The sequence below is a fragment of the Paenibacillus sp. JMULE4 genome (assembly GCF_013337105.1).
GTDB classification, from domain to species: Bacteria; Bacillota; Bacilli; order Paenibacillales; family NBRC-103111; genus Paenibacillus_G; species Paenibacillus_G naphthalenovorans.
On record NZ_SGWF01000015.1, the window covers coordinates 57,380 to 172,722 of the forward strand.

Genomic DNA, 115,343 nt, shown 5'->3' on the forward strand with positions numbered 1-115,343 from the left:
TTTAATGCTTCTATTGTATCCGTTGGAATCTCATCCTTTGTTACATACAGTAGCGGCTCAGGCATGTGTGCAATCCAGTTAATTGCCGGCAGTGAATATTCTTGGCTATCCAGAGAGCCTATAATTACAGATTGTGGATAGCCCTGTGAAATTCTTGCATAATAATCATCTACTGTTTTAGCGATAGCTGCGGGACCTTCACCCTTAATCCAATCTATTTTAAAGCCCATTCCTTTGATTTCCTGCTCAACATTTTGATCCAGATTTCCGACCAAAATAACTTGTGTTCCGTTATTCAAAGTCGATCCTACAGGATTGAGCCTTTTTAATTCATTTTTCGTAATCTCTGGCACATTATTCTTATTCACAAATAATACGGGGCCATTATTCGGATGATGAATTAAATCTGCACTTACTAGTGCGGATTGCCAATCTTCTGGGTTGGCCAGAATAACACCACCGGGCTGGTTCTTTTCGTTTGTCGCCATCCAAACCGTTTTGGACACCAATACGGCCGTTTGAAAAGGATCACTGTTGTTAATACGTGTTGTATTTTTAGAAGCGATCCAAGGAGGCTCTGACGCTTTGTTTTTCTGTTGATCGACGTTTACTTGACCTTTTTGTGTTTGTTGGCCTTGTGTAGCTCCCGGTGTGCATGCAGTTAATGTCAATATTACTGCGAAGAAAAGGATATTGATCTTTAAACGCTTATTCATGCGAAATCCTCCATCTTGGATTTTCATCTGTAACTTTTAGATGTACTTCAAACTTCTGCCTTTGCGGCTTCCCGTATATTATTTCCAAACGGCTGAAAGTCTTATCCATTTGTTTCTGGGGAATTTACGCCCCAATTAGTCTTGATTTACAAGTAAAGCTACTGTATGAGGTCACGAACAATCGGTTACAGCGTAAAATGTCTACTTTGCGTACGATAAATCAAACTTGCCATTTGATTTATACATCTTTCCATACTTTGTTGAATTCAGGTTTCGTATCATATTTTGGGCACATGCCGTGTTCATGTTATGCTATCTAGCATAGACTGTTATACGTGATGCAAACATCACGAATTCGCCCCTAAGGGAGGTATGCAATAACTTCACCTATTACACAATGCGGTGCCTACACCCTCAATCATGAAGATTGTTGCCGACAAAAAAGGTGGATTGGCATTTAAAAATGAAACTTTATCTTGAGCAACAAAAAACTAATTACTCGAAACAGGAGAAGAAATTTTCAAAACTTGCCGGGGAAAAAGCGCACGTGCCTAGTAACGACACCGTTGCATAATGTATGATAAGCATGATGGAGAGATCCGTGTATAGCGAGGTTTGCGAAGACTTTGAACGAGAACTGAACTCCCAAAAAGTTGACCATTTATCTGTGCCTATATAGGAATGTGTTACCCCTAGCCGTTGGCCAGGGGTTATTCTACATTGGTATGTTGTTCCTAATTAGTTGCTCCTGAAAAAGTCGATTTTCAAAAATAGTTTCGGGTTGCTGGCTGGGTTGTGAGGGGGAACTTTCCCTAATGATCGGTTTCCATGTTAGTTTTGGAGCATTTTTGCCGCTCTTTGCAGGTTGTGGGTCAGAATCCCGAAGCCGACCCAGCATTTTGAGCCGACAAAGCCCCGATACCTGCTGCGGTTCAAACCGTACTTCCGCTTGAGAAGACTAATCTTCGCTTCTCCAGCTGCACGGTAACGCTGCAAGTCTTTGAACCATAATTCGTTTTCGTACTCGGATCGGGCAATGCCTTTTTTGCCCTTTCGCGGCAAGCTAGCTCGCTTCACACCAAGTTCGGTAATGGCCGTTTCGTTCTTCTTGCTTGAGAAACCGCGGTCGGTCGCTACAGCTTGCGGCGCTTTGCCGAATTGCTTGATATGCGCCTGTACAGCGGGAACGAGCAGTTCATCATCCGAGGGGTTCCCCTCGTAGACAGCGTAGCCGGTCACAAAGCCGCTTTCCGTCTCGTCGATTCGCACCTTGTAGCCGAACTCAGTTCCTTTGGCCAGCTTACCTTTCTTAATCGGTCTTGCTTCCGGGTCAAAGAAACTGACGATCCGATCTGCGATGATTCGATTGCCGGAAACGACCTGTTTGGCTTGTTCCAACAACTTGCCGGTTAGCGTGACCGCCTCGGTCAGTTTGGTTTTACTTTGTCGAAGAGCAGCTTTGCCCTTGTCTTGCAGTTTCTCGATAACGGTTTGCGCCTTGTTCACAACGTTCTCGGCTACTTCGATTACGCTCCCAGTGATCCGGTCAACTTCTTCCCAAGATTCACGGGTGCGGCGACGTAGAACTTTCGCGATGGACAGAATCTTTTCCTTGATTTCTGCCGTACGATCTTCAAAGCCTTGAACAGTGTGGGAGGCGACTTTCCGGATTTTCTGAATCGTTCGAGTGATGACTTTTACGCCATCTTGCAACAGCGTAGCGTCTGTCGGGTGATGGATATCGGATTCCACAACCGTCGTATCCGTGCGCAATTTGCGGGTTTTCAGAACGGCTTTTTCCTCACACTGCTTTACGAGTGCGGCATTGATGTCTTCGACGATCTTGTCGCCGTAGCGTTTGCGGGCATAGATGAGCGTAGACGGGTCGGGCATCGGTTCGTCGATGGCAAACCGGCAGAACATTCGCCATGTGATGCTGTCACCGACTTCCTTCACGAGTGACTCGTAGCCCAAATTGTATTTATGCTTCAGGACCATAAGACGGATGTACTTTTCAATTGCAAGCGTAGGACGGCCGCTTTTCTTGCCTTTCGGGTGCAACTCAGTAAACGGTTGAAGAAAACGGTCGTCGTCCAGTAATTGATCTATGATTGCAAGCTCGACCGGCAACTTTCTAACAGATTCCGGGAGAATGGCATCCCAGATGGTCAATTGCTCGTCTCGAAGTTTCAACATTTTCTTCACCTCTTGGAAGGATTCCCGAGGGCTTCTGTTGAACTCCTATAGCAAAGGAATTCTTCCCTCGGGGTGTGGAACTTTGTTATCTCGACAATAACAATTTCCATTTTGAGGTGCTGAATTCCTTTTAATTATGCTCAAAACACCCTGACTTTTTCAGGGGAAACTAATTAGTTGCTTCTTCCATCTATCTCGATCTTTATAGAATGATTCAGTTGAAAAATCTCTTATTTCGTATTTCCTTGGTAACTGCATTGTTATTTATATATAAAGCATAGAAAAAAGCAACCTAGATAAGAGTTGCTTTCGATTATATTATGTTTCTATATTAATTTATTATAGTCTTGTGCTCCATAAAAGAAGCGTAAAATAACTACCTTTTCTGCGCCTTCGTCCACTTTATAGACAAGAATATAATTCTTTATAACCGCCTTTCGATAACCTTCCTTCTCCAATCGATTATCTTGACACTTAGGATACATTACAGGGTTATTTCTTAGATGAGCATAACACTTATCAACCTCGTCAAGGAAATCAGAAGCAGCTGTTGGATTTGCCAGCTGAACTGCAATGTATGAAACAATATTATCTAAATCCTGATGAGCAAGTTCTGTGACAATCAATCTATACATCGTATTTTTCTCTTATGCTTTTTAATGAAGATTCGCCATCAAGAACTTTTTCTTCCGCCAATTGTTTTTCAGCTGCATTCAGCTTTTCGTAGACATCAAGCATAAACATCTTTTCCTCATACGTTTTCATGCTCATGAGAACCATGTCTCCATATCCGTTCTTGGTAATAAAAATAGGCTCATCAGATTCTTGACACATTTGAGAAATTTCACTCGTATTTTTCAAATCGCGAATTGGGATTATTTTAGGCATAACATCCAGCTCCTTTTCGTGGCCTTATTGTACCATAAATATCCCCTACATTCAATGATCTTACTAATCATCTTATTAATCATCCCTACTATCTGTCACCATCTTTATAAAATAGTAAGCGGATGGATCTAATGGCGACCAACCGCTTACTGCTGTTTTGTTATCCCTCCCCGGGCTTTGTCGTCATTAGGCGATACAGTTTCGTATTCCGCGGGAATTTGTCGGTAAATGGAACAAGGGAACTGCCTACCTTCATAAGTCCATTTCCGGCGTCTACATTCGTGATGTATGAGAGTTGCAGGTCTGAAATATTAAGCAACTCGGCAAGCTCCATCCGATCGGTGCTTGCCTGATTCAACATGACGATAAATTCACTATTTGCTAACATGGTACGTGCCGTATGGCTTTGCAGCAAATCGTCCACGTTTTGCGTAATTCCCGTACAAAAGGCGCCATACTTTCGGACACGCTTCCAAAGCGTGAAAAGAAAGTTGGCGCTATATTCATGCTGGAACAACAGATAAATCTCGTCGATAATGATAAACGTATTTTTTCCCTTTGCCCGGTTTTGTGTAATCCGATTCAGGATACTATCCAGTACGACTAACATGCCAATCGGGAGCAGCTGCTTTCCCAAGTCAAGAATATCATAGCAAATGAGCCGGTTATAGACATTAACATTAGTAGGCTTTGCGAACGTATTCAGACTGCCGGAAGTAAACAACTCAATCGCCAGAGCAATGTCTTGCGCTTCTGGTTCAGATTGCTTGAGCAGTTCAGCGTGAAAATGTTGCAAAGTAGGCGGGTCGCCTTTGAAATTGCTTTGCAAATAAGTTCGATACACTTTTGCGGTGCAGCGGTCGATCAACGACTTCTCCTTTGCGCCAAGGGGATAGCCGCCCATCAGTTGTTCGCACAGCGACAGAACAAACTCCGACTTGAGGATGATTGGATTGGCCCCGTCGCCGTACTGCCGATTGATATCCATGGCATTAATATGATTCGGCGAGGTTGCGGAAATATGGACCGTTTCGCCGCCCAGTGCTTCCACCAGCGCAGAATATTCACGCTCAGGGTCAATCAGGATCACGTCGTCATCGCCTGCTAGCACCAGATTGACTATCTCACGCTTTGCCGTAAAACTTTTACCTGAGCCGGATACCCCCAGAATGAAACTGTTCCCGTTTAACAGTTGCTTGCGGTTGGCCATAATCATATTCTTACTGATGACATTTTGGCCGTAATACATACCGCCGGGATGGATGACCTCCTGTGCCCGGAATGGAATGAAAACGGCAGTGCTTTCCGTCGTCAAAGTTCGCAACGCATGTACCTTGCGCAATCCATACGGAAGCACCGTATTGAGTCCGTCCATTTGCTGAAAGGTCAGCGGTGCTAACTGGCATAGATGCTTGCGAGCAGTTGTCAACAGGGCTTCGGTATCGTTGTCCAACTGCTCCTTGCTCTCCGCAATATGCACCATTGTCAGCAGTCCGAACATCATGCGCTGGTCGCGTGTCGTCAGATCGTCCAGAAACTCCTTGCTTTCCTTGCGTTGTTGCTCCATATCATAAGGAACAACGGCAGAGAAATTATTATTGTTGTTTTGCCGCCGCTGCCAATTCGTTATATTCGTCTCCACGCCGAGCAGCCGGTTTTCCACTTCGCGGACGGCCTCATCGGTCGGAATCGGTATCACATCAAGAGATAGCAGCAAGTTCCGGTTTAGGTCGCATAATTCAGCCACCATGCTGTCCTTGATGTAGCTCGCGTATTCCCGTAGAAAAACGACACGGCCAAAGTAGCGTCCCATCCGAAAGTAATCCCGTTCGAACTCAAACGTATCCGGACTGATGTAATCCTTGAAGTCATGTCCCTTGCGCATGGTAGCGGACAAGTCAAAGTGATAGTCAGCCTCCTCGCCAATTCGAAAAAAATCATGGAGCATGCGCAGGCGATCTATCGCATCCAGTTCCACGCATGCGGAACCAAGACGCGAGAAATGCGCCATCAGTTCCGAACCGATTCTGGCGAAATACTGACGGGCATCCTCCACATTTCTTTTGACCACAGATACCGTAATATATTTTTCCTGAAAAGTGCCGTTTGCGCCCATCGCCTTGTCGAGCAACATCTGGTTGTATTCCTCGCGGTATCCATCAAGTCCGTCCTGACGATGGGGGATCAGCAAGGTGTCTTCCACGTCCAGCCGATTTAAACGTCGGTTATGAATCGTGATTTTCGTCGTCGCGCCGCTATCGAGAGAATTAAGCAGTTCGCAATAGGCTAGGAACATTGCTTCCTTGTCTTCTCTGGAGGCGACAGCGTAGTTCATGTCTTCAAATCGGTACGACTTAGAAAACTTGTTGCCCACAAAAAAAATCCCATCCGGCCAGATGGCACGAATCGGGATGACTTGCTGGACACCCTTCGGAATGGCGAACCGTTCCTTGTCTTGCTTGATAATTCGTTTAAGCGTTTTAATCACGAGCTTCACTCTCCTTGCTCACGCTGCTGGACATACTTATGCAGCACCTCGTAGTAAATGTTCGTCGCGCGATAAACCAGCCGTTTGGGCATGAGAAATTCGGATTTTACATACGTCCACAGAAGCTGCTCTGCCGTCATGCCGTGGTAGTGAATAAACCCGAGCGCGGCGCAGGGGGCGGCTCCCAGAATGCACATCCAACTGAGCGTCTCCACGCCGAAGCGGTCTCGCAAAGCAAAGTACAAGCCAATTGCCACCAGAACGGCCAATACTGAAAAAAAGAACTGCCGCAAGGACAGTCCAAAAAACAAGCTCTCGGTATATTCCCGGATTTCCCGGTTAATTTTGACTTCCATGTGTAGGACCTCCCGAATCTGCCGCCCGTGCATCGGGCTGGCGACTATCTATGTTGGCGAAGCCCTGCTCATCGAACGGATGAAGATGACTCGATAACGCGGACGCAAGCTGTATGCCATCTTTCAGACCTTGCAGATATAGCCATTCATTCATAATTGCTTGCTTGAGGTGCTGACAATCTTCCCAACCCGCAAATTCCGGCATGCGCCCGATGTCCATGCCCGCGAATAAGCGTTCAAATGCTTTTCTTTCGTTTTCCCGAATGCGGCTAAGTTCGGAGTGATTTTCAATAAGATCGGATACATTGTCTAGCCGTTTTTGAATCGCTTCTCTGAACCATGGCGGAAATTTCATCGTTTGCCCACACCTCTCATCTACCATGTCTCCGATGCCGTTTGCGTCGGGTACGCTCATAACGAACGAGCAATTCATCCACTTTGCGACTTTGCTCCTGCAATTCCTGGTTGTCGGATAATCGAATGGATTGCTTCAATGACTGCTCGCCTAGCTTGTTCAGCTCCTGTCGTTCTTTCTCCAATTTACGCAATAGATTGCTCATTCTTCCACCGCCTTGTTTTCAGATGGGCTACCGATTAACATATCTGGATATGAGTTTTTAGCCCCCCCTGATAGTAATTTCAAAACTCATGTAAGTCAATTCTGTGCTTGTCCATAATAGGAACTATGAACTCCTATTCGGAAAGAGATGACAAGCGATGCACGTTTACGATAAAAAAATAGTAGGCCAGCGGATACGCAAACGGAGAGAAGCATGGGGCATGTCACGCGAGCAACTGGCCGAGCAGATCGGGCGTGTTCCCCGGTTTTGCGCGGACATTGAGCGGGGGAAAGCCGGCATGTCGATAGAAACGATGCTCAGCATCTGTCATGTGCTGAAACTGTCTCCGAATGATTTGCTGCTACAAAACGTTTACGCTGAACCTTCCAATGAAATTGAGCTGATTATGGCCGCGCTCCAGCAATGCACAGACAAACAGCGCAAAGACTCGCTGGCGCTGCTGAAGCTGTTTCTGACCGCCATCCAATAATTCCCGCCTATAAACCCATCATCTCCCGAACGACCCGGTCGGCCATCTTCACCGTGCCGACCAAGACCAGCATGTTAAAAATGAGTTCTCCGATGTACGTCCATACCATCGTGACCGCGCCAGAGCCAGCTTCGACAGCCGGGGGCGCGCTGGCAAACGCCGCGTAGATGATGCACGCCAGCACGATGATCGCCCCTTCCATACAGGCGGCTGCATATCCTTTCAAAAATGATTTGCCGATACTCTGGCTCGGCTCGCCAGCGAATGAGGCGAGCGGAACCGGAGCAATCGCTGTATACAGATAAATCCGAAAAAAACGCCCGTACACAGAAAGAATCATGATGAAGGACAGAACGGTAATAAACAGGCTGCCCAGCAAAGAGACGACCCAGAGTGGTATGCTTTGCCAAAACCCGACATCTTCGATCGCCTGGGTAATCGTGTCCGGCAGCGACATGCCATCCACCGCACCAAACCCCGAACGGGACATCATCGTCGAGATGATGCCCTGCACAATCGTAAACAGAGCCATCATCAGTTCCAAACCATAGGTGACAACTGCCTTGGCCAGCACAAATCGGACAAATAACTTGACCGCCAGCTCCGGCCGCTTCAGTTCGGCAAAATTACCCGCTGTTTTCATCACACCGACGACAAAAAATAAAACCAGCAGCGCCAGTCCCGTTGCCTGTAACGCGCCGTGAATATCCGTGATGATGCGCCAAATGGTGCCCCCCTTGAAATCGACTGGTGACTGGGTAACAAGGTGCCAGATTTCATTCATTTTCTGCTCCCAGGTATCTAGAGCATTCTCCAAATTATCTGCAATCCAACTGTTTTTCGACATACGCTCACCCTTCTGTCGAGGGAGGAACGGGCGTCGGCTCATTCCTCATCCTCCATGGCTTAACCTGTGATCAGGTCCAAAATCTCTTTGGTAAACGTGATGATGACGCCCCCGGCCAAGGTTAAAAAACCATTCGCTCGCTGCGAAGGGTCATGCGACTTGAGCGACAAGCCGATCTGCACAACGCCAAACCCCAAAATAATCATGCCGACCGCGCGAATCAACCCGAAGATAAAATTGGACAAGTTGTTGACTGTCGTCATCGGGTCGCTTTGGGCATAGGCGGTGGAAACTAGCATCGTCCCGAACAGCACCGTCATCATGTAGAAAGCAATCAGCCATTTCGTTTTACGTTTCAAACGCGATCCATCCCTTCATGTAAAAATAATGCCTCCAGTTCTTCCTCTGACAAAAGCTCATATTCACCGTTCTCATCCAATTGCACCGTCCTCCAATCGAGCGCATGCTCCGTACCGCCGTGCTGGTACGCCTGACCTGCGCCGTCTGTCGTCAGCGCGATATGAGGATGGCGCAGTACCTCGTATTTGTCATCAAGCACCGGTCGTTCCCCACGAATAAACAGCAGCGCATAACGATTATCAAGGAGTCGCACTTCATCAGGGGTAAGCAATTCCCGGCCAGACTGCTGGTAGTTGATGGAATAGCTGCCGCTGCGTCCTTTACTTTGGCCGTAGGTGTTCGTATCAATAGTTTCTTTGCCAAGTAGCTCCGACACATACTTGTGCGTGGATTGTTCATTGCCGCCCAGATACAGGAACAGATCGCAGTTGCCGACGATGGATTCCCATGCGTCCTTGTACAACACTTTAAGCTGTGCCAAGTTTTGCAAAATGATAGACACCGATATTTCCCGACTGCGGATCGTTGAGAGCAGCTTGTCGAACTCATCGGGCAGGGCGACATTCGCGAACTCGTCCATGACAAAATGCACATGCACTGGTAGACGGCCGCCGTAACGGTAGTCCGCTTCGTACATGAGGCATTGAAAAAGCTGCGTGTACAGCATGCCCACGATAAAATTGAAACTGCTGTCGTTGTCGGGGATGACGGCAAATAGCGCCGTCTTCCGGGTGCCGATACGTGGCAAGTCCATTTCATCGACCAGGCTCATTCCGGCAATGCTGTGCAAATTGAATTTTTCCAATCGCACGCCAAGTCCGATCAGAATGGATTTGGCTGTCTTGCCCGCAGCCAGCTTGAAGATGTTGTATTGCTTGACGGCGAGATGTTCCGGGTCGCGCATGGCAAGCCGCTCGAACAATTCATCTAGCGGGCTTTGGTACGTTTCGTCTTCTTCCCGAACCTCGGCAGCAGCAATCATTTCCATAATCATCGGGAAGTTCTGCTCCTCCGGCGGCGCTTCATAGAGCAAGTACAGCATGAGCGCTTCCAGCAAGGCGGTTTCAGAACGTTCCCAAAAGGGATCGTTCGTATTGCTGTTTTTGGGCGTCGTGTTGCGAATCAGATTGGTGACCAGCTTTAGCACATCCTTATCATCCTGCAAATAGGAGAAAGCGTTATAGCCGTGGGAACGGTGCGGATGAATCAAATCCAACACTTTAATGTCATACCCTTTCGTCTGAAGCAAATGACCGGTGTCACGCAATATTTCGCCTTTCGGATCAAGTACGACATATGAGGTGTGCGCCTGCATCACGTTCGGCTTCGCATAAAACCGCGTTTTGCCGGAACCGGAACCCCCTACGACGAGAACATTCAGATTACGGCGGTGCTTGCGTCCATCTAGACCGATGCGCACGTGCTGCGTCAATATTTTGTTTTGCTCCGCTTGCTTGCTCTGGTATTTGGCGTTGATCGGTTTCGCCTTGCCCCACTTGGCGCTGCCATGTTCTTCGCGGCGACGATAATTACGCGGCGAAGCCAGATACGCGCCAACCGCCAGCCCATAAGCCAGCGTACAGACGAGCAGGCTTCGGATTGAATCCTCAACCCACTGGAGTTGAAAGGGATTCGCCTCGCTTAGATGAAGCAGGATTGCAGGCAATCCCCCAGATAACGCCGGGGCGACGAGCAGCGCCACCCATATGACGGGAATAAAAAAAACCGCAACGAGTACAAGTTGACTCCTTGCGGCTTTAGCGCGTTTCATGGCGACTCCGGCGTTTCATTCTTTGATAGGGCGCATCCAACGTTTTCAGTAGCAGATCGTCCACCGCATCGGTCGGCCGCCGCTCGCCTATCAAGTCATTACGCAGCTTATTCAACGCGTTGATGACAATGCCATGCTCGTAGTGGTCGAGACTGAGTATGCGTTCTTCCGTTTTCATGGTTCCTCACGCTCCTTAGCGGGTAGGATCGGTTCGACCTGGTTGCGAAGGTTGCCGCTGCGGGTTCAGTATGCGGTGCATACGCCGGGAAATCGTATGCGAAGCTTCTTTCATCGTCGTCAATTCCGCACGAATCGGCTGCGGCTCCATGTCTTTGAACCGTTCTGCCACCCGGTCAAACCGGAACGCGGTCGTTTCAACTCCAGCCTGCTTGCAAAGGATATAGGCAACACTGTAGGCATGAAACTGATATTCTGATCGGCTGTAGCGACTATCGCCGCGATCCATTTCCGCATGCGCCAGTTCCTGCGCCAGTGCGCGGAAGATGTCTCCAGCTGCCAGCCCGCGGCGGATGACAATGTTGCGCACATCCGGTTGGTAGAGCGCATGCACATCCGCAGGAAGCGCATCGCTGATTGTGATCGGTACTGGCGCACGATCCATGAGCGCCTTGATGCGGGTGCGATCATCCGGGTAGACCGGTTGATCCGGTTTCTTTGCAGTGGTTTGGGCTATATCGAACATCTTCTTCGGGTTGTAGCTGGTCGCGGTGCTTCCATCTTCCCGCCGGTATTCCTCGCCCGGTTCCAAAATATAAAAACCGGTTTCCTTGCGGCGGATCGATACGCCTTGTTCCTTCCAACCCTCGAAATCCGCTATGCGTGTCGCTTCCGGGCGTTGTGCTAAAATCAGCAGCGCATTGGAGACACTGTAACGGTCAAAACGGCTTTGCACATCCAGATAACGCTGAAACTGTTCTCCATTTTGAACAATCGTCATCGTCGTCGTATCAATCGTGTCGTAAGTCCACTGCCGCTGTTCCTGTTTTTGGTGAACCCACGCTTCCTTGTCAAACGACTGCTCTCGCTGGATGGAAGGAGTAGAGAATAATTCGTCCAGTTCGTTCATTTGGATTTCCCTCGCTTTCGATTCCGGGTAGTGGGCGTTGGCGTTTTGTCGCCCGATGTTGCCTTGCCACGATCCCTGCGTTTAGGCAAAGACGGCTCACGCTCCATTTGCCGCCGTCTTTTCTCCGCTTCGCGATTTTCTTCACGAATTTCACGCAACAGTTGACGGATCGACACCTTTTCCTGCGCCGGTTTACGATCAGTCGAATCCCTTACGTTGTCGACGCTGTGCCCGGAGATAGGCACGGACGGAATGGCCGGTTCCATCGTTCTTCCCTCCTGCATCGGGGGAGAGGGCAGCGGTGTCTGCTGCTGCACTCGTTCGTCGGCCGAAGGTGCGGCTGCCGGGGGAGTCGGTTCCGGAGGCGCGGCTTCCGGTTGCTGGCTTGCTGCCCGAACCTCCTCCGGCTGTTCGGTCTTTCCCAGCAGTTCGTCCAAAAAATCTTCTCGAACTTCCTCCGTGACAGATGGCGGACTCCCTTCCCGCTCAGGCGCTTCGCCGTTTAACTCCGGCGTTTGCGCAGTTTGGCTCTCGTCCGGCTGCTTTTCGCTGCGGGTATTTGCAATTTCTTGTTTGATGCTGGCCGTGTCTACCGTCGCCAGTTTGAAGCGCTCGACGATCCGGTTGATCTTGGACGCATCTTCGGCACGCACCATCACATCGCAAAGCCCGTCCACGTTCTTTTTGTCGCGTAGCGCGCAATATAGCACACCGTACCGCTTGGCCTCCTTACAAAAAGTCGGGAGATCCTCGGTTTTCACGGCAAACACCTTGAGTTCCTTGCCGCTGCGGAGCAAACTTTCCAAACGGATGCGCCCTTTTGTCCGTTTCTGTCCCTGCAAGGCGGCGAACAAATACACCGCCAAATGCTTAGCGCCTTCCCCGGAAATTTTGGCCACCATCTCGATGCCCCGCAGACTCATGCTGACGACTTGATCGGCCGCTTCGTTTCCGCTCATCGGCGTTCATCTCCTTTCGTATGTGATGTTCGGGTTCACGTTCACGCAATAAATGGACCATCCCCTCCGAACGGGCGAGAATACCCGTGCAAAGCTTCACCTCCTTTCGCAGTTTCGCAAGCTGCCGGGTCGCCTCGGCAATTTGTCTTTTGATTGCCTCACGCTGCTCCGGCTGCTTACAACGGCGCAGCCGGTTGTACAATGCCTTGCGCGCGCTGTACCCTTGTTTCATTTCCTCCTGAAGCCCGGTGAGATTTGCGAGTAGCTCATCCTTCGTGGTGATGCGGCGGCGACACAGCAGTCTTGTCTGCTCGGTGATGACCGTCAAGTGGCGCAAGTCTTGACGCAACAAAAAATGCGTCCTTCGCGGGGACGCACGTTGACGGGGCAGGATGCCCATTTCATATAAATAGCGTAGGTACAACGCCTGCAAGCCGCTGAATTTACGTCCAGCCCTCCAAACTCCACGAACCCTGACAACTCGCTTTCGGCGCGGTAGCGGAAGTGAGGGCTGGCGCTTCGGCATGTGGTTTTGCAAGATGCGCTCCTTTAACGCTTCCTCCGTATATTCGTATCCCAAACTGCGCAAGCGGACGAAGCGCTCCTTGCCGGGCGGATGCACTGCCAGATGTTTCACATTGGTTTTGATCGCATACCCTTGTTTTTGCAGAGCGGCGAAAAACTGGGTCATTGTCATGGAAGCTGCGATGGCGGTGTCGATGTCCTCACGAATCAATCCCCGCCAAGTTGGTTTGTTTTCGCGTTCCGCCTGCCACTCCCCATAGTGCTTAGCTTTACCTGGTTCGGGATGTTCAATGACCGACAGCGCATGCTCCCGGCAAAGCCGGTCGGACGTGTGCCGCAGCAAAGCGTAGGAAGCTTTGTTGTCGTAGTACCGCTTGCCATCTACAAAAGAAACAGCATTCAACACAAAATGATTGTGCAAATGTCCCTTGTCCAGATGGGTCGCTACGACGACTTCAAAGCGTTCTCCCCATAGTTCTTGCGCCAGCCTAACCCCGATGGCATGGGCAATTTCCGGCGTCGTTTCGCCCGGCGCGAACGACTGATATCCGTGAAACGCGACAATGCCATCCGTTTTTTGAAATTGTCGCTTGGTGCGCTGCATTTGCTCATAAGCGGTGAGCGGGTCGCAGTTGATGCCGCTCACGTACAGTTGCCTCTCCGTTTTCGCATCCGCTGTCGCATAGCCAAGCGCCTGCTGCAAGCTATCTGGTTCGGCGCGATCTTGTGTCGTTTTGTCGGGATTTCGAGCGTAGTCCAGTACGCGCTTCAAACGGTCAGTCACATCCCAGATCGCGGTCGTTGCCATTTGTCATGCCCCCTTACGGCGGATGTCCGCTTGTATGCATCGAAGGTAGTTCGCTTCTTCGCTCCGGTTCGGTTACCGCCTGTTGAATGTGCTGAACAGCACGGCGCAAGTGATCGGCTTCCTCCTGAAAGGCAGCTCTTTCCAGACGACCGGTCGTATGTGCCTTCACAGCCAGTTGATTCAGATTATTGCCTATGGCGTGCAGCTCACGAATCATCGCGTAGTAGTCCAGTGGCGGCAGCTGCTTCGGTACATATCCATTAATGAGCGCTCGGATGTACGCCTCCCGAGAAAGTCCTGTTTTTTCCACTTCTCTAGTAAGGCGAGCATGTTCGCTTTCACTCAGGCGAAGCAGAAATGATATCGAACGTTTCCTCATCGACCATCACCCCTTTCCATAAATGTCTCCTTGAAGCAGAACGCTGCCGCGATGAACAACCAGTTTGAACACGATTCGATCATCGAAACGATAGCATCGCGATGATGGGGTCTTAGGGGCTGCGCCCCTAACAAGCGAATTTGGATATCCAAATTCAGTGCTTGCTGCAACACGAGACATCCGTCTCGCGTCGCCTTCAAGGCACCTCCCGGGAAAAAGAGGGGACCCTCAAATACACAAAAAGACGCCGATCCACTCAGCGTCTTCCTCGGAATTTTTGGATCGTCTACACTTAGTTGGACAATAAAAATGAGGGCTTATAGAATAAACCTATCATCCTAGGGAGCGGATCTCTACAATGCCAAAACAACAACGACGTACCTTTACAGCAGAATTCAAAAAACAAATGGTGGAACTCTATGAAAACGGAAAATCCAGAGCAACAATTGTGGAGGAATATGACCTCACAGCCTCCGCTTTAGACCGCTGGATTAAACAAGCCCAAACAACGGGTTCCTTCAAGGAGAAGGACAATCGTTCCTGGGAGGACAATGAACTAATTGCCTTACGAAAAGAGAACCAACGTCTGAAAATGGAGGTTGATATTTTAAAGCAAGCCGCGCTGATCATGGGACGAAAGTAGCTATCATCCAGAACAACCGTGATAAATACTCGGTATCAGCAATGTGCGACGTCCTACAAATCGCAAGAAGTACGTTTTACTATGAAGCGAAAGAACAAACGAACGAAGAGGATGTTACCGAAGCGATTGCGGACATTTTCCATAAGAATCGAAAAGCTTACGGTACACGCAAGATCAAAGTCAAACTCCAGGAACGTGGTTTCGTCGTCTCCAGGCGTCGAATTGGTCGGATCATGAGGGAGCAAGGGCTGGTTTCAACGTACACCGTGTCGCAATATAAACCCCTAAAGGCGGTGTGTAATGAAGCATCTACAGCCAATACACTGAATCGCGAATTCGATCAAACGGAGGCTAAACGATTCGTTGTTAGCGATCTGACGTATGTGAAAGTTCAGAACCGGTGGCATTACATTTGTGTACTTATCGACCTGTTCAATCGTGAGATCATCGGCCATAGTGCAGGACCTCATAAGGATGCTGCGTTGGTTTCTCGAGCTTTCGCAACGGTTCAGGGTGATTTATCTCAGATTCAATGGTTTCATACTGACCGTGGTAGCGAGTTTAAAAATCAAAAGATGGATGGGCTTTTGGAGACATTTAAAATTGGTCGATCCCTGAGCATGAAAGGCTGCCCCTACGACAACGCTGTGGCGGAAGCGACCTACAAGATTATGAAAACGGAGTTCGTGAACCAGATGAACTTCCAGAGTCTTCGTCATCTGGAACTGGAATTATACGATTATGTTAACTGGTTTAACAAGCATCGGATTCATGGGACACTAGGATACATGACACCTGTTCAGTATCGCCTTGCAGCCCTTAAAAAAGCTGTCTGATTTACTGTTGACAATCCATTTTATGTTATCGCACCAACCAGCGGTAATCCTGGCGACAGTCTACAATGAAATCGACATACACGATTTCATCCTGAATTTGATATAACACCAGATACCACTTTTCCACGAACATCTTGTGATACTTGTTTGACGGAATAAATTCCGCTTCCAGAAAAGGATAGCGTTCCGGCATTCGCGCCAAGGAACGTATCGCTTGCAGCAATTCGTTCTTCGTTTTTCGCGCCGCATCCGGACTTTTCTCCGCAAGAAATCGCACATGAGTCGCCAGCATTTGGCGGGCGCGATCGGAAACGATGATCTTATATCGGGGCATCTTTTCCATGCTGCACCTCGTCAATAATGCCCTCCAGGTAAGCGTCCAATTCATCCGGCGTCACACCAACACGGCCCGCCAAACGATCTTCTTGCACAGCTAGCAGTTCTTCGCGCAGCTTTAACATCTTCTCGCGACGGGAGAATGTCTCTATGTCCATCACGACGAGATCGCCTTCACCGTTCTTGGTTAGATAAACCGGTTCCCCGGATGTTTTGCATAGATCGGCGATTTCATTATAGTTTTGCCGGATACTGGCGGAAGGTTTGATAATCATCTAACTCTCTCCTTGCATAGCTGTATATTGACTTTATTATACCTATTACATGCTATACAGTCAATGTAGCCGCGCTTGCATCACGCTTATTTCCAATCCATCCAAATACAATGAGAATTCAATTCCAATAACAAACGTCGCCGTTTAGTGCCTACCTCAGAATAATCGTTGTCCTCAGTTATTGAGGAATAGACTTAAAATCATTATTCCGGTACTTCTAGTTTCACTTCTAAATCTTTTGTTTTCTGATCTTGTCGGTATCTTACAGTTATCACGTTATTCGCTATCTCAAAAAAATTTTTGGATAAGACAAGAGCTTGTGTTTCTTTCATATTTTTCTTTAATAGCATCGATTCGACGGCTGGACAGTCCCCCTGTTTCAATGCAAATTGATCATTTGAAATAAGGAGTCCGCAGTCAAAAACCAGATCCAACGACTTATCTGACTTATTATGAAACTCAATGTTGGTTTTATAATCATTGTGATCTGATTCTATCTGTGCCAGCAGACTCACACTTAAGGATTCGTCTTCAGCGAAACCTTTTAACTGACCTGGAGTCTCCTTTACTAACGGCTCGTTCAATGGCCCGTTTTCAATAGGGAAAGGGGCTTGAGTATACTCTATAGCGGTTTCAGTGATCGCATGAGAAGGACTTGATTCTGAAATCTCATCGATTGCTTGGGGCGTGGAACAACCGGTTACAAAAGAAATCGTGATTATAACCCCAAGTAAAAGAAACAGTCTGCTCATCAAATTAATCACCTCAAAATTCAGACGCACCTAAAAGGAGGAATGTTCCAATTCCCTTTTGGAACGAGAGCACCATCAGAACCGCTCGTTACGCTGTCTCATTCTCCACTGTAGCTCTTCGTTCATATCCTTACCGCGTTTGGGCGGTTCATCGGAAATGTAAAGGACAGGTGAGAGTAACCTCTGTATCGTGACGGTAGCCAGTCGCCCCGCTTCATCGTTATCCAAATGCAGTACCAACCGCTTCACTTGCGGAAAACTTTGCAAAAATTGCGTGAGAGCGGCAGGCGGATCGCTTTGCTCTCGACCCGCCTTCGGCCTATAAATACCAGCTAACGACAACTTATGAGCTTGTCGCCAATTCCGACCGGCAAGATGCTCCAGCGTACAATACGATAAAAGATCAATGGCACTCTCAAACAGGTGCAGTTCAGGACTGTCGTTTAATGCTGGAATCGAAAATGAATATCGCTTGTCACTGCCAGCGGCTTCCCCCATATAACGGGTGCTTGTCGTTCCGCGTATCGCCGCATAGCGCGGAATCCCTTCTTGATCAAAGCCGACGAATACCGCGTTGTGATAGCGCCGGCTTTCATACAATCGCCCTGTTTCAAGACAATATTCGATCAACGCGCGATGGATACCGCGTTTGCTGAGGTATGCCGCGACGCGATGCGATGTGCGATTCGGTTCAGGAAGCTCAAACCGCACCGGGCGGTGTTGCGAAGGGTGCGAAAACGTAGGCTCGCTGACCGGATGAACGTCTTCGATTAGCAACACCGCATCAGGAAAAGACAGACCCCGCACTTTGATTAAATAGTCCAGCGCCGAACGTCCGCCGATCCCCCTTGACCACCAATACCATTTGCCGTTGGAAATTTTCAAGCTGTCGTGCGTTCGGGTGGTGTAGACATTGCGAGAGCAACGTACCAGTTCCGCAGGCTCGTATACTTGCAAATACGTGAGCAAATCCAACCTTTTTGCACGTTCGATCTGTTCCTTGCTTACATAGCTCATCGCCGCAGCTCCTTTCCATAGAAGCAAATAAGACATGACTACATTTACAAGTTGTGTCTGAACTTAATTGTAATTACATTCTGACTTCTCCTATGATTACTGGGTTCATTTCCAATATGTCCATATGACTAATCGCGATCCAAGCAGCGTCCGTTGGGTATACCGTTCATCGTGCCTTACTCTTACTCTTCCTTTTGGGATACAGGAAAGCTCTGCCTTCCCTCAATTCCGTAGCACCTTTCCTTTTCATGAACGCGTCTAAATCGCCCTCGTAAACCTGACTGGTCACCCCGTTTGAATCACGGATGTAATAGTACGTGTCGCCAAATACGTTCTTTTCTTTGGATATCAATTCCAATGTTGCCACGGTCTCTCCCTCCTCGGTCAAGCCGATTCCGTAACAAAGAGGCGGTAGAATCGGGAAAAAGCATCCGCCACTCGGGATGGCATACAACATGTGCATTCCTCCAAAAATGCGAAAAGGACCCCAAATCTGGAGTCCATTCGCAGTGTAATTTATAACTTTCATAGACAGCCTGTCTTTGACCTGTGAAATGCTGCACGTCGAAGACATCATTTTCTAAACGAAAAAAAGCCTACCGCGTGACGAAACGCGAGCAAGCTTCTATTGTTGAGGATACCCCATTTCGATTTCATCATAAAGCTCCAATTTTTCGACAAATACGCGTAACAATCGGCATGTCCTTGCAAATAAAGCGCCATTCGCTCCATCTGGTCGGATTCGTCCGATGCGCGCTTGTAATCCAGCCATGCCTGATGATCTTCGGCACTTGGAAAGACCGAAGCGTCTCCTTCCAATACCGATTTGACGAACGGATGCCGCTCTTTAAGATCGTTTCTTTGCCGGAGCAATCGTGCATACGCCTCCTCGTTTGCGCGCAGGCGGCTGACCGTCCTATTTTCAATCTCATCAAATACGGCTTCCATTTGTAGCACATTCATCGATTCCATCTGCATCCCCTCCTTGTTCCCACTATAACAAGAAGGAGGGGGAGGAACGAAGGTGCGAAAGCCGTTATCGTTCACGGCCCACAGCCCGTCGTTCCGGTGCTTCCGGTTCTTCGTCCGGCACGTTGTCCACGGTTTCATTTTCCCGCTTGTCCATGTTGAGCAGTGCATTCAATTCTGCAAGCCGCGCCGATTTCGTTTGCAACTCCTGCTCCTTCTCGAATGGAGCCGCGATTTGTTCCTTCGCCGTTTCCATTTGCTGACGCAAGGTGGCAAGCTGCTCGCGGGCACGCTCCAGCTTTGCAGGCAAGTCGGATAAGGCATTGTTGATCCGGGTTATGTTACCGCCCGCATCCGCACCTAATGCGACCGTATGACCCAGCGCACCGCGTAATGTTGCCTTATATTCCTTGTGGAAGCTGTCAAAGGACAACCACAAGGAAAATCCCCGATAGCTGCCGACTTCCTGCGGATCGGGTGATGTCATTCCTTTGCAAGCATCAAGCAAAGCCGCGCCTGCCGCCGCTCTCTCTGTATAGGTGAAATCCTTGATGACCATGCCGGGGAATTTCGATTCCTCCGATTCCTCGTGCTCAGTCGATTTGGAACGTAAGAACAATGCTGCATCCTGTTCATAACCGGCGATCCGTTCCTCCGTAGACTTGATTTGCTGCGGCAACATTTTGAGCAACCGGTCCTCCAGCGCGTAGCGCTGGCTTAAATGGTTGGCTTTGAGCAGCTTCAGTTTGGATACCTGGATATCCAAGTCCATTTTTTCTTTAATGTAAGGGTTCCCGGTCGCCAGCGCCTTAACCTCGGCATAGGAGAGGGCCGTCTCGTCAATATCCTCGGCGGAACGGACCGGCGACTTGCTGGTCATGATCTGCGAGATAAAACGCTGCTTATTCTCAAGTGTCTGGTATAAGTAAGCATCAAATGTGTTCTCGGTGACATAGCGGAAAATGTGCACCTCGCTATTCTGGTTGCCTTGCCGGATAATACGCCCGCTGCGCTGCTCTAAATCCCGCGGACGCCAAGGGCAATCAAGGTCGTGGAGGGCAATCAGTTTCGTTTGCACGTTTGTGCCCGCCCCCATTTTGAACGTCGATCCCAGCAATATCCGAACTTGGCCGCTGCGTACTTTAGCGAACAGTTCCTTTTCTTGACCTCGGTATTGGCGTCGTGAATAAAGGCGATTTCCTCGGCGGGAACGCCTTTTTCCATCAGTTTGCGCTTTAGCTCGTCGTACACGTTAAATGTACCGTCCTGCTTGGGGATGGATAGATCGCAAAATACCAACTGCGTGAGCCGCTCTTCCTGGCTGTCCACCCAATATCGGTAGACGTTGTCCGCACAGGCGCTTACTTTGCTGCCTTCGTCGTCGGGGAGCATCGGATTGGCCAGCCGCTGATCGAGCGCCAGTTTGCGTCCGTCATTGGTGATCGTCAGCATATTGTCCTCGTGAGGCTCCACTTCCTTCGCCCGCACCCGTTCGGCGCGGCGGGCGAGATCCGCTACCATGTCGCGTTGAAAATCGCTTGGCGGCACGGCAACATTATGGAAGTGAGCTTTCGGCACGGGAAGCTGGAGCATGTCCGCCGTCTGAATGTCGGCCACTTCTTTGAACACGTTCATTAACTCGGGCAAATTATAAAAACGGGCAAAACGGGTTTTCGCCCGATAGCCCGTTCCTTCCGGCGCAAGCTCGATCGCCGTAACCGTTTCGCCAAATGTCGAAGCCCAGGCGTCAAAATGCTGCAAGCCCTGCCGCTTGAGCCGCTCGTACTGCAAGTAGCGCTGCATCGTGTACATCTCGGTGATGGAGTTGGAGATCGGGGTACCCGTCGCAAAAATGATCCCACGGCCCCCGGTAAGTTCGTCCAAATAGCGGCATTTGGCAAACATGTCCGACGACTTTTGCGCTTCGGTTTGCGACAGTCCGGCCACATTGCGCATTTTCGTATAAAGAAACAGGTTTTTGTACGAATCGGCTTCGTCCACGAATAAACGGTCTACGCCCAATTCCTCAAAGGTGACGACATCATCCTTCCGGCTTGTATCGTTCAGCTTTTCCAGCTTCGTTTGGAGCGTCTTTTTCGTCTTTTCAAGCTGCTTGATCGCATAGCGTTCGCCTCTGGCTTCCTTGAGTTCCCGGATGCCGTTTGTAATTTCCGAAATCTGCTCATACAGCTGCTGCCGTTGACGTTCCATTGAAATCGGTATTTTTTCGAACTGCGAATGGCCGATGATGATCGCGTCATAATCACCGGTCGCGATCCGCGCGCAAAACGTTTTGCGGTTTTTCGTTTCAAAGTCCTTCTTGGTCGCCACCAAAATATTCGCGGACGGATAAAGCTGCAAAAATTCCGCCGCCCACTGTTCAGTCAGATGGTTCGGAACGACCAGCATGCTTTTGTTGCACAACCCTAGATGCTTGCTCTCCATCGCTGCGGCGGTCATGGCGAATGTTTTGCCCGCGCCGACGCAGTGGGCAAAGAGGGAGTTGCCGCCGTACAATGCGCGGGCAACCGCATTGACTTGATGCTGGCGCAGCCGGATTTCCGGGTTCATCCCGGTGAATCGAATATGACTGCCGTCGTATTCGCGGGGACGGATGGCGTTAAACCGGTCATTGTACAGCCCTGTCAGCCGTTCGCGCCGCTGCGGATCTCGCCATATCCAATCGCGAAACGCTTCTTTGATCATCTCCTGCTTTTGCTGGGCGATGGCCGTCTCCTGCTTGTTCAGCACACGCTTTTCCACGCCGTCCTCATACACGGTGTCAAATACGCGCACGTCTCGCAAGTTCAGTGTATCTTCCAGTATCTTGTATGCATTAACGCGGTTTGTGCCGTACGTGACGTTCGCCTTAATATTGTTGCTACGGTCATCGCTTTTGCCTTTGACGTTCCAGGCCGCCGTATATTCGGAATACATGACGTTGATGTAGGTCTGGTACATCGGCGGCGTGTCCACCAGTTCAAACAGAAATTGCCGAATGTCCTCTGGCGGAAGCCAAGTAGCGCCCAGGCGGACGTCGATTTCGGAGGCGTCCAGGTCTTTCGGCTGTACCGCTTCAAGCGTTTTGACGTTTTCGCCGTAACGTTCGGCATCGTATGCGGCAAACTGTTTGGCCACGCGCAGCTTCTCCCGCACATTGCCGGACAGGTACGCATCCGCGGTTTCATAGATCGGCTTTCCTTTCTCGTCCAGATGTTCGGGATTAGGAAAGATGACGCCGCGCAGCTCCTGAATCAGCTGATCTTCCGTCATGCCGGTTAGCTCCGCCATATACGGCAGATCGACACGGGCTTTTGCACCGATGGAAACCGCAAGCGCTTCCGATGCGGTATCCACCTGTTCTACGTGGATACGCTGACGGATGGTGCGCTTGGTGAACATATCCGCTTTGCGCAGCAGCCGTCCTTCCTCGTCAATGATTTCAAGTGAGCAAAGAAGAAAGTAAGAACTGTCATCCGAAAAAGCAAGGCTGTTGGCGCGGCTGTTGATCAGGCCGTATTGTGCCGTAAACCGATCGTACTGCGCATTCAACTTACGCTGTTGCTGCCCAATCATCTCATCGCTGTAGTCTTCGGTTTGGTACTCGATCAACTCACGCACGGTGTCCCGCAGTCCGATCATGCCCTTAATGCGACCTGCTGCCGTCGCCGAAGTGTCCACACGGCGCATCCGGCTGTTCTCCCGATAATAGATGTGACCGTCCACCAGCGCAAAGCTGAAATTGCGGACAGACGGGTCAGCAGGGAGGGAGGTGTCTTCTTCTTCCGGCTGGTGATCACGTTCCAGTTCCACCCATTCGGCATGGATGTTAGACAATGCTTCGCGCAGCAGTTCATCCAGATTAGTGTCGGGATACGGCTTACAGGCGGTTTCCTGCCGGTTACCGTACATTCGGTCGTCAAAAACCATTGTGCCCAGCACCATGTCCGGATGGGCAGCAAAGTAGCTATTGATCGGCACACCGTCCGCTGTCTCTGCTAGTGATAGCCATGACTCGGTTTGCTCGCTGACAGCAACCATGCGATCCCGTTTTTGTAAAAAGATAATATCAGCGGTTACTTCGGTGCCGGCATTGGCCAGAAACGCATTATTCGGCAGACGCACTGCTCCGAGCAGTTCGGCACGTTCCGCAATATATTTACGTACCGCCGGGTTTTGCTTGTCCATCGTTCCTTTGGACGTAATGAAGGCAATAATGCCGCCCGGACGTACTTTGTCCAGCGTCTTGGCGAAAAAGTAATCGTGGATGAGAAACTTGTGCTTATCGTAACGTTTATCCGCCACACCGTAGCCGCCGAACGGCACGTTCCCAATGGCGAGATCAAAGAAGCTGTCCGGCAAGTTCGTCTGTTCATAGCCGCTGACGGCAATCGACGCCTGCGGATAAAGCTGTTTGGCCATACGACCGGTTATGCTGTCCAGTTCCACGCCAAAAAGCCGCGAGTCTTTGAACGACTCCGGTACCAGACCGAAAAAATGGCCGATGCCGCAGGACGGCTCCAAAATATTGCCGCTGCGAAAGCCCATCGATTCCAGACATTCGTACATCGCTTTGATGACGGTCACTGACGTATAATGGGCATTCAACGTTGACGCACGAGCGGACGCATACTCCTCCGGCTCCAGCAATTCTCGAAGTTCCGCATATTCAGCTGCCCACTGCTTGTTCGCTTCGTCAAATGCCTGCGGGAGACCGCCCCATCCGACATAGCGAGCAAGCACCGCCTGCTCGTCTGCTGTCGCTTCCCGCTGCTCCTTCTCCAGCTTGTTCAACAGACGAATCGCTTCTATGTTCCATTTGAATTTCGTTTTTGCGCCGCCATGCCCCAGTTCATCGTCAGTAATCCTGTAGTTAACCGCAGGAGCAGCCGGACGATCCGATGCTTGAGTTGGTGAAGGGACATTCGCTTGTTGCGTCTGTTGCTCCTGCTCATCGTTTAATCTAGTCGATGAAACATCTTCTTCCGCTACCAACTCCCAACCTTCTACATTTGTTAATTCCGGTTCTAGCTCCCCGGTAATCAGATGATCATTTAGCGGGTTTTCGCGCAGTATTCGCTCAAAATCCCGACGATTCCACTCTTTGATAAATAGTGGGAACTGCCGGTCTTGCAGCATCACCGTTTGCGATTCCAATTGCGCGACTTCATATTCGTCCGCACCAATCCAGACGATGCTGCCTACATCATAACCGTAGCGCGCCCGTTCCCGATTCGGCGTCATATGTTCCAGTTCCGCTTGCGCGTCCGGTTGGGGAAGCACATCAGATGATGATGCATCCAGCTGCGGCACATCGGGTCTAGCCATTTCCGCCGCTTGCTGCCGCCGCCGTTCTTCCTGTTCCTCCCCAAAGGCGGGCAATCGCTCGGTTTCCTGCCGGTTCAAGTAACGACCCGCTGCAAGCAGTTCGCCGATACGTTTCTGCACTTTCAACCACGGCAGCACGACCTGCGCATCCGGGTTCATGATGGAGCCGCGGGTGAGAGTGATGCCTTTGCTGTCATAATTCATATGAATATCCGTGCCGGTCAGCGCAGGGAGACGCCCGCCGATCCCGTATTCCCGTTTCAGGAAATCGGCGTTCTCCTGTGCGGACAGCGACTGCTGAAAATGAAGCGCAATGCGATACTTGCCATTCTCAAAACCGCTGCCGTTTTGCAAAACAGCGTCAATGACCGCTTGCGGCATGAAAAAAGCGGAGGCTTTTGCGTCCTCCGCTTGCTCCATCCACAGCGTCTGTTGCTGGATGGAAGGTTCTGCCCTTTGTGATAAGTCAAATTCGTTTAACAGCAGCATGCTGGAGATATGCCCTGCGATGGCACCCCAATCGTAAAAGCTTTGCGCCGTACGCTTATCCGCCGTTCCCGTCCACAGATGCAGAACATTGCGATACGGTTCAAACCCGGCTCGTAAGCCGTCTTCAAGCATTAGCTCAGTGATGCCAGCCGGAAACAAACTGCGCACATACAACAGTCGCTCGCGCTCATCTTCATGAGCATGGAAAAACGCTACAATCTCCGTCTTGCTTTCCCGCAGCGGCGCGGCTCGGATCATATCGTTGATAATCGCTTGGTCGTGAAAAAACGGAAGACTGCGGTCCTCCGTTTCCCGATCAAACCATTTTATTGATAAATCAGTTCCGTGAGAATCAGTTCCTCCGCTTGTTGCTTCAGGTTGTTCATATATCCCGTCCAGGCCAGCGGATTGCTCGTCTTGTCCGGAGCCGGGTGGGATGCGAGCAATTCCTGTATCGTCCGCTCGATCTGCTCCCGCGCTGTCTGGTCGATGTCCGCCAGATGTTGGTTCAACTGCTCCGACAACATCAGATGAGCGTACATGCCCTTCCGCTCGGTTTTCAGAAACGTCTTGCGCATCATCCCGTACTTCCCGATCGTCGTCTCCGCTTCGCTTAGCGTCAGGTTGGGCAACAGATAATCCCCTTGCGGCGTGTAGGTCAGCTCCATATTCATCCTTCCTTTCTTGTCGAGTAGCTTCATTGTGCGGCATGGAATCGGGTCTTGCAAGGGTGCGAGTCGAACGATCTTCATTCATTCGCTGTGCATCCCGGCGCAGCGCCCGGACGGTCGATTCCACTTCCCGCAACATCATCTCGGACACATCGCTAATCGCTGCGCCCAAATGGGACAATGTAGGAAGCGTGTTGAAATACCCGATGCCGGACAAATCTTCGATGCTGATGTAATGTGCGGGATTGAGTCCGCAACGGGTCATTGCCATGTAAGCGACGGCCGATTCGGCAGTTTGCTTGAACAGCAATTCCACATGCGGGATGTCCAGGTCCTCCAGTAAACTGTACTCCCGCTCTTTCATCAACTCGGCCACATAATCGGCGCTGTTGTCATCCACCGCATTTCGTGCAGCTGCGAGGAGTGCAGCAGGCAGATCCGCATGTGGTTCCATCTCATCCGACGCGCCAAACGCATTTCCCAGCGTCTCGATGACATGAGCCGTATCGCTGTCCTGCAAACGCCATAGCGATAACTCCGGCTGGCGTCTGCTCTGGGTATCCGATACGTCAAACACATGACGCAGACCCAAGTGGTTGCCCCGATCTTCGATCAGGGCGATCCCTTTGGCACCGCGTTTCACCCAACGGTCCAGCCGTTTGTTCCAAACGTCAATCGGCGCGCAAGCTGTCGCATCAGGACGTTGGGCGTAGATCAACAGTTGATCCTGAAACGGATATTTATAGTTCCAGGCTGCCGTCCGCAAAAAATCCGCCCAGCGCTCAGGCTGGTTCGTCACTGTGCGAGCCATGCTGGCAGCTAGCTCGACAATGCGCTGCAACTTGGCTGTCATGAGAGCACCTCCCTTACAGAAGCGTAATTTGATTGGTCAGACGAATGCCTTCTTCGGAATAACGAGCCGTAATCCGAAGGAGTCCGATAAGTATCAAGCGATGGAGATTGCGGCGGACAGTGGAAGGGGAAAGGCCCACCTCCAAAGCCAGCTTTTTACCGGACAACAAGACGCAGCCAAGCCGTCCGCCCGCGCGGTCCATCAGGTAGCTGTACAGCAGTTTTGCGGCAGGCGGGACTTTCGCTTTCGCCAGCAGTTTATACCTCGCGAGATCGTTCATGGTCTTCCTCCTCAGCAAGCACTAACACCCCGACAAACGATCCTGCCGGACGTAGCAGTACAAATAGAAATTGTAGTCTCCCGTATGCGGAAAACAGCGCAGATAGTATCGATGGCGCTCCGTTTGAAAACAAAAGCCGTAAACGCCGGAATGCCACGCACCGGATAAACGGGCCTCTGGATGCGACAGGCAATAGCGGTTCATCCGGCTGCGGCTTTGAAGCAGTCCTTGCTCGGTCAACGTCTGCACCACCGCATCCAGTTCCGCTCGAAAGGACGGCGTTTTGAGCGCAGGTGCATGATCGAACCAGGTTGCCCAGTATGTCTCGCCGCTGCTGCCAAAATAGCCGCGAAGGTGCCCGATGCATCGCCGTTCCTCGTCTTTCTCCCTCGAAGTGGAATAAAAATAAGCCGCATCCTCCGACACGGCCGCTTGCAATCTTTCCAGCATGATCTTTTCCTCCCGGCTGGTATAAAAATAAGTTTTCTTTAATGGGTTCCCCCTGTGCCATAGTCGTCATAGGAGGATAGATTCGCATGATAAAACACAATATCCCCGTCCTTCAACTGGAACGTCACGCCATACGGGTCGGTGAAACTCCGCTGAAATCCTTCCATCTGCCATTGGTTATTCAGCGGTCCGAACATGTATTGCAAATGAGGATGGTTCAAGTCTTTGTTGCGGATCGTTTCGAGATTGAAATTAACGACGATGTACCCATCCTTCAAGAAAATAGGCGACTTGTCATCCAGCCGGTTTTTCCGTCCATATTCCGCCAAGTTGAACCCTTTGGGCACCACATACGGCGCGGCAGGCAAACTGTATTCGCCATACCACTTCTGCACCGAAGCGTTGGCGCGGGCCGCATGGACGCCGGAAGGCACGTTCATACTGCCGATAAACGTCCGAAGCTGCGGCGGAAGCAGCATAATGTCGTAGCCGCCGACATACTTTGACTTCTGCACATCCATCATATATTGATCGATAAACGTCTGCTTGGTACCGGACGAACCGCTTAACGACCAAAGGGTGGCGGCAGTATCGGTCAACTCCTGCCTGGGTACATTGCGCAAGCGAGCGTCAAGCGTCACATATCTCTGCTCCGTATCGTCGATAGATCCGATGCGAATAAACCGCCGATTTCCCGAATGGTAGTAAAGATCGACTTCCTGGCGGTTCCTTCCCTTGCTGTCCACAAAATAAAACGTCGGTGTAATGCGGATGCCGTCTCCTGCGCCGAACATGTTGCCTTTCGTCATCACTTCAAATTTGAAATGATAGCCCGTTTTGACCGATACGTTCTTTTTGCCGCTTTCCGGGTGACTGCCTTGCCGTACCGGCAGCACGTAAGGAGGGGTATTGCCGCGCGGTGCGCCGTCAATGCCTTTCGTTCCGACCCAATAAGCGTTTCCGGTCGGCGTTGCGCTGCCCTTTTGGGTACGGAACACCGACTCCCAAGCAAAGTCGGCGATGTCGGTGATCCGAAAATCATAGAGGCGGCCAATGACTTCCACCGGAACCACCTGCGTAGCCACATGATGTGTCAAGTCCAGATTGGCATTCATTTGGGACGTAAAGGAAGCCGGACTGTTCTCAGCAAACGTTCGGAATAACACGTCGTAATTACTCTCATCCACCCAAACGGGCAAGTAGAAGGTCGTCTGCGTTTGTCCGACCGGGATGGACACCCACGTTTCTTTCGGAACGAACGTTGTGCGATCCGCTTTGTACACGTCAAACGGAAAACGAACCTGTTTATCTCTCACATACTTGGCATAATCCCGATTGCCGTAGCCCTTGATGTCCTTGTGCGGGCCGCTTGTCGGAATCGTCACGGTAAAAGGCCGATCCAAAATGAGCGCCGAACGTCCGGCGGTCGGCTGCGTCTTCTGATTATGCGCCTGATCGTCCGACACCGAGGCGTAGTTCACCACCGGTGTATGCACGGTCACCGGGTTGATGCCGTTAATCGGATAGGTTTTGTCTCCGCCGCCGCCAATGCCTTTAATCAGGGAATATGATATTGTACCGGTACTTGGCTGACTTGCTTTGTTCGTTTTGGACGCGTCGATAAGATAGCCTTTGCCGTACAACACATCTTGCCCGATCATCGTCGGAGCCGGAATCGCGCCCGGCGTCGGCGCTTTTTCTTCAACGATTCGGTTGTCCATGATGGTTGTTCCGTTAAAAACGAGCGAATCGTTTTTTACTTTGATTTTGCCAATCGCTTTCTCGGCCTCGTTTTTCCAATCCTCGTTCGGAACGGAGGGGCGGCTGGAACCGCCGGAAATCGTTTGTCCGGGAAGAGTCACATTCGAATAGACCGGATCGGTGATATGCGCGCTAAGCGACGCATCATGCGATGCGGAAACGGTTGGCGGCCTGTAGCCACTCGGAACAAGCGTAACTGTTCCCGAAGGAAGCGCATAATTCGAGACCGTCGCCTTTTGAATGCCGTATACTTCAAGATTTTGAATCGTCCAGAAGCTGTACCTGCGTTCAATCGAATAGTTTTTGGTGACCGTCTGTGTGTCTGAACGCGGAACCGAAATGGTCGTCGGATTCCCGTTCGCATCAGGCGGGCCGGGAACGTATTCGGTCCATCGCAACGTATATGTCCGGCTTACGGAAATCGGGTATTGCTTTGAGCCGGCCGTTTCCGTGAACGTATTGCGGTACAAGTACGATTTAGCCAAGGCGTTCACATACAGGCTCTCCGAAGTCGGAATGCCTTGCAATACATCAAACTTTTCTGCGCCGCGCGCTTCCGCCTGAATGACGGCGGAAACGGTTGGCTCCATCACTTCAGCCTGCTGGGAATCGCCGGGCTGCGGTTCTCCGCCGCCATCACCTTTGTGAACCGTATGATCGGATGTCGAATCCCCGGTATTGCCGTCCACATCCTTCACGACAACGGTGATTTTTACGCTTACTTTGTCGCCGGAGGTAAACGGGATTTTGATCGGAATCGTTTTATTAGCCGAAGTGCCGGAGAGCGTTCCGGTTTTGTCGCCTGTTTGAACAAGTCTGGCGTTTCGAATATCCATGATTTCGTATGATTTCAGGATTTTTAATGACTTCACTTCAAAAACAAAATTCCCGTCCATTTCGGTCACGTTTTTGTCAACGGTTTCCGGCGCTTCAATCCGGGACGTAACCGTAACCGAGGAGGGAATTTTGTATATGCCGATAAAGTTGGAGCCGCCCGATCCAACGAGAATGGATCGCTCCTTGAGCTTGGGATCGCCTTTCTCCTGAATGAACAGCTTCTCGTCGGGCTTGTTATTGTTCGTAATGTAGGAGCGGATGATTTCATAAGTTTGGCCGCCAGAAGTGATTTGGCCCTCAAACGTATGATTCGCTTCCTCTCCTGTTGCGAAAACGCCTTTGTCCACTTCCTTGAGCTTTGTACCGTCTTCTTTCTGATAGATGGCTTTCACCGGGTTGTTCTCCGCATATTCGGCTATGGCATCTGTTCCACCCAGCGCAACCGTAAAACTTCGCGTTCGCACCTTCGGATTCGTTTCGGGATCTTCCTGCAGCCAGTTTTTCTTCGTCGGGTCCTGCTTCGGTGATAAATAGGAGCGAACGATTTTGTACGTTTTCCCGTTATCTTCGATCGTTTCGGGAAATTCATGGTTGATCGTTTCTCCGATTTTGTATTTGCCCTTTTGAAACGTCACTTCCGGTTTTTGAATGACTTTACCGTTTACGGTTTTCGCAATGACATCGACCGGAAAATCCGCACTGCGGTAGGGCACATGTATGCCGAAATAATCGTCCAAGTCGTCCTCGTGCGCCCAAGGTTCGGCCCGTTTGATCTCTTCCAATGTATAAAATGGCCCTTTGCGCACGTTGCCATTTCCATCGATGGACACCATAATCGCATACAAATACAAGTCGTCGTTGTCCTTGATGTCGCCCATGCCCGCCTTCCACATGCCTTCCGTGACAAGCGCCTCGCTGACTTCGTAAAAGGTTGTTAAAGGCTGGCCGGGGATCGGCGGATTCGGGTATTGGCCTACCTGCTGCACTTGTTGGTTCAAAAACGAAGCATGCTGGCCGTTTTTCGGATTGCCGCACTGCTTGGGCGAAGTATTCGTGCATAATTGATCTCTGCGTATCGTCCAACCTACCGTTCTGTAGCGGATGGAAGAGGTTGCGGCCGTACTGGTTATTTCAAAGCTGATTTTTCCTGCCTCGGTTCTTACTTTGGGGGGCGCAGCATTCGCTACGAAAGGAAATACAGAGAATAAAAAAGAGCATGCCAGAAGCACGCTCAACGCCGTTTTTATGATTTTGTTTTTCCTCATCTATTTCGAGTCCGCCTTTCCGATGAGATAATTACGGAATAAACTTGCTCCTGGATCGACTTTCAATATACTGCCCCAATCTCCACCAACATTCGTGGATAGGGAAATATCCGCATATCCTTCGTACCAAACCTGCGTTTCGAATTTGCGGTCGTTGGGGAAATGCTCATCGTACAGCAAATTCTTACTCTCTGTGAATGAATTGAATTTGATTCTAAACTTGGAACGCACGTAATTGTTCCCAAACCCATCCTTATAAATCATGGACGGTTCGGGATCCAGGTATCCCTCGATCTGAATCTTGTTTTCTTTAACCCAATCCACATAGCGACGTATATATTTCAGTTCCGCATTGGAACTTTGCACTTTCGTAGCAAATACCGCTTGCGCCCACATATCATCGATCGTTTTGTAATCCACGTTCAGCCACAGCGCGCCGAACGTTTTCAACCGGTTCATCCAAATATCCACGTTTTTCTTATTAAATTCCGGTATGGTCGAATAGAGAACAGATGAAACTTTGCTGTCCGTAGGATGCGAGTAGGGATAAGCCATTTCATACGCTTCATTCGGCACATCGGCTAGGATATACGGATAATCTTTCGCGTTCTTTGGCAGATTGGTTGTGCGAATGAGTCGGTCCCATTCATCGTAGTTTGCATTGGCATCTTCTTTTGTAGAAATAAAGACGGTCGATGTCGGGCTATCCCAATTCACTTCCGCCCCCAGCGCTTCGCTGACAAAACGCAGCGGGACAAACGTCCGGCCGCCGCTGGTGATCGCCTTCGTATCGAAAACCATTTCTTTGCCGTTAACGAGCGCCTTGCTTTCGCCGATCGTAAGCACAATATGCAGGTCATCCCGCTCAATCGGTACGGTCATGGTTTGTGGCTCCCAGCCTACTTTCGCGCCCATCTTTTCCGCGATGAATCGAACCGGCACGAGCGTCCGGCCATTTTCATCCACAAAAGCCTGTGCGTCGGGAAACCAGATTTTATGACCGTCCATAACGACGCTGACAAAGGATGGAGGTTTGCTCGCCGCGTTTGCCATCATACTGAACAGGCTGCAAAGCATAACGGTGACTAGCCCCGATAATATCCATTTTCTCACGCGATTCACTCCTCTCAATATTATTGCTAATGACGAATTTGGTAGATTTCGACTGTTAGATTCATCATAGAACCGAATCGGCGGAGTGTCCACTTTCTGAAATAGCTGTCGTCTTGTTACGATGGTGCAGGCGGACAACCAAGCGGCATATAGCCTTTTAGCGCAGCCGCTTTTTCGCTGGAAAACGTTTCTTCCACCGGATAGGAAAAGCCGCATGTGGTGTGATAATACACCTTCATGCTTCCTTTTCTGGCTCCAACAATCTCCGGCTTCTTGAGCACGCGGCTTCCGCCGAGGGCGTAGTTGTTATAAAACTTGCCTCCCATCGGAATGCCTTGAATAAAGGCAAGTACCCCGACATCATCCACGGTATTGTGCCACTCCTCTTGCGAAATCGTTGGCAACGTGAACGTGTAGGAGAGACCAAATCGGGAAACCGATTCGTTATGTTTGTTGATCCGGTAGGCCAATTCGTCCTCGATTGCGCGGACAATGGTACTTCGGCGCACCTGCTCGAATCGCTCCGCGTCTTTTAGCAGCGCAATGTTCGTCTGCTGTCTAACGTCGACTCGCAAGCCCTCGTGCCAGCTTCGGCTGCCCGCATCGTAAGCGAGGACGAAATCGTCCAGCGTGAACGAAAGGCTGTTGCCCGATAGATCGGCGTAGGCATACGGCTTTTTCGCTCCCCAAACCGGTTTTCGTTCCGTGTTCCCGTCAGTTCCCGTCCACTCGTCCTCGGCATAGATGTAAAAGCCGTCGTACCCGATGACCACGACTGCCGGGATATACCGGTTGAGTACTCCTTGCGCAATGGGATCGTCGGCGATGCCGAAGTTTGTGTATAGCGTTCGATAAAAAGCGGCAATTGCTTCGTCTTTATTCAGCGCCACCCGCTTGGCCGATTCGTATTGCGTCTCCCGTTGCTGGTTGGCATTGACAGTCAACGTTCTCGCCGCGTCATCCACCGCCGCATTCAGCGCGGCATTATACCGCAGTTCGGTCAATAGCGCCTTCCGCTGCGTTTCGACTTCGATCCGGTTCACCGTCGCAAATGGCAGAAAAATGAGCACCCCAACAATGGCCCATTCAATGATCTTCATTGCGCACCACCCCGCCGTATGGAAGGTATATTTTTTCGATCGGACTGATGGCCTGGTTCAGAAAATCGAATAGGGTCGTGCCAGGTGTCCGGTTCGTATTTTCAACCGTAACCGCAAAGGTATCGCCAACCCACAACTTGTAACGTCGCGCCACATCATCTTTTCCGGCCGTGCTGTTCGGGAACAGAACGGGAAGGATCTGTGCGTTATAATACGTGTAGTAGTGAACTTCGTAGCTGCCCCGAAAAGTCTCCGGCCTTGTTGGGTCGTCATACACCGGCACGTACTTTTTGCTTCCGTGTTCCATCTGCACATCGAAGGTGTTGCCCGTTGCCGCAATCGTCTCCAAAAAGTCGTTATACATGGTCGGCGACACATAACCTTTATCCCGTACCGCGTCCACAAAAGCTGTCGTCGCTTTCAGGACGACCAGTTCGGAAACATCGTCCTGTTGGTCGAATGCAGCAGAAATTGGGTAAAGGTAGAGCAATAGAATGGCAATGAGCAACGCAAATATTTTCGAAATACTGTTCATGGCATTCTCCTTAACGTGAGACGAAAATAAGGCGCAGCAGCTGACCGGACGCATCCCGCTGGGCGACTGCCGAATACCGGGCATTCAAGCGAATCCCGAAGGGGACGAACTGTTCCCGATCAAGCGGCGGCGCATATCGAACGCCGTCCACCACGATTTCCGCTTCTCCCGTCTCCAGACGGGCAATGGATTGCACCACCTCTGCGCCGGATACGATGCCATCGCCAGCCTGGGGCGAAAACGACTGCTGCATGTTGCGGTCCAGCGACTTTCCCGACACATAGGCGGTCGAGTTCAGCGCAGCCCCGGTTTGAAAGAGCAGAAGCCCGCTTGTGACAGCCATCAGAAAGAGGAGACAAGCCACACTCATCTCCAGCATCGTCCTGGGGGCATGTTCCATTGGTTTCCCTCCTTGGAAACGCAGGGGCGTCCGTCAGTAGAGGACACCCCATAAGCGTTTTATGATAGTCAAGGTATCGATCGCTTATTGCTGTCGGAACACGATGCCGCGGATGACGTTGCTGCTGTCGTGAACCAGTTGCGCCCGGAATTTGCCGCTCGGATTGACGTAGTTTATATCTGATTCATCGACCGCATGACTGAGTTGCCCCGGCGCTACGCCAATGACCGAACCATAGGTTACGCTGTCCATCGGAACGCCTGTATTGATCACTTTTCCATACCACTGGCCGACCGGATTTTTCCCCGTGACGATCTGAATGCCAAACTGGTCTTGATCGCTGAACTTGCGCAGCGCATTAACCACCTGGCTTCCTGATAGCGTCGTGTTGTCGTACACTGTAAACGCCGTTTGTGACAGTTCGGTCTGAATGTTACTGAAATTGCTTTGCGCCGCTTTGGTTGAGTCTTGTGCGGAAATAAACAACACAACGGCGAGGGTAATGAGTGCGATGGCAAGAAAAATGCCTGCTGCCATCACGAGTGCTTTCTGTGCGTTAGACATGAACCGATCTCTCCTTCAAATGAAATAGAAAATAAAAAAGACACTTCCTGTTTGGAAAGCGCCGCAACATGGCCGCTTACTGGATGCGCTGAAGCTGTTCGTAGTAAACGGACATTTGGTGCAGGCTGACGATAACGAGTGGAATGACCAGATAGCCGAAAATAAGGGCCATCATTGGCGCAAACCCGATCCATTTTCCCCAGCCTGCCTTTTGCTCGATCAATTGCTCATATTCCTGTTTGCGCTGCTCCTGCGCGTAGGCTTGCTCCGACTCCAGATCGTCGAACGCTTCTCGAATCGGCAGGCTTTGCGCCGCCAGTTCCAGCTTTTCAACCGTGCGGACGAACGGCAAAAAAGGCGCATCCTCTTTGAGCTGCGCCAACGCCTGATCCGCGCCCTGTTCGAAATGAAGCAAGCAGGTCTGCAGCGGCTCCTTAAACACGCGGGCAAACTGCTCCATCCAAATGAGCAGATGCTCGACCGACATACGGTCCATATCTGCCAGCATCGCGATGACGGCATGCAGTTGATCCACTTCATGCTTCATCTCCATCTGCCGCATACGCCTTTGGAACCACCGAACGCCGACCGGCATGGCGTAGCCGCCCCAGCCCGCGAGAGCGGCGAGGAGCGTTTCCCACCACTTCACATACTGATTGTCCAGCTTCGCGAGCTTGCCAAGGATGCGCCGAGCCGCGGTGCGAAGCTGATCGTCCGGATTCGTCGTCGGCGATTCGCTGCGGAGCAAGGCCATAACCGTTTCTTCGGTGCGGTTCTTCACCTCCTTAGCGCGATCAATGATGCGGCGATCGAGCGCCGCCGCTTCACGCGCCTTGTTTTCCTCCTCCGGCGAAAGTTGGCCGAACAAGATGCCAGGCTTCACTGGCGCATACAGGATTTGATGCCGACTTGCGGCATGCAGCGCAATAAACATCCCGAGCACAACCAAAAACGCCATGCCTCCCGCCACGATGCGCTGTACATAGAGCCATTCCAGCCGAAGTTGCGATGCGGTTTCCTTGAGCAACTTGACCATGCGGTCGGCTTCTCGGGAACCGGGGGCGGGGCTGATGCGATGTACAAGCCAGCGCATCCACGGCCACTCGTACACCCGTCTCTCCCATCTTTTTCGGCCGGTCGGTTTTGGACTCACGTCCAGTTCCTGAATGTTGCGCAGCAGGACATAGGACAGCCAAACGACCGCCATTAAGCCGATTTTCACGATCCAGCCGGCGGTGCTCGCATAAAAAGCGTCCATCGCCGGAAAGTAGTGGCTGGCCCAAGCTTCAATCGGCCGGGTAAACAGCAGCGGCAACAGCGCGATAGCGGTCAGTCCCTGCAACAGGAAACCAAGACGCTCGCGACGCAACAGTTCCAGATTCAATTCGGTCGCGAGCTTCCCGAGCGCCTTCAAGTACACGGAGCCGGTAGTGGTTCGTTTATCGCCGTACTCTTTCACCAAATGCGACAGCCCGGCCAAACCCTGCAAATAGCGATTCGGCGCGCTCTCGATGTACTGCGCCAGCCGCTGCTCCGCGTCGCTTGTTGTCAGCACATCGTATATTTCGTGTCCATGCAGCGCCATCTCATACGGCGCACCGTCCGTCGCTTCATAAATGGCTTCCTCCACCATCCCATGACGATGATAGTGGTGACGCACATCCGAGAAGAAATGCCGAAGTTGCCGTAGCAGGCGCGTTTCCAGACGATGGACGAGGTTGTCCGAAAAGATGCCGTGGCCAACCCAGAAGCCGATGGCGATCATGCCAAGCGTGACCGGATCGCGAACACCGAATGCCAGCGGAACAGCCGCTGCAATCAGCATGCCCCAAATAATTAGAGCCGTCTTCATCGTCTCCAGCCGCAGCTTCCATTCATCGCCAAGCTGGAGGATGGTCATTCGTTTACGGAGTTGAAGCAAATAGGCACGCAGAATCGGCACGCGCTCGCATAGGCGGTACAACTGCTGCAAGACGCTATACAGCGCTTGCTTTTTGCGGGCTTTGCCCGGCTTGCGCAGCGCTTCATACCGCCGAACGGCCTCTACGTCCGAACCGTAGCGGGATACCCATTGAAACGCGGCCAACATCGCGAGGAACAACACCGTCGCCGCACCGAGCAATAGGGACAGCCATTCAAGTTTCATCGCTATCCCCCCAATGAACCGCCAAAAACGCCTCGAACGCCGCCTGGTCTGGCCCGGCGAGACAAGCAGCGATTTCTTTGCGGCTTTTCTCGGATAGCGGATGAACAGCGACATACCGTCCGTCTCGGTATTCGATTACATTGCGCGCGGCATAAAGCGGTCGATCCGTCGTGCGGCGGAAGTATTCGAGCAACGTCTCCATAAACGCCGTCATTTTCTCTTCGGTCGTTGCTTTGTGGCGGAACGAATCCGGGTAGGCCACCTCCTGTTCCACCGGCACGCACTCGGTAATGCGCTCGATATAGCGATGTCCGTCCGTGTCCCTTCTCAAATGAATGTCAAAGTTGATGACACTGACAACCTGCTGCTCGGCCACTTTCTCGTTTGTAAACACCCCTGTCTTCAGCAACGAATTGCGCAGCGAGTAGACGAGATCACGGAACGTTTTGGCGTGATGCGTAAACAAAGTAAACAGTGAAGCGACCTGCGCCATCTGCACCATCCAGGCGGCAACCGGGTCGGTCGCCACTTCCCCCAAAATATTGACCGAGCCGTCCGTTTTTTTCTGAATGTCCAGCCCGTCCTGCCCGGAGATCGTTTCCGTTTCCCGCAAACTTACAATGTTGCGATCCCGGTAAATTTTCCGAAGTTGAAGCTCAAAGGCCATTTCCTGCACCCGAATCGGTAAAATAGCCGGAATGTAGCGCACCATCGCCATCAAAAGCGTCGTCTTGCCGCTGCCTTGCGCGCCGGTAATGGCCGTAATGCGCTCGCCCATGACCAAATATCGAATCAATCCAATCGGAAGTTCGGCATGATCGTCTTGAATCAACTGTTCCAGCGTAGCGTTTTGGACATCGAATTTGCGCACAAAAAAAGCCCACGATTCACTGAACCGGGGGCGCAACACGACGACGCGGGAACCGTCGGCCATTTCATTCACCTTAAAACCGTTCGCTTCGGACAGTTGGCCGGGGAAATTATGCTTGTACACATTCTGGCACACGCGCCTTAGCTCTTGTTCCGAGCCGAAGGACAGAAAGCTCAGATGAATCGACTTTCCTTTATAAAACAGCCATACGCTGTCATGTGACTTCGGCACCTCGCGAAGTTGTGCTTCTTCCTCCAAGCTCCACTCGCCTTCCCACATCGCGGGCGGGATGCCGGACACGCCACCCGATACGCCATCGATTTTCATATCGCGGATTTCGTCGATGACGCTAAATCCTTTGTACTGCTGGTATATCCGCTGTACGATGATCTGCGTTTTGTCTTCGGCGGACAGCTTGCGCACTTCCCGCTTGTAGATGTCGCGGATTTCATCAGCGGTAATCCGGTAAGATTCGATTTCTTCGTCTTCCATGCTCCGTTTGGGGCGATCCAGTTCGTATTTTTGGATCAGTTCATCCAACGCCCTCAAACGATGTTGTTTCTTATATAGATAGAGCAGGATGTCAAACTGATCCTGTGGCGTGAGCGCTTGCGGATCGTCAAACGGCAGAAGCCGATTCAAGTTATCGTCGTCCAGTGTATAGCGCTGCTCAAGCAAATCGGTGATCACTTGCTTCACATAGGCCTTGTCCCGCAAATCACCGGACGTGCAGCCCCGCAGCGCTTTTTTCAGTTCCGCGCGCTTGTTTTTCCGGCGGCGGTATTCTTCTTCCGATAAACCATAGTCGATCAGGTTGCTGCTCGTCATCTCATGCAGCGCCACTTTCACAAACGCAGTCATCGCTTCCAGCGTATAGACTGGCTTTTCGTCCGACTGCTCCGGCAAGCGGCGGCTCATGCGCAAATAGAGCAGGACGCCGACCGCGATGAGGATGCCTGCTATGATCAATCCGTTCAAAACGAACATCATTTGCCAACGTCCTCCTTCCCGCCGAAAAGAGGATTGCCTAAACCAGCGCGCTGGGTGATCGCCTGCGCTAACGCCCGCACTTGTTGCACAAAAAGGCTGTTTTCATGATCGCGAGGCACCTTCCGGTTGCGAAATAAAAAATGAATAGCGTCTCCTTGCTGGGCGGCATCGAGCCAGCCCGTATTATGGACAATCGGGTACGCAGGCTCCCGGCGGTAAAACTGACGCATGACGTTTTTGATCGTCAACGACGAGCGAGGATCAACTTGTCCGAAAACGAGCAACAGCTTCCGATTGGACAGTAGCTGCGCCTCCACCAGCGGAAAAGCCTGCTCCAATTTGAGTATATTCTGTGGCAGACAGACGACCAGCAAATCCGCCTGTCGCAGCAGACCTCGTGTCCACTCCGACACGTCGCCGCTTCCTCCGTCGACCAACACCAGATCGTATGCCCGCCTTGTCAGTTCCAAAAGCGAGTCAAGCCAGTCCCGTGCGGACGAAACAAACGATACGTCCGGTTTGTTCGATCCCGGTAGGATGTCGAGGCGCTCGGCGAGCAGCGGCAACGTGTAATTCCGTAGCAATTTCGGTTCGAGCTTGCGGTTTTGCAATAGCCTGAGCAGCGCGTCAATTCCTACGTCGGAGGTGACGTCCGCTTTGCTTGTCCAAGATCGCCTTGGGTAAAATCCGCGTTCAATGGCTGCGTATTCACTTTGCAAATGCCCGAGCAGCAAAAGACGCGAGGAATATTCAAGTCCGAGCAGCGCGGCGGCGGCGATCAGGTTGCTCGTCGTACCGGCTTGTCCCGAAATCGGACTCCAGAACACCACAGTAAAACCCATTGCTTCATCTCCTTTCGTGCAACATTACCGGATTCACGCGCGCTTTCGGGAGCGCGCCCATGCCTGCCGAGCCGTTTTGGCATCGCAATCAAACAACTGTTGCAGCATGTCGAGCACGGTTCGGCGATACGTCCCGGACAGCCGCCTGATGTCGATGCGGCCATGATGCTGGTTGTCGAGCTCAACGGATAGATTCCGTTCGTCAAGCGGAAAGCGGAACACGGTTTCCTCCCAGCGCACAGTCTGGTGCGGCAGCAGCGAATCGATGTACGACTCAGGTATGGCGGTCGGCAAGGTGGGGGTAATCAGTTTGTAAAAGGTGAGCGGTTGTCCCTCCGCTTCGTGAAGGCACAGCCGCTGCATCAGACTCGCATTGATTTGCATGCCCAGCCGACTGTAATTGCTGCACCAAACCCGCTTGTCATAGCCCGGTAAGTCTCGTCCTTTCACAAATTCGGTGTGATCGGTGTCAAGCAGCATGACATCATAAGCCGCTTCGCCTGCGGATTGAAGGACAGAGCGCTCCAGTTGCGCTGATGTGAGCAGCCCGGTCGCCACATCGATGCCTTCAAACTCCCGCAGCGAATAGCCGAATTCCACTTGAGGCAAATAGCCTTGCATCGATTGGGCGAGTGTAGAATCCACGATCAATACCTTTTGCTCCAGCGCCGTGAGCAGCTTGCCCAGCACAAGGAGCAAGTGACTTTTGTCCGGCGCGCCGAAAAACACGATTTTTTTCATGAGGGCCTCCTTCACTGATTAAAAATGTGCTCCAATTTATCTTCGCTGGCAGGCTCTCCCGACGGCAAAGCCGGCACTTGCGGCAGTGATGGCGCTGGCGCTGGTTCCGTTTCCGGTCCATTTTCATTCGTTGTTAACGAATCGGAAGGGGAGGGCAGCGGCTGCACGGTTGGCGGTTCATAATCGACTGTTGATGATGTGTCTATCGGTTGCGACGGAATCGCTTCTTGCATGGTATTGCCTTGTTGCGTAACAATGCGCTCATTTTGCAGTTGCTGCTGAACCGTTACACTGCCGCTCGTCACACGCAGTTTGTCCGACTCGCTCATCGCTTTGAGATTGTCATCCAGTGTCGCGCGAAGCTTGCGGGCAAGCTCGGTTGTCGCTTTTTCGAGCAGGTTCGGATCATGTTCCATCAAATCGAGCACCTTCGGATTGGCAGGATAATTGACCACTGCCGCTTCCTGCAATCCAGGCTCGATATAAGGCAGGGCATACAGACGAGCGCCTTGCAAGTAGGCGTCGATAATCGCACTTGACGTTTGCAAAATATCCAGCTCATTCATTTCCAGCCAGATGACCGTGCCCGATAACTCCCGCGCTTTCTTTTTTGAAAGCAGGACAAAATCCTCGCCAGTCGGGAAGTTGATTCTCACGTCAATGTACTGCCCCTTTTGCAAATTGGAGGGAAGCTGAATGACATGAAACTCCTGTAACCGTAAATCCTTGGGGATCGGTGCGCCCTCGTACAGCATCGATGGCATCAACGGCGTGCCTGGCTGCAATTCGATTTTGACTCTTTTGCCAATGACCGAATTTTGATCGGTAATCATCCCGGATGGCACCAGACTCGCAGGCATTGTTTCAGCCTTAATGTCTTGCGCCGTCACGGTGCCGCCGGCCGGGATGGTTCGCGCCACGGTCCAGACGTTTCTGCGCGATTGTTCCTCTATCGTTTTCAGTTCCTCGATTTGCCTTTCATAATGTTCCTTCATTTGCTGCTGCTTCTGCTTTTGTTCCGATTGGTTAATCAGAGAATAAATGACCGCAGCCACAAGTAAACAAACACTTATAGCGATCGCGGTGATAATAAGCGTCTTACGGTTCCGATAAGTCCACGACATCGCTCACGTCTCCTCTCTCCTCAATACTGAAATGCTTTCGAACGTTTTACCGGGCATCGTCACGGCACTTTAGCTTTTGCTGGACCGCAGCCTGATGCTGCTCCAGCTTTTCTTGCGCCCATGCGGGCATATGCTCCGGTTTTATTAGGCCGATAAAATCCTCCCGATTCCAGCGAGACTCCTCTCCGGTATACAGATTTAACACGTAGACGGCGCGGCCTCGGGAATAGGCAGAGGTGCCAAAACCGCTTTGTGCCAATACAAGCTGATTAACTGCAGTGCGATATTCGGGACGCAACCGTTCCGGTCGGATGGCGACGACCTGGTTGTCAATGCGCATGTCTTCGCGAATGGGCTGACATTGTGCCTGGGTGAGGGGAGTTAGGGGCACCAAGACGGTTGCCCGTTCTTCTTTGAGATCCTCCAGTTCCCATTGCACACGGGAAATAAAGTCATGCATGGCCTCAAGATAATCCGCGCCAGCTGAAATCGCGTAAAATTGCTCGACACCCAACGAATTGTTTCGGGTGCAGGTACACACCATGTACGGATGATCAACATTGGTTTCGTCTATGCCAAGCAGCACTTCCACCTTCCCGATGGAGATGGCCTGATAGACTTCGTAGTTGTCCACCATTCGCTTCATTTCTTCCATCGTCCGTCTTCCTTTCCTGGCAAGTTGCGGTCTTCCTTCGTTCTCCGGTTTCGTTTGGATTGACCGGTTTCACGAGATTCCTTTTTTCGCGTGCGCGTCTCCTCCGTCTCATCCTCCAAAACTTCAATGCGGTTGAAACCCGGTTTTTCTTGCATCAGGCGCTCATACTGACGACGCCTCCCTTTTGTGAAATACATCGCTTATCGCCTCCCCAAAAATGGGCATAAAAAAGCTCTCCGTTATAGGGGAGAGTGCCAACGAACAGGATAAGTATTCAAATACAAGTTAGCGTTCCTGTTCCCGTTGCCGCTTTTTATACCAGCTTTCCAATAGTTGCACGATCAGGTCTTCCTTTTGCTTTTCGTTAAAGTCCCTCGGAAAGAAGCGGTCGATCCGCTCGCGCTGAATGGTCATCTTTTCTTTTTGGTTCGGCTTCTCCTCCGTGAGAATCGAGAAGATGACATCCACGTTAAGCCGCCCGTCCTGGCTCAGTTTTTTCATGCGCTGTGCCTGCGCCAACGATGGAGTGCAATCTTCGGACTGCATCGTCTCGTACAGAGCTTGCTGTTCTTCTTCGGCCAAGTATGAAAGCTCCACGGCCGGATTAAAGGCGATTCGTTTATCGTCCACCATTTCGAGAATGGAGGGGGTCAGTTCGGTAAGACGGATATATCTAAATATTTGGTTTTTGCTCTCTCCAACTTGCTCCGCCAATACTTCACTGGACTTTTTCCCATCTAACTTGTTCCCAACTTGGGAACGAGTTAAATCAGTTCTTTGTCCTTGCCGATTCATCGCCTCCAGCTTCATCTTATAAGCAAAAGCCTTCTCACTCGGCAAGATATACTCCCGTTGCAGGTTGCTATCCACCATAATGATAGTTGCTTGATCGTCGTCCAGTTCACGAACGATACAAGGCATCGTTTCCATACCTGCTAGTTCGCTCGCTTTCTTGCGCCGGTGTCCGGCTACCATTTCATAGCCGCCGTCCGCCTTTGGACGCACCAGGCCGGGAACAAGAACGCCGTATTGCTTCACGCTGTCCGCCATTTCCAGCATCGCTTCATCTGCTTTCACCTTGAATGGATGACCGGGAAAATCGCTAATTTCCGACAAAGGGATTTCCATCACCTTTTCCCGCTGCTCATCGGCGCGGCTCTCTTCGGTGGAGAACAAATCAGCGACTGTGGTCAGTTTGATGCTGGCGAGCCTGTCGTCTCTCGTTGCCAATGCCTTGCACCTCCTTCGTAAATGCGGCATACGCCTCCGCAGCTTTCCCATCCGGGTCATGGGCATAAATGCTTTTTCCCTTGGCGCTCGTTTCCGCCGCGCGAATGGATAAAGGGATTTCAGTGTTGAACACGCGCAGCTTGTCCCCGTAATCGCGCCGAAGAACGAGCGCAATATCTTTAGCGAAATTCGTGCGACTGTCCACCATCGTGAGCAGCACACCGTCCAAAACCAACTTCGGATTGATCTGCCTGCGTACGCGGGCAATCGTCTGCAACAGTTGCGTCATTCCCTTGGCCGGCAAATAATGCGCCTGAACGGGGATAATGACGCTGTCCGCTGCCGCCAGCGCATTGATGGTCAACATACCCAAACTTGGCATACAATCGATCAGAACGTAATCGTAGTCAGCTTTAACCGAATCGATGTACGAACGCAAGATCGTTTCTCTGCTCATCGTATTGACAAGCGATACCTCGACAGCGGACAGTTCGATATTGCCCGGCATCAGGTCAACACCTTCACTGTGATGCAAAATTCCTTCCTGTGTTTCATAGGATTCCTCCAGCATCGTTTTGACCAGCAACGTGGCTAACGATACCGACAGACTATCCGGTTCATGGAACCCTAACGAGTCCGTCAGGTTACCTTGCGCGTCCGCATCGACCAGCAAAACCTTTTTCCCATCGGCAGCCAAACCGATTCCCAGATTAACTGCCGTTGTCGTTTTGCCCACGCCGCCTTTCTGATTGGCGAGGGCGATTACCTTCGTCATCCAGCATTTCTCCTTTCACGCAAAAAGCCGATTGCGCTGAATAACAGTGCAACCGGCTTTTTGAATAGTATCTATTATAAAAAGAGAACACCGCAATAATGGCGTTCTCTTGAATATTTCTATATCACAGTGGCTTCATTTTCAAATTTCTGGCGGGCTTATTCTATCGAATTCAACATGTCTACACACACGACGTCCAAATCCATGTCCAAAACGACGGAAACTCCAATTTTGTCTTTAAGTACCTTATTTTTGAAATTCGCGCCGTCCGCCGTGAAAGTCATAAATCGCGCAAAGTGTTGAAAATAAAGGATTTCTACGTATCGATTCGTTGAATTCCTATTACGCACTCCACATGCGCGGTATGCGGGAACATATCCACCGGCTGCACCCACTCAAGGCGGTAGCCGCCGCTGAGCAGCACCTGGCAATCCTTGGCCAAGGTGGCAGGGTTGCACGATACGTACACCAGCCGCGCCGGCCGGGCTTGCAAGAGGGCTTGCAGCAGCGGGCGCTCGCAGCCGGTGCGCGGCGGGTCGACGACGACGACGTCGGGTCTGATGCCGCGCTTGACCCACTCGGGCAGCAGCTGCTCGGCGCGGCCCTCGAAGAAGCGCGCGTTCTCGATACCGCTCGCGCGCGCATTGTCCCGTGCGTCCTGCACCGCCTCGGGGATAATCTCGATGCCCCGAACCTCCCGGGCATAGGGGGCCAGCCACAGGCCGATCGTGCCTGTACCGCAGTAGGCATCGACGACCAGCTCCGAACCGCTGAGCGAGGCCGCCTCCTGCACGGCGTTATACAGCTTCACCGTCTGCTCCGGGTTGAGTTGGAAGAACGCGCGCGGGGATAAAGAGAAGCGGACGTCGCCGAGCGTTTCCTCGAGCCGTTCCTGTCCCCAGAGCACGACGGTCTTCTCCCCGAATACTAGCGGCGACTTGCCCTTATGGATATTCTGGGCAATCGTGGTGACCATGGGCAGCGTCTCGCGGATGCGCTGCACAAGCCGCCTGGAATCCGGCAGGCGGTCGGTGGCGGTAATCAGCGTCAGCTGTACATTCCCGGAGGCTTGACCGACCCGGGCGACAACGGTTCGGACCGCCCCCTCGCGAGTACGCTCATCGTAGATAGGGATCTGAAGCTCCGATAAGATCGCCTTCACCTGATCGATGACTTGATTAACCAAAGGGTGGTGTACAGCACACCCGCTGATATCGACCAAGCGGTGCGATCCTGCCGCATAAAGACCCGTAATCATCTTTTCACCTTCACGCCCTGTCTGCAATTGGGCTTTGTTGCGGTAGCCCCACGGGTCGCTCATTCCCAGAATCGGCCGCATCGGCAGCTCGTGAAGACCGGCATAGCGCTGGAACGATTCCCGCACCAGTTCTTCTTTCGCCCTCAGCTGCGCCTCATAGGTCATATGCTGCAGCTGGCAGCCTCCGCAGGTTTCATAAACGGGACAGGGCGGCTTCCGGCGGTCGGGGGACCGTTTCTCCAGTTCGATAATGTCCGCGTTCAGATAACCGGGCTCCACCTTGGTAATTTTCGCCTTGACGACTTCATCGGGCAGAGCTCCCTTGACAAATACGGCCTTGCGTCTGTAATAACCGACACCTTCACCGTTGATTCCAATCCGTTTGATCGTGACAATAATCCGGTCCCCCACTCGCACATCTTCCGCCGAGGAGGGTCCTCCAAATGAACCGGACGGCTTTTGCCCCTTGTTTCCCGGCCGATGGGCCGCTTGCGGTTTACTTCGTTGGGCAGGTTTAGTCTCCACCGTTGGGATTGCCGTAGTGTAACGCTTGTCCGGCGCGCTGTTTGGCTTACGCTTTCGCTGCTGCGGCTTATTCACATCCTGCATCATGCTGTGTTCGCTCCGTTTCCGCTTTTGTTTCTTCCACTATACCACAGAGGCATCCTTTTCCCAACGGACAACCGGTCGCGATATGCGCAGAAAAAAATGGCACTCCGGAACATGATCATGAAGTTCCAGACTGCCGCGCCGGATTGGACGATCGTTGAACCTGTCTATCTTTATCTTCGCCCGGCTTATGATCATGCAAATGAAAGACCTGCGGCGGCAGGTCCGAAGGCAGGCCCTATCAGAATCATTAATAACCAACTTCAACAGAGGCGATAACCACATAGACAAGGTCGTTTTTATCTTCTTTATCTGCAAGAACAACACCGCTGGATGTAAGCATGCCTCCATCGGTCACTTCGAAGGTTACCTCGCCGTAAGGCAGTTCTGCTCTAACGACATCCAGGTTCAGCTTCTCCTTGTCCGCAGGAACAGCCAGTCTTACATTTACCTTCATGTTGTGGATGTCGTGATCCGGAAGCACAGACCGAAGACCGGGCATGGAGTTATGATGGATGGCATTTTGAACGGCCCTGACGGCTGCCTTGGTCACGTTTTGCCCATGCAGATCAATCCCCATACCGATTTCAATAAACATGACTTTATCCATTTCCCTATACACTCCTCGTATAGTATGTTTAGAATCTTCTTTTTGAAGAATTTCCAGTTAATCTGCAGTGAAACTATGGTGGACGTAGCCGACCCGCACCGCAGCCCGAAGGGCAAGGAGCGGAAGTCGGGGTCCAGAGAGAAAACCGCTCTTTGACAACTTTAAAAAATACAATTAGGGTCTTGGACTTTTCGTGATGTTCCCAGACAATGAGCTTAGGGTCATTTGGGGAAATTCGTCTCACTCCTGTAGTTCGACTACATCTAAAGTCTGTTTCCCCAGCACTCGTTTGAACTTCTTACCCGCTGGCTGTCCCCTTCGGCAACCCATGCTCGAAGATAGCAGCTTCGAGGCAGCTCATGGACCGAAGGAAGTTCTCATATGCGAGGGTGACTGATCGGCGAGCGCGCTGGGGGCATCCCGAAGAGTCCAATTCCCTAAATCCCGAATCCAGAAGGGAGGGATCACCCTTGAAATTATTTGTCGGTATTGACGTCAGTTCAGAAGAACTGGAAGCGTGTTTCATGAATCCGGAAGGCGATACGCTTGAAACGCTCAAGGTAGAAAACAATCTACACGGTGCCTCGCATCTGCGCGACCGCATCGTGGCTGCTGCGGACAAGCTGCCGGCTTCCGAAATCCATATCGGCCTTGAAGCAACCTCGGTCTATAGCTGGCATCCGGCTATGTACCTGCATGAGGATGCCTCGCTTCAAGAGCGGAAAACCAAGGTGTTCACGATCAACCCGAAGCTTATCAACAAGTTCCGGGAAGCCTACGCGGATATGGACAAGACCGATCGGATCGATGCCTGGATCATCGCCGAACGCCTGCGCTTCGGCCGTCTCACGACGACCATCGTCATGCAGGAGCAGTACATCGCGCTTCAGCGCCTGACGCGCATGCGGTACCATCTGGTTCACAACCTGACACGCGAGAAGCAGTACTTCCTGCAGAATCTGTTCTACAAATGCAATGCGTTTCGTTCCGAAGTCGACAGCTCCGTTTTCGGCCACGCCATCATGGAGATGCTCTCGGAAAAGTTCAGCCTCGATGAGATTGCCGACATGGAAGTCGCCGACTTGGCCGACTATCTCAAGGAGAAGGGAAAGAACCGTTTCCCTGACCCGGAGCATGTCGCCCGCTGCATCCAGAAGGCTGCACGAGCGTCCTACCGCCTTTCAAAGGTCGTAGAGGATTCCATTGATCTGGTTCTCGGCACTTCCATACAGGCCATCCGGAGTATTCAGAGCCAACTGAAAGAGCTGGACAAGGCGATCGAACGCATTCTGGCTGGCATCCCCGGCGCTCAGTGCCTGCGCTCCATTCCGGGCATCGACCGGGTGTACGCCGCCGGCATTCTGGCGGAGATCGGCGACATCGAACGCTTTAGCGATCAGGCCGCCGTAGCTAAATATGCAGGCCTGACATGGCGTAAACATCAGTCCGGGGGCTTTGAGGCCGAAGATACCAAACGCATTCGTTCCGGCAACCGATTCCTTCGTTATTACCTTGTTGAAGCTGCCAACTCGGTGAAAAACCGCGAACCGGAATTCGGCGAGTATTACCGGAAGAAGTACGTTGAAGTGCCTAAGCATCAACACAAACGCGCCCTCGTCTTAACGGCAAGAAAACTTGTGCGTCTGGTCGATGTGCTGCTACGCAACGGCCAACTCTACACGCCTGGAAGGAAGGTGACAACTGCGAAGGATTAACGCCTCCTTTGCCAAAGTCCTTCACGGATTCCCAGTTAAAATCTGGTAATTAACTCGATTTTCGACTGGGTTTAGTTTGGTGTTGCCTTTTTCCCTGAGTCATCGCGTTTTGGGCCAAAATAATTTCCAATTTCCACGAATCAGGGACTTGACATATTACCGCTGGACTTTTTACTATGCGGAACTATGCGGCTCGATGCGAAGCCCAAAGCCCGGGTTCGAACCGCATGAAACATGACGCTGCGGTATTCAATTATTATTATACCTCACTGCATGTGGGCTGTCCTAAAGTTTCCGTCATACACGGCAATTGGACCTTGGACAAAAAAACAGAGGTTTACATGCGCATGCCGCTGGACACACGCATCTAAACCTCATCCTGCCAGGAGGCTCCCAAGACTTCAGCCGCCTTCCTTGGATCCCGAGCCTCGCCTTTCACATTTGTTGCAGCAATTTCTCCAGATGCCTCACCGTGGGAGTCAAATTCGCCAAAAAGTAAGCCTCACGCAGTCTTCTGGAGGGGTCGCTGGCCTGTAAGTACGCCGATCCTCCTTGATGCAGCATGTCGGCCTGAACGGCTCTCAATGTCAAGGAGACCACCTCTAATCGTAATTGCAATAATGGCTTCCATTGTTCCGCTACATTCGGGGATGTGCAGATGCGGTGCAATCGCTCCTTCAATCGATTCAGCTCATCCCTGATTTCTATCGATTGAATGGGCAAATACCGGTTGCAGCCCCCCTGTCTGTCCGCCGCTTTTTCTATAGATTCCGCCGCCGCGGCCGTGACTCCGAATCCTAACGGAATTTGGTAGAGCACAAAGACAGGCCGAATTTGGCTTACATAGTCGTCCGCCTGTTCGGATATTATCCATTCGTCAGGAATGAATACATCATGGAAGGAGCAGGAATAGGTGGCGCTCCCATTCAGGGCCAAATAACCGATTTTCTCTTTCATCGCCAGATTCTCGTTTTGGCAGGGCACAAACGCCATAATCCGCTGACTTTCCCCCACGGAGGCGATGATTGCGAACCAATGGTCCGTCCCCAGGTTCGATACCATCGGCAATTGCCCCGAAACCGAATATCCTCCCGGCACCCGCCTTGCTTTCAAATGCAATTTTTCGAGACCCGCGTAATATTTCATCGGATTCGACAACCCGGTTCCCCCGCGCAAACGGCCATCCTCAAGCAGGGGAAGTACGCTTTCCCTGAGATACGGGTTGCCGCTTCGGCGTAAATAAGTGGCAGCCGCCAGGTGGCACCATAGATTAAACCCGGTTGTCATGCAAGTTTTTGACGTTGCCTCTATGAGACCGGTATCCCGCAATAAGGTTTCGGACTGCGGAAGGCGTGATTGAAATACGCCCGCGTTGCCCAATGCCTTAATAAATTCCAGCGGGTAGAAAGCCTCCGAATCGATCTTTCTTACGACCGGCTTTAGTTTCTCTTGGATGCAGCTTTCAATAACATGTTTCCTTTCCGTCGTCCCCATTCGAGTCAACTTCCTTCCAGGCATGTTCTAATCTTTGGCTTTGGGCAGAATTTCCGTAATACTGTCAACAGGAGCTTTCACGGCCTCTCTTGCCCTCTTTACAGCGTCTTCATCCGGAGCATCATAGAAGCAGAGGCATTTGGTCATATCCTCGCAAACATAAGTTCTGGAAAAAGATACTTCCGGCACTTCCGCATAATGAACCGAGTTGTTTTTCTTACGCTCCAAATACTGATCCATCGTGATTCCTTCGGGAAGATTCCACTCGACCAAATAATTGATGGCATCCGATTTCCGCTTAACGCTCTCCACTTCCTGCCCTACCAGGCGAACGGGCTTGATTAACGTAACGGGGAATCCGAGCTCGCGCAATCCTTCGTTCACTTCCTGCCGGCTCCCGCTTTCAAAAATGAGAAAGGCTCTGGAAAAGTCCCGGGAGACCTGAACTTCAATAAGCCCAATGTTTTTTGGATCCAAGTGCTGCTGAATACCCGTAATCGTTTGCTCAAATTGCTCTTGATCTTTGACCGTTCCATTCAATACCGATTCTACCAAATACAATGCCATATCCATCTTCTCTCCTCAATCTGTGATTTTGCATAGGAATCCATACCCAAGAGGCATTCCAATACCTGATGATATAGATTATAATATTAACTTAGTATCCTTTATTAACCTAGTGAAAACCGTTGAAAAAACGTCTTCCGGAGGAATTGAACCATGAAAGAACGCTACGATTTACCGTGCAATATTGCGCAAACCCTGAATATCATCGGCGACCGCTGGACTCTTCTGATCATTCATGACATCTTGGTGGGACGAACGACATTTAACGAAATCAAGAAGTCGCTGTCCGGCATTTCCTCGAAAATGTTGTCCGAGCGGTTGAAATATCTGGAGGATACCGGGCTTATCGTCTCCAGCCTTTATTCGGATCACCCGCCCCGGTACAAGTACACGCTAACCGATAGCGGAAAGGACTTGGAGCACGTATTTAATTCGTTGATCCTTTGGGGCCGGCAGCACCTTGTGAAATGCTACAAAAAGTTGGTCCATCGAGCCTGCAGCCATGAAATCGAACCGGCCTATTACTGTCCTCATTGTCAAAAGAACGTGGAAGATATCGATGTGGTGGAAATTTAGCGCATCAGGATTCTCTGATGATCCCCCATTGCTTGTCCATCCACCTTTCCAGCAAACGAATGATTCGATCCAGGAGAAGGCCGCAAAGACCTATAAAAATAATTCCCGCTAATACGAAGTCCAGCCGCAGCTGATTTCTGGCGTCCACAATCATGAAACCCAAGCCGGACTGGGCCCCGACCATCTCTCCTGATACCAGAAATATCCACGATGTGCCTACTGCGATATGCAGGCCATTGGCGATAAACGGAAAAATAGCGGGCAATATAATTTTACTGAACAGATGGTACCGGCCGATCTCCAAATTTTGAGCCACTTTCAAATACGTCACATCCATTTTCCTTACGGCTGTCACCGTAGAAAGCAGTACCGGGAAAAAAGCCGCCAGGAAGATGATAACAATAGCCGGTGCGTTCCCGATCCCAAACCAAAGCACGATAAACGGAGACCATGCGATCGGGGAAACCGGTCTGATCACTTGCACGATAGGGTCGACAAACCCCCACAGAACAGGCAGCCTGCCCAGCAGAAGCCCCAGCACGATGGCCGTAATGGAGGCGGAAAAATAACCCGCCGCGAATCGGAGCAAGCTCACTTGCAAATGGGTCCATAACGTTCCATCCAAAAGCAGCCTCAACACCGCTTTCCCTACGGATAAAGGAGCAGGCAGCAGGGAGTCGTTATAGCCTCCAATTAGAACGATAGCCTGCCATATCACGATAAGAAGGACCATGCTGACCAAAACGTTTGTAAGAGTCCTGAAGCTTTTCATACTATCCCTTCACCTGGTCGATGAATGAATTATCTACGAAATCTTGAAAGGATGGCGGGTTATTGGATAGGCCCATTTCGATCATGTATTGTCTTAACTGTTCATAGGCTTCCTCCGTAAGTTTTAGATCCCCGTAGGAAATCCACTGCAGAGACAAATCTAATACGTCTTTTTCTATATTCATGTATTTGCGCAAAATCTGTTTGGCCTCTTCATCCTTAAGCTCCGCTTTCTCCCCCGCTTTCAATCTGGTCTTCATCCTTAAGCTCCGCTTTCTCCCCCGCTTTCAAATATTCGGTGATAAATTCCCGCGACGCTTCTTTGTGGTTATTAAGAATTTCGCCCCGCATCACCAGAGCGCAGTCCACGGAATCTTTCCAGATTTCTTCAGATTGGAATAAAGCCTTGCCTTTTTTGATCACGACCGACTTCGCGCCGAACGGTTCGGCGACAACGTAACCGGAAATTCTGCCTTCCGCCAGCGCAGCCGGCATTTCCGCCGGGGCCAATTCAACGACATCGACATCACTGTACTGGAGACCGGCTTTTTTCAGCATTTCATAGAGCAAAACATGATGTGTCGAGAATTTGTGGGGAATCGCAAACTTCTTCCCTTTGAGGTCGGCCACTTGATGGATATCGTTGGAGGCCACAATCACATTGCCGTCTTTATGCCCCAACGCAACGGCCTTCAAGTCAATGCCCTGCTCCTTCGCTTTCATGGCCAGTTCAACCAATACGGAAGCGCCGTCGATTCTGCCCGTATTCAAAGCATCCATCAAATCAGGCCAGGACCCGAATTTCACCAGCTCCAATTTAAAATGCTTGAAATGTTGTTTGCCGAGTTCCTCTTCAATGTACAGGGGAGCCGCATGGGTGATAGGCAAATATCCGATTTTAATCGTCTTCAGATCCGAATCTGCGGACGAATGGCCGGAATCCCCCTCCGTTTTCCCGCAAGCTGCAAGATGGATGAGCATGACCACAAGTAAAATTAAAATGACGGCTTTATTGCGGATGTTCATGAATATGCCTCCTGTTTTAAATACTATATTCTTCATTCGCCTGCGGGCCCGTCAATCGGAATTCGTCCAAAATCAACTTCCGGTAGTGCTGAAAATCCGAATGCCCCCTATCCCTTGGCCGGCTGGAATGAATGGGTATTTCCTTGCGAATTTGTCCGGGGCCGGCACTCATAATCAATACCCGGTCCGACAAAAATACCGCTTCATCAATGTCGTGAGTGACTAAAAGGATGGTCGTTTTTTCATTGGCATGAATATTCAAAAGCTCATTTTGCAAGTAATATCTGGTAAAGGTATCCAACGCTGCGAAGGGCTCGTCCATTAAAATAATTTGCGGCCGGATCGCCAATGCACGCGCCAATGCAGCTCTTTGCTGCATCCCCCCCGACAATTGATGCGGGAAGTGATCGGCCCGGTCCTCCAACCCTACGAGCTTAAGATAGGCAAGCGCTCTGCTCCTTCTTTCGGCTTCCGTTAAATCCAGCAATCCCAGCTCGACATTCTTCAAAACCGACCGCCACGGCAATAAACCATAATTTTGAAAAAGCATCACACAACGTTTAGCAGGTTCTTTCACTTCGATACCCGCGGTATAGATCGTTCCTCTATCGGGCGTGTCAAAACCGGCTATCAGATTGAGAAGCGTGCTTTTCCCGCAGCCGCTTTGGCCAAGAATAGAGATGATTTCCCCTTCTTTAACCTGAAGCGAGATGCCGCTTAATATTTGTTCGTTTTTACCTGCGGCCTTATATGCTTTACTCACCTCGGATACCTCTACCAAAACCCCGGCTCCCAATTTTGGTTTCACCTCCTTGCCTAACCATTGCCTATAATTCCAATTAATATAGTTGGTATTAATGTAAGGTTATTTTAGTATACCTTGTTTATTTTTGCAACCTGCTTTTTAGATAAAACCAAAATGAATAAATCTCATTCCGGCAGTTTACTTATACATGCAGGATAGGCCGGCCGATCAACAATCTATTTACTATTGACAGAATGAAAAATAAAATGATAGAATGCCTAGTAAATATATTGGAATACTGTTCTACCGGACCGCCGGAGACACTCTGTCATTGACCATCATTGACAAGGGTGTCTTTTTTTATGTCCATTGGCAATGAAGGAAGATGGAGGCCAAGAGAATGACGACAACCAGGGGAAAACATTTCATTCAAAGTTTAAAAGATGGGCGGAGCGTTTGGCTGAATGGTGAGAAAATTGAAGATATAACGACTCATCCCGCATTTACCGGAACGTTACGGACGCTTGAAAAGCTGTTTAATATGCTCGACGAACCCGGTATGCGGGAGAAAATCGGATTTCGCAGTCCCAAGACCGGCGAATATGTGCATAATGCCTTCCTGATTCCAACGGCGCCGGAGCATTTAAAGCAGCGAAAAGAAGCATTCAAGATATGGGCGGATGCCACCTTTGGCGTGATGAGCAGATTGTCTGAATTCGGACGCACTCTGATTACCAGCTGGCATGCCACAAGCGAGATGTTTCGCCAGTACGACGAGCGGTATCCGGAGAAAATTCGCCGGTTTTACGAGATAGCAAGAGATGAGGATCGCTTCGTGATTCAAGCGTTCGGCAATCCGCAAATCGACCGTTCGAAGGATGCCGCAGGGGCAAGCGATCCTGACGCTCATCTCAGAATTGTGCGCGAGACCAGTGAAGGCATCTATATCAAGGGCGCAAAAACCGTTGCCACTGGCGCGCCTTACGCCCACGATTTGATCATTGCCCCGAACTATCGGGTAAAGGATACGCATCCTGAATATGCTCATGCGCTGATTGTCCCGTTAAATGCTCAGGGCATTCATATCATATGCCGGGAATCGTACGCATCAACCGACATAGATGAACACCCCCTAAGCGCCCAATTCGACGAAATGGACGCCGTCATCGTTTTCGATAATGTATTCATTCCATGGGACAGGGTTTTGCTGCACGGCAATCCGGAGGCCGTTTGGAAGTTCTATAATACGCTGAAAAGCAACGCGCTGACCTTCCATCAAACCGTCGTCCGCCTGGTGTCCAAACTGGAGTTTATTACCGGTCTCGGCATCGCTTTGGCCGAATCGATCGGCGTCGATTCCTTTTTGAACGTGCAGGAAAAATTGGGAGAGTTAATTGTCCAGGTCGAAAGCATCAAGGGGCTGCTGCACGCATCGGAAATTGTAACGCAAAAAGATCAATTCGGCATGCTGACCCCCTCTCCCATTCCATTGCAAACCGCGCGAAACCTTGGAATGAGATACTATCCGAGAGCGATTGAAATATTGCAGCAAATCGGAGCCGGAGGCTATACGCAAACTCCTTCGACAACGGTTGAAAACAGCGGGGAGATTAGAGCATATTTGGAAACCTATTATCGGGGAGCCACCGTTTCCGCATCCCAAAAAATAAAGCTCTTAAAAGTAGCGTGGGATATTGTGGGCAGCCCGCTCGGCTCCCGCCACGAACTGTACGAAAGATTGTATGCCGGGGAAGCTTCGCGAATGTATGCCTTACAATACCTTGCATCCGATAAAACCGCTTTGGAGAAACGGCTGGAGCGGTTTTGGACCATTACGGAAGAAAGGAGAAATGAACCATGAGCTTGGGCAAACAGTATATGGAACGTATAAATGACGGCCGCAAGGTATGGCTGGGAAACCAGGCGGTCGGCAATGTGGCGCATCATCCTGCATTTGCGGCAACCGTGCATAACATCGCCTTACTGCTGGATAAGCAGAATGAACCCGATACGCGCGATCAATTGACTTATCGCGGAGACAAATCCCGTGCCAATATAGCCTTTCTTCTCCGGACACCTCATGTCCCAAAATGTTCCCGGCCTTCGGGCCATGCAGTTTACCCGATCTGTCCAGCAGATCATGATAACAAATTCCCGCCGCATGCACCTTAATTAAAGCTTCGTCCGGCTTGGGCTCAGGCATCGGCGCCTCCCGCACTTCCAGGCAATCGGCCCCGCCAATATCCTTCATGATTACGCATTTCATCATTTGCTTACTCCTTCTGCATCATGCTGTATCTCCATTCCAAACCATGCCCCGGAGCTGTACCGGACAAAAAATAAAAGCTCTTAAAAATCCCGATGTAAACCAGGGAATTTTAAGAGCTGCCAGTGATCCGGTAAGCCTATTTGAAATGTAATCATATGATTTTAACCTATGAAACAACGGTTTTGAATAAAAAAAATATATCATTATATCCATCAATCGTCAATGTATGATGCGTTTACCGGACAATCGTTTCATCAGGCATATGGCAAAAGATTTTCATTTATTTCCACGGTAAACATTTTCGTTCCAAAAGTCCAGGGTGCGGTTAAAAATCAGCCCGATCACGGAAAGCAATACGACGCCAACCATGAGCTTGGTTGTAATCATCAAGTTGCCGTAGTGCAGTATCATCGCTCCGATGCCTTCCTTGGCCGCAATCATCTCCGCCGCTACAAGCAGCAGCAGCGACGTTCCTGCGGCCAGCTTCAATCCGGCAAAAATCACCGGAAGCGAACCCGGCAGGATGACCTTGCGTACGACGTTCAAATGATTCGAGCCAAACGTGACGGCCGCCTTAATCAGGGTCGAATCGACATTCTTGACCCCGGAATACGTATTGATCACCACCGGGAAAAATACGCCTAAAGCAATCATCGTCACTTTGGGCAATTCTCCGATGCCGAGCCATAGAATGATCAGCGGCAAAAGAGCGATTTTCGGAATCGGGTAAAAAGAGAACAAGATGGGAGTCCCCACCGATTCCGCCCATTTGGAAAATCCGAGCAGCAGCCCGACGATGATGCCAATACTGCCTCCCAGAAGATAACCCAGGATAATGCGGTATAGACTGGCCAAAATATTCGGATGAAGCTCTCCCTTCACGATCATTTCCCATGCTGCGGATAGAATACTGGTAGGAGACGGAAGAAACAAGGGAGAAATCAAGCCCGATCGGCCTATGATTTCCCATACCGCTACGATGAAGGTTATGCCTAAAACCGGAGCATATACAGGAACCCTTTGCTCGAGAAAGGCGACTTTGTTGGTTATATATTTTCTTATCGTTTCCGCCACTGCCTTATCCCTCCTTCAGCGCTTCCGCTGCGTCATGGCGGATCAGCTGCCAAATTTGATCGGCATACTCATCGAATTGAAGCCGAAACTGCTCCTGATTCCGGCCTATCTTGGGCATATCGATATGGATGATGCTTTTGATCTGTCCGGGATGACGCGACAATACAATGACCCGGTCAGCCAAATATACCGCTTCGTCTATGTTGTGGGTGACATACAGCGTGCTCAGCCGCGTCTGGTTCCAAATCGTCAGCAGCTCCTCCTGCATCAGCGTGCGTGTCTGCGCATCCAAAGCGGAGAACGGTTCATCCATCAGCAGCAAATCAGGCTGAATGGCAAGAGCGCGGGCGATCCCTGCTCTCTGCCTCATCCCTCCGGAAAGCTGCTTCGGATAGGCCGATTCGAATCCGCTCAGACCGACCATATCAATATAATGCTTCGCTATTTCGCGCTGCTCCTTCTTGCTCACGCCTCTTTCTTCCAAGCCGTATACGACATTTTGATAAACGGTCCGCCATGGAAAAAGTGCGATTTCCTGAAACACAATCCCTAAATTCGGTGTCTTGTCCTCCTTTAAGCCTTCAAAATATACGCTGCCCTCAGTTGGAGAGAGCAGCCCTCCTACAATATTTAACAGGGTGGATTTACCGCAGCCGCTGGGTCCGACCAGCACGACAAACTCCTGCTGTTCAATGACGAAATTGATATTGGTTAATGCGGTAACTTCCTTCCCCTTTGTGTCTTTAAACCTTTTTTCCACGCCGTCGATTACAATTCTCATAGGTGTGTCACTTCCCTAACCTCTTAATGCCCTCTTCAAGCAGCTCCGTATTCACAATCGTTTTGTAGTCGATCGATTTTTCAATCATCTTGTTTTTGAAATACCAGTCAATTTGGGTTTTGATGTCTTCGGCCAGCAGTCTGCCGTCGCGATCCATGTAGGGAAGGCCTTGTTTAACCAGCTCCGCAGGCTGATCCGTGTACTTGGCTATGATGTCGATCACTTCGTCATAGTTTGCGCCCGGTACCGGTTGTCCGTCTTTTTTCACCAGCACGGCGTCATAATAATAACGGGCTGCCTTGGCGTATGCGGTCATAAAGCGCACGGCGGCATCTTTGTCGTCGGCAAACTTCTGCGAGAAGAAAATAGCCGAGATTTGATAATCGATTTCGTCTCCGACATTGGCGATCACTTTCCCGTACCCTTCGTTCAAAATATAGCTGATATTCGGTTCGGCCGTAAGAATCGCATCCACTTGTTTGCTCTTTAACGTGTCGTTCATCGCGTTCAGCTTGCCCAGCGGAGTGATTTCGACGTCCGATAAGCTGAGTCCGTGCTTTTCCAATAAACGTCCCGCCATATAATGGAAGGTGGAGCCTGTCTGGGTCACGCCGATCTTTTTGCCTTTGAGATCTTTAATGCTTTGAATCTGCGAATCTTTGTGAACCAGCAAGGAGGAGGAGGAATACCCTTTTTGTTCCCTTCCTTTGTCTGCTACGATAAGCAATTTTTGTCCGCCTGCAATCATGTTGTATAAGCTTGCCGTAATGCCTGTCGCCCCTACTTCCACACTGCCGGAGGCTGTCGCTACGGCAATCGGCTGGGCCGCCTCAAACCATTGCGGAGTCACTTCAATATTCTCTTCTTTGAAATATCCTTTTTCCATGGCGATAAAAATCGGAGCGGAACTGGTTAATTTCAGCAGCCCGATCTGCAGCTTAACCGGTTTGGCCTGCTCGGCCGGCTTGCCGCCGGCATTATTCTCCGGCGGTGTGCCTTGTGTTTGCTGCCCGGAGCCCCCGGTATTCCCGCATCCCGCCAGAACCGCAGTAACGCAAAGCAGTGCAACCATCACCATAACCCATGCTTTTTTCATTTTGATCGATCCTCCCTCTTTATTTACCTAGATCATTTTATAGTAAAAAAATCTAGATCATCTGTTAGCGCTTACACTTTACCGTTGATACCCGACACTATACGGATCGGAACCGGCATCAAGAGCCTTGATCCGGTTCGATACAGTAAAGGAAGCTTCTTTCCATAGGTTGAACGTCTATGAATGAAACGCAACTTGAAATTGATCGGGTTGAATACGATGAACAAACGACTGTTTATCAAAATGTTGGCTTTGATCTGGAAAATCGCTTCTTACAAAGCTGCCTCTGCTTTCTTCCCGTGCCTGGCTGGAAGCAATAAACGCTTGGGCAATGGATACAGCATGCTTTAACTCGCTATACCGCAATCGATCTTTATAAGGAATGGCGTTTAACGGGTAATGTTCCAAGCTTTTTTGGAGTGACTCTACTTCCATTTGGGCACGACGCAATTTTTCTTTATTTTTGGTTACGAGGATCCGGTCCATGGAGGCATGCAATTGTCTAAACCCTTTATCGCAGGTCAATTCAGGCGTTCGATTCACATCTTCGCTCATCACGACCCAATGCTTGGTTCCAGGTTGTCCAATCGCTTCAGCAGCTGCCCGCCCTGCGCGGCTGCCGAATACTAAGGCGTCCATCACTCCGGTTCCCATCATACGCTGAGCCCCTTGGAACCCTCCGGCACATTCCCCGCAGGCAAATAATCCGGCTACCCCGGTTTCACCCTGCGGATTAATAGCTATTCCCCCCAGCGCCTGATGGCATCCGGAACTTATGATCGCAGGCTGCGACGTTAAATCCAGATTACGGGCCTTTAACATCTCCAAGCTACGGGGAATGCGATGCTTCATCACATCGATAAGATGTGTTCCATACCAATAAACCCCGCCGTCCGAAGTAGCTTTGCCCATTTCCTGCTGTTTTTCAATCCACTTGCAAATCTCAAAGGTGATATTTCCTTGAGTAACCGTATCCGGCTCTTGACTGCTATGATCCCATCCCGAGGAAAACGGTTCTTTGGCCGTATTCAAGATTTTCCCTTGAGACAATAGCGCACTGATCATGTAGAATCCGCGAATCGGGCTTACGAATAAGGGAAGAATGTGCATGAATTCCAGGTTCGTTAATGCAGCCCCCAAATCCAGACCTATGGCCATTCCGCTGGCGTTGCCTTGAGGGTTCGTCGCGTAGGAAAAAAGATTTCCAAACCCTCCTGTTGCTATAATAACACTGGAAAAACGGATTTGAACCGGCTGGGTACATTTTTGCGTTTTGTGAATGCCTAATGCCCATCTGGGATGCCCGGAGGAATCTTTGATAATCTCATAAATTCCGGTATGAGCCAAAAATTGCACTCCTTTTTCTTCGCAAGCTTTGACTAATCTCGTTAATATTTCGGTACCGAAATCACTCATGCCCTTAACCACTCTAGGCCTGGAATGACTTGGAATCTGCATCCAGACGTACTCGTTTCCTTGGCGTTCAAATTCTACACCGATCGATTCCAAAAATCGTAATTCTTTTTCACTATTGTCGGTGAAGGTTCTAACGAGTTCTCTTGAATTTACTTTCATCCCAAAATCATATAACTCTTTGTAATAAAGATCGGAATCTTCTTTGTTAAGAGCCACAGCAAGCCCGGTTACCTCAATCAACTTATCTAAATATGAAGTAGCCCCTCCATATGTTTTACCGCCACGATTTACAACCAGCACTCGTGCCCCTGTTTCCCTTGCGGCCAAAGCGGCACGCAGCCCGGCGCTTCCCCCACCGACGATCAAAACATCCGTCTCCCATTTTTCGAATTCCTCTTTCAGCAAACCGGTACCCTGCCCTTCTGGTTACATAAATTGAATGTCCTTGAAGTTAGAGTACAGCACGCCACTTATTAATACAATCGATATTTTCGATTCAAGATATGAATGAAATTCATAAATGGGTAAGGATGACTTTGATTTGAGCAGGCCGAAACGGGCTGACCTATTTGGCGTTTTGTTTGATCCACTGCATGGTGAAGTCCCGAAAAGCGGCATGAACCGAAGGGATGTCAGGGCCCCGAGGTATGGCGAGGGCGGTCGTTCTTTTGATTTCTTTTTTAAGACGCACGATGGCGATTCCGGGACGTCGAATAAATTTGACTACCCGCGATGTTAACAATGCTACGCCAAGCCCTTCCGCCACCAACCCGCAAATGGTTTCCACCTGACTGCTTTCATACATAATATTAGGCACGAAACCGGCTTCCTGGCACGCTTGTTCGCATAAGCTTCTCATCCCATAGCCTGGTTTTATAGATAAAAATTTCTCTTTGGAGGCCTCCGCTAAATCAATCATTTTCTTATCGGCCAAGGGGTGGGCGGCATGAGTAATTAATACGACTTGATCGCTCATTAATGGATAGAAATCGATTGTTTTTTCATAATTTTCATTATGCAAGTGAGTAAGAAGGGCGGCATCGATCTCCGATACCTGCAGCCATTTAATCAGCTCATCACTGTTTCCGTCACGAATCTCGATATGGATGCCGGGGTATGCCTTTTGGAAGGAAGCGATTAACGCCGTAAGTCCTAAATAACTGATGTTGGGAATGGCGCCGATGACCATATGTCCCCGTTCCAAATTGTTATATTCCAGCATGACCTGCCGGGCCCGCTTGATCTCTCCCAATATGCGTTTGGCATAAATCAGGAAATGCGCCCCTGCCGGCGTCGGCTGGACAGAGCGTGTCGTACGTTCAAATATTCTGACGCCCAATTCTTCCTCCAGCTTTCTTATCGAATGGGAAAGCGCAGATTGAGACAGGCAGACTTCATCAGCCGCCAGACTAAAGCTTTTGTATTTTTCAACGGCTAATATATACTCCAGTTGGTGGATTTCCACTCGCCATACCTCCCTGATGCTGCTGTTTTCCGCGTGCGTTACCGTCTACCTGGATTTCAGTCTTGCTGCACACCATTATTCTATCAGTCCGTCTTGCCAAAGGAAATAGCCTAGTGAATCGACTTTTATTCATTTCATACCCATTCATGCCTGGACCAACGCTTCTCCCGGTTGCCATCGCCGTAAATCAAGAAAGACGCAGCTTTTACATTAGCTGCGCCTGGTGTTATAACTTATCAGGTCTCTGTTAACGTTCCTAAAGAACGTTCCGGTACCCTGGTACCCCTGGTACTCTGACCATGGGCAAGGGCAAAAGGGGATACCTCCTCTGGTCAGGAAAGCCGTTTAACGGCCAGCAGATCGTCCAGAGGCATCGACAGCGCCCGGTCACAGAGCTCCTTTTTCAAATCGTCTAGCCTTTCCTCATCCGCTTCCGTCCGTGTGCTCGCTCTTCCCTTCTCCAGCAAATCATAAAATTCCAGAGGCAGGAAGCCTTCCTTTAACGATACTTCTACGGACCGGCCGTCGGTCAGTGAAAAGACAAATGCGTACGACTGGGCCCGATGCGGGTCATACTGGGCAACCGGATAATTGACGTCAACCGTCAGCGCCCCGCGGGACGCCGCACGGGTGACATATTCGAACGCATCGCGAAACCCCGGACCGCCGTGACCGGACAGAATCGAGATGTCTTTGCGCTCTGGCGCTTCGTCTCCGCACAAGGCCTTGATCCCCGCGTAGACGCTTAGAAAGCCGACCGCGACGGCCATCAAATATTGCCCGCTGTGGTATTTCTCGACATCCTCAAACCGAATCTCTTTTAAAAACTCGCCTTTGCGGCCGTCACGAATATAAATGACATACATCATGAATCCTCCTAATTGTTGTTGGAATTCAAGCTCTTTTTTGATCAATAACCAGCACAGGAGCACGGCCGCCACTGCCCCTGCCGCCGCAGGAATGACCGGAAAGCCTGCGCCTTCACCGGCCGGAACGCAGTCGGAATCGCCTTCCTGACACATATGATGCGCATGGGCTTGACCTTTCTCATCGCTGTTGGCCTCCTGCGGGCTCGAAGCCGCCCCCGCCGGCTTGACAAACGAAATCAGCTGCAGTTGCTGTCCGCCTTCACGCTTGTTCATTACCCACGATTCCCGGATGCTTTTTCCTTTCCACAGGCCGGGGTCGACAGGAGCATACAGGATTCTCGGGTGTTCGCTTAACTCGAGCGTGACGCCCTGAATCGTGACGGCATACGTCCTGACGGTCTTGCCGTCAGCGCCTTGGCTCTCCTTCATGGCGACGGCTTCGACCGTCCCGGACGGACCGGGCGAATAGCCCGCCTGCTCGAACAGCGTTTGTCCGTTGACCTTTGTCGTCAAATAAACCGCCATGAGCGAAGCGAACTGCTCTCTTGTCAGCTCCTCCGACCCGTTCAACTCCGCCCGCCCTTGAAAGTAAGCTTGATTGACATCGCGCACCGTCGCATTCCCATCCAGGCTAGGAACGCCGCCCTCCGCCAAGACCGCCTGCCGAACGGCCTGCGGATCCGATTGCTGCGCCCCCAAGCCGCGAAACGAACCGGCCCAATAAGCGAGATCGGAACGCGACAGCTTGTCCTTCGGCTTGAACAAGGGCGCGCCGTGCTCGTATGGGATGACGCCGAGCCCGCTCAAATAAACGATGTTTTCCCGCGCTTCGGAAAACGCGATATCGTCGTATAGATTGCTTTCATTGACGATGTGCGCCTGTGCTGCTGCCGGCAGCAGCATCATCAGCACGAATATCATTACCGCAATACGTTTCATTTCATCCTCCGAGAGCTTTGTTCTACTCGTTCGTTCTCAGCAGCAGCGCCCCGTTCGCCTGCTGCCAGTAATACGGAGCCGGACTTCCCGCCGCAGCCTCCAGCCCGGCGGTTCCGACGGCAAAGCCGCGAAGCTCTTCGAGCAGCGTATCAGGCATCAGAAAACCGTTGAAAAAACCGGCCTCGAACTGCAGATCGGCCGTACCGTTTTCCTTGTTCAGCAGCTGACCGATCAGCATCACATGAAGGTCCGGCTTTTCATAGACGGCGTAAATATGGTCTGCGCGGAAGAAATACGCAAGCTCCGACCGATCGTTCAGCCACTGCTCTTCCAGCTTATAGAGAGCGCCTGCGGCTGTGCCCGGGACTGCCCACTGCGGCAGCTGTTTGTCCGCAAGCTCCCGGTCCGAAGCCAGACTTTGCAATAACGGCTCCTCCACTTCCGACATCCAGTCAATGTCCAAATAATTGGCCAGTTGATCTATGGCCGCATCGGAATTGTCGGTTATAAACCGGGCCCGCGCCTGGAGCTGCCGCTCCATGCCCATAAGCAGACGCTGATGGCCCTCCAGCGACTCCCTTGCGGTCTTCACCTGCATATACTCGGCATAAAGCCGGTCCAGCTCCTGCATATACCGGTCCAGGCTTCGCGCCATCAACCATTGGCCGCCTATAATATCGACCGGGTCCTGCGCCTGCAGCATGAGACTCAGCCAGGCGTCCATGCCGAAATCGTCGTAAAACTGCAGCTGGGCGGCTGCGCTATTCCGCCTGGCGGAGAACACCTGCTCCTTTTGTCTGACCTGAGGCGTCATGGCTTCAATGTCGTCCTTCGTGCGCTGCATTTCCAGCTTCAGCTTGGCGATCGTCTCTTCGTCATGCACGGAAACAAGAAAATCGGCAAAAGCGCCGGTCAGGTGGGCGTACGCGCCGGTTGCCGCAAACAGGAAGAACAGTACAAGAACGACAACCGTCCTACGCATGCTTCATCAGCTTCCCGGTCGACACATAGCTGGCGCACAGGCCGATCGCCGTGCCCGCCGCCACGATGCCGAGCATCATCGTATAAAAATCAGCCGGAGCCACATGGAATATCGTGTTATAGGGATGCTCCAAAGACGCCATGGTATAGCGGTACAGCCCGTCCAGGACGGTCGCCGCCAGCAAACTTCCGGTCAAGCCGATCACCCCGCCTTCGAATACGAATTGCCCCCGCACATGGGTCGGCTTCGCCCCGAGCAGCAGCTTCACCCGAATCTCTTTTTGCCGCTGATACAAAGCGAGATTCACAGCCAAAAACACCGTCAAAAACGAGATGCCTGCAAAAAACAAAAGCAGCAGCAAGCCCCAGCGGTTGATCCGTTCGGAGGCGTGCAGCACCGTTTCCGCCAACTGCTGCGGATAAATGACCTGAGCGATGCCGCGTATCGAGCGCAATTCTTCCGCAATGAGCGAAATGTGCCGCGTATCGGTCAGCTCCAGACGTACCGCATCCGGCAGGTCGCTTTCCTTGAAGCTCTCCAGCAGTTGCTCCCGGCCCTGGAAAAACACATTCATCCGCTCGACCAACTGATCTTTGGTCTCGATGCGCACCGATTTGACGTAGCTTTTTTGCTCCAGCACGCGCGCAACCTCCGACGTCTCGAAAGCCGGGTCCACATACACCTTCACACTGAGCTGCGCGTCCAAATACTGCATCAGGTCATGTACCCCGAGACGGAGCATAAACAAGGCGCCCGAAATCGTCATTGCGATAAAAATCATGGCGGCCGCCGCCGCAGCCGCTCCCGCATTGCGCCGAATGCCTTCCCGCGCATCGCGGACAATAAACTTAACCATTGCCAACCTCATATATTTTCCCTTGTTCCATGTGTAATGTCCGCGCGGGAACTGCTTCCACGAACCGGTCGGCATGCGTTACGACAAGCATCGTCATGCCGTATTCCCGCTGCAGTTCCCGGAGCAAATGAAACATCTCCGCCGCCGTTTCCTTATCCAGATTGCCCGTTGGCTCGTCCGCAAGCACGATCGCCGGCCGGACCAGCAGCGCCCGGGCAATGGCCACCCGCTGCTGCTCCCCGCCGGACAACTGGGCGGGAAACAGCCGCTCCTTGCCGCTCAGCCCCGTCCGCTTCAGCAGGTGAAGCGCCTGGGCCCGGGTGTCTTTTTCGCTTCTTCCCAGCACCTCGCCGGCCAGTTCGACATTCTCCAGCACCGTTTTACGATCCAGCAGCTCGAACGACTGAAAAATCACGCCGATTTTGCGGCGCAGCTCGTATTTCGGCATGCTCCCGACCGGTTGGCCGTCAATGGCAATGTCGCCGGTGAAATCGTCGATCTCCCGGTACAGCAGCTTGAGCAGCGTGCTTTTCCCCGAACCGGACCGGCCGCGCAGGAAAGCGAACTCCCCGGCCTGAAGATGCAGATTCACGCCGTCCAGTACGGTGCGCTCCCCATACCTTTTTGTCACATTCCGAATATGGATCATTACCAGGTTCCTTCGGCAAGCCAGGGCAGGAAGCCGTCCAAAAACCGCTCCGTCGCCGGCATGAAATACGAGCCAAAATGATAATCGGGGTCCAGCGTCGTTACGATCCATGTTCCGGCCGTACTGACTTTGTCGATATACAGGATCGCGCCGTTGTCCTCCAGGGCAATCAGCACGTCCGAGCCCTCCGGGGGCCAAAACACGCCGTGGTAATGCCAGGTAGCATCTTCCAGCGTGATCGCTTGAAACAGGCTGTGCCCGGGGTTGGCCTGAACGAGACCGCTCCGTGCATCCTTGTCCAGCCACCACCAGAAGTTGGTCGGCCTAAATTCCCAGTGATGTCCGGGGATCCACGGCCGCGACTGCGGACCGAACGCCACTACGGTCCCTCCCCGCTCCGCGACCGCCCGGATTTTGGCCGCCGATTTTTCCACCATGCCCTGATGAAGCTGAGACGGACAGAGCAAGACGTCGTACTTGTCCAAAGAAGCGGTCTCCAGATCGGGAAGGTAAATGAGCTCATCGAAAAATCGGCGGTACTTCGGCTCGTTGAGCGTCCGGTGATGCTGCGAGCACCCCCCGTATAATGCGGCTATTTTCCTCATATCGCCACACCTTTCTCCTGAAGCTGCCGGTGCTCGTCCCGGATCCACCGGAGCAGCTGCGGCCCGATGCGGCCCGACGTGTTGTCATTGCTGTGATAGCCAAGCAAATCGTTGCCGGAATGAACCAGTATCGTCCCCCGGGTGCTGTTACGGTCGATATACACGATCGGCTCTCCTCCCGGCAGCGTCAGCAGCACCTCCGCTCCTTCGGGAACCGGATGGTGCCCTCTGGCAAAAAAACCGGCTACCCCCTGCTTGTAGGTCATATCCTCCGGCAGCACGCCTTCGAATATCGGATGCGGCCGATGGATCGATACGTGATAATCGCGGTGGCTGCGGATCGTTTTGGGCACGAAGTTCGAGCCCCCGGGAAGCCAGGGACGGAACAGGTGCCCGCTGAATACAAGCACTTTGCCGCTGTCCAGAAACCGCCGGATGCATTCTTTCTCCTTAGTCAGAAATTCCTGGTCGATGAGGCCGGGAATGACCATCCCGACATAAGGCTCCAGATCGGCATCCGGCAGCTCATAGACATCCAAAAAAGCAAGATCGTTCTTATAGCACAAATCGTTCATTCGCGCATCCACAAAATGGCTGCCGGAATGCAGCATGAGTATATCGTTCATGTTATCCGCAATGGATCCCCTTTCTACTGTTATCCATATACCGGGCCGGGCATGTCAAACGCCGGTCAGCTCCAGCAGCGCCCCGATCAGGCGCTTCGTAAACGGATGCTGCGGGTCGTCGATGACCGCATCGGTGATTCCGCTTTCGACGATGACGCCCTGCTCCAGCACAAGCATCCGGTCGCAGAAGTGCCGCGTCAGCGCGATATCGTGGGTGATAAACAAATACGACAGCCCATGGCGCTGGCGCAAACGCTTCATGACGTCCAGCAAATCGAGACGCAGGGACGGATCGAGCATCGAGGTCGGCTCATCGGCCACGATCAGCCGGGGGCGGACGATGAACGCCCGCGCCAGGCCGACCCGCTGCCGCTCCCCGCCGGACAATTCATGCGGGTACCGGTCCATGTACCGGTCCGGCGATAACGATACCTCCGCCAGCGCTTCCCGCACCAGCTCTCTTCGGGCGCGCTTGTCGCCGGAGTATAGTCTCTGAATGACGAGCGGCTCGCATACCAGCTGCTCGATCGTCATACGCGGAGACAACGATTCATAAGGGTCCTGAAAGATCATTTGAATGGGCCGCAGCGCCTGTCTTCTGGCTTTCCCCTTCAAAGCCAGGATGTCCTGCCCCATTACCTTTATCGTGCCGCCGTCCGGCTGCTCCAGACCTGCGATCATCCGGCCGATGGTGCTTTTACCCGCACCGCTGGCGCCGACCAGGCCGACCGTTTCGCCTTCCGCAATGGAAAAGCTGACGCCCTTGACGACCGCCTCCTGCCGAAAGGCGGCGCCCGGAGCCGTATAGGCTTTGTGCAAATCGCTTACGTGCAGCAGGTCGTCTCTGCGCACCTCCGCGCTGCCAGTGTCTTGTATCGTCATCGCTTCAGCCTCCGTTAAGAAGAAGATGGCACGACTTGTGGAACGCTCCGCTTCGTGCGCAACCGGGGGATGGCGTCGATGAGACGCCTCGTGTACGGGTGGGACGGCGCAGCCGCAATGGCGTCCGCCGGCCCCTGATCCACGATGTGCCCCTGCTTCATGATCAGAATGCGGTCCGCCAGCTTCAGCACAACGGGCAAATCATGTGAAATGATGAGCATGGACAAGCCCAGCCGCTGCTGCAAATCGGCGAGCAGCCTGATGATGTCGACCTGTACCTTGACATCCAGCCCCGTGGTAGGCTCGTCGGCGATAATCAGCTCGGGCTCGTTCATCAGCGCCATCGCAATGACGACCCGTTGGCGCATCCCCCCGCTGAGCTCGTGCGGATAAGCGCTTCCCCAGGCAGGCGTCAGTCCGACCTGCTCCAGCACCTGATCCACCCGTTCGTGCAGCCTCTGCTTATCCATCGCATGATGAGCGGTGACCGCCTCGGCCAGCTGGCTCTGGACGTTCATGACCGGATTCAGGGCGTTCATCGCCGCCTGCGGAATGAGCGCAATGCGCTTTCCCCGAAGCGTACGCATTTCCCCTGGCGACAAAGAGGTCAAGTCGATGCCGTCAAAACGGATCGAGCCAGTCCGCAGCGCAGGCTCCCGCAGCAATTGCATGATGGAAGACGCCACCGTCGTCTTCCCGCTGCCCGACTCGCCGACAAGCCCCACCACTTCACCCCGGTTTATGGCAAAGCTCACCGTGTCGATCGCATGGACTACGCCTTTTTCTTGCGGGTAGGAGACCGACAGCCGGTCCACCTCCAGCAGCGAAGCTGCGGCATGTGTCCGGGTGCCGGCCGGCGCCGGAGACTTTGGTCCGTCCCCCAAGCCGGAAAACACTCCCCGCCGAAGCGAACGCAAGCGGGGGCTGTTCTTCTCCTCCATCACATAACCGATAAAGGAGAATGCAAGCACCGTAACGACGATGCACAGTCCGGGAGGAAGCACCCACCATATCCAGGCATCGGTCAAAAACGCGCTTCTCGCATTGGCGTAGAACAGGATGCTGCCCCAGCTTTTCGACAGCGGATCGCCAAGCCCCAGAAAGCTTAAGGAAGATTCCAGCAGAATCGAAGTATTGACTGCCCTGACGAATTGGGGAATGAGCAGCGGAACGATGCCGGGAAAAATGTGCCTGCGCAGCACATAAGCATGTCCGGCGCCCATGGTTTTGGTGGCCAGCACCGGCCCTCTGCCTCGCAGCGACAGCACCTGCGCACGAATTTCACGGGCCTTGCCCGCCCACATGACGAGCGTGATGACCAAAATTTGCGTGATTACGCTCGGTCCCATATACACGCCGATCACGATCATTAGCGGCAAATACGGAAGCGTCAGGCTGACGTCCACCGTTCTCATCAGCAGTGCATCCGGCCAGCCGGAACCGTATCCGGCGATAAGTCCGGCGATCGCGCCGATCAGCACGGCCAGCAGCGCCGATACGATGCCTACCGTGAGCGAGACCCGCGCGCCCTCCGCAAGCTCCGCCATAATATCCTGGCCCATGTCGTTGGTGCCGAGCAGATGCTGCCGGCTGGGCGGCTGGAGCGGCGAACCGCTTTGCTCGTCCGCGCTGTAAGGCGTAAGTAGAGGCCCAAAAACAGCAAGCGCGACAATGAGCGCCAACAGGATGAAGCCTGCCACGCCGATCTTTCCTGACAATGTTCTGTTCATGCCGATCCCTCCCCAGGCTTGAAGTAACGGGCTCTGGGATCGATGAACGGGTACGTCAAATCGGCGAGCAAATTAGCTGCAATGACACCGACGGTGATCAGCAGGAACACTCCCTGCATCATCGGAAAATCCCGGGCGATCACACTTTCGTACAGCAGACGTCCGATCCCCGGATAGGAGAAAACCGTCTCCACCACCACCGCGCCGCTAACCAAGGTGCCCAGACCCAGCGTCACATGCGTATAGACCGGCAGCAGCGCGTTGCGCAGCGCATGCCGGTAAATCAGGTTTCGCCGGCCGACCCCTTTGGCTTCCGCCATAAACATATAATCCTGCCCCAGCGTATCGAGCATGGAGGAGCGGGTCAGCAGGAAGTTGGCGCCTACCGTTGCCAGCGTAATCGTAGTTACAGGTAAAATAAGACGCCGGATGACTTCAATGACATAATCGGCGCCGCCGTTATGGACCAGCGGTACGGCCCCGTACGAGGGCAGCCAGCCGAGATTCACCGCAAATACGGCGATCAGCAGCATGCCGAGCCAGAAGCCAGGCAGCGATTCAAGAGCAAGCATCGACGTCAGCAGCGCGACATCCCGCCGTTTGCCGCGGTTCCAGGCCGCATACGCTCCGCAAGCCATGCCGATCAGCGCGCTGAGTACAAACGCCGGCAATACCAGAAGAAGAGTCCACGGCAATCGTTCCATCAAAACGTCCTTCACCGGCTTGCCGAATTTCGTGGAGCTGCCCAGCTCCAGGCTTACCGCCCCGACCATAAAATCGGTATACTGCTCCCAAAGCGTCCGGTCCAGTCCAAGCTCTTGATTCATCCGCTGCCGCTGGTCGGCCGTCAATGTGTTGACTTCCTGCCCCATGAAATAAATGAGCGGGTCTCCCGGCGCCAGACGGGGCAGCGCAAAATTGATGGTTAACGCAATAAACAAAACCAGTATATACTGTACGCATTTCCGTCCGAACCGGCGGGAGTGGGATGTCCCGATTGCTCTCCCTGAGGAGGTATCGTTTCCCATAAGACCACTCATCCTTAGTTGGTCACCCCTGCCGCTTTCCGGGCTTCTTCCGGCAGTAGAGAATATTTATGAATGATGCCGAAGCCGGGGGATTCCACCCAGCGGTCAAACTTGTCCGCGCGGTAAGCGTAATTTTCCGTCGGGTAATACAGAACGAGGCTGGTAGGCTGGCGGTTGAACAGAGCCTGCATCTCAAACGATATTTCTTTGCGTTTGTCGATATTGGCTTCGGCCATCCATTTTTTCGTCAGCTCGTCCATTTCAGGGTATGCCAGTCCTTTGGACCATAGATAGCCCGAGCGATGCGACATGACGAACTGGTCCGGGTCCGCCACGCCGTGCGGTCCGATGCTGCCTACATACATGTCGAATTTGCGCGATTGTCCGAGCGTTCCGATCGTTGCCGAGTCGAGCACCTCAACGGTGGTTTTGATGCCCACATTGGCGAACTGCTGCTTCAGCAGCTCAGCCGAACGAATCCAGCCCGGTTCCGTCGACGAGACTTTGATCGAAAAATCAAGCGCCTGACCCGCAGGCGTTTCCCGAACGCCGTCTCCATTGCGGTCCACATAGTTCAACTGATCCAACACCGCTTTGGCTTTGTCCGCATCAAACGGTGTGCTCAGGGTCGGGCTTGTCCATGGCGAGTCCGGATGCGGATACCCCTGCAGACCCGGCCTTCCTTCTCCGAGCAGGACCGTGTCCGTAATCGCCTTGCGGTCAACGGCCAGCGATAACGCTTCTCTGAATTTCGGCTCGTTAAACGGCTCTTTTTCGAAGTTGATGCGAACCTCGGTCAGCGACAGCTCCTTCGTGCCTGCGACCTTCATATTCGGCAATTTTTTGAACGATTCCAGCAGCTCCGGCGGCACACCCCGGGAAGCGGCGTCTACTTCACCGGCACGCAGCGCGTTGAACATCGCCGTCGGATCTTTGATGATCGGCATGACCAGCGAGTCAACGAGCGGACGGCCCTTGAAATAATCCGGATTCGCCTCCAATTTATAATATTGATCCGGCTTGTACTCCGTCAGCTTGTACGGGCCCGTACCGACGGGCAGCTCCGTAAATTTGCGCGGATTCTCGACTTTTTCCCAAATATGCTTGGGGAGGATCGGCAAATCGGCCATCGTGATGCTTGCCAGCGACGGGCATGCGTAGGCGCAGGTGAAACGCACGGTGGAGGCATCCTCCGCTTCGATCTTTTCCACGCGGGGAACCTCGCTGACATGATGGGTGTAGCGGTTGGACGGACCGTCCCGGTAATACTCAAACGTGAACTTAACATCTTCGGCGGTAAAAGGCTGACCGTCATGCCACTTGATGCCGGAACGCAGCTTCACGACCCAGTTGAGGTCGTCCACCTGTGTGGCCGATTCGGCCAGCCACGGCTGCGGTTCCTTGACGAACGGCGAAGGCGCGAACAGCTTGTCATACACCAGCTCCAGCAAACTCTCATTGCCTGAGCTCAAATACAAATTGAGCGGACCGACATCGCCCGGTACGGCGATTTTCAATTCGGGAATGCTCTGCTCGACGGGATTGGCCTCAGCCCCCTTCGGATCAACAGATTCAGCCGTCTTGGATTGGCATCCGGCCATAAGCACGGACAGCGCAACAAGACCGGCCATGACCGGACGTATGAAGTGACGACGAGATAACATGCAGCGAACCCTCCTGTATTTTTATAAATAATGATGTATGGGCGATAACAAAATCATCATAGATCAAGTGATAATGAATATCAATATCAACTAAAAAGGGGTTGAATCGAATTATCACGTCGTTTATGGTCCTCAGCCACTCGTATTATTTTTTTCAATACATCGATTAAAAAAACGAATCGGATCGACGGCAGAAAGCGGCGGGGCTTCAAAGAAAAGTATGGCGAACAACCAAGGGGCATCTAGCTCATCAATGATTCCAAAACGGAGCCCCAGGCGCGCGTATCGGCGCTGCGAGGCGGTCGCTCGAACCCCAAGGCTTCATTACAATCCGACGTCGCTTTTCAAAAATAAAACCACCTTGCGAATGACAAACAAAACCAACCACTTATCCCCAGCTTTATGCACACTTTATCCACAGATGACAAATTTCCTAAACGACAAGAAAACCTGACCGCCGGCCAAGCCTTTGTCCAAACTCACACTTTGTGCACTAAGAGCAAAAGATACGGATTCCGACCGCTCTTAAGCTTGTATTTTCCATAAATGTATGAAGCCGTAATGGCACGGCCTCAAAGGCGGCCCGTAAACGTTCCGCCTTCCTTCTCTATCGCCTATGATTGGGTCACTCTACCGCCCCTCTGCTGCTCTAACAGACCACGCTAGGCCCGGTTCTCTCTCCAGTCATGAGCGGCGGTTCCCGCTTTAACGATAGCGTCGGCTCTGGACGAATCGTACCCGAATGTTTATTCGATCCGGAGCGTGCGTCTCTTTTACTGAACGCCGAAATATCGCTTGACCTCATGGCAAAACGTAAATTCCGTTTCGGTAAGGGGGGTCTGTTTGCGGATCACAATGCCGTTATTCCGCCTAATCGGCAAGGAGGCAACGTTTTTGAACGCAAGCTCGCCCTTGGCCACTTCGGCTTCAACGGCTTTAAACGGCAGAAAAGCAAGGCCCAGATGCGATTTGACGGCCTGCTTGATCATGTCAAAATTGCTCATTTGCAAAAATCGCACCTTGACCCGCTGCCGTTCAAGCTCGGTAATAATATATTCCTGGAGATAATGACTTCGCGGCAGCAGCAGCGTCTCGTTGCGCAGATCCCGGGAGTATACGACCTTTCTGCCTGTTAATGGATGATTGGGAGGGACAACCAGAGGAAACTCGTCATGAAACAATACGTGCACGTCAAAATTGGCATGAATGTAATCATCTTCCGGGTAGACGGGCATCAATGCAAAATTTGTCCGCCCCTGTTGCAGCGCGCTTCTCAGCTCCGCATAGCAGTGGGTATGCACCTCCAGCGCCTGCTTCGGGTATTCCTGGTGAAAGCTGCTCAAAATGTCCGAAAAAAAATACGCCCCGATATAACTGCTGACGTAGATGGCTAATATATCTTGTCTTTCCGCATCCTTCATTTTGACCGCTGCTTCTTCGACCAACTGCGTGATCTGCTTGGCATACTGCAGGAAAATTTCTCCCTGCTTCGTTAATTGGACGTTTTTTCCCGATCGGTGGAACAGCTTGCACTGGAACTGCTCTTCCAACTGCTGGATATGGTTGCTGATGGTCGGCTGCGAGCAATAAAGGCGCTTGGCCGTCTCCATAAACGACCGGCATTGCGCAAGCACAAGGAAGGTTTCTATTTTTTCCAATGTTTTCAAAACAAACCACCTCGATTATCAAAGAACACAGCTTATATTGATAAAGATTATCATTATCATTTAATAAAGTCAATCAGATCTGTGCTTCCATCCCTGCTCTTCATCACGACAGCCCGCCAAGGCAATACCACCCAAAGGGCATGAAACTCGCAATAAGGCTTATTGAGAGAAAAGAATTTAGCGTGACATTCGAATAACAGAAGTTATGATCCCCCTTCAGTTAGCTTTACGATATTTCATTTTTGAATCCAATAGCTATTGATCATATCTCCTGACTCGTTGATCAATTGGATTTCTAAGCTCCTGTTATTTTAAATTATTTGATTGAGTGTTACCTGCGATCCAAAAAGGAGTTCGAATGAACGCAAAGTGAGGTAATATCTTAAAGTTTGATTAATTTATTTTCTCATCGAATATACTAATCATTTAATCCTTTTCCATTGAGAATTTGCTGGATATATTTTTCAACCCTTGACTCTCGAGTTTTGGATTGTTTGGGTTCAGAAAAATAAAGAATGTATGCTCTTTGCCGTCCCGGCGTCAATGCTTCAAAAGCAGTTTTCAAGGCAGGGATTTCATCGAATTTTTTTTGAAGTTCTTCAGGAATTATGAATTCTGTATTCTTTTTAAAATTCACTTCCAAACCGGCTTTTTCAACTTCAATGGCTTCATAAATATAGGCTTTCAAGATGGTTTCCATTGCAACTATTTCTCGAACATTGGTGAACCGAATCTGGCGTGCCGCCTGCGTATTCTCCCCAGGTTTGATTAGAATACCATTGGGATCATTTAACAAGGCACCTTTGAAAAACATAAGCGCACAGTATTCTTTAAATCCTTGTATTATAACTATGTTACTTTTCTGAAACGTGTAACAAGGTTTACCCCACTTCAATTCTTCGGTCAGCTGACAGTCAAGAATGATCATTCTCAATTTCTCAAATTCTTCCTTCCACTTTTTGGATTTACTTAAAAATTCATCAACTTTAGGATTCATTCTACTATTTGTCATCAAGGAACACTCCTCTTCAATTTTTCGATCGGCTGACAGTCAAGAATGATCATTCTCAATTTCCCCAATTCTTTCTGTAACTTTTTGGCTTTACTTAGTTCAACAGTAAGCCATCCTTCGAAGTGTTACATTCGTATCCTTGACAGAAAACAGGCATGAAGAGACTAACATATTCTTTTTATTCGACGTTGTGTTTTCGTACTCCTTGCTATCAAGGTAGCGAAACCATGCCAGGTAATGCTCCAAAATATTTTGTTGCAACCCCATTAAAGCGGTCCATCCATCTCTTCAGTCGACTATGGTAGCTATTCACGTTCTGGATATGGTAAATATCCCTGACACGCTGTTTTCCATCGGATTTGAAACGGTAATGCGCCAATCCCTTTTCATTTGCATAGGAACTGAACGCTCGCCAGGAATCCGTGCAAAGTACGTTGGAGTTGGAAAGATGACAACCGAGTGCCTCATCTAGCTTCGTTTTACGAATGCGCCCACGTCCGAGGACGCCAGAGAAGGTCATCTTCTGACGGTCGCGGGCGACTAGTACACAAATCTGGTCATTGCTGATGCCACGGCGTTTAGCTTTACTGCCGCACTTACGGGGCTTCCGTTCAGCGATATTCCTCCTGCCTTTTTACCGAGTGTAGGAAGTATGTCTCGTCCATTTCAACGAGACCTTGGAATGCTTCGGTTGGAATTTGCCTCAATGCCGCGAGAATTTTATGCCGCCAGTAAAACAAGCATCAGTTCTGCACATTTGCGCAGCGAAACCCCATCAATCATGAGTTTTCGTTTCTCCATGTTGAACATAATTTACCATTGATTTTTCCTGATCAAACGATTTCGTTTTCCCAGTGTTCGGATCATTTGTCCCAACCTATGCGGCTATACAAAATGTCTTACGATGGACAGCAGGAGCAGAAAGGCGATGCCAAAGCAGAGGCGCATCAGCCATTTATCCTGACGATCAAACACATTCACGGCGACTCCCCCTTCACATATCGGGCATTGAACAAAAACAGCCTAAGCAGCAGAACGAGCGACGGGACAAGCAGGACAAAACCGGCAGCAAATGCCACGACCAGCGCGCGCCCCATGGCCGGGTTCGTCACGCCGCCATACAGCGTCAAATAAGGGTAGAGCAAATAAGGAAGATGGGAAATGCCGTAACCGAAAAAAGCGAAGGCGAACTGCAGCATGACCATCACAAAAGCGACGCCATAGTATTTTCTTTGCCAAATCAGCCAAACCGCAATCGCAAAGCTGATGAGCGAGAGCCCGAACAGCCACCACACGTCCAGCGTGCGCTGAAAATGCTCCAGGTTATGATTCCGAAGGGCAATAAAGACAAACAGGCTGGAAATGATCGTCGGAATGCCGCCCCACAAGGCAAACCGGCGCATCTGTTCGAGCGCTCCCGCATCTTCCGCGCGAGCCGCGTAATAGGTCAAAAACGTCGAACTGATGAACAACACGCTTGACATGGCGAGCAGCACAACCGCCCAGGAGTACGCACTGTAAAACAGCTCCTCCAGCAGCAAGGTGACATGGTTTCCCTGAACGGTCAAAAAGCCTCCCTCCGAGATGGTGAACACCGTGGATAAAGAGGCGGGTATGAGCAGCCCTGTGGCTCCGTAAGCGAGCAGGTAGAAGGAATTTTTCTTTGCGCCATAATTCGCAAATGCGTAGAACGACCCCCGAATGGCGAGCAAAATGAGCGCAATGCTGCCGGGAATGAGCAGCGCCGTCCCATAATAATATGCCGTTTCCGGAAAGAAGCCGACGATACCGACGAAAAAAAACACAAAAAAAACGTTGGTCACTTCCCAGACCGGGGACAAGTACCTGGAAATCACGGGCCCGATGACCGATTCCACACCGCTCACCCGGCTGTAATAAGCGTAGAATCCCGCCCCAAAATCAATGGAACCCACAATCAGGTAACCATACAGAAAGCTCCAGAGAATGGTGATGCCAAGCTGTTCGATCGACATGTCTGTGACCTCCTCACAAGATGATGCGGCGTGTTTCCAGTTCCATCTCGGCCGGTTTGTTGCGGAACAACCGGGCCAGCACGAACAGGCACACGATACCCAGCACGGCATACAAGCCGGCAAATAGCCAAAATGCAACGCTAACGTGAGCGTTCGTGGTCGCCGCATCGGATACGCGCATATATCCCCGCATGATCCATGGCTGTCTTCCAACCTCCGCATAAAACCATCCGAGTTCGATGGCAAGCAAGGATAGCGGACCTCCAGCTAAAATGCCGACCAGTATCCAGCGATTGTAAGCATTCCTCCGTTTCAGCCATAACAGCGCAAGAAAAAGGACGGGAACGGCCAGCAAATAAAATCCGATTCCGACCATGGCATCAAACAAATAATGGACATAGAGCGGAGGCCATTCGTCTTTTGGAAATTCATTTAAACCGACAACCAGGCCGTCAGGATGGTGGGTTGCGAGCAGACTGAGCGCCCAAGGGATTTCAATGGCCCCGGTCACCTCTTGCGTTGCCGGGTTCAATCGGCCTCCGATGATCAGGGGAGCTCTGCTGCCGCTCTCAAAATGCCACTCGGCAGCAGCGAGCTTCTCCGGCTGCTCCGCGGCCAGAAACCGGGCGGAGATGTCCCCGATTCCAATCGTTACGACGGCCAGGATAAGGCCGGCAGTCATATTCAGGCGAATCGATTTGCGGTAATAATCGTCCTTTCGTCCCCTGAGCATGGCGAAGGCGGCAATCATGGCCAAAAGAAAAGCGGCGGTTAGGTAAGCGGATGACAATACGTGCGCCACCTTTGACGGAGCGGCTGGATTGAACATGGCTGCCAGCGGATCAATGTTCGTCAACTTCCCGTTTTCAAAGGTGAATCCTTGCGGCGTATTCATAAACGCATTGACGGTCGTAATAAACAGCGCGGAACCGGATGAACCGATGATGATCGGAAGGGTGAGCAGCCAGTGTATATAAGGATTGGAGAATCGGTCCCAGGTGTAGAGATAGATGCCGAGAAATATCGCCTCGAAGAAAAACGCGAACGTCTCCATAAACAACGGCAAACCAATCACATTACCTGCCAATCTCATAAATTCCGGCCACAGCAAACTGAGCTGAAGACCAATGCATGTCCCGGTGACGACACCGACGGCCACCGTGATCACAAAGCCCCGGGCCCATCTTCGGGCCATGAGCGAATAATGTACGTCCTTCTTCCGAATACCTATCCATTCGGCCATGGAAATGAAAACCGGAACGCCCACCCCGACCGTCGCAAACAAAATATGAAAAGCCAGCGTCATTTCCGTTAAGCCGCGGCTCCAATCGACCGTTCCCACGTTGTATCCCCCCCAAGACTAAAGGCAATGGGCAAACTGAACCCGTACTCTGCTCATTTCATAATGGTTACTATACCCAAGGAAATCATTTGTATGCGGCGGAATCCGGTACAGAAAGGAACCTCATCCTCAACACAGCCCCTTGTTTTTTTCCCGCAGATCTGGTTATATCTATATTAGACCGGACGGTCAGTTTAATATCTGAGGTGAACGATATGCCGAGATCCACGGATCACGGAGAACAAACGAAGCGGAAAATCGCAAGCAGGGCCAAGGTCCTGTTCGAGCAGAAAGGATACGCCGCCACGACGATGGAAGAGATCCGGCATGTGTCGGAAACCAGCAAGGGCAGCATCTATTACCACTTCAAGAGCAAGGAGGCGTTGTTCCTTTATATTCTTGAACTGTCGATTCAGGAATGGCTCGACAAGTGGCGGGAGCTGGAGGCGCCGCTCGCGACGGCCACAGAGAAACTGTACCGATTGGCCGAGCATTACGCCGACGATTTCCAAAATCCGCTGCTGAAGGCTGCCGAGGAATTCTCGGGCAGCGAAGGCGGAGACCCGGAGATCAAAGCGAAGCTGATCGAGATTACGCGGATGCATTATCCGGTATTCCAACAGCTGCTGGAAGAGGGGATCCGGAGCGGGGAATTCAAGCCGGCTCCGCTGGAAGACCTGACGTTTATCCTGTTCGGCCTGCTTGGCGGAATCAGCGTCGCTTATTACGAATATGAGCCCGAACGGCTTTGCGCGTTATACCGGACTGCGGTTGACGTCCTGCTGAAGGGAATAGAGAACCGCTAATTTTTCTTACCCTTTCATTAGACCGGACGGTCAGTTTAATCTGTTCAGGCAAGGGAGAGATAAAAATGCCAACTTTATTTCAGAACCGCGTGTTCCGCATCGTCGCGCTTGCCGATCTGATGCAGCAGCTTGCGATCTGGGTGCGCAATATCGCACTGCTCTTCTATGTCATGGAACAAACGAACAATGATCCCGTGGCGGTATCGCTGCTTACGGTATTCGAGTATGCGCCGATCTTCCTGTTCTCGTTCATCGGGGGCGCCTTCGCCGACCGGTGGAATCCGAAGCGAACCATAATCGCCGGCGATCTGCTAAGTGCACTATCGGTAGCGGCCATTTTATTGTTCGTGCTCGCGGGCTCCTGGCAGGCCGTATTCGCGGCAACGATCGTGTCGGCCATCGTCAGCCAATTCTCCCAACCCTCTTCGGCCATCATGTTCAAACGGCATGTGCCGGAGGAACTGGTGGGGGCGGCGATCGGCATTACCCAAAGTCTCATGTCGCTGTTCATCATCGTCGGGCCGATCATCGGCACGCTCCTCTATTCGCTGCTGGGCATCACGAATTCGCTTGTCATACTGATCTGTCTGTTCCTCGCGGCCGCCGCGCTCCAGCTCGCGCTTCCGCCTTCCCCGCGTAATCCGGAGCGCCGGACCGTACCGATCCTGGAGGACATCAAGGAGGGGATCCGCTATGTCCGCGGCAGCCGTAATCTGGTCGTCATTGCACTGATGTTTGCCTGCATCGGGCTCGGCTCGGGCATTATCCAGCCGCTGGACATCTACATCGTAACGGAACGGCTGGGACTGGATAAAGAGAACATCCAGTGGTTCTATGCGCTATCCGGTGCGGGAATGCTGATCGGCGGCGCGGCTGCGGCGGTCGGCGGCACGAAGCTGAACCCGCGGGGCGTTGCGTTTACCGGGATCGCGTTTCTGTCGCTGTCGATCGTGATCGAAGCCTTATCCGTGTGGGTGCCGCTCACCGCAGCGATGCGCTTCCTGGTCGGCGTCATGATGGCGTTCATGCAAACTGTTCTCGGTGCGCTCATGATAAAAATGGTGGAGGAAGCCTACATCGGACGCGTGAACGGAGCGATTACGCCGCTGCTCATGGCAGGCATAGTGGCCGGTTCGGCGATGGCAGGATTCCTGATGAAGACTTATACCCTCGTCCCTGTATACTGCCTGTCCGCGGGTATCATCTTGATCGCGGCATTCGTCAGTCTGGGGCTGCGGTTCGAGACTGCAGCAAACTCAGCGGAACACCCCCCGGCATGATGAGAGATAAAAGTTTAAACAGAGAAAAGAGACCGCGGAGACAAGCGGAGTCAAGCTGCCCGCGGTCTTTGTCAGATGAAGGAAATAGGATCGGATATAGATGAATTGGCGGGATTCAGTGCGATGCCCGTCACCCCCGCTCAGCGAGTGTCCGGCTGCGTGCGCTACACAATGCCCAGTCGCATCCGGTAACAGAATAAAACCGGCCGTTCTTCGTCGGCAAACGCCTGCGCCACCAGCTCGCGGAATGCGGCAACCTCCGCATGCAGCTCGTCCGCGCCCAGCTTTAAAGCGGTTTGCAGGCCGCCCAGGCTAAAGGCGATATTCGCGTAGCGGGCGGCATCGCACATTTCCCAATGATGAAAGACGATTTCCCTGGAATATCGGAATAAGCCCGACTCGCGAATGCGCTGCAGATGCTCATTTTTGTTCCATTTGCGCGCTTGCTGCTCATCCGGCGCCAACTCCGCCATACGTGCATCGCCCAGGGCAGCGAGCCTCAAGTACTGCTCTTCGATCTTCCAGTCGAACGCCGGGGGCCAGTCGCAATCGTAAGCGGCGAACACACCGCCCGGACGGAGCACGCGGGCGAACTCGCGGAGTGTGCTTTGCGGTTCCATCCAATGAAACGATTGCGAGCAGGTGACGATGTCGGCGGATGCTGAAGGCAATGCCAATTGATGGGAAAATCCCTTGACAAATTGCAGCTTGTCCGGTTTGCCAATCGCTTCCCATTTGGCCAAAGCTACCGCTCGCATATCGTCGCCCGGTTCAATGCCGATGACGCGCTCCGCCTCATTCAACCATAAAAAAGTAGAAAGGCCTGTGCCGCAGCCCACGTCCACTACCGTTTGCGGCTTGCGGCGCAAGTACGTGGTCACCAGCTTGACGACCTCTTGGGGGGCCGTGGGCCGATTCTCATCGTAGAGCGTGCCGTATCCGGTAAAACGCTGCACATTATTCATGCGTATGTGTTCAATCATAGCGTCCATTCACTCCTTTTTCCATATGTCCGAACGGCAAACGCCGCAGCTCTGACGATGCGTTTCTCGGGGGGAAACGCGGGGTTTGGCGGGACTATGTTTTCTATCATTATATGATTTCATCAACGGTATATCCAATGAGCTGCTCTTGTACGTTTATCGAGTGCCGGATTGTTATTGTCCTTTACTACTTAGTTCGTTAAATAAGCTAACGGACTGGCCCTATAAAAAAGAGCCTCCAGTGTGGAGGCTCAAAATGTCCGTTTTTGTATGGGATTGCCCTAAGCCCTGCTGGGGAGCGCGGCTTAAGCGCTTGTTTCGTAAATTTCTTTCAACCGGCTCCAGGTGAGCTGCTCGGTGGAGGCGACCACCGTATCCGCAATGGCCAGCGTCTCGGGATGGCCGACGCCGACGGATACCATATTCGCCGCATTCACAGCTTCAAGGCCCGAGAAGGCGTCCTCGATGCCGATGCAGTTCTTCGGCCGCACCCCGAGCGCCTCGGCGGCTTTCAGGAATACTTCGGGATCAGGCTTGCCGCGTTCCAATGCCCCGGCATCGACGATGTGGTCGAAATAATCCGTGATGGCCAGAGCTTGCAGGATGGTCTGCGCGTTCCGGCTTGCCGAAGCGACCGCCATCTTGATCCCGTTGCTCTTCAATTCCGCAAGCAGCCGAGGGATGCCCGGCAGCAGGTGCTCCGGCCGGATCGTGCGGATGAGCTCCTGGTACCGGCTGTTTTTGCGGGCCATGAACTGTTCCTTCTCCGTCTCGGAGAACGTGCGGTTCGCTTGCTGCAGGATCAGCTCGAGCGACGCTTTCCGGTCGACGCCCTTCAGCTTCTCGTTATACGTCCGGTCGAACGGAATGCCAAGCTCGTCGGCGAGCTCTTTCCAGGCTTGGTAGTGGAACTCCGCCGTATCGGTCAGCACACCGTCTAGATCGAAAATAACGGCTTCCAATTGCCGGTTAGGCAAGGAAACCTTCCGATCCACACGCACCGCTTTCCCCAAGTGGCGGATCGTCAGAGGGACGCCATCGACCAGCTCGTAGGTCGTTTGGTCTTTCCGGACGCTAATGGCCAGCACGCTTCCGCGGTACACCATGCGAAACGTGTAGCTTGGCCAATTCGGCGGAATGACCGGTTCAAAATACAGCTCTCCGTCATATTGTCTCATGCCGGCAAAACCGTTGACGATCATTAACCAGCTTCCGGCCATCGAAGCGGTATGAATACCGTCCTTCGCGTTCAAGTGGTAATCGTCCAGATCGACCCGCGCCGTCTGCATGAAGTAATCGTACGCTTCGTCCACATACCCGAGCTCAGCACCCACAATGCCGTGAATGCAAGCGGACAGCGACGAATCGTGTGTCGTTAACGGCTCGTAGTACTTGTAATTCCGCTGCTTCTCCCAAGTCGTGAACCGGTTCCCCTGGAGGAACAAGGCCATCACCAGGTCGGCCTGCTTCAGCACCTGGTGCCGGTTGATCACGAGCGCATGATAATGCAGCATTAATGGATAGTTTTCTTTCGGCGTACCTGCGAAATCCCATTTCGCTTTGGTCAGGAAGGTATCGTCCTGCCCGATCAGCCCCTTGTCCCGGTGCACGTACATATGCTCGGCGGCCTTGGCCCAGCCTTCCACTTCTTCTTCCGTGAGCCCCATCGCCTGCTGTAGTTGGGTCCAGCGTTCCGGCTGCTGCGCACGCAGTTCCGCCGCTACCTTCACGGCATATTCCAGTTGGTCCTTCACCATAACATTGGTGTACGTGTTATTGTCAATGACGGTCGTGTATTCATCCGGGCCGGTTACGCCGTTGATGCAGAAGCCGCGTCCTTCGATCCAATCGCCCGCATCCGCAAAGAAGCGCGACGTTTCGAACAGCATTTCGGCCCCTTCGTGATATAAAAATTCCAAGTCGCCGGTCGCTTCCACATACTTCTTGAGCGCATAGGCGATGTCCGCATTAATATGATACTGGGCGGTGCTTGCCGCATAGTAGGCCGATGTCTCCTCGCCGTCGATGGTGCGCCAAGCGTAAAGCGCTCCGGCCTGGGACATTTCCGCGGCGCGATCTTTGGCCTTCGGCAATATATGATGCCGGTAGCGCAGCAGCTGCTTGGCGATGTCCGGCTTCGTGTACAGGAAGAACGGCAGGATATACGTCTCGGTATCCCAGAAGTAATGGCCGTCATAGCCTTCGCCGGTGATCCCCTTCGCGCCGATATTCGTCCTGCCGTCGCGGCCTACCGACTGCAGCAGGTGGAAAGCGTTGAAGCGAAGCGCCTGCTGCAGCGCCTCGTCGCCTTCTACGAGGATATCGGCCGTTTTCCAGAACGCATCCAAAACCTCGCGGTGCGCTTGGGCGATCGCGTCGAATTTGGCCTTCTTGGCATCCTCCAGTTCCCGGGTCGCCTTCTCCAGCAGCTCCGCTTCCGGGTAATCCTTGGAGGAATAGTACGTGATATACTTTTCCAGCACGACCGTCTCGTTGGCCTCCGCCGCCACGCGGAACCGCTTCTCCAGCCGCTGCCCTTCCAGCCGGGTATCCAGCCGGTACGGATGGCTCAATTGATGCTCAACACCGCAAACAAGCGAGAACTTCGTCATCTGCGTTTGCTGCAGCAGAGCCGCGAACGTATGGTTCTCATACGATTCCTTCGTCTGCAGCACTTGTCCGCCGAAGGCCGAGCCGGCACGCGGGTCCCCGGAGGCGATCTGGTTCGTCACCTCCCCGTTGATCGCCGAAACGAGCAGAAGCTCCCCGGAAAAATTAAGCGGCGTCACTTCATAGCGGATCACCGCGAGATGCTTATTCGTGAAGGAAGCGAACCGTTCCGTCCGAATCCGGACGCGTTTGCCGGCGGCGGTTTCCCATACGACCGTACGGGTCATCGTGCCCTTGCGCATATCCAGTTTACGTTCATACTGCTCATGCTTGCCTGTAAACAGGCTGAATTTTTGTCCGTCCACATAAAGCTCGATGATTTTGCCGTCCGTCACGTTCAGCATGGTCTGATGGTATTTCGCAAAGCCGTACTGGCGCCCCTTGCTGTAAGCGATCGGAGAGGAATCATAAAATCCGTTCAAGTAGGTGCCGTGAAGCGAGGTCCCCTTCGGACCGTCGTAGCCCTCCTCGAAGTTGCCTCTCATGCCGATATATCCGTTGCCGACGGCAAACACCGTCTCGTCCCGTTGATTCGTCTCCGTATCGAAAGAGCTTTCCGTGATCGTCCACGGCTCGTAAGGATAAATGATATGACCTGTTCGCATCGGTTTCTCGCTGTCTCCTCTATGTTCTTCTTTAGTCTAACAGGACTCCGTCCTGGCGAAGCTGCTGCTGCAGATCCTTCACATTCAATTCATGCGGACTGACGCCCCGCTTCACCGCCATACCGGCTGCGGTTCCGGCCGCCTGCCCCGTGGCCATGCAGCTTGGGGAAAGACGCGTCGTCGCCAGCGCTTCATGCGAAGTGGAGATGCAGCGGCCTCCCGCAAGCAAATTCGAAACCCCTTTGGCCAGCAGGCAGCGGTAAGGAATATCATAAGCGCCGTCGCCGGCGATCCAGGCCGCGGTGACGCCTTTGTTCTTCGGATCGTGGATATCGATTGGATAGCCGCTGCGGGCAATGCAGTCCTCGAACCGGCGGCCTTCCGTCACATCCGAGATTTGCAGGCTGTACACGCCGTCCAGACGCCGCGTCTCGCGAATCCCGATCTGCGCGCCGACCTGCGAGATCGATGCTTTCTCAAACCCCGGAAGATGCTTTACCATAAAATCGGCTACCATCAGCACTTGCTTGCGGCCGAGCTCCTCCGCTTCCGTCAAATCCTCCACGCGGGTTCCGTCCAGCCCCTGCACACGCGTCGTATTGACCAGCACCTCGTCTTCGCCCGGGCCGGTAAAGAAGAGAACCTGATCCCGGTTGATCGGCAGCGCCGCTTCCTTCCAGTGCTTGTAGAAGCCTTGAACTGCCGTCAGCGGCAGCTGATCCAGCTCATCGATCGGCGTTTTCTTGTAAAACTCCTCCGGATGCTCAATCATGTATTGCTTTACCTTGGCCAAATCGACGCCGCGCATACGGAACTTCATCGTCATCGGCTGGGTGAGCTGATCCTCATCCCGGCCTTTCAGAATCGGCGCGCCAGCCAGATAAGCGACATCCGCGTCCCCGCTCGTGTCGATGAACATTTTCGCTTTCACATCGATCTTGCCGGACTTTGTGGTCAGCCGAACCGATTCGATCCGATCATTCTTCACCGTCACGTCGTCCACAAAGCTGTGAAGCAGCACCTTCACGCCGGCCTCGCGAAGCATATCCAGTACAAGCACCTTATAGATTTCCGGATCATACGGGGTAATCGTGCTGACGAACCCGCACGTATCCCGAACGTGCCCCGGAGAGGCGTTCAGTGCCATCAACCGGTCGATGATTTCCTGAGCGATCCCGGCGATGACCTGCTTTCCGTCCATTGTATGATAGGTCATCCAGGGATACACGAGCGCGATCGTCGACATCCCTCCCAAAAATCCGTATCTCTCGATGATCATCGTCCGCGCTCCGCTGCGTCCGGCTGCAATGGCCGCGTTGATTCCTGCCGGCCCTCCGCCGACGACGACAATATCCGTTTCGATCGTTTGCATTGAAAAACAGCTCCTTTTCGTATGCCTTATCCTTTAATTCCCGTGCTGGCGATCCCTTCGATAAACCATTTCTGAAAAATCGACACAATGGCGATCAGCGGCAGCAGCGCGGAAACGGAGGCGGCCATAATTAAGGTATAGTTCGTACTGTTCTCGTCCACGTAGTTCGTGAGCGCGAGCGGGATCGTGTACAGGTGGTTGTCCCTAAGAAAAATAAGCGGATTCTCGTACTCGTTCCAGTGCCAAGTGAACGTAAGGATCAGCAGGGTCACCAGAGCGGGTTTGGTCAGCGGCAGCGAAATTTGCCAGAACATACGCCAGTAGCCGGCGCCGTCCACCTTCGCAGCCTCCAGCAATTCATTGGGCAGCGTGCTGAAAAATTGGCGCATGATGAATGTGCCCAGTACCGTGAACATGCCCGGCAGAATCAGCGACATGTGCGTATTGAGCATGCCCAGCTTATCGAACAGGATAAACCGCGGCACCAGCAAAATCTGGCTGGGAATAATCATCGTAGCCAGGTAAAGGACGAACAACAAATCACGTCCTTTAAATCTCAGCTTGGCGAAGGCAAACCCGGCGAGCGCGCTTGTAATAAGGCATCCCCCTACCGTGAGCGCGGTAATTTTGATGGAGTTCCAATAGTAGAGCAGGAACGGGTATTTGCCGAACCAAACCTCCTTATAGTTGTCGAGCACGAATCGTTCCGGAATCCAATCGATCGGGTACTTAAACATATCGGCCGGCAGCTTGAAGGAAGATGAGATCATCCACAGAAAAGGCGTGATCATGATCACGGCCAGCGCCGTGAAGACCACCGTCATGACCAGCTTCAGGCCGACCTCTCTCATTTTTAATGTCGTATTCATGGGATGTGCGCTCCTTTACCGGTTAATGGAAGTGGTTAGAACTGATCTTGCCATTTTTTCTGTTCCCGCCATTGCAATATGGTGATCACGAAGATAATCAGGAACAAGACCCAGGACATGGCGGCGGCGTAGCCCATTTCGTAATACTGGAAGGCCTGGATGTAAATATAATAGGCGAGCACCATCGTCGAATTCAGCGGCCCCCCCTTGGTCATCACGGCCACGGCGGCGAATACCTGGAAGGTAGAGATAATCAGCGTCACGGCGATCAGGAAGCTCGTGGGCTTCAGCATCGGAACCGTGATTTTGAAGAAGCTTTTCATGCCCGTAGCCCCGTCGATCGAAGCCGCTTCGTACAAATCCTTGGGCACTCCTTGAAGGCCGGCCATGTAGAGCACCATCGTATAGCCCGTGTACGTCCATACGACCATGATGATGATCGCCGGCAGCGCCCAATCGGGACTGGCGAGCCAGCCGGGCAAGTTCTCGATGCCTAGCGAACGAAGCGTTCCGTTAATCGGCCCGTTCGTCGGGTTGTACATCACGCTCCAGACGATCGAGATCGCTACGATACTGCTGACATAAGGAAGGAAGAACAAAACGCGGAGGAAATTTTTCAAATAGACGAATTTGTTCAGAATGACCGCAATCACAAGACCGATGGCCATCGCCGAAGGTACCGTCACCGCAGTAAAGATGAAGTTATTTTTCAGTGACTGCAGGAAATACTCGTCGGTCATCAGCTTTTTGAAGTGAGCCAAGCCGACCCATTCGATCCCCGAGAAGCCCATCATGTAATCCCAATCGATAAAGACCATGACCAGACTGAACAAAAGCGGAAACACGACAAATAAAAAGACCCCTAGAAAATTGGGCAGGATGAACAGATAGCCCGCCAAATTCTCCTTGAGTTTTTGTTGGTTAAATCTACTTTTCACATGAAGTCACCCTCTTTTCTTGATGCTCTCATTGTAAGTGACCCCGCCGCCGGACAGAATGGCGAAAGCTTTGCACTTTAAGGGTGATTCTTGGTTCGCATCATGACAAAAAACGCCCCTATCCTAAGATAGAGGCGTTCATCGGCGCGCCCACGGGGCGCAGCCTTATTTTTTCTCCGATTGAATGGCCTTGTCGGCGCGGGTTTTCAGGGCTTCCATCGTTTTGTTAATGTCCTGCACATTCATGAAGTACTTTTCGGATTCTTCGCGGAGAATCGTGTTCAGCTGCGGGAATGCAACCGAGTTGAACCGCGTAGCAAAGGTCAGGTCGCCCTTGATCAGTGCCGTCAACGATTCTTTATCAATAATTTTCTCATCCTGTCCGATAATCAGCTCAGTGATTTTGTTAAAATCCGCTTTCTTGTTGGTCGGAATGCGTCCGCCGGCAACCATATCCATATTGCCTTCCTGCAGGTACCAGGCCATGAACTTGAACGCTGCCTCCTTGTTGGCGCTGTTCTTGTTGATGGACATAAAATCGTTCACACCGCCGTTGTTGACATTCGTTCCCTTCTCAAACTGCGGAGTAGGCGCGAAGGCTACCGCGAAGTCGCGCGGATATTTGGCCGTGTCCTTGATCGTGCGGAGCATGTACGTGCCGCCGTAAACCATTGCGGCTTTGCCCGTCAGAAGCTCATTTGCCGGATCGAGCTTGTTCGCTACGCCTTCCGCCCAAGATACCATGGCTCCCTGGTCATACAACAGTTTCTGCAGCTCCAAGCCTTTTTTCACTGCCGGATGGTTGAAGTTGGACATACCGTCCGCCGTATAGAAAGCATCCTTCGGCTGTACCGTCGCAAGCGCAAATTTGCTGATAAACAGGTCGGAGCCCGGCGTGATGAAGCTGCCCTTCATTCCGTCCTTAGTCAGCTTTTGAGCCAGCGCTACGTACTCGTCCCAGGTCCACTCGACAGGGACCTTGACACCGGCTTCATCCAGAGCCTTCTTATTGATGACGATCATGTCGATAATTTTGTTAGCCGGCAAATAGTGGATTTGATCCTTAAATTTCTGGATGTTCTCCATGCCGATGATCTCTTCGACATTGAAGCCTTCTTTTTGGATCAGCTCGTCAAGCGGAGCTGTCATGCCCGCATTCAGACGGCGGTTCAGGTTGGCCTCCCCGTAGCTGATGAAAATGTCCGGTGCGTCGGATTGCGTCATCAACGCCGTATCCAGCTTCGTATTGCCGGAATCGTCATTGACGTAACGAACATATTCCATTTGAATATCCGGATGGCTTTGGTTCCACTTGTCAATAACGGCTTTCGGACCGTTCTCTTCCGGAACGGCGCCCCACATGCGCAGTTTCACTGCTTTCTTCTCGCTGTCTGCGCCGCTGTTTGCTTGCGTATCGGGTTGGCTTGCGCAACCGCTAACAATTAAGGACGCGGACATGACAACGGCAGCCGTACCCATAACCCATTTTTTCATAGCTTGATTACCCCTCCATGGTGTATGCTTTAGCTTTCGACCTCAGCTTAACAAAGATGGACCTGCGGCAGAAGGGGTGATTCCTGCTAAAAACCGTCTCATTCTTGGTTGCTGCTTATTTGCGGCCCAGCACCGTCTTGCGGTATTCCAGCGGATGAATGCCTTCCACTTTTTTAAACAGCTTGCTGAAATAGTTCGTATCGGTATACCCGACCTTCTCCGCAATTTCATATACTTTGTAGTGCTGGTTCTTCAGCAGCTCCCTCGCTTTATCCATCCGGATCCGGGTTATGAAGTCCATGATGGTTTCCCCGGTTTCCCGTTTAAACAGCACGCTTAAATAGTTTTCCGTAAACCCGATTTCCTTAGCCAGCTCCGATACCTTCAGCGGTTCGTTGTAATGCTCGCGAATTCGCCGGACGACGGCCGCAATCTCCGGTCTCCACTGCTGCGTAGCCAGTGTCTTGTAATATTGAAAATAACCGCCTATCCATCCGCAAAACCACGTGTACAGCTCCTCCAGCGTTTCAATCTGGCGAACGGCGTGCAGCGGGTACCGGTTCCGGTACGGAGGCACGGCGTACAAATCGCCTTTTAACGGACGCAATCCGTGACCGAAAATATGGACGAGCTCCACCCATTCCTCGCGCAGCATATCCGGACTCCGGAAAGGCCCTTCGCGCAGGCTGTCCGTCCAGCGGTCCAGCAGCGCAAGTACGCCGGCTTCGTCCTGCTTTTCAATCAGCTGAATCCATTGCGCCTGCGTCCATGGAACGTGTGTCTCCAAGGGACTCGCATAGTGCAGCGAATCGAAGGCAATGATACCGCCCATCCCCCGGTAAAACCGGTGCTCCAGGGCTGTTTTGGCTTGGAGGTAGCCGGTGTGCAGCTCATCGGTCGACATCAGCGAATCGGAGTAGCCCACACTTACCGAAAGCTTCAGAAACGTACGAACCGCCTCCTGCATTTCCAGCAGCATGTCGGCTTCCATATAATCGGTGATGACCGCAAACCGACCTCCCTCGATTTCCACCAGCTCGCCTTCATCGTATTTGCGCAAAATTTCGGTCAAAATGTTGGCCACGGTATAAGACAGCAGCTTCTCGGACTGGAAATTATTTTCCTCCAGCACCTCTTCATACGCGTCCAGCTGAAGGTTAACAATACGGTAAGGGGGGGTGAACGGCGGAATGTGGAATTCCTCGAAGGTCGCCCGGATTTCTCCCGGCGTGCACTGTTTGGTCAGCAGATCCCTCATCCGTTTTTCCTTCACTTCCTTGCCGTACAAGTGTGCCTGCATCTCCAGCCGCGTCGCCGCCGAGGCCGACACCCGCTGCGCCTCAATCTCTTCCTTCAGCCGGATCAGCTTGGCCAAGAGCTCCTCGGGCTCCATGGCCAGCTTCAGGATATAATCGACAGCGCCCAGCCGCAGTGCCTTCTGGACGTATTCAAAATCGTTATGGCTGGAAAGAATTAAGCACTTGGCCGCGGGATACTTTTCCTTGATCCGTTCGATCAGCTCCAGCCCGTCACAACCGGGCATCCGAATGTCCGTCAGCACGATATCGCAAGGGGTCCGCTCCATTACGGCCAATGCTTCATTCCCGTCCGAGGCTTCCCCGACGAGCCGAAACCCGTTCTCTTCCCAGGGAATGATGGTTTTCAATCCGATCCGGACCAAAATTTCGTCGTCTGCAATCAATACGTTAATCATGCTGCGTCGCCTCCTTTGCAAGCGGAAGAGTCACCGTTACGGTTGTTCCTTCACCGGGTACACTGCTTAAGCGGAGCCCATATCCGGGTCCGAAATGCATCGCAATCCGCTCGTTCACATTCCGGATGCCGATGCCGGTCGATTTGGCATGGGACGGCGCTCCGTCGGTGAATACGCGTTCAAGCTGGTCAGGCTCCATCCCTTGTCCGTTATCGGAAATTGTCAGCACCAGCTTGTCCCCTTCCTCATGCGCGGTAATGGAAACCTCCAGCGGGCTGCGATTACCGTGAATGATACTGTTCTCCACAATCGGCTGCAGGGTAAATTGCAGAATTTCGCAAGACATGAGCCGCTCCGGCACCTCGACGTGAACGCGGATATTATCGTGGAAGCGCAGCTTTTGCAAATCCATATACATCTCCAAATGGCTCAGCTCTTCTTGCAGCGTCGTTCGCTCACGGCCTGCTCTCATCGAGATTTCAAGCAGTTTGCCGAGCTTTGTGATCATCTGGCTGACGTGCTGCGCCCCGGAAAGCATCGCTGACCACTTGATGGAATTCAGCGTATTGAACAGGAAATGAGGGTTGATCTGCGCCTGAAGCGCTTGAAATCTCGCTTCTTCCTTGCGCCGCTGCTCTTCGGAAAGCCTCAGGATCAGCTCTTCGAGCCGTCCGACCATCTCATTGAAGCGCAGGCCGAGCTGAGATACCTCGTCCGACCCGCGAACAGACACCCGGGAGGAGAAGTCCCCTTGTCCAACCCGGTCCATCGAATGCAGCAGCCTTCCGATCCGCTTGGCAAATTGCAACATCACAAGTGTAAATGCACACGTGAAAATCAAGAACCAGATAAGCAGCCCAAGCAGCGATTGATTTTTGATCTGACCCAGGCTCGATTGCAGCTCCTCCTCAGGGGCCAACTGCACCACGGTCCACCCCAAATGAGGCATGAACGCCCCATTCAGCGCAAAGCGCTGTCCATCGGCTTGAACGCTCCGATACTCTTCCTGCGGGGAAAGCGCATTCGCCCGAAGGGCCAGATTCACGACCTCCTGCGGCAGCACAGGCCCCCGCTGATCGAGCAGCTGCCCATCCTTCTTGATCAGCAGCGTCACCCGGTCTGTCCCGGTCGTTTTCGCCGGAAGGGCGCTCGTCTCCATCGGGGATGGCAGCCCAATCAACAACAGACCCGCCGCTTTGCCGTTCGAGCTGTCTTTAATCAGCCGGGACATGACGAACAGCGAGTTCTCTGCCCCAGCCTGCGGCGGAGGAAGCAGCGTTCCTTGATACGCAAGCTGCCAATAAGGCCAGCCTTCCAATCGAAGAGTCTCCTGAACCCAGGCTTCCTTTCGGAGTTGTTCGTACAGCGCCGGCTCCTCGAAGCCGGCCGCCGTAGACAAAACATGTCCGCCAAAGTCCAGCAAAGCGACCACGGCATTACTGTCCAGCAGAATGTCGCGAATATTCATCAGCTTTTTGTGAACCGACGTAAATTGCTGGAAAGACGGATAATCGGTCATCCAGCCCTGACGGTGGCTCGTCTGCAAATAAGCCGCCACCTCGGGATCATTGACGATCAAATGAGAGGCGTTGAGCATCCGCTCGGCTGTCCCGTCGATGCTGCTTGCCGTATGGCGCACCGCTTCCTGACGGCTCTGATTGACTTCGCGGCGCACGACCTCTTGGCTGGAAACGTATACGTTATATATGATAATGGTGATGGGAATCAAGATGAGCAGGATAAAGGAAAGTATGATTTTTCCCCGAATTGAGGTCAGGGGCGACTTTATCCGCCGAAGCATGCAGGGTATCCTCCTCTTCGCGATAAGCGTTAACATGAATCGGGATCAACTTTGTAATATAGCATATCTCTCATGGGATGAAAATGAACATATCTTGGCGTTTCGGGGAAAATTCTTTCTGGAAATGGATGAAAAACAATGCTCGGGGAAAGGGAAACTTCTGGCGCGGACGTCATCTTCGGAGGATAGTGATAATGATTATCATTTTTGGTTATCCTTTTAAAAAGGAGGCAGTTGCCTCTGCCCCCTTCAATCATTAAATCTTCGGTTCAAATGTTTTGCAATCCGTTTCTTCCGAATTGGACGCTTGTTTTCCTCTGTGGCTTACCACGTAAATAGCAGAGGCATTGCACTTATTGCCATTGGCCCAATACTTACAGGAATTGACTTCGCATAGCACGTCTTTAGCCATATTTATCTCACCTCCTGAAATAAGTATGACCAAATTTACGTTTTTATAGCCATGAAGCATGGGTCAGTCCGCAGCGGAAAAACCGGAAATCAAGGCTTTCCCGCTGCGACTTTTCTCGGTCACAATTTGTCTGTCACGAGCTTGGGAAACTCATGCAGCAAATATCGGTGCACGACGTACTCCGCAAAGGCATAGACCAGGGCGCCAAAGAACAGCGCGAGGATGGTCACATAACCATCGAAATGCAGGCAAGTTAATAAGGCACCAAGCAAACTCATTACGGCAATGAATCGTATAACAGGACTGGTGTAAAACTCTCGGTAATGGGACATATGCCATTCCTCCCATTATCATAATCCAAAACCAAATACACAAAAGACCCAAAAACTAAGCAAAGGAATGCGGCCTCCGACTAAAAAGCCTCACTCAGAAAAGCGGACAGCATTTCTTTTTCCTCTCCGGAGAGTTCCTCAATGGATTGAAGAAACTTCGAAACAAGCTCCGTAATCTCTAAGCCCAGTTCATCGTTGATCGTTTGAATAGCCGTACCCAAAACGGTACCGACAAACATTGTCATCCCCGTTTCTTTACTTGGCGCTTTTTGAACAATATGATAAATCAGGGACTCGGTTTTGCCGCCAAGCTTTTTCAAATACATTAGAAACAAGCCGATGATATAAGCGCAGAAGTTAATTCTAGTGCTTACTTTCGGAATTTCATCCAACATCTTTCTGATGGACTCATTGAGACTGCTATTCCTTAAATCCTTTAGCAATGCAGCAATATTATCAACTGTCTTTTTCCAATCCTCGACATTAAACGTTTCATTCCGGGATTGCCTGAACAGATCCGAAGCTTTGGCCGTTGGGACAAACACAACATGAGAGCGTCCGGTTTCTTTCGTATTGACCTCGTAACTGCGGGAAATAAAACCCAGCTTTTCAATTTCCTTCAGCATATCATAGGCCGTCCATTTGCTGACCCCAAGCGATGCTGCCAATGCCTCATAATGAATGGGCAAATTTGTTTTCTGATACAAATCCATTAATTTATGCAAAAATTGAAGGCGACGTTTCGTAAGCGGCACGACAGCTCCTGCACCTCCCTATCTCCATAGAGCTAACAAATTTGTTTTTTGGTTTTTTGTGATTCCATCGTAGCATCGAATCAGTGGATAGTCAAGAACCGTTAAAATATCGAATCGCAGCTATGCCAAATTAAATGATCTTGATGAACGTCTGTGCAATAAGCAAACAAATCATTAGATTGATCAAATATTTTGCTGTTTTGGTACGGATTTTAGGTAAAATCATAATACCCATTTGAGAGCCGACAGTCGATCCAAGCGCCATGGCGATGGCGTATGGCCATTGAATAAATCCGGTTTGATAAAATACGATAAATCCTCCGGCACAGCTTCCGAAGATTAAAACTCTTGTCAACTGGGCTGCTTTTATATAGCTGCTATTATTTTTCATAAAATAAAGAATACTGAAAGTAGAAGAACCCGGACCAAAACCGCCATCATAAGCGGCAATCAATATAGGAAAATAATATTTCTTTTATTTATCGAGTATTGCTGGGATTCCGGGTTAGAATCCCATTTTTTGTTTTTTAAATTAACGGCCAAAGCAGCACATAGTAAAAAGAACGCAAGTACGTTCATGGTCTTTTCCTGTAGATGAGCTGTCAATAAAGCCCCGCCAATGCCGCCTGAAAAGGCCAGTAAAAAGATACAGATTATGGACATGGCTTTCATTTGTTTATGGTGCAGAAGGTAGAATACGCTTGATGCCGCTGCAATGCCGGATGAAAATTTATTGGTTGCAATACTGGTTTGAATAGGAATACCGGTTAGCATCATGGCTGGCACAGTAATGAAGCCGGCCCCCCCTGCGAGTGTGCCAAGAAACGAGGCTCCTAAGCCGATTACAACCAAACTGATGGTGTTCACATCAATCATTCTATATAACCCCAATTCAAGAAATTCCCGCTAATGCCATTATTTTTAACCCCTTTTAATCCCTCCTTCAAAATATGTTATATAATAGTAATTAATAAATCTAATATATATTTTTTGCCGATTCATAAATTAGAATTATGAAAGGGTTATACCAAATGAACCTCCATGCTTTACGTATATACTGTTCGGTAGCTTCTAAAAAGAGTGTAACGGAGGCGGCCAAAGCTTTATTAATCAGCCAGCCGGCCGTAACCATGCAAATACGCAATTTAGAGAAAGAAACAGGGTTAACTTTAATGGTTCCAAAAGGTAGAGGAATTGAATTGACAGAAGCAGGGGAATTCCTTTTTAAACAGGCCGAGAGGCTTTTTGATATGGAAGCAGATATTGAAAAAAAATTGGAACAATACAAAAAGGGGGAGCAAGAAGAACTTCGCCTATCCTCAACTTATTTGCCTGCCAATTTTTTATTGCCGGCATGGCTGGCTAAATTCAAGAATCAATTTCCACTTGTGCATATAAATGTATACAGCGGGAATTCCGAACAGGCGATCGATAAGCTCCTTCATTACAAAACGGATGTCGCTTTTGTGGTGAAAGAAAAATGGACGGAGCCGGATATCGCACTTTCCCATATCATGGACATCCATTATTGGTTTATTGTCCCGAAAGGCCATAAATATGATGGAAAAGAGGTGATGTTATCCGATTTAGTTCAAGAACCTTTTATTATGAGGGAAACGGGCAGTTCTACAAGAGAAATTCTTTTTTCTCTTTTTAAAATACATGGCGTGGAACCGCCCTATATCGGGTTACAATTACACGGGTTTAATGAATCCATCCGTGCTGTTATTGCCGGATACGGGGTTATGCTGGCACCTTCTCTTGCAGTGCAGGATCATCTGGACAGGAAAGAGATCGGGCGGACAAAGGTACAAGGAATTGAAGTTAAACGCCCCGTATACCTTTGCCGTCGTAAGGCAGATAAACATATGCCATTAACGCTAAAACATTTTTTGGAGTTAGTGAAGGATGAAACAATGTAAGTTTATATCATATGACAAAATTTATTAGCTTGGTTTTCATGTCCATTCCTTTTGAATTGGGAATATATGTTTTTATTATAAAAAAGAAGAGTTCCGATAGCTTATTGGGCTACGCCTCAATTCTCCTTTGTTTGCCGATAACCATATTTACCGTCATACCTCTGGTATAGAGAATGAATCATCCTCTTCTCGAAACGCCGAATACCTTACATAGATAGTGGACCTTGTATTCATTTGCCGCCTTCCTTATGGCTGAACTTTACCTCCCCCATCCAGATCTCCAAGCACTTTTTTAGCATCCCATTCTCCCGTTTCAGCTGTTGAACGTATCGATTTTGATCTGGTCTAACAGTCCAACTTCACTTTTATCCCGCTATATCCTCATCCATTTCTTCTTCCGTTGTGGATCCGGGATCCCCAAATTGCGAGGTATATCTCCATTTGGCGGCCAACAAGCCATACAAAGACATCAATGAAAGATGGCGTGTGCATTCTTGGCCTTCCGGCCGGGACCCGCACCATCTTCTGCTATAGGCATATATCTATAAGATCAGGTGATGATCATGATTAACCAACAATGGGAGGCTATATATATGATGCAGTACCCTAACGGGCGGAACCCCCGTCAACAGTCCCCTTACCGGCAAACGTTTTCTTATCAGCGGCAGAATCCCGCTTCCAAGGCAGTCTATCCCATAGGCCAATATCAGATGATCTTCCATTGGAATCGATTGGACTGGAACTTTCCTGACGTCAAGATGAAGCAGGACTTCGAAGCCAATCAATATTGGAAAAAGGCGATGCCCGCCGGAGTAAAGGTCGACCGGCAAGGCCATTATTACGTTTCCGTGCCTCGCTGGGCCGAGGGCATTCCTGCCACCATGAATCGAATCATCATCAAGGAAGGAAAACCGCTCCTGGAGGCTTTCCCGAGTTGGGAATGGAATCAAGCGGGCAATGTCCATGCCCTCCAATCGGTTCTGGGTTATGAAATCGATGAATATAACCGGATGTGGCTGCTGGATCAAGGGAAGATCGCCTACGCTCCCTCTCCGGAAGAGTCGCAGAAGCTGGTCGTCTGGGATTTGAATACCAACCGGATGATCGACTCCATCACCATCCCAAACGAGATTGCACCGTACCGGACTTCTTTTTTAAATGATGTGGTCGTGGACAATAAGAACGGTTTTGTCTATATAACCGATTCCGGCAACGGTTGGCCGGAACACCCGGTTGTCGGCGGAATCATTGTGTACAACATGAGGACGAGAACGCTCAGACGGGTGCTCGACCGGCATTACAGCACTCAGGATTTTCCCGGTTTTCATTTTCAAATTGACTATAAGCCGGTCTTCAAGGATACTCCTCTTCGAATCGGAGCCGACGGCATCGCCTTATCCGCGGACCGTACCACGTTGTATTACTGCCCGGTCACGGGGCGCAATCTATATGCAATCGACACCTCGCTGTTAAGAAACTTTACCACGCCGTTGGAAGAAATCCGCAGGGCCGTACGGGCCATTGGCAGCAAGCGCACGACCACCGACGGGATGCACGCGGATAATAAAGGAAATGTGTTCTACACCATGCTGGAAGGAAAGGGAATCGGCATCTATACACCTTCCAGTCATAGATTCCATGATTTTGTGTCCGATGACCGAATGCTATGGGTGGACGGGGTCGCTTTTGACCAAAAGGGCTCTATTATTTTCAACAGCAACCGGCTTCATGAGATGTTTGGGGGCTATGAGATAGATTGGACTTACCCCTATAACCTTATCATTTGGAAAGCATTTATCGGCCATGGCGTAAAGTCGTATTTGTATGCCGATGGATAACGGGTGAAGCTGGCATTTGAGAAGCTATAAATAAATGAGTAAACTATAGGTAATATAAAGGAGGCGAATCCACATGGCCGATTCGGCGATCCATATGGAAATAGGAATCAGTACTTTTTTGGAGACAACACCCGACCCGGTGACGGGAGAGGTCATCAGCCATGCCGAGCGGCTGCGCAATGCGGTTGAGGAGATCGTACTGGCCGATCAGGTCGGCCTGGATGTCTATGGAATCGGAGAGCATCATCGGCCCGATTACGCCGGCTCCGCACCCGCCGTTGTATTGGCGGCAGCGGCCGCCATGACCAAGCGGATCAAGCTTACGAGCGCTGTTACCGTGCTGTCCTCAGACGACCCGGTTCGCGTGTATCAAGCTTTCTCCACCCTTGACGGCATTTCCAACGGCCGGGCGGAAATAATGGCTGGCCGGGGGTCGTTCATTGAATCTTTTCCGCTCTTTGGATACAGCCTGGACGATTATGACGAATTGTTCGAAGAAAAGCTGGAGCTGCTGCTTGCGATCCGCTCCTCGGAGAAGGTATCCTGGCGCGGCGGTCATCGTCCCGCTATTCATAACCTTGGCGTCTACCCCCGGTCCGTTCAGAACCCGCTGCCTGTGTGGATCGCAAGCGGCGGGACTCCGCAGTCTGCGGTTCGGGCGGGAATGCTGGGTCTTCCGATCGTATTCGCCATCATCGGCGGAATGCCTGAGAGTTTCGCGCCGTTAGTCGACCTCTATAAAAAGGCCGCAGCGAAAGCAGGGCACGATCCTGACAAGCTGCCGATTGCGACTCATTCGCACGGATTTGTCGGAGAAACCACCGAGCAGGCTGCCGATGTATTCTTCCCTCCCACACAAGCCCAAATGAACGTTATCGGGCGTGAGCGGGGTTGGGGGCAGCCGTACACCCGGGCAACCTTTGATGCCGCGCGCAGTCTACGAGGCGCCCTCTACGTGGGGGATCCCGAATACGTGGCGGAAAAGATTATTCTGCTGCGCAAAAACTTGGGGGTTACCCGTTTCTTTCTGCATGTGAATGTCGGTACGTTGCCGCACCGCGAAGTCATGCGCGCCATCGAATTGCTCGGCACCAGGGTCGCGCCAATCGTACGTAAGGAGCTTGCCCGAATCGAAGCAAAGGAATAAACGATTGGCGGGAATCCATTTCACGCGACCTTGCCGTAATGGGTAATAAAGGGGGGCATACTCTATCTTTTTGTCAGATCCGCTCCACATTTCAAAAGGCGGCTTGCGGTCTGCAGCATCGGTTGCTTTTTTTCCATGACGAGTCGACCCCTCCTCACCCTTCCACCTTACATCGGTTACCGTGCTTACCCTGATCCGCGTCCAGCTTATGAAGAGAAAGCACTAAAATGCACAAATTCGCCGACCGGTTTACGGTAGCCTCTAGGTCTAGGGTGATTCGTCTTTTCTTTACCTATGGTTATCATCATAGCGATGTGATATCGATCCGGAATGTTTAATACTGCCCTTACTTGCTCGGAGTTAAAGCCAATCATCGGACAAGTGTCCCACCCCTTTGATTTCGCAATAAGCATAAATTGCATTGCGGATAACGAGGCGTTACGAATGGCTTCTTCTTTACGAAATTCTAAGTTTTGATAGGCTGCATAAATGGAATCAATGGTTTGTCGGTATGTAAGCTCATCCATCATCCCCAAATGAAGCATGCCTTCATAGATCCGTTCGGCATCAGTGTAAGCTTCTAAATCCCCTAGTACAATGATAGCGGCTGAAGCGGTCCCCACTTTATGCTGACCGTATGCTGCTTCCTTCACTTTTAATTTGAGCTCAGGCTCATCCACTACCACATAATGGGCGTGCTGCAAGTTGAATGCGGATGGTGCGAATTTAGCTAATTCAAACATCTCTTCAATTTCTCTTCTGGGTATCTTCACATTACTGTCGAAGTTATTGGCGGACCTTCTCATTTTCACGATTTCTTCGACTGAACTTGATTTCATTATTGAGTCCATCATTAAACATCTCCTTGATCATGATCAGAAAAAACGGCAGCCGAACTTGATAGCCCGGCAAGCCGACGCCCAGCAGGTCCTAATTCATTTCTTGCGTTATGTTCAGATTATATTTTTATAACTTACTTTTGTCAAGTAACTTGAAATTAATAATTAATAAACCAAGATCCATATGTCTATCACCCATCCTGCCGATCTTTCCGTGTTTAACCGGGCTCAATGAATTAAGTATAAAAATAAATAAGCCGGTTCATCCCCGGCTTATTTTTATGGGACGTGCACCGGAAGCCCCGGCCTTTGCACGGCTGGTCCGGTCACGCCCTTTTCCTTTAAAATTCTTCATAAATAGCCGGGTCTTGATTCGCAATCCGGCCATCGGGGCGGGTTAATTCTGCTATTATGCTCATTTCTTTATCATCCAGAGAAAAGTCGAATATGGAGATATTTTCAAGCTGCCGCGCAGGGGATGAAGATCTGGGAATGGAGATGGCCCCGAGCTGGTAATGCCAACGTAAGATGACTTGCGACACAGATTTGTTATGATGATGAGCTATTTTTTGAACGGTTTCATGCTTTAAAATGTCATTTGCTCTCGCTAACGGGCTCCACGATTCGGTTACAATGCTGTTTTCTTCGTGCCATTTTCGTTGATCGGCTTGATTGAAAAACGGGTGCAGCTCGATTTGGTTGACGCTTGGCTTAATGCCGGTTTCTTTGATTAAACGTTCAATATGCTCCGGTAAAAAATTGCTGAGGCCGATCGAACGGACAAGCCCCCATTTTTTAGCGTCAATTAACGCTTGCCAGGCTTCCACATAATGATCTTGTTTGGGATTCGGCCAATGAATCAGATATAAATCATAATAATCAAGATTTGCGCGATACAACGATTCTTGAATGGCCGTAACCGCTTTGTCATACGAGTGATAGCGACCCGGCAATTTGGAAGTGATGATGAATTGCTCCCTCGGAACGGAACTGCGCCTGATGGCTTCCCCTACGGTTCCTTCGTTTTCATAATTATAAGCGGAATCCAGGAGCCGATAACCCATATCTATGGCGCCTACGATCGCGTTGACACCAGCGGTGCCCTTTAGTGAATATGTACCCAAACCGATAACGGGTATTTTTACTCCGTCATTCAATGTAATCTCCGGAATGGATCTGCTCACAATAAATCACTCCTCGTATAGTATGTTTAGAATCTTCTTTTTGAAGAATTTCCAGTTAATCTGCAGTGAAACTATGGTGGACGTAGCCGACCCGCACCGCAGCCCGAAGGGCAAGGAGCGGAAGTCGGGGTCCAGAGAGAAAACCGCTCTTTGACAACTTTAAAAAATACAATTAGGGTCTTGGACTTTTCGTGATGTTCCCAGACAATGAGCTTAGGGTCATTTGGGGAAATTCGTCTCACTCCTGTAGTTCGACTACATCTAAAGTCTGTTTCCCCAGCACTCGTTTGAACTTCTTACCCGCTGGCTGTCCCCTTCGGCAACCCATGCTCGAAGATAGCAGCTTCGAGGCAGCTCATGGACCGAAGGAAGTTCTCATATGCGAGGGTGACTGATCGGCGAGCGCGCTGGGGGCATCCCGAAGAGTCCAATTCCCTAAATCCCGAATCCAGAAGGGAGGGATCACCCTTGAAATTATTTGTCGGTATTGACGTCAGTTCAGAAGAACTGGAAGCGTGTTTCATGAATCCGGAAGGCGATACGCTTGAAACGCTCAAGGTAGAAAACAATCTACACGGTGCCTCGCATCTGCGCGACCGCATCGTGGCTGCTGCGGACAAGCTGCCGGCTTCCGAAATCCATATCGGCCTTGAAGCAACCTCGGTCTATAGCTGGCATCCGGCTATGTACCTGCATGAGGATGCCTCGCTTCAAGAGCGGAAAACCAAGGTGTTCACGATCAACCCGAAGCTTATCAACAAGTTCCGGGAAGCCTACGCGGATATGGACAAGACCGATCGGATCGATGCCTGGATCATCGCCGAACGCCTGCGCTTCGGCCGTCTCACGACGACCATCGTCATGCAGGAGCAGTACATCGCGCTTCAGCGCCTGACGCGCATGCGGTACCATCTGGTTCACAACCTGACACGCGAGAAGCAGTACTTCCTGCAGAATCTGTTCTACAAATGCAATGCGTTTCGTTCCGAAGTCGACAGCTCCGTTTTCGGCCACGCCATCATGGAGATGCTCTCGGAAAAGTTCAGCCTCGATGAGATTGCCGACATGGAAGTCGCCGACTTGGCCGACTATCTCAAGGAGAAGGGAAAGAACCGTTTCCCTGACCCGGAGCATGTCGCCCGCTGCATCCAGAAGGCTGCACGAGCGTCCTACCGCCTTTCAAAGGTCGTAGAGGATTCCATTGATCTGGTTCTCGGCACTTCCATACAGGCCATCCGGAGTATTCAGAGCCAACTGAAAGAGCTGGACAAGGCGATCGAACGCATTCTGGCTGGCATCCCCGGCGCTCAGTGCCTGCGCTCCATTCCGGGCATCGACCGGGTGTACGCCGCCGGCATTCTGGCGGAGATCGGCGACATCGAACGCTTTAGCGATCAGGCCGCCGTAGCTAAATATGCAGGCCTGACATGGCGTAAACATCAGTCCGGGGGCTTTGAGGCCGAAGATACCAAACGCATTCGTTCCGGCAACCGATTCCTTCGTTATTACCTTGTTGAAGCTGCCAACTCGGTGAAAAACCGCGAACCGGAATTCGGCGAGTATTACCGGAAGAAGTACGTTGAAGTGCCTAAGCATCAACACAAACGCGCCCTCGTCTTAACGGCAAGAAAACTTGTGCGTCTGGTCGATGTGCTGCTACGCAACGGCCAACTCTACACGCCTGGAAGGAAGGTGACAACTGCGAAGGATTAACGCCTCCTTTGCCAAAGTCCTTCACGGATTCCCAGTTAAAATCTGGTAATTAACTCGATTTTCGACTGGGTTTAGTTTGGTGTTGCCTTTTTCCCTGAGTCATCGCGTTTTGGGCCAAAATAATTTCCAATTTCCACGAATCAGGGACTTGACATATTACCGCTGGACTTTCTTTAGTCCTTTTTATGGTATCACATTTTCGAAGAATTTTTTACCAAATAAGTTATTATTTCCAAAATAAGAAGCCGGGCACGAGACCAGATCAAGTCCTGATCATGCATGGCTTCCTGGACACCTGCAAAACCGTCAACTTCTGATCAGCTGTATTAGCGGTACCCGGTAGCATTCGCCGGTTTCCCTGCATCCACCACTTCTACGAGATACCGCCAGCAGTCTGGCTGCGATCCGTCAAGATCATAAAAACCATACACTTGTGCGAGCTTGCCGCTTGACACAGATTGACCGTTCCATCGGGCAACCTCCGGATCTCCGGCTAATGCGGCAACGGCACGCCCTACAAAACGCGGCGTTTCCGAGATGATGAAATGAGGTTCCTTCACTACGGCATCACGCCAGTTCTCTTCTGTAACACCATAGTGATCAAGCATCAATTCAGAACGCATCCAACCCGGAGTCACTGCTATGGCGGTGCATTGATATGGTAAAAGTTCATAGGCTAAAGATTTGGCCATTCGAATGACAGACGTCTTGGCCAGATCGTAGAACAGGGATAATCGGTAGTTTTTGTCGTTGTATTCTGCCGTGCCGTCCGTTACCTCAATGACCAGTCCGTTCCTGTTTCGGATTAACAGGGGTAATGCAAAGTGGCTTGTAATGATATGGGTATCCATCGCAAGCCGAAGCATGCGAAGTCCCCTTTCAAGGGAGTGCTCCCATACGGGTACGTTAGAGCATCAATATGACAAAGTATGTCATATTGAACCATCGAAAGTATCATCCCTCCCTCAAGCTGCCGGCGCTGCGAATGTAAAATATGCCAGTTAGCCGAAACATGAATGGCCTCCTTTGATACCGGAAAATAAAGTATTAGACCGAAGAGATTGATCAATCGCTGCTTTACGAATTACAAATCTGTCAGTTCCAGAAGAATAAGTATTAGACTGACCCTTGAAGTAAGAACAGCAACAGCCATGGACTAGAAAATAAAGGCCTAGACTGCTGCCGTTTTGTTGGACTAAAGTTCCTCGATACTTCAATTAATAAATGGAGCCGAGCCACCCACTGAATAACCTTTCTATTTTAGGCCAAATAAGGTAGCTTTTCTTTTAATACTTGCGTCCGAATGCATGAACACTTACACGGTTTTTATCTTCTTCGCAAGCATCTAGGTACTGTTTGCAATAATCGAACGCCATATCAAATTTGTCTTCTGCACAGAATACCTGGCGATAAGCATGGCTGATCTGTAGGCCGTTTAGGTATTTTATGTTCTCAACATTATCCAATGGTAAAAAGCAGTTCTCTAATGCTTCCATGTCCTTAAAATATCTGCGATCCATTAAGGTTAATACAAATTTACTATTGAGCGGATAATGGATCTCAATTCCTTCCGAAGCGTATCCGCCATAGCTGATGAATTTGTCATCTTTATTGGCGTGTTTGACAATCGGGGTGTCGGATGTGTAGATGGGCAAGTCGGTTAAATTTACAAAAACTACCCAAATATGATTCATCAGTGTTTGCGTCATACTATCTAGAAACTCTGGGTTAGCGAGTTGCTGCGCTTGCAGGACCGAGTAAAATTCGTTCTTGATTTTTAATTCGTAGCTATCTGGGTCAAATTCGGACACATCTTCCTGTATAAAACGATCCAACAGTGACTTGGTGAATTTTTCATATAGTTCTACAAGCCCTGCCCTAAACTCTTTCGTCCGTAAGATTTGCAGGGTGATAAGCCCTGCTATCTCCATTTTATCCTCAAGAGAAAATGCGGGCATACTGTATACTTTATCTGGATGTGCCATGTGATACGCGGCGATGATTTTATTGATCTTTTTTGGGTATTCCCCTTCAATCTCGGCGAAGAACTTTTCCACAATTTGATCCGGAAGCTCCCCTTCTTCATTTGGCCGAAGTCCTTCGGGAAAATCGTAAAAATATCTGCCGCTTGCGACGTTACGGATATGAGTTGGAAAGGTTTTTTTCTGTAGCTTGTCAAATACGTAAATCTGTTCGGCCTTGTTCGCAAAAAAGCGAAGATAGCTTTGGGATACGGTATGCTGGTTAATTACTTTGTTACCGGTCATAGGGTTTCCTCCATTTTCTATATTAAGGGAAACGTAAACTGTTTTAGATTCTCTTGTCAATACATTTTGGACTTCAAGGAGATTAATAGGCCATTAAATTATTCTGGCTATTAGCTTAACGCCGGTAGTCAGTCTAATACATTATTTCCCGGTCTAACACTTTATTTTTCAGTCTAAAACTTTATTTTCCTCTAACATCCTTTACGTAATACAGGATAATGACATCCTGCACAACTTGGAGGACGGCGATGAAGAGTACATACCGGATAACACTGCTCCTTTTCTCACTACTGCTTTCGTTATTGCTGCTTCCCGGTTGCGGCGAAACATCATCTTACACCATCGATAAGGTTGAGATCATGGCGGACATCATGCCGGACGGGGATCTGTATGTGGAGGAATTATACACGTATACCGTACACGGCGATTACGACTGGATGCCTCGGCATATGGATGCGTACGGCGGGGAAAATATAGAATTCTTCGAAGCTTATACTCCCCCTTCCGACCGGGTTCTCGGCGATTTCGGATACGTCGGACTGAACCGGCTGAACGTCGACTGGAACCCCCGCCGCGGCACGTATTATGTCGACTTTCGGGCAAAGAATGAAACGTGGCAGCTGTATTACCGCTATCGGATCGACAAGGCGGCCGTGAAATACGCAGACGGCGGCGAGTTAGATTGGACTTTCCTTGCGCAAAATCGGCGGGGATACATCGGAGTCAGCCGGGCAGCGGCGGGACAACGATTTCAAGAGGACCCGAATGCTCAAAAGGGGCTGCCGCAGTTTACCTTCAAAGGCGACCGGAGCCGGTTGGATGCGGCGGACCGGCACCTTCTGGGATGGCTGTTCCGCGGCACCTCCGTGCTCTCGCTCGAGCATCTGGCGGGACCTACCAAGACGGAACGAAAGCAAAAGGCTTAAGAGAGCAAATACATCCAGCGCTCCCGCCGCCTTGGCAGGGCTTTTGGCCGCTGGCTGCGGCTGCTGCTGGAGAGAAAGCCGGATACCATGGCCGGCTTCGGGGTGTATCCCGCCAGAAAAGTGTGGATTCCCGTATTGGCTGCCATACACTTCGGGCTCCTTCTCTATTTGTACATTGCAGATGTGAAAATGTGGGATTCTCTACTGTTGCTGATTATCTTTGTGGGCGGGGGAGCCGTATGGGCCAGCGTCCGGTGGCGGAGGAAAGGCTTCACCATTGCATTCCTTGCGGTATGCTTCTTTGCCGCCGCCCAATTGTTGAGCGGCCCGGTGATCGATGATTACTTCCTCTGCATCCTTCTTTCACTATTGCTCGTTGGATTCATGCCCGGCCGCGTGGCGGACCGGAGCATCGCCCCTTACCGGTTTGCCATCAAAGCTTGGCGGCGGAAATTAGCGAAGGGCGGCGGTGATGCCGGCGGTGATCCGATACGTCTTGAGCGGTTAATGGAGGCGGCCATCGTGCTCGGCGTCGGCAAGAAATTTCTGAAGAGCGTGAGGAGGCAGTACCCGGAGGAAATCTTATATCGCGCCTCTCCCCTGTTCCAGCCGGACCTTCTGGCGGCGATCGAATATGCCTTGGTCCGTTCCTGGAACGGCGTAAAAACGGCGCCCGCATGCGGAGACGGCGGTGGCGGTGGCGGGGATTAGACTGCGTCAGACATAAGAAAAAAAGCAGCGGCGGCCAAGGAGGAAAATAAAGTCCTTGACTGACGCTGCTTTATTACCATCATTTCCCCACAGCTTAACGGCTATAACGGACCGGCAAATGAATCTCAAATCAAAACTTCGTTATTTATGGTATGGTTCGGGTTGCTTGCCTGTAACGGCAAGTTTTCGCTTAATCCAAGCGTCCGTGCTGTTGAAGTATGAATTTCGTGAATAAGTTCCGGGTTTTTCAATAGTGACACGCCATAAGAAGGAATCATTTCCTTTATTTTCGGCTCCCACGTTTTTAAATGCTGCGGGAAGCATTTTTTATGACCTCAAGCATGACGGAAACGGCGGTAGAAGCACCCGGAGAAGCACCGAGCAATGCAGCTATCGAGCCATCAGCGGCACTAATCACTTCCGTACCAAATTGAAGCGTTCCTTTGCCGGCAGCCGTATCTTTGATAATTTGCACACGCTGGCCAGCTACCAGCAAATCCCAGTCCTCGCTTTTGGCGTTCGGGATAAATTCCCGTAATGCTTCCATGCGCTGTTCTTTCGATAACATCACCTGCTTGATCAGGTATGTTGTCAATGAAGCGTTTTTTACGCCTGCCGCCATCATCGTTACGAGATTATGCGGTTTTACGGAAGTTACCAAATCAAGCATGGAACCGAATTTTAAAAACTTTGGCGAGAAGCCGGCAAACGGTCCAAATAACAGCGATTCTTTGTTGTCGATAAATCTTGTGTCAAGATGCGGAACGGACATTGGAGGAGCGCCGACCGAAGCTTTGCCGTATACTTTTGCATGATGCTGCGCTACAATATCCGGGTTCTGACACACCATAAATAGTCCGCTTACCGGAAATCCTCCGATACCTTTTCCTTCAGGAATACCGGATTTTTGCAGCAAATGCAGGCTTCCTCCCCCGCCGCCGATAAAGACGAATTTTGCCGTATGGCGTTCGACGGTACCGCTATCGACATTCCGCACTTTCAATTCCCACGAGCCGTCCCCAGTACGTTTAATATCATCAACATGATGGTTGAATTTTATATCGACATTTTTATTTTTTAAGTGGGCAAACAATATGCGCGTTAAAGCGCCAAAGTTAACATCCGTTCCGGATTCGATTCTTGTAGCCGCTATAGGTTTATTCAATGTCCGGTCTTTCATCATAAGCGGAATCCATTCCATCAGTTTTCCCGGGTCATCGGAATATTCCATCCCTTGAAACAGCGGATTGCTAGACAGCGCATCAAAACGTTTTTTCAAAAAATGTACATCATGTTCCCCTTGTACAAAACTCATATGAGGGACTGGCATGATAAAGTCACGCGGATCGCGTATCAGATTGCTGTTTACCAGATAGGACCAGAACTGCTTTGAAACCTGAAACTCTTCGTTAACCTTTATCGCTTTGCTAATGTCTATGGATCCGTCCGGTTTTTCGACGGTGTAGTTAAGCTCGCACAGTGCGGCATGCCCCGTTCCCGCATTATTCCATTCGTTGGAGCTTTCCTCTCCTGCGTTTGCACGCCTTTCAAACACTGTAATGTCCCAATCCGGTACTAATTCTTTCAGCAGTGACCCTAAAGTAGCACTCATGATTCCGGCACCAATTAAGATAACGTCTGTTTTCATTTGTCTGTTGCTCATTTTAACCGTCCTTATACCCTACGTTTTGCAGAAAGGATGTAAGCACTCCTGCTTAGGCGCCACAACAAGCCAGGGCGCGGCTTAGTGACACATCTTTTCTGGATCAATTATAACCTGATTATAGTGTATCACTATTATTAATAGATTAATATATTTATTTACTATTATATAATATTTATAAGCTATTAAAAAGCTGGTAAAAAATGAGGAGTCCGTCCACAAGAGCCATTGGATACACAAAAACCAAGGCTTAACCCGGCTTCCGGCAAGGGTTGAGCCTTGGTTTGTCTCACGGTTACGCAATTCCGCGGATATCAGATGTCATCAAATCTTCACATTGGAGAGAGAATTTTATATGAAGGCCCAACTTCCCTCACAGATGGTTCCCATTTATTTGCATAAGATTGATTTATGTTATGACCAAATGCTTTTATTGTGAATACGATTATATCGACATGCTGGTTAAAGACAGCATTTTTTTGTATTTGCTGATTACTTTTCCGCTTCTAGCTGTTCTTTTATCTCCCGTAATCTTTCGAGAATGCATTGCAGTTTGCCATCCGCTACAATATGTTCCAACAATCCTTCGTTAAATCTGTCGCCTCTTACGTAGCTAGTCATCAACTTTGATAAGGTTTCCAAATCCGCAAAATTGATTTCTTCGTGGATATCCTTGTTTAAATCCTTAAAAGCTTCATTCCTGTCAAGCCACTCATGCCAGTTAAACACCATCAGAAAACCCGTCTCAAACAGTGTTTGAAGCAGTTGATGAGTAAATTCTTGCAATCTTCCGTCAAGTGGATCCGCACCCACTAATTCCTTTGACTTTGCATAAAGTTTTAATATTTTATCTATATCTTGTGACGTGATTTCCTTGTCATACAATGGTAAAAACCTCTTTTCGTCTAAGATAAGCACCTAGATGCCTTAACTTTTCATAAATCTTATGCAGGTTTTATGAACCACTTCTATAATTCATTCATAAATTCATGCATACAACTTATGCATCTGCTTGGATTCCAATTATAATAACGGCAAAATTAGACCGATTTGAGTTGAACGTTTATGTATATTTTATGAATTGATGTCAGCCGACTGAGCAATTAAAGGGAAAAGGAGCCAGTCATTGACGATCATTGTAATACTCTCCATTCGAAGCAAGACGCCATAGGCTGAGTAACTGTAATGATTAAAAAACACCTGTTGTCCTGTAAATCACCTATAATTGTCCTATATCTGACCTTAAACTGGGTTGAGCCTGGATATATAATTGAGACAAATACACAAAAAAGGAGCGGAATTATAAAATGCACATAGGGTTAAAAATTAAACAATTAAGGAAACTAAAACTGTTAACTCAAGCACAATTAGCAGAAATCTCTGGTGTAAGTGAAAGAACAATCCGAAGATTAGAATTAACTGGAGTAGCAGAAAGTACAACTGTAAAACTTGTTTTAACTGCGTTGGGCTAATTTGGAAGAGTTTGAAAACATGTTTAAGGATGAAAAAAGCTCTCCATCGATCAATTCCCATTTCCCTTCGTTTGGTATGGATTTTTCAAATACCTGAAATGGAATTTTCTGCGGCTCAGCCTTGGGTATCATGTCCAAGTACACTGCCCCCTTTTGCAATTTCATTTAAGGATGAGCTGATCAAACAATTAGCCTGCTCCCTTTATCTCCAGTATACCATCGTGCAAAAAGAAAAAGAGGAGTCTTCAATAGCTCCTCAATAGAAACGTTTACAAATCGATCATTTTTAAAAGATCCTGCTCAACAGCCACCTTCACAATTTTTTCCTTGATCAATCGCACAATCCCTTTTGATCGTCCTCCCAGACTCCTGCCCTCCAAGATTAAATCCTTGATTTCTTTAAAATATCCGATAACCTCGTTCGCATCGGAATTATCGTTGACATTCAACTCGTCGAGCAACTCAATTTCTTTATGAATAAATGCTTTCGCTTCGGTTGTGAAAGGTTTTTCCCTATAGCTGTCAACATAACGTGCTAATGAGAATGCTTTTTGTAGAGTTTTTCCAAAGAATTCACTCCTGTAGCCCTCTCCAAGATCATCGCTTGTGAGAACAAATGGTGCTCTATCCAAACTGAAACTGTCTCGGAACTGTGCTTTGGAAGGAATCATTTTTTTAAATTTTATTCCATTCTTCTTCATTGCATCCCGTTACATTGCAGTACATTACATGGTTTTCGTCATATTGACAACACGGTGAGCAACAACTTCTTCCCTGTTTTCATCTTCTTGAGATTCAACTGCCCCCCTGCTTTCAAAATCAGTTATGATTTGTTCTGCAAGCCGATCTAATGTTTCCCTCTTAAATTTCGGAACAACATGCATCGGATCAAATTCAATATGATCGTCCAATTTCTTAAGCATTTTGAGATCAATTCCCAGCTTTGAAGAGTCGGTAATCGAAATCGCCATAGGGTTTCTCTCCATGCGAAGTGATGCCATCAACAGTTCTTTCGCCATCTTTTCTCCTCCTGAATCTCAAAAGTTGAACGAAATTGCTCACCATTTTTAAGTATCGACGGTTTATTATAGATTCCTTAAGTCTTAATATTCGTGATAGGTAAGCGAATGAGGGAAGCAAGGGGCTGGTCGAGCGTATCTTTAATTTTTACCAATGCTGTATTTGGCATCGGGATCGCTCACTCGCTGAAACGGTTTGCACTATAACCCAAACCTGAGCTTGATCCCCCTCAACCGCCAATCGCCTGTTTCGTTCGTCCAGGTTCGCAAACAGATCGGCGATAGTTCCGCATTCGTAGTTGTAATGCCAACTCCGCCAACTCTCTTGAACCGCTCGTCAAATCGACCACTTGAAATGCCTCTGGACGGATCATCCGACCTTCGAAGTCGTAAAAATGTTCAATCCTATCTCCCAAGTACTTGTAACCAGCAAAAATATAAAATAATGCCTGCCTTTCCCTGTCTTTTGGGTGCGTCCCATCCTGTTTCAAGAAATTGATCGTACCTCTCCTGGTGCTCTGGAAACAAAAACATAGAAGTCCCCTCCTGTTTTTTGAAGAACTTCTATGTCATATGCGGATGGGTTTGTGATGATAATTGGGTAGTAGGATAAAGGTGACAAGTTCATGGTGCTTACCCATTCCTTTGAGCAACAGAATGATACCAGTGGCTCCTGTGGCATAAGGGTAGATGATTGGATAAAAGGTGGTTGGATAAGCGTGCAACACATTGCTATAATACCCAACGCCAAGAAGATGATTATAAATTTCCAGTGTTGATAATTGCATAAAATCTTAGACCTTATTATTTTCGCAAAATCTTCTCCATCGCTTTTCCCCTAGCTAACTCATCAATCAGCTTATCCAAATAGCGAATTTCCCGCATTGTTGGTTCTTCGATATCTTCCACTCGAACACCGCAAACTACACCTTTGATCAAAGTCCGTGCAGGATTCAATTGGGGAGCTTCCGCAAAGAAGGTCTCAAAGTCTGTCTGTTTTTCCAGATGTGATTCAAGCTCTTCCTGACTGTACCCAGTCAACCAACGGATGATTTCATCAACTTCTGATTTTGTACGCCCTTTTTTCTCTGCTTTCGAAATATAATGGGGATAGACTCTTGCGACACTCATTGTATAAATCTGATGTTTGGGCATAATACATCCTCCCTTAATTTTCTAAGCATCAGTTGCATCGCATTTTTATTGGACAGTTTAGAACCAATAATTTGTTTCTTCTCTCTTACAGGAAATTGTATCACATTTTTATAACCATGATGTATGATGGACATTCACCTAAAAAGCTCCCTTATCGACTGCCCCCTCCAAGCAATAAAATCATACGAGCATGATCATCCCATTTTAAATTCCCTACTATGTCAAGAGACAATAATTCATGTCCATCCCACTTAAGCCCCACCAAAGCCTCCAATCCCTTGCTGTACAAGGGTTTTCAGGACTTGAGGAACGAGTTGGTACAAAATGGGGAGAAAATAAAAGTGTCCGCCAAATTGGAAGAAATTAGGTAGTGGAAGTTGAAAGGGAGCACGAAAACGGAACGTTGGGAAATGTCCAGAGAAATATTTGAGGGAACGAGGGGGCAGGGATAAGGGAAAGGACAAAGGGGGAGCCATTCCTGTAATGAAGTAAATTGAGGTTTGAATGAAAAAAGCGTCTCCTGTATGCTGGGTCTTGGAATGGGACACATTCACTGCCCTAATTAAAAGGAGGACGCTCTACCATGAAGTATAAGCTGAAACAGAAGCAAAATCAACGAATTACAAGAATTTCCGAAAGAACGCTTGTCATCGGTGCGGACATTGCCAAGAAGATTCATGTAGCTCGTGCTGTGGACTTCCGTGGCCTTGAACTAGGCAAGGAATGCACTTTTTACAACGATCAAGAAGGGCTAATGAAACTAGCCTTGTGGATGAAGGAACTTCAGCAAGCTAATGCCAAAACGGAAATTGTATTTGGCGTTGAGCCTACTGGACACTACTGGTTCCCGTTGGCTGCATTCTTAGAAGGGCAAGGCATCAAAGTTGTAGTGGTGAATCCGCATCATGTAAACAAAACTAAAGAGCTGGAAGACAATTCACCGACCAAAAGCGACTACAAGGATGCTAAAGTCATTGCGGATTTAATCCGAAATGGCAAGTACTCTGAGCCCAGTCTTCCGACGAAGGAATATGCGGATTTGCGTATTCTGATGAATTTTCGAGAGAAGGTATCCATCAATCTCAAGCAAGTGAAGGCACGAATCGGGAACTGGTTCGATCGCTTCTTCCCAGAGTATTCCAGCGTATTTAAGGAATGGGACGGCAAGACCTCGCTTATGACCATGCGACGGTTTCCAACGCCAGAGGAGGTTGTCTCTACAGGCGCCAGAGGCATTCTCACACACTGGAAGACGGAAGTAAAGCGAGGCGTAGGCATCAAGCGAGCAGAGCAACTCTACGCTGCTGCAACGTCCTCCATTGGATTAACGGAAGGAACCATGGCAGCAAGGTTGGAATTATCCGCCCTATTAGAGCAGTTCGATCTGTTTATCAAGCAACTGGAGTCCACGATGCAGAAGGTGATGGAAATCCTGGAGAAAATTCCGGGAGCTGCACACATGCTAAGTATCCCAGGGGTTGGAGAAGTCACCGTAGCTGGATTTCTGGCTGAGGTAGGAGACCTGAACAAGTACGACCATGGCCAGCAGATCATCCGCCTGGCGGGTCTCAACCTGAAAGAGAACAGCTCTGGTAAACGTAAAGGGAAGACCGGCATCACCAAGCGAGGGCGATCTCGCCTCCGAGCGCTTTTGTTCCGTTGTATGATGCCGATGGTGGCCAAGAACGAAGTGTTCAAGGCTCTACACAAGCACTACACCACGCGGAGTCAGAATCCGCTGAAGAAAAAACAGTCGATCATCGCCCTATGTGGAAAACTCATTCGAATCTTATACACCTTGGGGACAAAGCAAAAAGAGTATGATGCAATCGATGTATTAGGACCCGTTCGACAAGCCCAGCTACAACGGAGTGCAGCTTAAAATTAATCAATGTCATCCTGAATTCTCACGTATTCATATGTGTACAACTTTGACAACGGAAGCACCGGAGAAGCCGAAGAACAATACACCATAAGGGCAACGACCCAGTAAGGGAGCAAGAATCGGCCTCCACCCCTTGAGAGGTAGAACGAAGGAATGTAAGGGCATAGACCCAGCGTGACATGGGAGGGTAAACCCCAAGGGTGAATGTGGAGATCCACTGTGCGATCATACCAATATATCCATAGTTTGGATAAAATCGAGTTCAAGCTCTATTCCCGCCACCGGCCCTTACAGAAAAAAATGTAATCTATTCAATTGTTCACCAATGTCTATCAACATCCTCAAGGCGTCAAAGTTGAAAAACTAAGAATGGGCGGGAAAACAGGAGAAAAAATTACTTTATAGTGGGAGGGTATATTGGGACAAAGCCTGATTTATCAACCCCTTTTCCCTTTCACCCTCTCCCCCTACCCCTTTCCAAAAGATGAAGCCGAACAGGTGATCAGGCATGAACCCTAACACCGCTCGGCTTCTTGGACATTTTTTATTGTCTCTGGACAGTTTTATTGCCCCAGGACGGGATTTATTAGCTGTCTACAAATGTCAGGTGTAAAAAAACTCTGGGACCAATTTTGTTGATTTTATTGGGTTTGCCGCGGCATGTGATAAACATGAAAAAAAGAAAGTGTGGAACCACTAGATATTACCATGTAAAGAAAGTTGGAAACCGAACGCTCCGACTAAAGTCAATGTTCCTTTGGATATTGAAATGTACCTAATTCATTTTACTCTTGAACGTACACGATCTATACACTTTAACAGTTATACTTGTTTAATCCACTATGTAGGGCTTGCTGAACGCTCGAAAATTGGCTAAAAACGGCGTCACAACAAGGGGTTTGAGCTCATTATGTCGAATTCATATGCAAAGAAAACACAGGAAATAGCAGCCAAAACCTTGCAGACGGAGAGTGAC

106 protein-coding genes and 4 pseudogenes (1 of these 110 cut by a window edge) are annotated in these 115,343 nt (G+C 50.7%); 16 read left to right on the forward strand and 94 right to left on the reverse strand.

Annotated features, from left to right (window positions below; all coding sequences use genetic code 11):
• The 8 genes from EXW96_RS16425 to EXW96_RS16460 form a co-directional block, all read right to left on the reverse strand.
• Positions 1-716: the 5' portion of a cell wall-binding repeat-containing protein gene (locus EXW96_RS16425; RefSeq protein ID WP_054795925.1), read on the reverse strand. The gene continues 538 nt to the left of window position 1, outside the view; 716 of the gene's 1,254 nt are visible here — the first part of the coding sequence; its start codon is at positions 714-716; its stop codon lies beyond the left edge, outside the window.
• An 831-nt stretch (positions 717-1,547) separates the two neighbouring features.
• Positions 1,548-2,912, reverse strand: coding sequence for an ISNCY family transposase (locus EXW96_RS16430; protein WP_074730239.1), 1,365 nt, complete (start codon positions 2,910-2,912; stop codon positions 1,548-1,550).
• A gap of 326 nt (positions 2,913-3,238) precedes the next feature.
• Positions 3,239-3,547: a type II toxin-antitoxin system RelE/ParE family toxin gene (locus tag EXW96_RS16435; RefSeq protein ID WP_054795924.1), complete on the reverse strand. Its 309-nt coding sequence runs from the start codon at positions 3,545-3,547 to the stop codon at positions 3,239-3,241.
• Entirely contained in the window at positions 3,540-3,800 is a 261-nt protein-coding gene (locus tag EXW96_RS16440) for a type II toxin-antitoxin system Phd/YefM family antitoxin (protein ID WP_127608044.1), read from the reverse strand. The genes EXW96_RS16435 and EXW96_RS16440 overlap by 8 nt, the downstream gene beginning before the upstream one ends.
• 160 nt (positions 3,801-3,960) lie before the next feature.
• Positions 3,961-6,288 carry a VirB4-like conjugal transfer ATPase, CD1110 family gene (locus EXW96_RS16445; RefSeq protein ID WP_127608045.1) on the reverse strand — a complete coding sequence of 776 codons (2,328 nt, stop codon included), beginning with the start codon at positions 6,286-6,288 and terminating at the stop codon, positions 3,961-3,963.
• Positions 6,289-6,293: 5 nt separating this feature from the next.
• On the reverse strand, positions 6,294-6,644 hold the full coding sequence (locus tag EXW96_RS16450; RefSeq protein ID WP_127608046.1) for a PrgI family protein: 351 nt from the start codon (positions 6,642-6,644) through the stop codon (positions 6,294-6,296).
• A complete protein-coding gene (locus EXW96_RS16455; protein ID WP_127608047.1) occupies positions 6,628-6,999 on the reverse strand; it encodes a hypothetical protein in 372 nt (123 codons plus the stop codon). The genes EXW96_RS16450 and EXW96_RS16455 overlap by 17 nt, the downstream gene beginning before the upstream one ends.
• A gap of 16 nt (positions 7,000-7,015) precedes the next feature.
• Positions 7,016-7,204: a hypothetical protein gene (locus EXW96_RS16460; RefSeq protein WP_054795922.1), complete on the reverse strand. Its 189-nt coding sequence runs from the start codon at positions 7,202-7,204 to the stop codon at positions 7,016-7,018.
• A 157-nt stretch (positions 7,205-7,361) separates the two neighbouring features.
• On the opposite strand from EXW96_RS16460, the gene EXW96_RS16465 reads away from it, so the two are divergent.
• Complete coding sequence (locus EXW96_RS16465) at positions 7,362-7,694, forward strand: helix-turn-helix domain-containing protein (RefSeq protein ID WP_127608048.1); 333 nt, start codon at positions 7,362-7,364, stop codon at positions 7,692-7,694.
• 7 nt (positions 7,695-7,701) lie between these two features.
• Here EXW96_RS16465 and EXW96_RS16470 read toward each other — a convergent pair whose 3' ends face one another.
• The 8 genes from EXW96_RS16470 to EXW96_RS16505 are packed head-to-tail and all read right to left on the reverse strand — an operon-like array spanning position 7,702 to position 14,430.
• Positions 7,702-8,541, reverse strand: a complete 840-nt coding sequence (locus tag EXW96_RS16470; RefSeq protein WP_127608049.1) for a VirB6/TrbL-like conjugal transfer protein, CD1112 family — start codon at positions 8,539-8,541, stop codon at positions 7,702-7,704.
• Between the two features lie 59 nt (positions 8,542-8,600).
• The gene (locus EXW96_RS16475; RefSeq protein WP_430016623.1) at positions 8,601-8,900 is read right to left on the reverse strand and encodes a glutamyl-tRNA amidotransferase; all 300 of its coding nucleotides are present in this window, start codon (positions 8,898-8,900) and stop codon (positions 8,601-8,603) included.
• On the reverse strand, positions 8,897-10,672 hold the full coding sequence (locus tag EXW96_RS16480) for a VirD4-like conjugal transfer protein, CD1115 family (protein WP_054798835.1): 1,776 nt from the start codon (positions 10,670-10,672) through the stop codon (positions 8,897-8,899). The genes EXW96_RS16475 and EXW96_RS16480 overlap by 4 nt, the downstream gene beginning before the upstream one ends.
• Complete coding sequence (locus EXW96_RS16485; RefSeq protein ID WP_054795919.1) at positions 10,659-10,850, reverse strand: hypothetical protein; 192 nt, start codon at positions 10,848-10,850, stop codon at positions 10,659-10,661. The genes EXW96_RS16480 and EXW96_RS16485 overlap by 14 nt, the downstream gene beginning before the upstream one ends.
• 15 nt (positions 10,851-10,865) lie before the next feature.
• The gene (locus EXW96_RS16490; protein WP_127608051.1) at positions 10,866-11,759 is read right to left on the reverse strand and encodes a hypothetical protein; all 894 of its coding nucleotides are present in this window, start codon (positions 11,757-11,759) and stop codon (positions 10,866-10,868) included.
• Positions 11,756-12,718, reverse strand: coding sequence for a PcfB family protein (locus EXW96_RS16495; RefSeq protein WP_236595683.1), 963 nt, complete (start codon positions 12,716-12,718; stop codon positions 11,756-11,758). The genes EXW96_RS16490 and EXW96_RS16495 overlap by 4 nt, the downstream gene beginning before the upstream one ends.
• Positions 12,630-14,051, reverse strand: a complete 1,422-nt coding sequence (locus EXW96_RS16500) for a relaxase/mobilization nuclease domain-containing protein (RefSeq protein ID WP_174350978.1) — start codon at positions 14,049-14,051, stop codon at positions 12,630-12,632. The genes EXW96_RS16495 and EXW96_RS16500 overlap by 89 nt, the downstream gene beginning before the upstream one ends.
• 13 nt (positions 14,052-14,064) lie before the next feature.
• A complete protein-coding gene (locus EXW96_RS16505) occupies positions 14,065-14,430 on the reverse strand; it encodes a MobC family plasmid mobilization relaxosome protein (RefSeq protein WP_127608053.1) in 366 nt (121 codons plus the stop codon).
• A 358-nt stretch (positions 14,431-14,788) separates the two neighbouring features.
• Here EXW96_RS16505 and EXW96_RS16510 point away from each other — a divergent pair.
• Positions 14,789-15,909 (forward strand): IS3 family transposase gene (locus EXW96_RS16510; RefSeq protein ID WP_174350979.1). Its coding sequence is split into 2 segments (ribosomal slippage): positions 14,789-15,038 and positions 15,038-15,909, totalling 1,122 coding nucleotides; the frame shifts between segments, so codons are not numbered across the junction.
• Between the two features lie 25 nt (positions 15,910-15,934).
• On the opposite strand, the gene EXW96_RS16515 is transcribed toward EXW96_RS16510, so the two are convergent.
• From EXW96_RS16515 to EXW96_RS16640, 27 genes are all read right to left on the reverse strand, one after another.
• Entirely contained in the window at positions 15,935-16,252 is a 318-nt protein-coding gene (locus tag EXW96_RS16515; protein WP_127609433.1) for a type II toxin-antitoxin system RelE/ParE family toxin, read from the reverse strand.
• On the reverse strand, positions 16,230-16,520 hold the full coding sequence (locus tag EXW96_RS16520) for a type II toxin-antitoxin system Phd/YefM family antitoxin (protein WP_127609431.1): 291 nt from the start codon (positions 16,518-16,520) through the stop codon (positions 16,230-16,232). The genes EXW96_RS16515 and EXW96_RS16520 overlap by 23 nt, the downstream gene beginning before the upstream one ends.
• 203 nt (positions 16,521-16,723) lie before the next feature.
• Entirely contained in the window at positions 16,724-17,272 is a 549-nt protein-coding gene (locus EXW96_RS16525) for a hypothetical protein (RefSeq protein ID WP_174350980.1), read from the reverse strand.
• A gap of 75 nt (positions 17,273-17,347) precedes the next feature.
• The gene (locus EXW96_RS16530) at positions 17,348-18,289 is read right to left on the reverse strand and encodes a DUF3991 and TOPRIM domain-containing protein (RefSeq protein ID WP_141336557.1); all 942 of its coding nucleotides are present in this window, start codon (positions 18,287-18,289) and stop codon (positions 17,348-17,350) included.
• 166 nt (positions 18,290-18,455) lie between these two features.
• Positions 18,456-18,656 (reverse strand): hypothetical protein, encoded by a 201-nt coding sequence (locus EXW96_RS16535; protein ID WP_236595684.1) that lies wholly within the window; start codon positions 18,654-18,656, stop codon positions 18,456-18,458.
• A 206-nt stretch (positions 18,657-18,862) separates the two neighbouring features.
• A complete protein-coding gene (locus EXW96_RS16540) occupies positions 18,863-19,261 on the reverse strand; it encodes a hypothetical protein (protein WP_141336559.1) in 399 nt (132 codons plus the stop codon).
• 64 nt (positions 19,262-19,325) lie between these two features.
• Positions 19,326-20,336 (reverse strand): hypothetical protein, encoded by a 1,011-nt coding sequence (locus EXW96_RS28780; RefSeq protein WP_254611422.1) that lies wholly within the window; start codon positions 20,334-20,336, stop codon positions 19,326-19,328.
• Entirely contained in the window at positions 20,321-26,599 is a 6,279-nt protein-coding gene (locus EXW96_RS28785; protein ID WP_483874540.1) for a DEAD/DEAH box helicase family protein, read from the reverse strand. Before EXW96_RS28785 ends, EXW96_RS28780 begins: the two co-directional genes overlap by 16 nt.
• Before the next feature lie 13 nt (positions 26,600-26,612).
• A complete protein-coding gene (locus EXW96_RS16550; protein WP_141336561.1) occupies positions 26,613-26,879 on the reverse strand; it encodes a helix-turn-helix domain-containing protein in 267 nt (88 codons plus the stop codon).
• Positions 26,880-26,900: 21 nt separating this feature from the next.
• The gene (locus EXW96_RS16555) at positions 26,901-27,329 is read right to left on the reverse strand and encodes a hypothetical protein (RefSeq protein WP_141336562.1); all 429 of its coding nucleotides are present in this window, start codon (positions 27,327-27,329) and stop codon (positions 26,901-26,903) included.
• A gap of 38 nt (positions 27,330-27,367) precedes the next feature.
• Positions 27,368-31,192, reverse strand: coding sequence for a DUF5704 domain-containing protein (locus EXW96_RS16560; RefSeq protein ID WP_254611423.1), 3,825 nt, complete (start codon positions 31,190-31,192; stop codon positions 27,368-27,370).
• Positions 31,193-32,305 (reverse strand): copper amine oxidase N-terminal domain-containing protein, encoded by a 1,113-nt coding sequence (locus EXW96_RS16565; RefSeq protein ID WP_309225128.1) that lies wholly within the window; start codon positions 32,303-32,305, stop codon positions 31,193-31,195.
• 116 nt (positions 32,306-32,421) lie between these two features.
• On the reverse strand, positions 32,422-33,405 hold the full coding sequence (locus EXW96_RS16570) for a hypothetical protein (RefSeq protein WP_127609429.1): 984 nt from the start codon (positions 33,403-33,405) through the stop codon (positions 32,422-32,424).
• Entirely contained in the window at positions 33,392-33,940 is a 549-nt protein-coding gene (locus tag EXW96_RS16575) for a hypothetical protein (RefSeq protein ID WP_127609427.1), read from the reverse strand. The genes EXW96_RS16570 and EXW96_RS16575 overlap by 14 nt, the downstream gene beginning before the upstream one ends.
• Before the next feature lie 10 nt (positions 33,941-33,950).
• Positions 33,951-34,340: a hypothetical protein gene (locus EXW96_RS16580; protein ID WP_127609425.1), complete on the reverse strand. Its 390-nt coding sequence runs from the start codon at positions 34,338-34,340 to the stop codon at positions 33,951-33,953.
• An 84-nt stretch (positions 34,341-34,424) separates the two neighbouring features.
• Positions 34,425-34,904 carry an ABC transporter permease gene (locus EXW96_RS16585; protein WP_127609423.1) on the reverse strand — a complete coding sequence of 160 codons (480 nt, stop codon included), beginning with the start codon at positions 34,902-34,904 and terminating at the stop codon, positions 34,425-34,427.
• A 76-nt stretch (positions 34,905-34,980) separates the two neighbouring features.
• Complete coding sequence (locus EXW96_RS16590; RefSeq protein ID WP_127609422.1) at positions 34,981-37,050, reverse strand: CBS domain-containing protein; 2,070 nt, start codon at positions 37,048-37,050, stop codon at positions 34,981-34,983.
• A complete protein-coding gene (locus EXW96_RS16595; protein ID WP_127609420.1) occupies positions 37,040-38,911 on the reverse strand; it encodes an ATPase, T2SS/T4P/T4SS family in 1,872 nt (623 codons plus the stop codon). Before EXW96_RS16595 ends, EXW96_RS16590 begins: the two co-directional genes overlap by 11 nt.
• Positions 38,908-39,753, reverse strand: coding sequence for a CpaE/TadZ family protein (locus tag EXW96_RS16600; protein ID WP_127609418.1), 846 nt, complete (start codon positions 39,751-39,753; stop codon positions 38,908-38,910). The genes EXW96_RS16595 and EXW96_RS16600 overlap by 4 nt, the downstream gene beginning before the upstream one ends.
• A 33-nt stretch (positions 39,754-39,786) precedes the next feature.
• The gene (locus EXW96_RS16605; protein WP_127609417.1) at positions 39,787-40,494 is read right to left on the reverse strand and encodes a hypothetical protein; all 708 of its coding nucleotides are present in this window, start codon (positions 40,492-40,494) and stop codon (positions 39,787-39,789) included.
• Between the two features lie 11 nt (positions 40,495-40,505).
• Positions 40,506-41,618 (reverse strand): SAF domain-containing protein, encoded by a 1,113-nt coding sequence (locus EXW96_RS16610; RefSeq protein ID WP_127609415.1) that lies wholly within the window; start codon positions 41,616-41,618, stop codon positions 40,506-40,508.
• Between the two features lie 46 nt (positions 41,619-41,664).
• Positions 41,665-42,273 carry a hypothetical protein gene (locus EXW96_RS16615; RefSeq protein WP_127609413.1) on the reverse strand — a complete coding sequence of 203 codons (609 nt, stop codon included), beginning with the start codon at positions 42,271-42,273 and terminating at the stop codon, positions 41,665-41,667.
• Positions 42,261-42,470: a hypothetical protein gene (locus EXW96_RS16620; RefSeq protein WP_127609411.1), complete on the reverse strand. Its 210-nt coding sequence runs from the start codon at positions 42,468-42,470 to the stop codon at positions 42,261-42,263. The genes EXW96_RS16615 and EXW96_RS16620 overlap by 13 nt, the downstream gene beginning before the upstream one ends.
• A gap of 88 nt (positions 42,471-42,558) precedes the next feature.
• Positions 42,559-43,503, reverse strand: coding sequence for a ParB/RepB/Spo0J family partition protein (locus EXW96_RS16625; protein WP_254611424.1), 945 nt, complete (start codon positions 43,501-43,503; stop codon positions 42,559-42,561).
• A complete protein-coding gene (locus tag EXW96_RS16630; RefSeq protein ID WP_127609407.1) occupies positions 43,451-44,278 on the reverse strand; it encodes a ParA family protein in 828 nt (275 codons plus the stop codon). Before EXW96_RS16630 ends, EXW96_RS16625 begins: the two co-directional genes overlap by 53 nt.
• A gap of 316 nt (positions 44,279-44,594) precedes the next feature.
• The gene (gene rlmD / locus EXW96_RS16635; protein WP_174350981.1) at positions 44,595-46,148 is read right to left on the reverse strand and encodes a 23S rRNA (uracil(1939)-C(5))-methyltransferase RlmD; all 1,554 of its coding nucleotides are present in this window, start codon (positions 46,146-46,148) and stop codon (positions 44,595-44,597) included.
• A gap of 247 nt (positions 46,149-46,395) precedes the next feature.
• Positions 46,396-46,755, reverse strand: a complete 360-nt coding sequence (locus tag EXW96_RS16640; RefSeq protein WP_054818646.1) for a Lin0512 family protein — start codon at positions 46,753-46,755, stop codon at positions 46,396-46,398.
• A 470-nt stretch (positions 46,756-47,225) separates the two neighbouring features.
• Between EXW96_RS16640 and EXW96_RS16645 the strand changes: the two genes are divergently transcribed.
• On the forward strand, positions 47,226-48,470 hold the full coding sequence (locus EXW96_RS16645) for an IS110 family RNA-guided transposase (protein ID WP_074730232.1): 1,245 nt from the start codon (positions 47,226-47,228) through the stop codon (positions 48,468-48,470).
• Between the two features lie 435 nt (positions 48,471-48,905).
• Here EXW96_RS16645 and EXW96_RS16650 read toward each other — a convergent pair whose 3' ends face one another.
• Positions 48,906-49,964 (reverse strand): acyl-CoA dehydrogenase family protein, encoded by a 1,059-nt coding sequence (locus EXW96_RS16650; protein ID WP_074729432.1) that lies wholly within the window; start codon positions 49,962-49,964, stop codon positions 48,906-48,908.
• Positions 49,965-49,991: 27 nt separating this feature from the next.
• Positions 49,992-50,531, reverse strand: coding sequence for a DUF4242 domain-containing protein (locus EXW96_RS16655; protein ID WP_074729434.1), 540 nt, complete (start codon positions 50,529-50,531; stop codon positions 49,992-49,994).
• Positions 50,532-50,684: 153 nt separating this feature from the next.
• Between EXW96_RS16655 and EXW96_RS16660 the strand changes: the two genes are divergently transcribed.
• Positions 50,685-51,107, forward strand: a complete 423-nt coding sequence (locus EXW96_RS16660; protein ID WP_054818644.1) for a winged helix-turn-helix transcriptional regulator — start codon at positions 50,685-50,687, stop codon at positions 51,105-51,107.
• Between the two features lie 4 nt (positions 51,108-51,111).
• Here EXW96_RS16660 and EXW96_RS16665 read toward each other — a convergent pair whose 3' ends face one another.
• From EXW96_RS16665 to EXW96_RS16675, 4 genes are read right to left on the reverse strand one after another with little or no spacing between them, the layout of a single operon-like run.
• Positions 51,112-51,879, reverse strand: a complete 768-nt coding sequence (locus EXW96_RS16665; protein WP_174350982.1) for an ABC transporter permease — start codon at positions 51,877-51,879, stop codon at positions 51,112-51,114.
• Position 51,880: 1 nt separating this feature from the next.
• On the reverse strand, positions 51,881-52,138 hold the full coding sequence (locus tag EXW96_RS27625; RefSeq protein ID WP_254611425.1) for a substrate-binding domain-containing protein: 258 nt from the start codon (positions 52,136-52,138) through the stop codon (positions 51,881-51,883).
• Complete coding sequence (locus EXW96_RS16670) at positions 52,098-52,904, reverse strand: ABC transporter substrate-binding protein (protein ID WP_254611426.1); 807 nt, start codon at positions 52,902-52,904, stop codon at positions 52,098-52,100. Before EXW96_RS16670 ends, EXW96_RS27625 begins: the two co-directional genes overlap by 41 nt.
• A 16-nt stretch (positions 52,905-52,920) precedes the next feature.
• Positions 52,921-53,700: an ABC transporter ATP-binding protein gene (locus tag EXW96_RS16675; RefSeq protein ID WP_174350983.1), complete on the reverse strand. Its 780-nt coding sequence runs from the start codon at positions 53,698-53,700 to the stop codon at positions 52,921-52,923.
• A gap of 349 nt (positions 53,701-54,049) precedes the next feature.
• Here EXW96_RS16675 and EXW96_RS16680 point away from each other — a divergent pair, with 349 nt between their 5' ends.
• Positions 54,050-55,510: a 4-hydroxyphenylacetate 3-hydroxylase family protein gene (locus tag EXW96_RS16680; RefSeq protein WP_174350984.1), complete on the forward strand. Its 1,461-nt coding sequence runs from the start codon at positions 54,050-54,052 to the stop codon at positions 55,508-55,510.
• Positions 55,511-55,527: 17 nt separating this feature from the next.
• Positions 55,528-55,821, forward strand: coding sequence for a 4-hydroxyphenylacetate 3-hydroxylase N-terminal domain-containing protein (locus tag EXW96_RS16685; protein ID WP_375256460.1), 294 nt, complete (start codon positions 55,528-55,530; stop codon positions 55,819-55,821).
• Here the strand turns inward: EXW96_RS16685 and EXW96_RS28590 are convergent.
• The 21 genes and pseudogenes from EXW96_RS28590 to EXW96_RS16785 all read right to left on the reverse strand — a co-directional run.
• Positions 55,775-55,918 (reverse strand): annotated as a pseudogene (locus tag EXW96_RS28590) (NAD(P)H-quinone oxidoreductase); the annotation flags it as partial. The gene EXW96_RS16685 and the pseudogene EXW96_RS28590 overlap by 47 nt on opposite strands.
• Positions 55,919-56,194: 276 nt before the next feature.
• Positions 56,195-56,992, reverse strand: coding sequence for an ABC transporter permease (locus EXW96_RS16690; protein WP_174350986.1), 798 nt, complete (start codon positions 56,990-56,992; stop codon positions 56,195-56,197).
• Positions 56,993-56,996: 4 nt separating this feature from the next.
• Positions 56,997-57,773 (reverse strand): ABC transporter ATP-binding protein, encoded by a 777-nt coding sequence (locus EXW96_RS16695; RefSeq protein WP_074729450.1) that lies wholly within the window; start codon positions 57,771-57,773, stop codon positions 56,997-56,999.
• 7 nt (positions 57,774-57,780) lie between these two features.
• Positions 57,781-58,869, reverse strand: coding sequence for an ABC transporter substrate-binding protein (locus EXW96_RS16700; RefSeq protein WP_074729452.1), 1,089 nt, complete (start codon positions 58,867-58,869; stop codon positions 57,781-57,783).
• Between the two features lie 177 nt (positions 58,870-59,046).
• Entirely contained in the window at positions 59,047-60,690 is a 1,644-nt protein-coding gene (locus EXW96_RS16705) for an FAD-dependent oxidoreductase (protein WP_062410456.1), read from the reverse strand.
• A 160-nt stretch (positions 60,691-60,850) separates the two neighbouring features.
• A complete protein-coding gene (locus EXW96_RS16710; protein WP_174350987.1) occupies positions 60,851-61,750 on the reverse strand; it encodes a LysR family transcriptional regulator in 900 nt (299 codons plus the stop codon).
• A gap of 332 nt (positions 61,751-62,082) precedes the next feature.
• Positions 62,083-63,558, reverse strand: a complete 1,476-nt coding sequence (locus tag EXW96_RS27630) for a hypothetical protein (RefSeq protein WP_254611427.1) — start codon at positions 63,556-63,558, stop codon at positions 62,083-62,085.
• Between the two features lie 22 nt (positions 63,559-63,580).
• Complete coding sequence (locus EXW96_RS16720) at positions 63,581-64,540, reverse strand: hypothetical protein (protein ID WP_174350988.1); 960 nt, start codon at positions 64,538-64,540, stop codon at positions 63,581-63,583.
• Positions 64,533-65,396, reverse strand: a complete 864-nt coding sequence (locus EXW96_RS16725; RefSeq protein ID WP_254611428.1) for a cell division protein FtsX — start codon at positions 65,394-65,396, stop codon at positions 64,533-64,535. The genes EXW96_RS16720 and EXW96_RS16725 overlap by 8 nt, the downstream gene beginning before the upstream one ends.
• On the reverse strand, positions 65,389-66,045 hold the full coding sequence (locus tag EXW96_RS16730; protein ID WP_174350990.1) for a cell division ATP-binding protein FtsE: 657 nt from the start codon (positions 66,043-66,045) through the stop codon (positions 65,389-65,391). Before EXW96_RS16730 ends, EXW96_RS16725 begins: the two co-directional genes overlap by 8 nt.
• Positions 66,045-66,650: a hypothetical protein gene (locus EXW96_RS16735; RefSeq protein WP_062410450.1), complete on the reverse strand. Its 606-nt coding sequence runs from the start codon at positions 66,648-66,650 to the stop codon at positions 66,045-66,047. Before EXW96_RS16735 ends, EXW96_RS16730 begins: the two co-directional genes overlap by 1 nt.
• Positions 66,647-67,276 carry a hypothetical protein gene (locus EXW96_RS16740; RefSeq protein ID WP_062410449.1) on the reverse strand — a complete coding sequence of 210 codons (630 nt, stop codon included), beginning with the start codon at positions 67,274-67,276 and terminating at the stop codon, positions 66,647-66,649. Before EXW96_RS16740 ends, EXW96_RS16735 begins: the two co-directional genes overlap by 4 nt.
• A gap of 54 nt (positions 67,277-67,330) precedes the next feature.
• A complete protein-coding gene (locus tag EXW96_RS16745; protein ID WP_174350991.1) occupies positions 67,331-68,158 on the reverse strand; it encodes an ABC transporter ATP-binding protein in 828 nt (275 codons plus the stop codon).
• A gap of 14 nt (positions 68,159-68,172) precedes the next feature.
• Positions 68,173-69,888, reverse strand: a complete 1,716-nt coding sequence (locus EXW96_RS16750) for a dipeptide/oligopeptide/nickel ABC transporter permease/ATP-binding protein (protein ID WP_174350992.1) — start codon at positions 69,886-69,888, stop codon at positions 68,173-68,175.
• Complete coding sequence (locus tag EXW96_RS16755; RefSeq protein ID WP_174350993.1) at positions 69,885-70,916, reverse strand: ABC transporter permease; 1,032 nt, start codon at positions 70,914-70,916, stop codon at positions 69,885-69,887. The genes EXW96_RS16750 and EXW96_RS16755 overlap by 4 nt, the downstream gene beginning before the upstream one ends.
• A gap of 14 nt (positions 70,917-70,930) precedes the next feature.
• On the reverse strand, positions 70,931-72,580 hold the full coding sequence (locus EXW96_RS16760; protein ID WP_174350994.1) for an ABC transporter substrate-binding protein: 1,650 nt from the start codon (positions 72,578-72,580) through the stop codon (positions 70,931-70,933).
• 773 nt (positions 72,581-73,353) lie between these two features.
• Positions 73,354-74,247, reverse strand: coding sequence for a LysR family transcriptional regulator (locus EXW96_RS16765; protein ID WP_254611429.1), 894 nt, complete (start codon positions 74,245-74,247; stop codon positions 73,354-73,356).
• Positions 74,248-74,665: 418 nt separating this feature from the next.
• Positions 74,666-75,259 (reverse strand): YdeI/OmpD-associated family protein, encoded by a 594-nt coding sequence (locus EXW96_RS16770; protein ID WP_174350995.1) that lies wholly within the window; start codon positions 75,257-75,259, stop codon positions 74,666-74,668.
• 99 nt (positions 75,260-75,358) lie between these two features.
• A pseudogene (locus EXW96_RS16775) lies at positions 75,359-76,048 on the reverse strand (IS1595 family transposase); the annotation flags it as partial.
• 188 nt (positions 76,049-76,236) lie between these two features.
• Positions 76,237-77,253, reverse strand: coding sequence for a cytochrome d ubiquinol oxidase subunit II (locus EXW96_RS16780; RefSeq protein ID WP_137671036.1), 1,017 nt, complete (start codon positions 77,251-77,253; stop codon positions 76,237-76,239).
• Positions 77,254-77,266: 13 nt separating this feature from the next.
• The gene (locus EXW96_RS16785; protein ID WP_074729459.1) at positions 77,267-78,595 is read right to left on the reverse strand and encodes a cytochrome ubiquinol oxidase subunit I; all 1,329 of its coding nucleotides are present in this window, start codon (positions 78,593-78,595) and stop codon (positions 77,267-77,269) included.
• Between the two features lie 215 nt (positions 78,596-78,810).
• Between EXW96_RS16785 and EXW96_RS16790 the strand changes: the two genes are divergently transcribed.
• Both EXW96_RS16790 and EXW96_RS16795 read left to right on the forward strand, forming a co-directional pair.
• Positions 78,811-79,401: a TetR/AcrR family transcriptional regulator gene (locus EXW96_RS16790; RefSeq protein WP_054818650.1), complete on the forward strand. Its 591-nt coding sequence runs from the start codon at positions 78,811-78,813 to the stop codon at positions 79,399-79,401.
• Between the two features lie 65 nt (positions 79,402-79,466).
• Positions 79,467-80,681 carry an MFS transporter gene (locus EXW96_RS16795; protein ID WP_174350996.1) on the forward strand — a complete coding sequence of 405 codons (1,215 nt, stop codon included), beginning with the start codon at positions 79,467-79,469 and terminating at the stop codon, positions 80,679-80,681.
• A 164-nt stretch (positions 80,682-80,845) separates the two neighbouring features.
• On the opposite strand, the gene EXW96_RS16800 is transcribed toward EXW96_RS16795, so the two are convergent.
• The 13 genes from EXW96_RS16800 to EXW96_RS27640 form a co-directional block, all read right to left on the reverse strand.
• On the reverse strand, positions 80,846-81,664 hold the full coding sequence (locus EXW96_RS16800) for a class I SAM-dependent methyltransferase (protein WP_137671037.1): 819 nt from the start codon (positions 81,662-81,664) through the stop codon (positions 80,846-80,848).
• A gap of 305 nt (positions 81,665-81,969) precedes the next feature.
• A complete protein-coding gene (pgmB, locus tag EXW96_RS16805) occupies positions 81,970-84,939 on the reverse strand; it encodes a beta-phosphoglucomutase (RefSeq protein WP_174350997.1) in 2,970 nt (989 codons plus the stop codon).
• A 31-nt stretch (positions 84,940-84,970) separates the two neighbouring features.
• Positions 84,971-86,311 (reverse strand): FAD-dependent oxidoreductase, encoded by a 1,341-nt coding sequence (locus tag EXW96_RS16810; RefSeq protein WP_062410438.1) that lies wholly within the window; start codon positions 86,309-86,311, stop codon positions 84,971-84,973.
• A gap of 26 nt (positions 86,312-86,337) precedes the next feature.
• The gene (locus EXW96_RS16815) at positions 86,338-87,180 is read right to left on the reverse strand and encodes a carbohydrate ABC transporter permease (protein ID WP_249929669.1); all 843 of its coding nucleotides are present in this window, start codon (positions 87,178-87,180) and stop codon (positions 86,338-86,340) included.
• A gap of 35 nt (positions 87,181-87,215) precedes the next feature.
• Entirely contained in the window at positions 87,216-88,118 is a 903-nt protein-coding gene (locus tag EXW96_RS16820) for a carbohydrate ABC transporter permease (protein ID WP_054818617.1), read from the reverse strand.
• A gap of 165 nt (positions 88,119-88,283) precedes the next feature.
• A complete protein-coding gene (locus EXW96_RS16825; protein WP_062410436.1) occupies positions 88,284-89,612 on the reverse strand; it encodes an ABC transporter substrate-binding protein in 1,329 nt (442 codons plus the stop codon).
• Positions 89,613-89,727: 115 nt separating this feature from the next.
• Positions 89,728-91,326 carry a response regulator transcription factor gene (locus tag EXW96_RS16830; RefSeq protein ID WP_062410435.1) on the reverse strand — a complete coding sequence of 533 codons (1,599 nt, stop codon included), beginning with the start codon at positions 91,324-91,326 and terminating at the stop codon, positions 89,728-89,730.
• A complete protein-coding gene (locus EXW96_RS16835; protein WP_174350998.1) occupies positions 91,319-93,127 on the reverse strand; it encodes a sensor histidine kinase in 1,809 nt (602 codons plus the stop codon). The genes EXW96_RS16830 and EXW96_RS16835 overlap by 8 nt, the downstream gene beginning before the upstream one ends.
• Positions 93,128-93,383: 256 nt before the next feature.
• Positions 93,384-93,539 carry a DUF1540 domain-containing protein gene (locus tag EXW96_RS16840; protein ID WP_074729463.1) on the reverse strand — a complete coding sequence of 52 codons (156 nt, stop codon included), beginning with the start codon at positions 93,537-93,539 and terminating at the stop codon, positions 93,384-93,386.
• Positions 93,540-93,658: 119 nt separating this feature from the next.
• Positions 93,659-93,871, reverse strand: a complete 213-nt coding sequence (locus tag EXW96_RS16845) for a hypothetical protein (protein ID WP_174350999.1) — start codon at positions 93,869-93,871, stop codon at positions 93,659-93,661.
• Positions 93,872-93,951: 80 nt separating this feature from the next.
• Positions 93,952-94,626, reverse strand: coding sequence for a LexA family transcriptional regulator (locus tag EXW96_RS16850; protein ID WP_174351000.1), 675 nt, complete (start codon positions 94,624-94,626; stop codon positions 93,952-93,954).
• Between the two features lie 130 nt (positions 94,627-94,756).
• Positions 94,757-95,080, reverse strand: a complete 324-nt coding sequence (locus EXW96_RS27635; protein WP_254611430.1) for a TSUP family transporter — start codon at positions 95,078-95,080, stop codon at positions 94,757-94,759.
• Positions 95,077-95,502, reverse strand: coding sequence for a sulfite exporter TauE/SafE family protein (locus tag EXW96_RS27640; RefSeq protein ID WP_254611431.1), 426 nt, complete (start codon positions 95,500-95,502; stop codon positions 95,077-95,079). The genes EXW96_RS27635 and EXW96_RS27640 overlap by 4 nt, the downstream gene beginning before the upstream one ends.
• A gap of 155 nt (positions 95,503-95,657) precedes the next feature.
• Here EXW96_RS27640 and EXW96_RS16860 point away from each other — a divergent pair, with 155 nt between their 5' ends.
• The 3 genes from EXW96_RS16860 to EXW96_RS16870 all read left to right on the forward strand — a co-directional run bounded on the left by EXW96_RS16860 (position 95,658) and on the right by EXW96_RS16870 (position 99,533).
• Positions 95,658-96,548, forward strand: a complete 891-nt coding sequence (locus tag EXW96_RS16860; RefSeq protein WP_174351001.1) for a LysR substrate-binding domain-containing protein — start codon at positions 95,658-95,660, stop codon at positions 96,546-96,548.
• A 587-nt stretch (positions 96,549-97,135) separates the two neighbouring features.
• Entirely contained in the window at positions 97,136-98,386 is a 1,251-nt protein-coding gene (locus EXW96_RS16865; protein ID WP_375256461.1) for an L-dopachrome tautomerase-related protein, read from the forward strand.
• Between the two features lie 94 nt (positions 98,387-98,480).
• The gene (locus tag EXW96_RS16870; protein WP_062411117.1) at positions 98,481-99,533 is read left to right on the forward strand and encodes an LLM class flavin-dependent oxidoreductase; all 1,053 of its coding nucleotides are present in this window, start codon (positions 98,481-98,483) and stop codon (positions 99,531-99,533) included.
• Between the two features lie 206 nt (positions 99,534-99,739).
• Here EXW96_RS16870 and EXW96_RS16875 read toward each other — a convergent pair whose 3' ends face one another.
• Both EXW96_RS16875 and EXW96_RS16880 read right to left on the reverse strand, forming a co-directional pair.
• The gene (locus EXW96_RS16875) at positions 99,740-100,387 is read right to left on the reverse strand and encodes a nitroreductase family protein (protein WP_082660918.1); all 648 of its coding nucleotides are present in this window, start codon (positions 100,385-100,387) and stop codon (positions 99,740-99,742) included.
• Between the two features lie 326 nt (positions 100,388-100,713).
• Positions 100,714-101,556 (reverse strand): aldo/keto reductase, encoded by an 843-nt coding sequence (locus EXW96_RS16880; protein WP_174351002.1) that lies wholly within the window; start codon positions 101,554-101,556, stop codon positions 100,714-100,716.
• A 468-nt stretch (positions 101,557-102,024) separates the two neighbouring features.
• On the opposite strand from EXW96_RS16880, the gene EXW96_RS16885 reads away from it, so the two are divergent.
• On the forward strand, positions 102,025-103,269 hold the full coding sequence (locus EXW96_RS16885; protein ID WP_074730232.1) for an IS110 family RNA-guided transposase: 1,245 nt from the start codon (positions 102,025-102,027) through the stop codon (positions 103,267-103,269).
• Positions 103,270-103,595: 326 nt separating this feature from the next.
• Here the strand turns inward: EXW96_RS16885 and EXW96_RS16890 are convergent.
• Positions 103,596-104,177 (reverse strand): annotated as a pseudogene (locus EXW96_RS16890) (SDR family oxidoreductase); the annotation flags it as partial.
• A 378-nt stretch (positions 104,178-104,555) separates the two neighbouring features.
• On the reverse strand, positions 104,556-105,536 hold the full coding sequence (locus EXW96_RS16895) for a DUF4238 domain-containing protein (protein ID WP_174351003.1): 981 nt from the start codon (positions 105,534-105,536) through the stop codon (positions 104,556-104,558).
• Between the two features lie 248 nt (positions 105,537-105,784).
• On the opposite strand from EXW96_RS16895, the gene EXW96_RS16900 reads away from it, so the two are divergent.
• On the forward strand, positions 105,785-106,462 hold the full coding sequence (locus EXW96_RS16900) for a DUF2207 domain-containing protein (RefSeq protein ID WP_174351004.1): 678 nt from the start codon (positions 105,785-105,787) through the stop codon (positions 106,460-106,462).
• Here EXW96_RS16900 and EXW96_RS16905 read toward each other — a convergent pair.
• Positions 106,459-106,608, reverse strand: a complete 150-nt coding sequence (locus EXW96_RS16905; RefSeq protein ID WP_174351005.1) for a hypothetical protein — start codon at positions 106,606-106,608, stop codon at positions 106,459-106,461. The genes EXW96_RS16900 and EXW96_RS16905 overlap by 4 nt on opposite strands.
• Before the next feature lie 61 nt (positions 106,609-106,669).
• Here EXW96_RS16905 and EXW96_RS16910 point away from each other — a divergent pair, with 61 nt between their 5' ends.
• Complete coding sequence (locus tag EXW96_RS16910) at positions 106,670-107,173, forward strand: hypothetical protein (protein ID WP_174351006.1); 504 nt, start codon at positions 106,670-106,672, stop codon at positions 107,171-107,173.
• Between the two features lie 125 nt (positions 107,174-107,298).
• Here the strand turns inward: EXW96_RS16910 and EXW96_RS16915 are convergent.
• Positions 107,299-108,836: pseudogene (locus EXW96_RS16915) on the reverse strand (malate:quinone oxidoreductase).
• Between the two features lie 492 nt (positions 108,837-109,328).
• A complete protein-coding gene (locus EXW96_RS16920) occupies positions 109,329-109,721 on the reverse strand; it encodes a DUF6508 domain-containing protein (protein ID WP_174351007.1) in 393 nt (130 codons plus the stop codon).
• A 422-nt stretch (positions 109,722-110,143) separates the two neighbouring features.
• On the opposite strand from EXW96_RS16920, the gene EXW96_RS16925 reads away from it, so the two are divergent.
• Positions 110,144-110,308, forward strand: coding sequence for a helix-turn-helix transcriptional regulator (locus tag EXW96_RS16925; RefSeq protein ID WP_174351008.1), 165 nt, complete (start codon positions 110,144-110,146; stop codon positions 110,306-110,308).
• Positions 110,309-110,577: 269 nt separating this feature from the next.
• On the opposite strand, the gene EXW96_RS16930 is transcribed toward EXW96_RS16925, so the two are convergent.
• From EXW96_RS16930 to EXW96_RS16940, 4 genes are all read right to left on the reverse strand, one after another.
• Positions 110,578-111,009: a hypothetical protein gene (locus EXW96_RS16930; RefSeq protein WP_174351009.1), complete on the reverse strand. Its 432-nt coding sequence runs from the start codon at positions 111,007-111,009 to the stop codon at positions 110,578-110,580.
• 24 nt (positions 111,010-111,033) lie between these two features.
• Positions 111,034-111,327 (reverse strand): hypothetical protein, encoded by a 294-nt coding sequence (locus EXW96_RS16935; protein WP_174351010.1) that lies wholly within the window; start codon positions 111,325-111,327, stop codon positions 111,034-111,036.
• A gap of 230 nt (positions 111,328-111,557) precedes the next feature.
• Positions 111,558-111,818 (reverse strand): DUF6075 family protein, encoded by a 261-nt coding sequence (locus EXW96_RS28595; protein ID WP_375256458.1) that lies wholly within the window; start codon positions 111,816-111,818, stop codon positions 111,558-111,560.
• A gap of 313 nt (positions 111,819-112,131) precedes the next feature.
• A complete protein-coding gene (locus EXW96_RS16940) occupies positions 112,132-112,482 on the reverse strand; it encodes a DUF2200 domain-containing protein (RefSeq protein WP_019007875.1) in 351 nt (116 codons plus the stop codon).
• A 583-nt stretch (positions 112,483-113,065) separates the two neighbouring features.
• Here EXW96_RS16940 and EXW96_RS16945 point away from each other — a divergent pair.
• Positions 113,066-114,364, forward strand: a complete 1,299-nt coding sequence (locus EXW96_RS16945; protein WP_375256441.1) for an IS110 family RNA-guided transposase — start codon at positions 113,066-113,068, stop codon at positions 114,362-114,364.
• Positions 114,365-115,343: the final 979 nt, after the last annotated feature.

Excerpts from the sequence above, each read along its gene's own strand:
- EXW96_RS16540 (WP_141336559.1), bottom strand. The coding sequence starts at position 19,261 with ATGGAATCGATGAATGTGCTACAAATGGAAGCCGTATTTGATGAGATT.
- EXW96_RS16840 (WP_074729463.1), bottom strand. The coding sequence starts at position 93,539 with ATGGCTAAAGACGTGCTATGCGAAGTCAATTCCTGTAAGTATTGGGCC.
- EXW96_RS16660 (WP_054818644.1), top strand. The coding sequence starts at position 50,685 with ATGAAAGAACGCTACGATTTACCGTGCAATATTGCGCAAACCCTGAAT.
- EXW96_RS16560 (WP_254611423.1), bottom strand. The coding sequence starts at position 31,192 with ATGAGGAAAAACAAAATCATAAAAACGGCGTTGAGCGTGCTTCTGGCA.
- EXW96_RS16585 (WP_127609423.1), bottom strand. The coding sequence starts at position 34,904 with ATGTCTAACGCACAGAAAGCACTCGTGATGGCAGCAGGCATTTTTCTT.
- EXW96_RS16640 (WP_054818646.1), bottom strand. The coding sequence starts at position 46,755 with ATGGATAAAGTCATGTTTATTGAAATCGGTATGGGGATTGATCTGCAT.
- EXW96_RS16830 (WP_062410435.1), bottom strand. The coding sequence starts at position 91,326 with ATGATTAACGTATTGATTGCAGACGACGAAATTTTGGTCCGGATCGGA.
- EXW96_RS16435 (WP_054795924.1), bottom strand. The coding sequence starts at position 3,547 with ATGTATAGATTGATTGTCACAGAACTTGCTCATCAGGATTTAGATAAT.
- EXW96_RS16430 (WP_074730239.1), bottom strand. The coding sequence starts at position 2,912 with ATGTTGAAACTTCGAGACGAGCAATTGACCATCTGGGATGCCATTCTC.
- EXW96_RS16655 (WP_074729434.1), bottom strand. The coding sequence starts at position 50,531 with ATGGCATTGTATTTGGTAGAATCGGTATTGAATGGAACGGTCAAAGAT.
- EXW96_RS16680 (WP_174350984.1), top strand. The coding sequence starts at position 54,050 with ATGACGACAACCAGGGGAAAACATTTCATTCAAAGTTTAAAAGATGGG.
- EXW96_RS16750 (WP_174350992.1), bottom strand. The coding sequence starts at position 69,888 with ATGAACAGAACATTGTCAGGAAAGATCGGCGTGGCAGGCTTCATCCTG.
- EXW96_RS16465 (WP_127608048.1), top strand. The coding sequence starts at position 7,362 with ATGCACGTTTACGATAAAAAAATAGTAGGCCAGCGGATACGCAAACGG.
- EXW96_RS16755 (WP_174350993.1), bottom strand. The coding sequence starts at position 70,916 with ATGGGAAACGATACCTCCTCAGGGAGAGCAATCGGGACATCCCACTCC.
- EXW96_RS16845 (WP_174350999.1), bottom strand. The coding sequence starts at position 93,871 with ATGTCCCATTACCGAGAGTTTTACACCAGTCCTGTTATACGATTCATT.
- EXW96_RS16695 (WP_074729450.1), bottom strand. The coding sequence starts at position 57,773 with ATGAGAATTGTAATCGACGGCGTGGAAAAAAGGTTTAAAGACACAAAG.
- EXW96_RS16700 (WP_074729452.1), bottom strand. The coding sequence starts at position 58,869 with ATGAAAAAAGCATGGGTTATGGTGATGGTTGCACTGCTTTGCGTTACT.
- EXW96_RS16795 (WP_174350996.1), top strand. The coding sequence starts at position 79,467 with ATGCCAACTTTATTTCAGAACCGCGTGTTCCGCATCGTCGCGCTTGCC.
- EXW96_RS16770 (WP_174350995.1), bottom strand. The coding sequence starts at position 75,259 with ATGACAAATAGTAGAATGAATCCTAAAGTTGATGAATTTTTAAGTAAA.
- EXW96_RS16580 (WP_127609425.1), bottom strand. The coding sequence starts at position 34,340 with ATGGAACATGCCCCCAGGACGATGCTGGAGATGAGTGTGGCTTGTCTC.
- EXW96_RS16670 (WP_254611426.1), bottom strand. The coding sequence starts at position 52,904 with ATGAACATCCGCAATAAAGCCGTCATTTTAATTTTACTTGTGGTCATG.
- EXW96_RS16610 (WP_127609415.1), bottom strand. The coding sequence starts at position 41,618 with ATGTCGTGGACTTATCGGAACCGTAAGACGCTTATTATCACCGCGATC.
- EXW96_RS16925 (WP_174351008.1), top strand. The coding sequence starts at position 110,144 with ATGCACATAGGGTTAAAAATTAAACAATTAAGGAAACTAAAACTGTTA.
- EXW96_RS16875 (WP_082660918.1), bottom strand. The coding sequence starts at position 100,387 with ATGATGGACTCAATAATGAAATCAAGTTCAGTCGAAGAAATCGTGAAA.
- EXW96_RS16815 (WP_249929669.1), bottom strand. The coding sequence starts at position 87,180 with ATGAATACGACATTAAAAATGAGAGAGGTCGGCCTGAAGCTGGTCATG.
- EXW96_RS16935 (WP_174351010.1), bottom strand. The coding sequence starts at position 111,327 with ATGGCGAAAGAACTGTTGATGGCATCACTTCGCATGGAGAGAAACCCT.
- EXW96_RS16505 (WP_127608053.1), bottom strand. The coding sequence starts at position 14,430 with ATGAGGAAACGTTCGATATCATTTCTGCTTCGCCTGAGTGAAAGCGAA.
- EXW96_RS16590 (WP_127609422.1), bottom strand. The coding sequence starts at position 37,050 with ATGAAACTTGAATGGCTGTCCCTATTGCTCGGTGCGGCGACGGTGTTG.
- EXW96_RS16490 (WP_127608051.1), bottom strand. The coding sequence starts at position 11,759 with ATGAACGAACTGGACGAATTATTCTCTACTCCTTCCATCCAGCGAGAG.
- EXW96_RS16720 (WP_174350988.1), bottom strand. The coding sequence starts at position 64,540 with ATGCGTAGGACGGTTGTCGTTCTTGTACTGTTCTTCCTGTTTGCGGCA.
- EXW96_RS16685 (WP_375256460.1), top strand. The coding sequence starts at position 55,528 with ATGGAACGTATAAATGACGGCCGCAAGGTATGGCTGGGAAACCAGGCG.
- EXW96_RS16835 (WP_174350998.1), bottom strand. The coding sequence starts at position 93,127 with ATGCTTCGGCGGATAAAGTCGCCCCTGACCTCAATTCGGGGAAAAATC.
- EXW96_RS16725 (WP_254611428.1), bottom strand. The coding sequence starts at position 65,396 with ATGGTTAAGTTTATTGTCCGCGATGCGCGGGAAGGCATTCGGCGCAAT.
- EXW96_RS16630 (WP_127609407.1), bottom strand. The coding sequence starts at position 44,278 with ATGACGAAGGTAATCGCCCTCGCCAATCAGAAAGGCGGCGTGGGCAAA.
- EXW96_RS16735 (WP_062410450.1), bottom strand. The coding sequence starts at position 66,650 with ATGAGGAAAATAGCCGCATTATACGGGGGGTGCTCGCAGCATCACCGG.
- EXW96_RS16500 (WP_174350978.1), bottom strand. The coding sequence starts at position 14,051 with ATGGCAACGACCGCGATCTGGGATGTGACTGACCGTTTGAAGCGCGTA.
- EXW96_RS16450 (WP_127608046.1), bottom strand. The coding sequence starts at position 6,644 with ATGGAAGTCAAAATTAACCGGGAAATCCGGGAATATACCGAGAGCTTG.
- EXW96_RS16470 (WP_127608049.1), bottom strand. The coding sequence starts at position 8,541 with ATGTCGAAAAACAGTTGGATTGCAGATAATTTGGAGAATGCTCTAGAT.
- EXW96_RS16440 (WP_127608044.1), bottom strand. The coding sequence starts at position 3,800 with ATGCCTAAAATAATCCCAATTCGCGATTTGAAAAATACGAGTGAAATT.
- EXW96_RS16495 (WP_236595683.1), bottom strand. The coding sequence starts at position 12,718 with ATGAGCGGAAACGAAGCGGCCGATCAAGTCGTCAGCATGAGTCTGCGG.
- EXW96_RS16800 (WP_137671037.1), bottom strand. The coding sequence starts at position 81,664 with ATGATTGAACACATACGCATGAATAATGTGCAGCGTTTTACCGGATAC.
- EXW96_RS16940 (WP_019007875.1), bottom strand. The coding sequence starts at position 112,482 with ATGCCCAAACATCAGATTTATACAATGAGTGTCGCAAGAGTCTATCCC.
- EXW96_RS16530 (WP_141336557.1), bottom strand. The coding sequence starts at position 18,289 with ATGAGCTATGTAAGCAAGGAACAGATCGAACGTGCAAAAAGGTTGGAT.
- EXW96_RS16460 (WP_054795922.1), bottom strand. The coding sequence starts at position 7,204 with ATGAGCAATCTATTGCGTAAATTGGAGAAAGAACGACAGGAGCTGAAC.
- EXW96_RS16480 (WP_054798835.1), bottom strand. The coding sequence starts at position 10,672 with ATGAAACGCGCTAAAGCCGCAAGGAGTCAACTTGTACTCGTTGCGGTT.
- EXW96_RS27640 (WP_254611431.1), bottom strand. The coding sequence starts at position 95,502 with ATGATTGATGTGAACACCATCAGTTTGGTTGTAATCGGCTTAGGAGCC.
- EXW96_RS16860 (WP_174351001.1), top strand. The coding sequence starts at position 95,658 with ATGAACCTCCATGCTTTACGTATATACTGTTCGGTAGCTTCTAAAAAG.
- EXW96_RS16570 (WP_127609429.1), bottom strand. The coding sequence starts at position 33,405 with ATGAAGATCATTGAATGGGCCATTGTTGGGGTGCTCATTTTTCTGCCA.
- EXW96_RS16730 (WP_174350990.1), bottom strand. The coding sequence starts at position 66,045 with ATGATCCATATTCGGAATGTGACAAAAAGGTATGGGGAGCGCACCGTA.
- EXW96_RS16525 (WP_174350980.1), bottom strand. The coding sequence starts at position 17,272 with ATGAGCAGACTGTTTCTTTTACTTGGGGTTATAATCACGATTTCTTTT.
- EXW96_RS16575 (WP_127609427.1), bottom strand. The coding sequence starts at position 33,940 with ATGAACAGTATTTCGAAAATATTTGCGTTGCTCATTGCCATTCTATTG.
- EXW96_RS16550 (WP_141336561.1), bottom strand. The coding sequence starts at position 26,879 with ATGAACGATCTCGCGAGGTATAAACTGCTGGCGAAAGCGAAAGTCCCG.
- EXW96_RS16745 (WP_174350991.1), bottom strand. The coding sequence starts at position 68,158 with ATGACGATACAAGACACTGGCAGCGCGGAGGTGCGCAGAGACGACCTG.
- EXW96_RS16900 (WP_174351004.1), top strand. The coding sequence starts at position 105,785 with ATGAAGAGTACATACCGGATAACACTGCTCCTTTTCTCACTACTGCTT.
- EXW96_RS16945 (WP_375256441.1), top strand. The coding sequence starts at position 113,066 with ATGAAGTATAAGCTGAAACAGAAGCAAAATCAACGAATTACAAGAATT.
- EXW96_RS16555 (WP_141336562.1), bottom strand. The coding sequence starts at position 27,329 with ATGCTGGAAAGATTGCAAGCGGCCGTGTCGGAGGATGCGGCTTATTTT.
- EXW96_RS28785 (WP_483874540.1), bottom strand. The coding sequence starts at position 26,599 with ATGACAGCCAAGTTGCAGCGCATTGTCGAGCTAGCTGCCAGCATGGCT.
- rlmD (WP_174350981.1), bottom strand. The coding sequence starts at position 46,148 with ATGATGCAGGATGTGAATAAGCCGCAGCAGCGAAAGCGTAAGCCAAAC.
- EXW96_RS16790 (WP_054818650.1), top strand. The coding sequence starts at position 78,811 with ATGCCGAGATCCACGGATCACGGAGAACAAACGAAGCGGAAAATCGCA.
- EXW96_RS16930 (WP_174351009.1), bottom strand. The coding sequence starts at position 111,009 with ATGAAGAAGAATGGAATAAAATTTAAAAAAATGATTCCTTCCAAAGCA.
- EXW96_RS27625 (WP_254611425.1), bottom strand. The coding sequence starts at position 52,138 with ATGAAGACCAGATTGAAAGCGGGGGAGAAAGCGGAGCTTAAGGATGAA.
- EXW96_RS16600 (WP_127609418.1), bottom strand. The coding sequence starts at position 39,753 with ATGGGTTTTACTGTGGTGTTCTGGAGTCCGATTTCGGGACAAGCCGGT.
- EXW96_RS16760 (WP_174350994.1), bottom strand. The coding sequence starts at position 72,580 with ATGTTATCTCGTCGTCACTTCATACGTCCGGTCATGGCCGGTCTTGTT.
- EXW96_RS16895 (WP_174351003.1), bottom strand. The coding sequence starts at position 105,536 with ATGACCGGTAACAAAGTAATTAACCAGCATACCGTATCCCAAAGCTAT.
- EXW96_RS16810 (WP_062410438.1), bottom strand. The coding sequence starts at position 86,311 with ATGCAAACGATCGAAACGGATATTGTCGTCGTCGGCGGAGGGCCGGCA.
- EXW96_RS16905 (WP_174351005.1), bottom strand. The coding sequence starts at position 106,608 with ATGGCAGCCAATACGGGAATCCACACTTTTCTGGCGGGATACACCCCG.
- EXW96_RS16650 (WP_074729432.1), bottom strand. The coding sequence starts at position 49,964 with ATGGGGACGACGGAAAGGAAACATGTTATTGAAAGCTGCATCCAAGAG.
- pgmB (WP_174350997.1), bottom strand. The coding sequence starts at position 84,939 with ATGCGAACAGGTCATATCATTTATCCTTACGAGCCGTGGACGATCACG.
- EXW96_RS16780 (WP_137671036.1), bottom strand. The coding sequence starts at position 77,253 with ATGTCGATCGAACAGCTTGGCATCACCATTCTCTGGAGCTTTCTGTAT.
- EXW96_RS16620 (WP_127609411.1), bottom strand. The coding sequence starts at position 42,470 with ATGTATTTCACAAAAGGGAGGCGTCGTCAGTATGAGCGCCTGATGCAA.
- EXW96_RS16615 (WP_127609413.1), bottom strand. The coding sequence starts at position 42,273 with ATGGAAGAAATGAAGCGAATGGTGGACAACTACGAAGTCTATCAGGCC.
- EXW96_RS16740 (WP_062410449.1), bottom strand. The coding sequence starts at position 67,276 with ATGAACGATATACTCATGCTGCATTCCGGCAGCCATTTTGTGGATGCG.
- EXW96_RS16595 (WP_127609420.1), bottom strand. The coding sequence starts at position 38,911 with ATGATGTTCGTTTTGAACGGATTGATCATAGCAGGCATCCTCATCGCG.
- EXW96_RS16665 (WP_174350982.1), bottom strand. The coding sequence starts at position 51,879 with ATGAAAAGCTTCAGGACTCTTACAAACGTTTTGGTCAGCATGGTCCTT.
- EXW96_RS16605 (WP_127609417.1), bottom strand. The coding sequence starts at position 40,494 with ATGAAAAAAATCGTGTTTTTCGGCGCGCCGGACAAAAGTCACTTGCTC.
- EXW96_RS16515 (WP_127609433.1), bottom strand. The coding sequence starts at position 16,252 with ATGGAAAAGATGCCCCGATATAAGATCATCGTTTCCGATCGCGCCCGC.
- EXW96_RS16520 (WP_127609431.1), bottom strand. The coding sequence starts at position 16,520 with ATGATTATCAAACCTTCCGCCAGTATCCGGCAAAACTATAATGAAATC.
- EXW96_RS27630 (WP_254611427.1), bottom strand. The coding sequence starts at position 63,558 with ATGAAACGTATTGCGGTAATGATATTCGTGCTGATGATGCTGCTGCCG.
- EXW96_RS16455 (WP_127608047.1), bottom strand. The coding sequence starts at position 6,999 with ATGAAATTTCCGCCATGGTTCAGAGAAGCGATTCAAAAACGGCTAGAC.
- EXW96_RS16485 (WP_054795919.1), bottom strand. The coding sequence starts at position 10,850 with ATGAAAACGGAAGAACGCATACTCAGTCTCGACCACTACGAGCATGGC.
- EXW96_RS16825 (WP_062410436.1), bottom strand. The coding sequence starts at position 89,612 with ATGAAAAAATGGGTTATGGGTACGGCTGCCGTTGTCATGTCCGCGTCC.
- EXW96_RS16870 (WP_062411117.1), top strand. The coding sequence starts at position 98,481 with ATGGAAATAGGAATCAGTACTTTTTTGGAGACAACACCCGACCCGGTG.